The organism is Sulfitobacter sp. F26169L (assembly GCF_026410285.1).
Lineage (GTDB): Bacteria > Pseudomonadota > Alphaproteobacteria > Rhodobacterales > Rhodobacteraceae > Sulfitobacter.
The window spans coordinates 1-115,343 of the sequence record NZ_JAPMLP010000004.1 but is presented as its reverse complement, the minus strand read 5'-3'; the positions used below and the strand labels follow the sequence as shown (position 1 = coordinate 115,343).

Below are 115,343 nucleotides of genomic sequence, written 5' to 3'. Positions count from 1 at the left end.
TGTTGCAAACAGAATATCCTGCGGCAATGTCACAATCAGACGGTCACCGGTGTTGTTAATCGTGACGTTGTCATTGCCAAGGCTTGCGCGCAGATCGCGCTCCTGCTTGTCCAACAATGCACCGGCACCCGCGCCCAAAGCTGTGCCAATGATCGCGCCCTTGATCGCGCCCTTCGCGCGGTTACCGTCCCCCTTGGACAGTGCCCCCACCAGAGCACCTGCGCCCGCGCCGATCAGCGCGCCGTTTTTAGTTTTCTGGTTTGCATCACCCGGCTGCGCCAGAATGGAGCCGTTCGGATTGGTACATGCGCCAAGTGCGATTACGCCCGTCACCGCAACAACGAGTGGGAATTTCATAAATGTCATAGTTATACTGCCTTACTGTTTGCGCTCCGTTCGGGCGAAGCATCTTTTCGATGAACGCAATATATGCCGCATTTGTTCCTGACAAAATGCCGGAATAGGGGGAATAAGCGACATACCGCGCACTTTTTAAAACTATGTTACAGATTACTCAGCATCGCGGCGCGCGGACTCATATCCCAGCATTGCCCGCTTCAGCGGCAATCCCCAATGATACCCGCCCAAACCGCCAGACTTCCGCAACACACGGTGGCAAGGGATCAGGTATCCGATGGGGTTGCGACCAACGGCAGTGCCCACGGCACGTACCGCGCGCGGACTACCGATTGCCTGTGCGATCGCGCCGTATGTCGTGACCTGCCCCTCGGGCAGCCGCAACAAAGCTTCCCACACCTTGATCTGGAACGGCGCACCGGTCAGATACAGCGGCGCCGTTTCGCCTTCCTTGCCTTGTCCAAAAGCAATGCGCACCCACTCCTCAAGTGCTGCGGGGTTTTCACGATATCGCGCAGCGGGCCAGCGCGAGCGAAGATCGTTCATCGCTGCCTGTTTCCCTGTTTCCGCCGCCAATGACAGTCCACAAATCCCTTTCTGTGTGCCCATCACAAGTACAGGGCCAAAAGGGCTGTCAAACCAGCCCCAATCTATTTCAAGCCCCACGCCGCCGGATGCGAAATCCCCGGGGCTCATCGCTTCCCATCTCACAAACAGGTCGTGCAGACGGCCCGTACCGGACAATCCGCTGGCGTGGGCTGCCTCAAGTGTTGTGAACCGCGCCCGCAGCAGGCTCTTTGCATGACCAAGGGTGAGATATTGCTGATAGCGCTTGGGCGACACGCCTGCCCACGTGGAAAACACCCGCTGAAAATGCGCCGCACTCATGCCCATTTCACCAGCAAGCGCATCCAGCCCTAACGGGGTTTCAGCGTTGTCAATCAGCGCAATAGCACGGGCGATCACACCGTAATGATAGGTGTTTGTGGCCCTGTCGGGGTTTTGCATCATCTGTGTCATAGCTGCACAATATCCCGCCCCCTGCTTGCACGCGACCCGAAACCTGCGCATATCTATCGGCCATGAACAAACCATCAAAACAGCTCGACTATCACACGATCCGCGCGATCATGGAACGCTTTCAAGAGGCGGAACCGGAACCCAAGGGAGAGCTGGAGCATGTGAATGTCTATACTCTGGTTGTGGCAGTGGCCCTGTCGGCGCAGGCCACCGATGCAGGCGTAAACAAAGCCACCCGTGCGCTGTTCAAGATCGCGGACACCCCGCAAAAGATGCTTGATCTGGGCCTTGAAGGGCTGACCGAACATATCAAAACCATCGGCCTGTTTCGCCAGAAGGCAAAGAACGTCATCAAGCTTAGCCAGATTTTGGTTGATGAGTATGACGGCATTGTTCCCAACTCCCGCGCGGCGCTGCAATCATTGCCCGGTGTCGGGCGAAAAACCGCGAATGTGGTGCTGAATATGTGGTGGCACCAGCCCGCACAGGCGGTTGACACGCATATCTTTCGCGTCGGCAACCGTACAGGCATTGCGCCCGGCAAAACCGTGGAAGCGGTCGAGCGCGCGATCGAAGACAATATTCCCGCAGATTTCCAGCTGCACGCGCATCACTGGCTCATCCTGCACGGACGTTATCATTGCAAGGCACGCAAACCGCAGTGCCGGACCTGTATCATCAAAGACCTCTGCCTATACAAGGACAAGACAGAATGAAAACCTATGACCTCGTCGGTATCGGCAACGCTGTTGTGGATGTAATCAGCCATTCGGACGATACGTTTCTGGACAACATGGGCATCGAAAAAGGCATTATGCAACTGATCCCGCAAGACCGCGCAGAAGTGCTCTATGCCGCCATGGGCGAGCGTGTACAAACCCCCGGTGGTGCAGTTGCCAACACCATTGCAGGGGTTGGCGCACTGGGTCTGAACACTGCGTTTATTGGCCGGGTGCGTGACGATGAACTGGGCCATTTCTATGCGGATGCAATGACAGACAACGGCACCGATTTCGTCAACCCGCCTGTAACCGGAGGGGATACTCCGACCTCGCGCAGCATGATCTTTGTCACCCCGGACGGGGAGCGGTCGATGAATACATATCTGGGCATATCGACAGGTTTGTCATCTGCCGATGTACCCGCTGACGTAGCAGGCAACGCCAAAATCATGTTCCTCGAAGGGTATCTGTTCGACGAAGACGCGGGCAAAACCGCATTCCGCGAGGCCGCGCGCGCAGCCAAGGCCGGCGGCGGCATGGCAGGCATCACCATTTCCGATCCCTTCTGCGTAGAACGCCACCGCGCGGATTTTCTACAGATGATCGAACATGAGCTGGATTTCGTCATCGGCAACGAGGCCGAGATCAAATCCCTGTTCGAAACCGACGACCTGGAAGCCGCGATGCTGAAAACCGCCGCCATGTGCCCTATCATGGTCTGTACGCGCAGCGGTGACGGCGTGACCCTGATCCGCGCAGGGGAACGTGTAGACATCCCCGCCCCCGAGCGTATCACACCCGTTGACGCAACCGGCGCAGGCGATCAATTTGCCGCCGGTTTTATCTATGGCATGGCAACGGGGCGCGATCTGAAAACATGCGGACTGATGGGCAATCTGTGCGGCGCGGAAGTGATCAGCCACATAGGCCCACGCCCCGAAAAGGATATGAAAGAAGTGTTCCGCAACGCTGGTCTGGTCTGATGCTGACAAACGGTTTTCACGCTGTTCCCAAGGGCAAGCTGGCTGTGGTGGTCACTTATCTGGAGATGCACACGCAAGCTGCGACAACTTACGCTCCTCTACCCGACGGAGTGACGCTGCGGCAGGTGAGCCCGACACTGGACTGGTATCGCGATATCTTCACCCGCGTCGGTGCACAGGATTGGCTTTGGGCAGAGCGGTTGAAACTGTCGGATGCCGAATTGCAGACCATCATCAACCACCCGAAAGTGACGATCTTTACCCTCACCAAAAACGGGATAGACGAAGCCCTGCTGGAGCTTGATTTTCGCACCGGCGACGAATGTGAACTGGCCTATTTCGGCCTGACCACAAACCTGATTGGCACGGGTGCGGGGCGCTGTCTGATGAACAAGGCAATCAGCCACGCATGGAGCCGGAACATCAGCCGGCTTCACGTCCATACCTGCACAATCGACAGCCCCCAAGCGCTCAATTTCTATATTCGCTCGGGCTTTACCCCCTACAAACGCGCCGTCGAGATTGATGACGATCCCCGCATCACCGGTGTACTTCCGGCCACCGCTGGCGACGGGGTTCCCGTTATCTAGGTGGCTGGCAACGCTGACCGGCAAAGCAGCGCTTTACCGTGTCGATCATTTCGGGTGTCGGCGTGTCAAACAGGAACCCTCCGCACGGATTGGTCGAGACAACATAACCATCCGCCCCGATCTCGACAAATGCCAATACCTCGGTGCCGTGCGGGGCCGATGCACACCACGGCCCGAAACACGCAACCGACAGTGTGACGGGCGAACTGAACGGCGTTGCAAACCCCTTGCGTGACAGCGATGCACCGGTAAATGCGGCCTTGATCCGCGTTGCATCACGGCTTGGCTTTTGTTTGTTGTACCCTGCCTTGGGCAACTTGCGGGCATCAAACTCAAGCACCCCTTTGACGATTGAAAATTCTGCCGGGTCCGATTTCGCCCGCTGAAATGCGGCCTCTATGGAATGTGGCATACACGACAGCGCGAGCGCCTGCACCGGCGCCAGACTGACCATCACAGCACATACAGCGGCTTTCACAACCTGTCTCCGAACGCCTCGACAACACGCGCGTAAACATCGCGTTTGAATGGCACGATCCCTGCCAGCATCTCGTTGGGTGCCAGCCATTTCCATGCCGCAAACTCCGGCTCTGCTGTTTGTATATTCACCTGATCATCCGTGCCGTTGAAGCGTAACAAAAACCACTTCTGCTCTTGCCCGCGAAACCGCCCGTTCCAAATTTTTGGCACCAGATCATAGGGCAACTCATAGGGCAGCCAACCCTCGGTTTCGGCTTCGATGCGCACCAGATCACGGGTGATTCCCGTTTCCTCCTCCAATTCGCGCAAGGCAGCCTCCGTCGCATCCTCCCCCGGATCAACGCCACCCTGCGGCATCTGCCACGCCTCGTAATCACGATCCAGCCGCTGACCCACAAACACCTCTCCGGCTGCGTTTGCCAGCATAAGACCCACACAGGGGCGATAGGGCAGTTTTTCAATTTCTTCCGGCGTCATTACTTTATCCAACTCTTTATAGTTCTAATCATAGCTTACAGTATCTCTGGCGGCCCTGAAACCATCGCCGGCCTGACGCCGCGTTCTTGGTGACATTTCATGCCGCCCCCGCCATGATCACACCCAAGCCACACCTAGGAAAAGGTCCATCAATGTCCAGTTATCCCAATATGCTAAAGCCCCTCGATCTTGGCTTCACCACGCTGAAAAACCGCGTCCTGATGGGGTCGATGCACACAGGTCTGGAAGAAACGAAAGACTGGGATCGCGTTGCCGAATTTTATGCCGCACGCGCACGCGGTGGTGTCGGCCTGATGGTTACCGGCGGCATTGGCCCCAATCTGGAAGGCTCCGTTTTGCCCGGCGCAGCGATGATGACCACTGATGAGGACGTAGCAAACCATAAAATCGTCACCGACCGTGTGCATCAGGCAGATGGCAAGATTGCGATGCAAATCCTGCATGCAGGCCGTTACGCCTATGGGCCGAAATGTGTGGCCCCCTCGGCCATCAAATCTCCTATTTCCCCCTTTCCGCCAACCGAACTGGACGCTGAAGGAATCGAAAAGCAAATCGCCGACATCGCGGCCTGCGCAGGTCGCGCGCAGCAGGCAGGCTATGACGGCGTCGAGGTCATGGGGTCGGAAGGTTACTTTCTGAACCAGTTTCTCGTCACCCACACCAACAAGCGCACGGATGAATGGGGCGGTTCTTACGAAAACCGCATGCGCCTGCCGATCGAAGTTGTGAAACGTGTACGCGAAACAGTCGGCCCTGATTTCATCGTGATTTACCGTCTGTCGATGATTGATCTGGTGCCGAACGGCTCCACCTACGACGAGGTTGTGCAGCTGGCGGTCGAAATCGAAAAGGCCGGTGCGACCATCATCAATACAGGTATCGGCTGGCACGAAGCCCGCATCCCCACAATCGCCACATCCGTCCCGCGCGCCGCATTCGCTTGGGTCACGAAAAAACTGATGGGTAAAGTCTCGATACCCCTCGTTGCGTCCAACCGCATAAACACGCCCGAGGTCGCGGAAGAGGTGCTTTCAACCGGATGCGCCGATATGGTGTCCATGGCGCGCCCGATGCTGGCTGATGCTGATTTTGTAAACAAGGCCGCAGCAGACAAGGCTGATCACATCGCCCCGTGCATTGCCTGCAACCAGGCCTGCCTCGATCACACCTTCAGCGGTAAAATCTCTTCCTGTCTCGTCAATCCGCGCGCCTGCTATGAAACCGAACTGGTTCTCGAGCCCACAAGCACACCAAAGAAAATCGCTGTCGTTGGTGCAGGCCCCGCCGGCCTCTCCAGCGCTATCGCAAGCGCCGAACGCGGCCACTCTGTCACCATCTTTGATCGTGCCGCGGAAATCGGCGGCCAGCTAAACCTGGCCAAGCAAGTCGCAGGAAAGGAAGAATTCTGGGGCCTCGTCGACTGGTACCGTACAATGGTCAAGCATCACGGCATTGATGTGAAACTGAACACCGATGTTTCCGCCAATGATCTCGACGCGTTCGACGAAGTGATCATCGCCACAGGTGTGATCCCCCGTGATCCGCAGATCGACGGGCAGAACGGTGACAACGTCTTCAGCTACATCGAGGTGCTTCAAGGCCGCGCAAAAATCGGCAATCACGTCGCAGTAATCGGCGCCGGTGGTATCGGCTTCGATGTCGCCGAACATCTGGTGCACGATGGCGAAAGCACCACAGTCAACCTGCCCGAATGGATGCGCGAATGGGGTGTTGCTGACCCTGCCGATCATCGCTCCGGCCTCGCACCCGAAGGCCCGCAACCCCATCAGCCAACCCGCGCCATCACCATGATGCAACGTAAACCCTCAAAACCCGGGAAAGGCCTCGGCAAAACGACAGGCTGGATCCACCGCGCCTCGCTCACCATGAAAGAGGTCAACATGATCGCCGGCGTCAACTATGAACGGATCGACGACGAAGGCGTGCACATCTCCTTTGGCGAAGCCCGTGAAAACCCGCAGGTCATCCCCGCCGATACCGTTGTTCTTTGCGCAGGCCAACTCTCCGACCGCCCGCTCGCCGATGCGCTGGAAGCCAAAGGCAAAACCTGCCACATTATCGGTGGTGCGGACGTCGCCGCCGAACTCGACGCAAAGCGCGCTATCGACCAGGGCACAAGGCTCGCCGCCACACTCTGATCCCTATTTCTTTTGGCAAAAAATATCCCGGGGGCGTCTTTCCCTCGGGAAAGACGGGGGCAGCGCCCCCAAACGCGGCTATTGCAGCAAACGCACCTCTCGTAAACAATACGCACACACTCATGCATAAGGACGTGCAATGCCCATCTGCGTTTTTGACATTGCCGAAGACGGCAGCGCAACCGTTCCAGTAACCGACAGCCTAACCGGTCCTGCACGTTACCGCTGGTGGCATTTTGATCTTTCCGACCCCCAACTCGCACCCTGGTGTGCCACACATCTGCCAGCCGTTCCCGCAGGCGCACTGATGCAGCCCGAAACGCGGCCCCGCTGCGACACTTACGAAAACGGGCTGATCCTGAACTTGCGCGGGATGAACCTCAACGCCGGACAACCAGCCGAGGAAATGGTCTCGGTCCGCATGTGGGTCACCGATGCTGCTGTCGTTACTGTAAGAATGCGCCGTGTTTTTGCTATAGACGAAATCCGTCAATCTGCGGTTGCGCAAATGGCGCCGCCGACGCCTGCGGCCTTTGTGACAACGCTGGTCACTCATCTGACCACCCGTATCCAGACAGAGGTGGCCTCCATCAGTGCCCTGACAGAGTTTTTCGAAGCCGATCTCGAAGATGAAACAACCGCGATCCCTTCCGAACTGCCCCGCACCCGCCGCCGCGTTATCCGTCTGCGCAGATATCTTGATCCGCAGCGCGCAGCCCTGAACAGCTTGGCAAAGGCAGCGTTGATCCCCGAAGATGACCATCCCGCTCTGCGTGAACTCGCCAACCGGACCACAATGTCCGTGGAAGAACTTGACGCCCAACGTGACCGCCTGATTGCCGTGCAAGACGATCATGATCTTGATGTCGCACGCAAACAGGCGCGGCACAGTTATCTAATTTCTGTCGGCGCTGGTATTTTCCTGCCAATCAGCTTTTTAACCGGCCTGTTCGGCGTAAACATCGGCGGTATGCCGGGTATTCAAAGCCCGTGGGCCTTTACCGTCTTGTGTCTGGCGATGGTTGCACTTGCAGCCGCGCTTATTGTGATCATCCGGCGCAGAAACTGGCTCTGATACCTGCCGGAAACACATTGTTGCCCTGTTTCCTGCCTTGCAACGGTTGTGCAATTACCTTGCTACTGTCCCACCCATGCCCAGATTGCGCCCCATTCCACCGTCATAGCTGATCCTCGAAATAAGAATGGAAGGGGACGGTACATGGACCGCCTGACAGAAATGGAAGCATTCGCCACTGTGGTGGATCAGGGGGGCTTTACCGATGCCGCCAAAAAGATGGGGATCTCAAAATCCGCCGTCTCGAAACACGTCTCCTCGCTTGAGGCACGTCTGGGCGCGCGTCTACTCAACCGGACAACCCGTCGTGTTTCACCGACAGAAATCGGACTTGCCTATTATGACAGGGCGCGGCGGGTGTTAAACGACGCCGGTGAGGCGGATGCGCTGGTCACCTCCATGCAATCAGCCCCTTCGGGACTGTTGCGCATTTCGGTTGCAACCGATTTCGGGGTCAACCACCTCTCGCCGGTGCTGTCCGAATTCCTCGGGGATTTCCCTGACATCACGGTAAACATGGTACTCAACAACCGCTACGTTGAGCTTATCTCTGAAGGCTTCGATATGGCTGTGCGCATAGGAGAGCTGGAGGACAGCACGCTGCGCGCGCGAAAGCTGACAGAGACAACCAAACGTATGATCGCCTCACCTAAATATTTCGAAAAATATGGCCGGCCTGAAAAGATCGACGATCTGAACGATCACAAGCTGCTGCATTATTCGAACCAGTCCAGCGGCAATGTCTGGAAACTGACCGCCCCCTCCGGCGAAAAGCGACAGGTACGCACGGCAGGCTGGCTTTCGGTCAATGACGGCCAGTCCCTGCTCAATGCCGCAATTTCCGGCCTTGGCATCGCCTATCTGCCCAGCTTTCTTTATTCGGAAGCGATGGAGAAAGGTCTGATTGTCGATGCGATCCCCGATCTGCCGCAAGAAACACAAGGCATCTATGCTGTCTATCCGCCGGGCCGGTTTACCCAACCCAAGGTCCGCGCCTTTATCGATTTTCTGGTCCACGCTTTTGCCGAAAAAGGCCCAAGCGACTGGTAACCGGACACGCTCCACCATCTCCCCTCGGTGAAACTCACCCCCGGTATTGCGCAAGTGGTATCGGGGGCTTTTTTTATGGGGCCAGCACAACCGCCTCGACACGCCGGTTCACTTCGCGGCCTGCTTCTGTCAGGTTTGTGGTGTGCGGGGCAAGATAGCCCATCCCCTCAGCTTCCAGCTTTTCAGGCGCGACATCGTAGTTTTCAATCAATCGGGCACGCACCGCATCTGCGCGGCTGCGGGACAGAACGATGTTACCGTCAAGACTGCCCACGTTGTCGGTATGCCCGACAAGCGCCACCCGCATGTCAGACTGATTGCGCAGCGTTTTTACCAGCGCGTCCAGCGCCGGAAACGGGCCCGCGCCCAAATCGGACGTGCCTGTGGCAAAGTCTAAACCTTCCAGCACGACACGACCCTCACGGGCGAGGATTTCTGCCATGCTCTGATCCGTCCCGACAGTATCGGGCAATTCCGCCACGGCCTCTATCCGGTCCTGCGTAACGCTTTGACCTGCCTGAATGATCTGAACAAACGAGGTCCCGCTGGAAGCACTGGCGAGGATGTTGACCACCCCTGTTGGTGCATCCTTCGCACCGCGCAGGGCCGTCAAAACGTGAAAGTTACGAATGTTGACGTACATGCTCGGCGCGGGCAGCACCTCGGTCGCGAAACGGAAATCATAGCCGCCGCAGGCCACCGCAGCACAATCAAGGACAATGCGAAACCCCGCCTCGGACAGTTGCTTGCGCAGCGGCAACAAAACCTGCAACGGCGTCAATCCCGCCACGTCAATTCGCCACGCACTACGCGCGATATCACCTTCGAATTGACGGACAGGCAAAACCCCGTCTGCAAAAGGAGCAACCGGCGCAAGGTAGCGGTCTTGCACCGTGTCACGCGTGATGATCTGGCGTGCAGTAACGGGCAGCTGCAGGTCAACCGCCTGCGCGGCCCCCGCAAACATCACCATCACTGCAACCAGATACCGCTTCATCGTGATTGTGCGTGATAGCCCTTGTTTGGTCGCATGTCCGACGCACTGGCAACGCGGTTGGTCATGTTAAAGAACGCCGCCACGGACGCGATGTCCCAGATATCGCGGTCCGAGAAACCGGCACCGCGCAACGCTTCGCGATCATCCTCTTCGATAATCTCCGGTGCCTCTGTCAGCTTCACTGCGAAATCCAGCATCGTGCGTGTTTTCGGATCCAGATCGGCAACGCGGTAGTTCATCACCAGCGTTTCGCCCAAAATCGGATCCCCCGACAATTCGCGCACTGCGGCGCCGTGGGCAGTCAGGCAATAGAAACAGCGGTTCACGGCGGAAACCACCACCGCGATCATCTCACGCTCAAGCTTGCTCAGGTTGCTTTGCCCCAGCATCAGATCGTTATACATCGCGGTAAAGCTGTTCAGCTTGTCGATATCGAATGCATAGGCCTGCAACACATTCGGGATTATCCCCAGCTTGTCCGTGCAGATATCGAAATACTTTTGTGTGGCTTCCGGCAGCGGATCAACCATCGGCAGATCAAGGGCGGTTGGGGCGTCATCACTCATCGGGTGTTCCTTCATTCTGGCAATATCCTGTAATGATACGTCCCCGCGCGGGCAAAGCCCAGCTTGGTATAGAGCGCATTGGCAGGTTTGTTATCCGCCACGCAGAGAACTGCAACTTGCGTAGCGCCCTGTTTGGCCGCCCAGATCGCCGCGGCGCGCATGATCCACTCCGCCAAGCCCTGCTTGCGATGGTGGGGCAACACCTCTACCGCGTGAACCATCGCGGTGTCGTTGTGAATGCCCACAAACGCCACTCCGCCCGGTTGTTCGTTCCAGCGCGCAAATATGCCCGTTTTCAGTTGCGCGCGCCGCATGACGTCCAGCCGCGTCGCCCCGATCCCGCCCTTTGCCCAGATTTCCAACATGATCGCCAATGGCTCCCATATGGTGAAACAAGTTACACGCGGGATCGCCTTGTCGGTCAAAAGATCGACAGGCGCTGTATAGATGTTGGTTTCGTCAATCCGCTCATACCCGCGTGCGGCAAGCATGTCATCCAGCGCATCATCACCGTTACGTATCATAAACAGCGCCTGCTGACCCGTTTCACGCATCGCAGCCTGTGCAGTATCAATATCCGCGTCCGTCACTTCACCCGTGGCCGTTGCCGCCGATGCCCGCTTGCCACCGCCGGCACCATCGCGCAACGTCCACGGCCCGTCAGGCCATGCGCGCGCAGGGGGCCATGTGCCTTCAATCACATCGTAAAGCGCGGATAAATCAGAACTCATGCAAAAACCTCTTCCAGTTTTTTCATTGCTTCATCCAGTATGGCGCTATCCTGTCCGTGCACAACAAGATTGGCACCGTATTTCCCGTCACGCTGGAAAGGATAACTGCCCATAGACAGGGACGGATAGGCTTGCGCGATCTCTCCGAAGGGGCCCGCGATATCACCTTCACCGCGATAGACCGTCAGGGTTTTGCTCAGCAGGGGCGCGCCGCCGGTCAGCGAGGGGATGACACTTGCCACCATCGCCTTGAACACACTGGGCACACCCGCCATCACATAGACGTTTTCAATGATAAACCCCGGCGCAGCAGAAACCGGATTTTCAATCAGCCCCGCATGCTCAGGTATTCGTGCCATGCGCAGACGTGCTTCGTTCAGATCAGTGCCGGATTTGTCATAATGCGCTTGCAGAATCGCCCGCGCATCATCGCGCACATCAATGCTCTGTCCGAATGCCTCTGCCATGCAATCGGCCGTGATATCATCATGCGTGGGTCCGATACCGCCTGACGTGAAAACCGTGTCGTGGGTCCCCGACAATGCCCGCACTGCCGCAACGATCACGTCCCGCTGATCCGGTACGATACGCACCTCGGCCAGCGTGATACCCACCTCTGCCAGTTCCCCCGCCAGATGATGCATGTTCGCATCGCGGGTGCGCCCAGACAAAATCTCGTCTCCGATTACCAGCATTGCCGCGGTAGGGTTCCTCATTTCGCATCTCCTTGAGCCTGTGTCCCTAACCGTATAGCCACATGCCATGCGCTTTCAAACCGATCTTGTCCCCGCCCGCCTCATCCGCCGCTACAAACGCTTTCTGGCGGATTGCACCTTGGCGGACGGAACAGAGATAACCGCACACTGCGCCAACCCGGGCTCGATGATGGGGCTGGCCGAAGCGGGCACCAAGGTCTGGCTTGAACCCAATGATGACCCGAAGAAAAAGCTGAAGTACGGCCTACGGCTGGTCGATCACGAAAACGGCCATTTCACCGGCGTTGATACATCGCTGCCCAATCGCATGTTGCGCGCAGCGTTGGAGGCCAGCAAAATCGCCCCTCTCGCTGACTACAAAACCGTGCGCCCCGAAGTAAAATACGGCACCAATTCCCGCGTTGACTTCCTCTTGAGTGGCAAAGGCCTGCCCGATGCCTATGTAGAAGTAAAATCTGTCACGCTCTGCCGCTCACCCGCGCTGGCGGAGTTTCCCGACAGTGTGACAGCGCGCGGCACCAAACATATGCACGAACTGGCCGAGGTTGCGCGCGCTGGGCACCGTGCCGTGCTCCTGTATCTGGTGCAGCGCACTGATTGCACTCACGTTGACATTGCCGCCGACATTGATCCGAAATATGCCGCAGCTCACGCCGACGCCACAAAAGCCGGTGTTGAAACCATCTGCATCGGAACGCATATCAGCCCCGAAGGTATCAGCATAGCCGCCCCTCTGGCCCTTGGCCGCCCTGCGCGCTAAACAACACCCAAACGAATGATGGAGAGACTGGTGACAGACACCCACAAAGGCCGCACAACGAAAGACGGTATTCGCATCCACGAGGCGGCGGATTTTGCGGGCATGCACGCCGCAGGCAAACTGGCGGCAACGATCCTCGACGAGATCGCAGAGCATGTGACTGTCGGTCAAACCACCGCCGAAATCGACCGGATTATCGAAGAAAAAGTCAACGCCGCAGGCGCGAAATCAGCGACTATCGGGTATAAAGGTTATCAGCACGCAAGTTGTATTTCGATCAATCACGTGGTCTGCCATGGCATTCCGAGTGAAAAGAAGCTCAAAGACGGTGACATCGTTAATATCGACGTGACCGTAATTGTGGACGGCTGGTTTGGCGATACCTCGCGCATGTTTGTCGCTGGCAAGCTGACCCGCAAAGCAGAGCGCCTGATCAACGTCACACATGAAGCGTTGATGAAAGGCATTGAGGCGGTCAAACCCGGCAATACATTCGGCGATATCGGCCACGCCATCCAGACCTTTGTCGAAGGGCACCGGATGTCCGTGGTCACTGATTTCTGCGGTCATGGCCTTGGCCGTGTCTTCCACGCCCCGCCAAATGTTTTGCACTACGGCAAACCTTCAACCAAACCCGTGCTGGAGCCAGGCATGTTTTTCACCATTGAACCGATGGTGAACCTTGGCCGCGCCGAGACTAAAACTCTCGCCGATGACTGGACCGCCGTAACCCGCGACAAATCACTGTCCGCACAGTTTGAACACTCGATCGGCGTGACAGAAGACGGTTGCGAGATATTCACACTGTCGCCAGCAGGAAAGTTCCACCCGACCTATTAACCCCGCCACCAGCCGCAAGCGCCGGAATTTTGAAAAAATTCTAACCGGAAAATTACAATTTTCCGCGCCTGCCGCTAGTCGTTGCGCAACAGTGTCACGTGCGTATCGCCGTATTTGCGCCTGTCGGTGCGGGTGAAACCGCTGGGCGCTTCCATCGGCGCCTGTTCTTCCCAGACAATCACGGCCCCCCGCGCCAGCCACCCTCCGGCCTGTGCGGCGGCCAGCGCTTGCTGGCCCATTCCCTTGCCATAGGGCGGATCAAGAAAAACCAGATCAAAGGGCGCTGCAATCCATGCGCCCAGATCGGTAGCATCATTTCGCATTAATGTGGTCGTATCGTCGGCGCGTAGTTTTTTAATATTCTGCGCAATTAGCTTTTGCGCAACCCGCCCGTTTTCAACAAAGACAGCCTCGCGCGCCCCACGCGAAAGTGCCTCCAGCCCCAGCGCGCCAGTGCCTGCGAACAGATCCAGCACACGCGCTCCATTGACCACGTTCAGGTGCGTCAACATGGAAAACAGGCTTTCGCGCACACGGTCTGACGTAGGACGCAGATGCGCCGCCGCATCGCCGGTTCCCACATCAGCCAACACCGTCCCGCGGTTTTTTCCGGCAATAATCCTCACGCTTTGAGCAACGCCTTAAGGTCGGATTCAACATCCGACACCACTTCAGGCGCAGGTGATTTGCCGCTTTCGATCAGCCGTTTTCCCACCATATATCCGCGCGGATCATTCGCCGCATCCACAGCAAGCAATCTGTCGCCATTGTAATACCAAAACGATACTGGGCCGGGCGCAGCACCACGCGTTACGACCTTGTCATACCCTGTATTCAGCCCTGCAATTTGCAGCTTTACATCATATTGATCTGACCAGAACCAGGGTTTCGCGTGATACTCCTTCTCTACCCCCATCAGGTTTTCCGCAACCACTTCCGCCTGTTCAATAGCGTTGGGCACACTTTCCAGACGGATACGCGTATCGCCATACGGAAATGACGTGCAATCGCCTGCCGCCCAGATGTTGGGCGCACTGGTGCGCCCATATCGATCGACCGCAATTCCGTTATCCAGATCAATGCCTGCCGCTTCGGCCAATGTCGTTGCAGGGGCGATGCCTACGCCGACGATGACAAAATCGACATCCAGCGTCGTGCCGTCGGTCAACACCGCTTTACTTACGGCACCGTCCCCGGTCAGGCGTTCCAGCCCAATGCCTTCACGCAGATCAACCCCATGACTTCGGTGAAGGTCGCGAAAGAAATCCGACGTCTCGGGCGCCGCAACCCGCTGCAGAATGCGCGGCGCCATTTCAACCAGCGTGACATTCAGACCCAATTTGGCTGCAACCGATGCCGCCTCCAGCCCGATATAGCCGCCACCGACAATCAACACCCGCGCGCCTGCAACAAAACGCGGCGCCATGGCATCAACATCCACAAGACCGCGCACCACATGCACGCCATCCAGCGTGCCGCCAATCACTTCGGGCAAATGGAACGGCACAGATCCGGTTGTCAGCACCAGATCATCATATGACAGCTTTTCGCCATTCACCGCAATCTGGCGCGCATCAGTATCTATTGCCTCCACTCTCTCCCCCAGACGCAGATCAATCCCCTGCTCTGCATAAAAACTCTCGGGGCGCAGATACAAACGCTCCAGCGCCATTTCGCCCAGCAGATACGCCTTGGACAGCGGCGGGCGCTGATAGGGCGGCTGCGTTTCAGCCCCGATCAGGGTGATTTTACCGTCAAACCCGCCATTGCGCAGCTTTGCCACACAAGACGATCCCGCCTGTCCTGCTCCGATCACAACGATATGGCGCATTGATAAACTCCCTTGGTGCTCTGGTCGCAACTGTGTGCAAACCCTATATCTGTGCTAAGGACAAAGACAATCACAAGAAAGGCGATCCCGATGTCAATTTCCCAAGGCGATACACTGCCCGATGCAACGCTGGTTCAAATGGGACCAGAAGGCCCGACCCCCGTTAAGATGAGCGAGAAGACAAAGGGCCGCAAGGTTGTTGTCTTTGCCGTTCCGGGTGCGTTTACGCCTACCTGCCATTCAGCGCATATGCCCAGCTTTGTGCGCACAAAGGACCAGTTTGCGGAAAAAGGCGTAGATGAAATCATCTGCGTATCCTGTAATGACCCGTTTGTAATGCAGGCATGGGGTGAAGCCACAGGCGCAACCGAAGCAGGCATTACCATGCTGGGTGATGCATCATCAGAATTTACCAAAGCGATCGGCATGGATTTCGACGCCGCCCCCGCCGGCCTGGTCGCGCGCTCCAAGCGCTATGCGATGCTGGTGGATGATGGCAAAGTGACACTGCTGCAGGCAGAAGAAAATCCGGGCGTGTGCGAAGTGTCCGGCGGTGAAAGCCTGCTTGAAAATATGTAAAATGCAGACAGGGCCGCAACTGCTGCGGCCCTGTTTAACCAATCGGTATGATCCTCTAATCAGTCTGCTTGGGCATGTATCATTGTCCGCGTCGGAAACGGAATATCAATGCCGCCAGCGTCCAGTGCTTCCTTGACCTGACGAGTCATATCCGCGCGATAGCCGAAATAAACCGATGCGTCACACCAGACACGTACCAGAAAATCAACCGAACTATCTCCGAGGTTTGTAACCTGCACGAACGGTTCGGGTGAGTTATGCGAGCGGGGATCAGCCATAATGGTATCTCGTATAATATTTTCAGCCTCTTTCAGATTGGCACCATACCCCACACCAAAGGTCCATTCCGCGCGCCGGATGTTATTTGTGGAATAATTCGTGATGATATTTCCCCAGACTTCCGCGTTGGGAACGATCACTTGCACGTTGCTCATATCTGCCATCTCGGTAAAGTTCAGGCTGATTTCTTTCACCGTTCCCATTTTGCCTGCAACCTCGACAAAATCCCCGATCTTGATCGGACGGAACAGGATCAGCATCACACCCGCTGCCACGTTCGACAACGTGCCCTGCAAGGCCAGACCAATGGCCAGACCTGCCGCACCGATGATCGCCACAACGGATGTAGTTTGCACGCCGAAGGTGTTCAGAACAAACAGGACTGTGAATCCCATAATCACGTAGCGCACGATAGAGGCAAGGAAATCGAACAGCATGTCATCCAGATGCTTGTTCCGCCTGCTGACCTTAATGATGCGGCCCTGTGCCCATGCTGCAAGGCTCCACCCCACAATCAGGATCACAATCGCGCCCAACACAGACCCAGCCGCCGAGGCGACAAATTCCAAGGTTAGTAAATCCGAAAACGTTTTTCCGTCCCAGATTTCAGTACTCATCAAATCGTTCAACATCTTGTCACAGTCCGTCCATTTTTCGCGCCAGCTTTGCGTCCAGCGTGCTCAGTCCGTCAACATCGTGCGTGGTCAATGTGACAGTTACTCTGTTGTAAATATTTTGCCATTCGGGGTGGTGGCCCCACTTTTCGGCCCAGATTGCGGCAGAAGTCATCCAGCCGAAGGCGTGAGCGAAATCGTCGAACGTAAACGTCTTTGTGATCGCATCACGTCCGTCAACCATTTCCCAACCGTTTTCCAGCAGCGGGTTCAGCAGGGGGCCGCGCGTCTCGGCGCTTAATTTATCGGTCATTCCTGTTCCTCGACTTCCGTTTTCCTAAAAGGGCCGTACTCCGTCAGCACCTCTATCTCTTCATCTACTGCGGCACTCTCTGCTTCCAGATACTCGCCCACGGCGCGGGCAAATCCCCCATCACGCATCCAGTGCAGCGACCATGTTGGCGTTGGCAGATACCCTCGCGCCAGCTTATGTTCGCCTTGCGCACCTGCTTCAACCCTGTCCAGCCCCATTGCTATGGCAATATCGATTGCCTGATAATAGCATAGTTCAAAATGCAGGCACGAGTGATGCTCGATACAGCCCCAATACCTGCCGTACAACGTACCCGCGCCAATAAAGTTCAGCGCACCGGCGATCCATCGACCGTCCCGCTCTGCCAGAACCAAGGTGATATCATCACGCAAAACATCGTGGGCAATATCAAAAAACGCGCGCGTTAGATACGGCTGCCCCCACTTTCGCGCGCCGGTATCCTGATAAAACACCCAGAACGCATCCCAATGCTCCGGCTGTATCTCATCACCGGTGAAGCTGTGGATGCTGCCGCCAAAGTTTCGGGCCGTAGCGCGCTCTTTGCGGATGTTTTTGCGTTTGCGCGCGCTGAGACTGGCAAGAAAGGCGTTAAAGTCGGAATAGCTGTCATTGTGCCAGTGAAACTGCTGGCTTTTGCGCCGCATCAGGCCCAGTGTTTGCCCGCGCTCCGCCTCTTGGGCAGTGCAAAACGTGACATGCAGCGAACTGAGCGCATTATTGTCGGTCAATTGCACCGCGCCCTCCACCAAGGCGTCAAATCCCGCCTCCTCAAACCCCGGGCGCGTTAAGAACCGTCGGCCTGTGGCGGGGGTGTGCGGCACCGCGATCTGTAATTTCGGGTAATACCGCCCGCCAGCGCGTTCATAGGCATGCGCCCAGGCATGGTCAAAAATATACTCTCCCTGAGAATGGGATTTTGCATAAAGCGGCGCGACGCCGATGATCTGCCCTTGGATGCTGGCAATCATGTATTGCGGTTGCCAGCCGGTGCCTGCACCTACGCTGCCGCTCTCCTCAAGCGCCATTAGAAAGCGGTGGGTCGTGAATGGATCATTCGGGCGCGCGCCATCCACCGCCTCTGGGCAGGCACAGGCATCCCAATCAGCAGCATCAATTTCCGACAGCGATCCGATGATCCTGATTTCGACTTCTTGCGCGCTCATGTACGGATGTCCCTGTCACTGTCTTCGGGTAATAGGTGGCACCTGTAGCGCAATGTTCAAGGCGCGCCTGTCAATCCGGTATTGCTGCGCTGTACCCTTCAAAGGTGATGGTGTCGGCAATACGCCGCGCCTGCGCTTCTTCTTTTGTGCTGCGCACGGTCCAGCAACAGATAAAGGCCCCCGCCTGTTTCAAGCTGCGTACACGCGCGCGATCCAGATCATCAACTTCATGACTAATAAAGGACGCGCCCACGCGGTCGTAATCGGGAATATCACGCAACCGCGCACAAACCGCCTCGGGCAGCGGCCAGTCTTCGGGCAGGTAAGCCGATGTTGTTATGCCGCGCGCCACATTCGGGCAAAGCTGCTGCATCATCGCAACCGAATTGGGGTTGAACGACATCACGCCCACATCACCGCGATAATCCGCCAGCACGCGCGCGGCGGCATGCTCCAGCGCGCCAATGTTGGTGCCCATAGAACCGTCCTGATCCTTCAACTCGACCAGCAATGGCACCTGTCCGTCAACCAGCGCAAGCACCTCTTCCAGATCGGGAATACCCTCATCCCCGCCGCGCAGCATCGTCTGGCGCAGATCTTGCGCATCAAACTGGCGCACAGGGCCTTCCGCCTCTGCCAGACGACCGAGGTGATAGTCATGGAACACCATTGCGACGTCGTCCGCACTTAATTGCACATCGATTTCTATACCGTAGCCCGCATCAATCGCCGCGCGGATTGCCGCGCGGGAGTTTTCAGGCCGACCGTCAGAGACATCGTGCAATGCGCGGTGCGCCAGTGGCACCCGCGCGAAGCTGGACGGCAAAACGGGTCCGGTCGTCATGAGATTTCGAAGATGCCTTCGATTTCAACAGCAACACCCAGCGGCAATGCCCCCGCAGAAACGGCCGAGCGTGCGTGACGCCCCGCATCGCCCAACGCTTCGACCAAAAAGTCGGAACATCCGTTGATAACCTGTGGCTGCTCTTTGAAGTCTTTTGTGGAGTTTACAAAGCCTGTCAGCTTTACCACACGCTTGAGCCGGTCAAGGTCACCACCACAAGCAGCCTTTACTTGTGCCAGCAAATAGAGCGCGCAGGTTTTGGCGGCCGCGGCACCGTCTTCAACGCTCATGTTATCGCCCAGAACGCCGACAATCAGACCATCATCGTTGCGCGATATCTGGCCGGAAACATACAGGGTGCTACCTGTCTGTACATATGGCACATAATTTGCTGCGGGGGCGGCCGCGTCGGGCAGTGTGATGCCTTGATCGGCCAGACGTTTTGCAATGCTCATGGATATACTCCTTTGATACGGTTGTTTTGCCAGACGCTAGCGTTGATGTGCTCTGTGCGAAAGGCCCTCAGATCAGCTTTCACGCCACGACTTCACAAAATAGTCCGTGACGGGTTTCAACAGGTACGTCAGCGGAGATCGGTCACCGGTTTTGATAAACGCATCCACCGGCATTCCGGGCAACAGTTGTGTCCCTTCCGGCAACCGCTCGATCTCTCCGGGGGAGAGGGTGATTTCAGCGCGGAAATACCTCCCCCCTGTGACCTGATCCTCAAGCGCATCCGCCGAGATCAGCATGACACGGCCTTTCAATTCGGGCGTGGTGCGCTGATCCATCGCGGACATGCGCAGGTTTACTTCCTGCCCGACAGATATTTCGTCGATATTGGTGGGGTTGACCTGTGCGGCAATTACCAGCGGGCGGTCCTGTGGCACCAGAAACATCAGCGGTTCGGCTGGGCGGATCACCGAACGGGGGGTGGTCACCTGAAGGGAATAGACAATGCCCGATACCGGCGCGCGGATGTCCAAACGGTCAATCGTGGCAAGCAATGCACGACGCTGCTCGGCAAGTGCCAGCTCCCGGAAGCGGGTTTCGCGCAATTGCGATATCGCCTCTTCCCGACCGGATGTGCCAAGTTTCAGGCCCACAATCTCGATCTCGGTAATCCGGCCCTCGGCCTGCGCGCGCGTGGCAATCAGCCTGCCGATTTCGCCTGTCAGGCGCGCCTTTTCACGTTGCAGCCCCAGCACCGATGCCATCTGCGCCAACCCTTGCGACAACAGCTTTTCCTGACTGGTCAACTGTTGTTCGATCAACTCCAATTGCGTCACAAGAGAGGCTTCTTGGGCGTTGATCCCCTTGATCTGGTCTTCAATCTGGTTGCGCTGCTTGCCCAGTTGCTCAATCTCGCGCGCGACACTGTCACGGCGCGCATAAAACAGGTTGCTCTGGCCATCCATCAGTTCTTGGGCATCTTCGTTTGTCGCCGCAACCTCGATCAGATCATCGGCAAACTTGATTGTTTCGGCTTCGTCGCGCTGCGCCTCAAGACGGCCCCGCCGTGCCATCAATTCAAACAACTGCCCCTCGATCAGGGTCAGTTCCGATCGCGCCTGCTGGGGATCAAGTTGCAACAGCAAATCGCCGGCTTTGACCAGATCACCCTCGTCCACATGGATTTCCGAGACTGTTCCGCCGGTATCGTGCTGCACAACCTGACGGTTGCGGTCCACCTCGATCCGGCCCGAAGCGATGATTGCACCGGCGATGTTTGACATTACCGACCAGGTCCCGAAACCGCCGAAAAGGACCAAAACGCCGATCATCCCGATAGTGACAGGCCGCCAAGCGGTCCACTTGTTCTTGCCGCTCATGTGACACCTCCTGCGCCACTGGGCGATTTCTGGATTTCCTGATGATTTTTCACCATGCCTTTCAGCACTTCGTCCTTCGGACCAAATGCCATCCGCATTCCGCCATCCAGCACAAGCAACGTGTCACATTCCTGAATTGCGGCTGGCCTGTGCGCCATGATCAAAACAGAACGGCCTGCTTCTTTCATCGCACGGATTGCCTGGTTCAATGCTTGTGAGCCAAGGTTGTCGAGGTTCGAGTTCGGCTCGTCCAGCACCAGTATCACCGGATCGTCGTACAGCGCGCGCGCAAGGCCGATCCGCTGCATCTGGCCACCGGACAGGCGTACCTGCCCCGCCTGAATAACCGTGTCATAGCCATCCGGCAGTTCCAGTATCATCTCGTGTGCGGCAGCCATTTTGGCGGCGGCGACAATTTTCTGGTCATCCTTGTCATTGGACAGCCGCGCGATGTTTTGCGCGATTGTTCCGTCAAACAAGGTGACCCGCTGCGGCAGATATCCGATATGTTTGCCTAATGTCTCTGTGCCGTAATGCTCCAGCGCGGCACCGTCCAGCCGGACAGATCCGCCCGCCGGACGCCAGACACCGGTAAGCGTGCGCGCAAGGGTGGTTTTACCCGCGCCCGATGGCCCGATGACGCCCACAGCCTGACCCGGATCAACCCTGAACGATACAGATTTCAACGACGCCTGCTTTTCCCCCGGCGGTACAACAGTCAGGTTTTTGGCAATCAGCGATGCCTTCGGCTTGGGCAGTTCTGTACGCTGGCCTTCAGGCGGGACAGTGCCCAAAAGCTCGGCCAGATTGGTCCACCCCGCCGCACCACGTTGCAACAGCGGCCACTGGTTCAGCATCATTTCAACGGGGGCCAACGCACGGCCCAACAGGATCGAACCCGCGATCATCGCACCAGGTGTCAGTTGGTTTTGCAAAACCAGATAGGCGCCCATGCCCAACATGGCAGATTGCAAAAACAGACGGATCGTTTTGGTCATCGACGTGAACGTCCCGCCAACATCTGCAGCGCGCACCTGCCCTTCCAGCGCCTTGGTGCGTGCGATTTGCCAACGTGTGAATGCGGCATCCCGCATGCCCATGGCCTGCACCATTTCCGCTTCCGTACGGATCTGGTCGGCCATCGCCGATGCCTGCTGGCCAGCGTACCCTGCACGTGCCTGCGCACCGCGCGAAAGGAACTGGTTTGCCACAGCAATCACAACCAATACCGCACCACCAACCAGCGCCATGTACCCGAGATACGAATGGAACATGAAAATTCCGGCGAAAAAGATCGGTGTCCATGGCAGATCAAATGCCGACATCAACACTGGCGAGGTGATCATCCGCTGTACTGCTTCCAGATCGGCAAGGCTGGCATTTGTTTTAACATCGGGGGCAACGGCCGATTTGCGCACAACCGCGTCAAACACACGGCGGTCCAGATCGTCCTGAAACCGCGCGCCGATCCGGCCCATGATCCGGCCCCGCGTATAATCCAGAACCCCCATCACACTGTAAAGAAACACAACCAACAGCGACAGTGCGACAAGGGTTTCCTGACTGCCCGACCCTAGAACACGGTCATAAACCTGAAGCATGTACAAGGGGCCCGTCAGCATCAGCAAATTCGCAAACGCCGAGAACAAGCCAACGGACCAATACAGCATCCGGCTGCGCTTGCGAACTACACGCAATTCCTCGCGTCCGCGTCTCATCAAATCAGTTTGCATAATTACCTTTCAAACAAAACGGCATCCGGCTGCTTCAAGTCGCAAAATGGCCACTGCATGCCAAACAACACCGTCACATCGTCCAGACTGTACTAAAGCACACAATCAATTAACAACTTTCTTTTCCGGTCCGGCTTTTCTCATAAGGCCACAACTTACCTATCGCCTGCGTTCGGGCCTGAAGAGGAACTGCCGCCGCCTCCGCCGCCGCCAAAGATATCCTGCAACACCTGATCAATGATGTTTGTGGGACGGCTTGGCTGTTGGGATTGGGGCGCGGGCGCGACTTCGTTTACGTCGCCGTCAAAAACCACCTGTGCGAGTGCAGGGGCCACCATTGGCAACGGACGTGCTGGCACACCTTCATGGACCCGCTTCATAACCTCGCGCCAAATTTCGGTGGGCAGGCCGCCGCCTGTCACGCCCTTCAGCGGGGTGTTATCGTCATATCCCATCCAGACACCAGCGACATAATCCGCAGAGAACCCGATGAACCACGCGTCTTTTGCAGCCGAGGTTGTGCCGGTTTTGCCCGCCAGTTGGCGGCCACCGAATTGGCCACGCTGGCCCGTCCCTTCGGACACGACCTTTTCCATCATATAAATAAGCTGCCCTGCCGCGCTTTCCTGTATCACCCGCTCGCCGATACCGCCGCCTGTGCCCATCAGCGGCTCTGCATCGCCGCGCAGACGCAGATCAATCAAGCCGAAAGGCGTCACGGATGAACCGCCATTGAGGATACCTGCAAACGCGCCGGTCATTTCAATCAATGTGCTTTCGGATGATCCAAGCGCCAAGGCGGGCCCCGCCGCCAAATCGTTCTTGATACCAAATTGCGAGGCAACCGCGCTGACAGTCTCACGCCCCACGGATTCCGATATCCTGACCGCCGGGATATTCAGCGACTGCGCCAGCGCATTGGTCAACGTAGTCTGCCCGACAAACCTGTTGGTGTAGTTGCGCGGACACCATTGCCCCGATCCGGGTATATTGATGCAATACGGGCTATCATCCACCAGATTATTGGGCGAATACCCAAGATCAAGCGCGGCGGCATAGACAAACGGTTTGAATGCCGATCCGGTCTGGCGCAACGCTTGGGTTGCACGGTTAAACGCCCCTGATACTTTGGTTTTGCGCCCGCCCACCATGGCACGCACGGCGCCATCCGCGCTCATCACCACGATGGCGGCTTGCGCTTTTGAACCCTCCCGCACCTTATTTTCGAAGACCCAATTAAGTCCCTCAACCGCAGCGCGCTGCATCCGCTGGTCCAGCGTGGTGCGAATGATCACATCTTCCGTTGTCTTACGCGTGAAAAACTCCGGCCCGGTGGACATGACCCAATCGGCAAAATAGCCCCCCGCCCGCGCTTCGGCAGCATCCGACAACGTGGCGGGTGTCGCTTGGGCAATCGCAGCTTCTTCATCCGTCAGATACCCCTGCTCATTCATCAGGCGCAGCACCGTGGCAGCCCGATTGCGCGACCGCTCAAGGTTAGATGTCGGCGAAAGGGTGCTGGGCGCGGTCAACAATCCGGCCAGCATGGCAGATTCTGCGGGGTCAAGCGTTGCCGCCGATTTGCCGAAAAACCGCTGCGCCGCAGCTTCTGCGCCGTACGCACCGCCCCCCATGTAAGCGCGGTTCAGGTAGATCGACAGGATCTCGTCCTTTGAATATTTTGCTTCCATGGCCAGGGCATAGACGGCCTCCTTGGCTTTGCGCTTCAGCGATCCCCGTCGACACTCGGATTCGTACTCCGCTTCGGTCTGGCCGGAAGTCGGGTCAAACGGTTCGCCCAGACACAACAGCTTGGCCGTCTGCTGGGTGATGGTAGAACCACCATGCCCCGACAACGGGCCGCGCCCTTCGCTCAGGTTGATGCGCACCGCAGACGCAATGCCACGTGGACTGAGGCCGAAGTGTTTGTAAAACCGCTTGTCCTCGGTGGCGATCACCGCGTTCTTGAGGTGCGGTGAAACGCTCTGCGCGGTGACTACCCCACCGAACTGGTCACCCCGCCACGCAAAAACCTCGCCGTTGTTGTCAAGCATCGTCACAGAGCCGCGCGCGCGTCCGTCGAGCAGATCATCCAGCGGTGGCAAAGTTGTGTAGAAATACCCTACGATCAGTCCCAATACCAGCGCACCCACCAGTACAGATCTGGATGTGATCACCCATATCAGACGCATGATCCACCGCGCCAATGCGCTTATCAGACCCAAAATACCACCCCGTCGCTTGCGCGCAGGTTTGGCCGCACGGCGGTCTTTCGCCTTCGGTTTGGGCTTAGGCTTAGGCTTAGGCTTAGCGGCCGATTTTGCCGCTGCTCTGGCTTTGCTGCCATAACGGTTCTCGGCGACCAAAGGCCGCTTACGCTTGGGAGTGTCACTCATGTTGTTGGGCCTGCCCGGCTGCTGTTTTTTTGCACCTTACCCCGCCAATGCACAATTGTTTAGCGCTGATGCAAACCTTGGTCGCAAAAATTTTCCGCGGTGTTGTGCTAATGCGGGCAAACGGTTGCTTTCGACAGCATGCCGCCCGTGCAAATGCGCAGCTTCAACATTTGCACAGGCGCAAGATAGCCCCTAAATTCCAGCGTCAACAATCGCCTTGGCAAGAATTGGAACAGTTTGCGCGTTCAATCCCGCGATATTCATCCGGCTGTCACCAACCATGTAAATCCCGTGATCCGCCCGCAGCTTTTCAACCATTTCCGGCGTCGTTCCAAGGCGTGAAAACATGCCGCGGTGCTGCGCCAGAAACCCGAAACGATCAGATCCTGACAGGCGCTGTAACTCACTCGCAAGCTGGCTACGCAGGTTCAACATTGATTTTCGCACGTCTTCCAGTTCGGCCTGCCAATTTGCACGCAGCGTCGCATCCGTCAGGATCATCGTAACCAGGCGCGCACCGTGATCGGGCGGAAAACTGAAATTTTGACGGTTCAGAAACGCCAGCGTTCCTTGGTTCAAAGCTGTGGCACTACTGTCCGCACTCACCGCCATCAACAGACCTGTCCGCTCGCGGTAGATACCAAAGTTCTTGGAACAGCTTGCCGCAATCAGACACTCCGGCACAGAGGCCGCAAGTTTACGCGTCGCTGCCGCATCTTCATCCAGCCCGTCACCGAATCCTTGATAGGCGATATCAATCATCGGGGTCGCGCCAGTCTCCTGCAGCGCCGCAATCACCGCATCCCATTCCGCGCTGTTCAGGTTTGCCCCGGTCGGGTTATGGCAGCAACCATGCAGCAGAACCACATCACCTTTCCGGGCGGTTTTAAGATCCTCAATCATCCCGTTAAAATCAACGCCACGGGTTTCGTTGTCGAAATAACGGTACGGCACCACTTCGATCCCAAGATAATTCAGTATCGAAATATGGTTCGGCCATGTCGGATCAGACACAAATACACGCGCATCGGGCTGCGCCATCTGTATCATTTCAAACGCCTGACGAACCGCCCCCGTACCCCCCGGAGTAGCCGCCGCCGCAACGTTGCCGCGCGGCACGGCATCATCAAGAACAAGCGCAATCATTGCATCCGAAAATGCCGGATCGCCTGTCAGACCGGTATAAACCTTGCTGTCTTGCCTCTCCCACAGTTGGTGTTCCGCTGCTTTCACCGCGCGCATGATCGGGGTCAGACCGGTGGCATCCTTATACACACCAACCCCCAGATCGACTTTTGTGTTACGCGGGTCTTCGCGATAGCTCTGCATAAGTGCCAGTATCTTGTCGGCGGGCTGCGCCATGAGTTTTTCAAACATCATGCATCTCCCGTCGCAACGGGCACTGTCGGGAACATCCCCCATTCAGACCATGATCCGTCATACAAGGACCAATCGTCGTGGCCGATCCTCTCCAGTGCCAGCGCCAGTATTGCCGCCGTCACACCCGACCCGCAACTGGTCACAACCGGCTCATCCAGATCAATACCCGCCGCTTCAAATACCGCTCTGATTTCATCAACGGGTTTGAGCGTCTGATCGTCATTCAACAGGGTTGCAAAAGGCACGTTACGCGACTTGGGGATGTGCCCCGCGCGCAATCCTTCCCGCGGCTCTGGCGCCTCTCCCCGAAACCGCTCTGCCGGACGCGCATCCACAATCTGTGGGGTCCCCAGTTTGGACGCATGCGCCACCTGCGTCACATCACGCACCAGATTATTCTGAAACCTGACTGTCATATGGCGATCCCGCGGGATCGGCGGCATATCCTCTGTCGGGCGATCCTCGGCCAGCCACTTGGGCAGGCCACCGTCCAACACGGCAACATTTTCCTGCCCCATCAGTTTGAACAGCCACCAGACACGCGGCGCAGACAAAATGCCCGCCCCGTCATAGACAACAACCTGATGACCGTCCCCAACGCCCATGGCACGCAACCGCGACATGAACTTCTCAACCGGAGGCGCCATATGCGGCAAACTGGACCGCCCGTCCGAGATGTCATCAATATCAAAAAAACGCGCGCCCGGAATATGCGCTTCATTATATTCTGCCTTCGGATCACGCCCGTCCGCAGGCAAATACCAGGAACAGTCAAGCACCCGCAAGTCGGGATCTTTCAGATGTTTTGCCAACCATTCGGTGGACACAAGTGTTTTCGGATCATCAGTCATGGCAGCCCCTTTTCAGTATGCCCCCTGAATACGCGTCCAGACATATCGGGGCAAGCGCATGCTTACCCGACACATACCCGCACCCTAATTCTTTTGGCCATAAATATCCCGGGGGAGTCTTTGCCATGGCAAAGACGGGGGCTGGCCCCCTACCCGTGGTCTTTCAAAAGGCGTGATTTCTGCCGCGACCAGTCACGTTTGGCGGCGTCTTCACGCTTGTCATGCAACTTCTTACCCTTGGCGATCCCGATCTTGATCTTGGCTTTACCACGATGGTTGAAATACATCACCAGCGGCACCAGTGTCATGCCCTTGCGCTGTGTGGCCTGCCACAGGTCACCCAGTTGCTTGCGACTCACCAGCAGCTTGCGGCGACGGCGCTCTTCGTGTCCGAATGTCTGGGCCTGCTTGTAAGGCGCGATATAGCTGTTAACCAACCACAACTCGCCATCTTCCACGGCGGCATAGCTTTCGGCGATGTTTGATCCGCCCATACGCAGGGATTTCACTTCCGATCCCTCCAGAATGATACCGCATTCGATATCTTCCTCGATTGCGTAATCAAACCGCGCACGGCGGTTTTCTGCAATGACCTTGTAGTTCGGGTCGGATTTGGATGATGTTTTTACCTGAGCCATAGCAAGCGATGTAGGGCGCGAATGCCCCGCGCGCAAGGGAGGGTCCTAGCGCAATCCCTCGCGTGCCACAAATTTCGCTAGATCCAGAACGATCCTGCCGCGTGCCTCTGCAATCGCGACAGGCCCGCCTTTGGGGTCGTATGCAATGCTCAGATCGAAAAGGCCCGAACGTTCCCGGGCTTCATAGACCCCGACAAAATACTGGCCAGTTGCGCGGAACGTACCATCCGTACCTGCCACCAGATCGGAAAAACGGACAACCAGCGTGGCCGCTGCGCGCTCCTCAAACGGCCAGGGTTCCGATGCGATCCGTTTGCCCGTCAAACGGGCCAGATTGCGGCTCAACTCCAGACTGATTGCGCGGTCAGGCGAATCCGCCCAAAGCACTTTGGATGTGATCAACGTCCCGTCCGGCGCCTGCTGCGCAATCTCGTCCGCAGCGGCATAGCTGGGCAGCGACACGTCTTTCACCTCGACAGAGCGAAACCCGATGCGAATGGTTTCAGCAATGGCAGGCGGTTGCACCGCTATCCTGTCGGATGCGCCACACGCTGCCAGAAAGGCAAGCGCGGCAGCGGCGGCAATTGGTTTTATAAATGTCATATTATCGTCCCAGCAGCAAAGAGTTCGGATTTCGTTCGATGGTTCGCGCCAGCTTTTCCAGCGCTTTGGCAGCTTGTTGAATGTCACGCAGCGCGCCCTCCGCAGAGCGGCTGAGCTGGTCGCCTTTGTTATAACCCTCAATGGTGCGGCCAGCCTGTACAAACACGGCGTTCAGACGGTCAATCATCTGTGGCAGATCACGCGCCGAAACAGCGATACTGTCGGCTGCATTGCGCGCGGATGCCAATGTCTGGTTTACGTTTGCAACTGCACCCCCCTCACGTAGTTCGCGCAAGGTTGCATTCAACTGGTCCAGTGCGCCCTTCAACGCAACAGGAAGCTGCGCAGTATCGGGGCTGCTGACCAGAGCCTCGGCAGAGGAGGTGAGCGAGGTAAGTTCCTCGATCAGCTTGTCAAATTCAAGATCGGCAGCCTTCGCGGCAACCGTCTGGATATCCTCGACCAGTTCGGGCACACCCGCAACTGACGACGTTACAGCATCCGCCGCCTCGGAAGCGGCTGTCAGGGTCTTGCCCAGCGTTTCTGCAATGCGTTGCTGCTCAAGCTCGGCAACCAGCGCTTCCACCCGCGTCAGGGTTGCATTCAGCGCCACGGGTATGTTTTTCACATCATCCGACGTCACAATCCCCGACAGATCGCTCAGCAGTGCACGCACGTCACCGGGGGTTTCTTGCAAATCTGCGTTCGACATCAGCGAATCCGCCGAATTCATCGCGTTGATGGCACTGTTCAGCAGTTCTTCAATCGGCAGGTTGTTGATGCGTGTAAACACACCCTCGACAGTTGCAGCAGCATCCGCGCCCGAAGTTTCGCTTTTCGTGGTCGGCATGATGGGCAGGTCTATCCCGTTTGCAACCAGACGCGCTTCTGGCGCATCCTCTACTTCCAGCAATTCAACCTTCAAACCGCCCGTAAGCAGGCTGACAGAGGCAAGCCGCGCCCTCAGCCCATTGGCAACGCGGTCTTGCAGCAAGCGCAGCGCGGCATCGGCAGAAACATCTCCCGGCAAGCCAAGGCGCGCAGGCTGGATCGACACCGTAACATTCAACCGCACACGGCTATCACCGAATTGGTTGAAATCAACAATACCCGACAGGCTATCTACAGAACCAATGCGAAAGCCGTTCAACTCTACCGGTGCGCCAACGGCCAGACCGGACACGTTTTCATCAAAAATCACGCTCATCTGCAACGGCTCGACCTCGGACACCGTGAACAGGCTGTTTCGCGCGGTTTCTTTGTCGGGGTGAACCTCGAATACCTCGCCGTCGCGCGCGTCATCACCACCCGACACAAATGTATCAAACGTAATACCACCACCCAGCAAGGTCGCCAGCGAGGAAAAGTCGATTTCAGCCCCCGATGGCCCTACAGAAAAGCTAAAGCCCGATGTATCCCAGAATCGGGTAGATGAGTTGATCAAATGGCGGTGCTGCTCGTAAATCAGACCTTCGGTAATCGCAAAGGCACCGCTGCGCGCAATTTGCGCACGCCCGATCTGCCCCACCTGAATACCACGAAACATGATCGGCGCATTGTCAGTCAGCGTGCCATTCGAGGTGGTGCGGAAAGCAATCTGCAATCCCCCATCGCCCGGTTTGATCAACGGGGCCACATCAGAACCGCGGAAGGTGGTGGCCGTATCGCCGATCTCGCGATCCCATGACCCTTCGATATACACACCGCTGAGCACAGTGCTAAGGCCGCTTACGCCCTGCGCTGTCACCTCGGGCTGGACAATCCAGAACACCGAACTTGCATCGACATAGGGCGCGATATTCTTCTTCAGCCGGATATGCGCTTCGACCTGGGCCAGTCCTTCGCTAAAGCTGACTTCTTCTACTTCGCCGACGACAATATCGCGATACTTCAGTTTCGTTTCGCCAGCGGCGATTCCAGCACCATCGGCAAAATTCACTACAATCACAGGGCCCCGCGCGTTGTAGGACTGCCACGCCACGCCGAACGCAACGACCAATGCCATCAGCGGAATAATCCAGATAAAGGAAGCACCCGATACGCGCTTTTTCTGCGCAGGTTTGATTGTAACTTTAGGGGGGATATCAGACATTTTCAAAGGCCTTATCGTCTTCGGACTGAGCATCCCAGATCATACGCGGATCGAAAGCTTGCGCCGATAGCATGGTAAAAATAACAGAGAGTGCAAAAAAGAAGGCAGCAGGCCCCGGTGTGATAGATGCCAAGCCTTGCAGTTGCACGAGCGCGGACAAAATCGCAACGACAAAGATGTCAATCATCGACCAGCGGCCGATATATTCGACGATTTCATACATCAACAGCCGCTTGCCCGAGGCAAACGTTCCTTTGCTGCGCACACTCACGGCCAGAAACGCAATCGCCCAGAATTTACCCAGCGGGATCACAACCGACGCCACAAGAATGACCGCTGCAATCCCGAAAGCACCATAGTGGGCCAGATCGACTGCGCCGCCAATGATCGTACTTTCATCCACTGTAAACAATTGTTGGGTACGCAGCATCGGGTACATGTTGGCCGGCACATAACACATCAGTCCGACCAGCCACAGCGCCCAGACTTTTTGCAAACTGAATACATCGCGCGACACAAGAGTTTTGCCACAGCGCCTGCAAACATCTGTGCCCAACGGCCAGGCGCGGTTACACCGCGTACACGCAACCAGCCCGGCCTCACGGGCGGTTACCGTTTTTTGGGGTATTCCAGTGAATTCCATACCGACCACTTACACATAAACCCGTCTTGCGCGATGACCAACACCACCAAAACACCAAACATCCAGAACGCAGGACCAAAACTGACAGTTGCCAGATCGGCTACTTTCACCAATGCTACCGCACATCCTAGCGCAAAAATCTCTGCCATTGACCACGGGCGCATCGCCTCTGATATGCGAAACGCCCAGACGGCGTGTTTCGCCGCAGGACGGTCAAGCACAACAGGGATCAGCACGTACAGCGTCAGCAGCATCCGCAACAGCGGCACAAAGATGATAAACCCCGCCGTCAGCAGCGCCAGCACCAGCATCGGCCCCCTCGTAAACGACAGTGCCGCATCCAGGATGGACACCGCATTCGTGCGCCCCGCCACTGAAATCTCAAGAAACGGAAAAACGCTCGCCGCGATCACCAGCACAACGGATGCAATCGCAATGGCGATGATCTGCATACCGGCCTTGTAGCGCGGCGCGATCAATACTTTATGACATCTCACACAAACTGCCCGCTCGCCCGCCTTGGGACGCTGCAACTGATAGGTTGCATCGCAAATAGGGCACACTATGAGTTCTTCAAGTGGCGTCTTCGTTAGGTTCATGGCGTCAGACATGCGCCACATATAACGGTATCGCGGGGGGTGTAACACTCCCATTTTCGTGAACGGCCTCGCCCGACCTACACCCGTTCTATCACACTAAACTGAAATGATATTTCCTCGCACGCATGCGCGTTACAGTCATTGATAGATTTCAGTATCTTTCATTTTGTCACACCGGGCAGGAGAACTTCTCGCGCACCTTCCTCAAAGTTCTTTAGCGATAGCGGCCAGACCACACCGGGCCAGCGTAACTCCATCTCCTTTTTGCGCGGACGGTACACGGCAGTGTAAAGCGTGCCAAACCCTTGTCGGAAGGCCGTTGAATAAAGCGGCGGCTGCAAGAATGCGTTGATGAATTTTTCCTCGGGGTCTTGGTGCAGACGCAGGCGTTGCAGCAAAAACCGCTCGCGTTCGACCGTGGCGGTGAAACGCGCGTGACTGATCCATTCCACGTTTTCCTGATGGTTGGTTGCCACTGCCGCATTGGTGATCACCGCAGGGCGGTCGGGTGCCATCATTACGGTCAGGTAATCCCGCTTCCGGTCCAGTATCGTCACGTTATAGCTCATATGGGTTGGCACGCGCGCCAGCACTTCACCCGCTTCTTCCGCCGTTTCGCAGATTTGCAAAACATAGCGCAGGATCAGCGGCACGCCGAACCCCTCACCCACCACGCGCCGCCCCCCGAAGGTGAGCGAGATCGACAAGCCTTTGTCGTTCACCCCGTCAACAAGACCCCATAGTCCGTCGGACGTGCCCATCACCGCACGCCCCATCCAGCGTGTGCGCAACACAAGGCTGTCAAATGCGTGCGGATTGTAATCATAATTGCGCACCATCACGGGCTGCTTGCCTGCCCAGATCGCCTGCGAACAGCTCGCCAGATAGGGCGGGGGAGTATAAAAGCTCAGGAACCGTGCGGCATGATCACCGCCACCTGCCAGTTCACACAACTCCTCATACAGCGGCACCATTTCCGGCATGTGGGTGCGTAGGGCACGCAGACTTTCGGCATAGGTCGGGCGGGCAGTCTCACCCTCCTTGAGCCACCATGCCCGATAATCGGACCAATATTCACGGAAAAGCCCGGCCCACTTCGGGCCGGGTAAATCCTCTGAAATTGCACGCCAGTACATAGCGGCCTTTCTAAAACGAACGGAGGCTACCGCATCCCCGCCCGAAACGGCGGTTCAAACGATGTAGCAGGCTCCGTAACGCAGTTCGGATTACAGGATCTTGAACGCCGGATCAGACAGGTTCGGATCTGCCGCCGCAACGGGCAACGGCGCACCCTCAACTTTGCTTTTGATCCCGTGGATCCATTTTTTCGCCCGTTCGTTCAACTGGAAACTTTTGGTCATCGACCGCCCCCGCGTCACAAGGATACCGATGTCGGCCCCCTCATAGCGGTAATCCCCCGGCTGCAGGATCCGCAGAAAGAATGCTTCGTTCTCGCTCTCTACAGCGCGGCGGTGATAGTCAAAGCGGTCCCAAACAACTGTGCCGTCCTCGCGCATCCGGTAGATGCCGGTTTCGGGTGCTTCGGTACAGATATCCACACTGTCCTTGGTGTGCTTGATCACCATCTGGCTCCAGCTGTCGATGTTGGCAGGATCAGACCAGCGCGCGTTCAATTCATCCACATCAAGATTGAATTTCTTCTTCGAGAATTCAAGCAGGTGGAACAGAAACAACGGCGCATCCGCATGCGCAAACGCCGCATGGTTGGTCATCGACGAAGCACCCGTGATCCGCGGGTTCAACTCCCCCAGCCACAGATCGCCGGTCTTTTTGTCAATCAGGAAGTCCAGCTCGAAATACCCGCGATACCCTTCCTTGCGCAACTGCTCGCCAAATTTGAACGTCAGGTCGCGCGCCTGTTGGCGCACCTTCGGCGGAAACGCCGTCGACAGAATTTCATTCCCGCACCAGCCGCCGCGATAGGGCGTAAGCTCGTTAAAGCCGACCAGTTCAGTCATCAACGGGCCGACAATGGTGCCTTCCTTGGTGGCACACGCTTCAATCGCGGCACCACGGCAATTGATCCGCTTCATGATCTTGATTTCGCCCTCGCCGATGATCTCGGACTGGTGGCGGCGGAAATCGGCCTCGTTTTTAATGAAGAACGTGGTGTGGCCACTGTCACCAAACGCTGATTGCAGCACCAGATCATGGCCAAGCCCTGCCTTCTCACAGGTTTTGCGAAGGTCTTCATAAGACTTCACTTCCGCCAGCGTGTTCGGCACAGAGGGCACACCCGCCTTGTTACCGATCCGCACGGTTTCGATCTTGTTATCCATGGACTGGCGCAGCTTTGCCTTGGGGAACCATACATCCGCCCCCAGTTCCTTTGACAAACGCTCGGTTTCCTCGTCAAACATCAAGAATACAAATTTCGGCTTGCCGCCGCGCTTTTTGATGAAATCGATAACTTCCTTATGTTGCAGCAGATAATTGTTGATGTCTTCGATAGACTGGAATTCGGCATGCGGCTGCTCGGACGGGCAGAACACGTTCGGATGTTTGCCGCCGTAGCAATCAATATAACAAATGTATTTGAAATTCTTCACCCACTCATCAAGGCCCAGCAGGTTAAAGTTGGTCGCGGAGATGAAATAAATCGGGTCTTCATTGCGATGAAAGAACCGGCGTATTTCAGAAATGTTTCTAAGAACGGTAGCCATAATTTTGCTCCTTGTCTTTTGGTTAAGCCGAAGCTTTTTTGGATGATTTAGCGGACGTTTCAGCCGCTGTTTGCTTTGCACCTGCACCTTCCAGCGCCTCTTGCGTGAAGACCCTCAAGCCCAGATCGGGCCGATAGCCGTGAATTTCGCTCACATCGAGCGCGCGCATGAAACTCAGGATTTCCTGACTGATCACCTGCCCCGGCACCAGAATAGGAAAGCCGGGCGGGTACGGAATGATAAAGCTGGCAGATACAATCGTCTCCCCCCGTGCCATCGCCTCCTTCAAAGATCCGTCAAGCTCCAGATAGTCGCAATTCTTGTCGTCGTAGGCGAGGAAGAATGCCGTGCGAATATCCCCTTCGCGGCTGTTGCCGCTTTCCAGGAACGCTTTGTGAAAGCGGCTGAAGTCGGGCAGCGGCGGATAGTCTTCCAACAGGTTTTTGACACGGCGGTCAAAGCTGATCTTCTCCATGCCACTGGCGTCATCGTTCAATTCGTCCAGCGATTTGGCGATTTCCACCAGCACTTCGATCAGATACGCCACGCTGGAACGCGTGGTGCCGATATTGGTCATAAACAGGACCGTATTACGGGAGGTCTTGTTGATCTGGATGCCGTATTTATCCATCAACACCTTGTTCTTGAACGTATCCCCGTCCCAACCAGTGCCACCGACCAGCAATGTCACGCGCGAGGCATCCAGCACAAACTCGTCGCGCTCCCAACAATCCCACAGATCGGTCCAGCCCTGCTCGGCGTCATAATAGCTGGTGACGCCGCTTTCGCGATGCTCTTCGGGGATCATATCCCCCGCCGTCAGCACCTTGAAATACTTTTGCAGCAGCGGGTGATCCGACAACGCACGTCGCATCGACATAGCCGCTTCGATCTGGCGCTGTACAAATTCGAACCCTTCCAGTTCCACCTGCCTGCGCCCCACATCAAGCGATGCAATGATCTGGTAGTTAGGAGAAGTTGACGTATGCGTCATATACGCTTCGTGAAAGCTCTGCTCGACCTCACCCTTGAAGTCCTGATCGTTCACGTGGATCATGGAACCCTGTCGCAATGACGTCAGCGTCTTGTGTGTGGATTGCGTGGAATACGCCCGCACCCGCGATGTCGGCGCCGGGATAAGCCGTGTTTTCAGCAAGGTCTCTGTGTCGGCATCCTTCAACTCCGCCTGCTGCGCCTCATACGCCTCGCGGTGCTGGTCCGTCTTGAACCGTGCGCGCAACACGTTTGCCGCGTTCATCGCGGTGCGCTGGCGGTAGGTGGGATTGAAACGGGCAAAAGCAAACCACGCCTCGTCCCACAGGAAAATCAGATCCGGCTTGATCGCCAGACATTCCTGCATCACACGCTCGACGTTATACACCAGACCGTCAAAGGTGCAGTTGGTCAGCAGCAGCATCCGCACACGGTCCAGCTTGCCCTGTGCTTTCATCTCCAGCAGACGTTCCTTGATGTCACGCAAGGGCACCGCACCATACATCGAGTATTTGTTGAGCGGATAACTGTCGAGATAACTCACCTGCGCGCCCGAAAGCACCATGCCGTAGTGGTGCGATTTGTGACAATCACGGTCCACCAGCACAATGTCTCCCGGCTTTAGCAGGGCCTGCACAACGATCTTGTTGCAGGTCGACGTGCCGTTTGTAGCAAAAAATGTCTGCTTTGAGCCGAACGCGCGCGAGGCAAGCTCTTGCGCTTCCTTGATCGGGCCACTCGGCTCCAGCAGGCTGTCCAGCCCGCCTGAGGTTGCCGATGTTTCTGCAAGAAAAATGTTCGGTCCGTAAAACGCGCCCATGTCCTGAATCCAGTGCGAGCGCGTGATGGATTTTCCGCGGCTGATCGGCATCGCGTGGAAAACGCCGGTGGGCTGCTTGGAGTACTCTACCAATGCAGTGAAAAACGGCGATTTGTTACGCGCCTGAACGCCGCGCAGGATATTCAGGTGCAGCTCCATAAAATCTTCGGAGTTGTAGAAAACGCGGCGGCATATCCCCAGATCAAGACCCGCGATATCCTCTACCGAACGCTCGGTCACCAGATAGGCGTCCAGTTCCGGCCGCACCCGCGCAATCATACGGCACAATTCGGGGCCGTAGTTTTCAGGCGGGATCGCGTCAATCTCATCGCGGCCACCGGCACGGGCCAGATGACGTGCCAGAATTTCTTCCACATTCGCAGAATGTAGCACCAGTCCGGGGCGCACAACGATCGCCTGAATGTTGTGATTGAACAGCACCGCAATCAGCGCATCCTCAATCGACGGCACAACAACAGCTTCGTAGATAAACTGGTCTTCGGGGCGGCGCATGCTTGTGACATTGGTTTTCAGCCAGCGTTCCTGATGCTCGTTTACGCTGTCGACAATCAGTACTTCGAAATAGGGTTTGGACAGCGCGCGCATCTCGGGGCTGTGGTGTGCTTCGTCGTCCTGCTCTTCCTGATCAACGCTGTCGCGCTCCAGCGGGATCGAGCGGCGCCGATACGCGCCGGTGGTCAGTGCGCGCGTGATCCTGTTCACAGCAAAGCTGACATCGTCCAGTTTGCCCTGCTCGAAATGGCGCCGGATCAACGCAAATGCGTGTTTGCCCGGAAAGGCCCAATAAGCCTCCATCGTGCTAAGGGATTCAAACAGGGATTCTACGGTGTGACGCAATTGCGCCATCTCCCCCGCGCCGGGATTACGGGTCAGTGCGCTGGTCGCTTCGCGCAACGCGCTCCAGCGGTCTGATCGCAATTGAATGGCAGAAGAATAGTCTTTCATCGAAGTCATCGGTCGCTCTCCGCAGATTGCTGCGCAGCTGGCCCTTCGATGTTGCGGGGCAGACCGATGCCTGCCCCGTTCAATCACGGACCTAGCCGCTGGATTTATCAGTCTCTGCCGTGCCGGTCAGGATACCGGGTTTAACAGGTGGGTTGGGTAGTGCTGCCGCAGGTGCGGCGGCTGGAGCTGGTTCGGCTTCCGGATTTACAGTGCCGGCCGATGGATTCGGCAAAGGCTCGGGCGCAAAGGCGGGTGGTTGCTTATAGCCGATGCTGGGCAGGCTATCGTTGCCGCGCCCAAAAGTTTGGGTTTGGGTCAGGCGCGTTGCAGGCTCTGGCGCTTCCAGTCCTGCCGTTGCACCTTTTTGCGGGATGGCAAGCGGGCCAAGCGTCTTCAGATAGGCGTCTGTGCCGCTGGCGCGATCATAAACCGAGAAATCGGTAGAACGGTCGCGGAAGGATTTAAGAACCTGCCCCAGACCTTTCATGCCCGTTTCGCGCTGGCGACGCACCATGTCCAGATCAACCTCGATCGGGAACATGTCTTCCTGACCGGCGGACTGGTGCAGCACCATGGACGTAGGATCAACCACACATGATTTACCAACGCCACCTGCGCCCAAACCGTTCACATCAATGACATAGCACTGGAATTGCGCTGCGGTGGCCCGTGCAATCGCGAGCTCTGCGTCACGGTCTGTGGTGCCTGTCAGGACGGGGTGCAAAAGCACCTCAACACCTTGGCTGGTCAACTGGCGTGTGGTTTCCGGGAACCACATGTCATAACAGATCGACAGACCGAACCGGCCCACTTCGGGCACGTCGAACACGCAAAAATCGGTCCCTGCCGCAATCCCGCTTTCATACGGGCGGAACGGGAACATCTTTGCATAGCGGCGAATGATCTCGCCCGCGGGGTTAATCACAAACGACGTGTTATAGATGCGGCCATCGTCGGGGTCGGTGATAAACATCGATCCCGGTATCAGCCAGACACCATGCTTGGCGGCGGCCGCCTGAAACTTCTCCAGCGCTTCGTTGTGGGGCGGCAGGGCGTATTGGTCCAGCGGGCCGAAAGGCGCCAGCTCGGAAAACAGAACCATCTGCGTCCACGGAAACCGTGCCATCAGGATATCAAGGCGATGGATCATACCATCGACGTTGGGTTGCAGGGCGTTGACGTACATCTGTACGCCTGCGATTGCGAAAGGGGTCATATTTGCTCACTCCGGGGATTACGGCACATGCCGTTTGCCCTGATCCATACGCCCTTTGACGGGAGAGTGAAACAGCCCAAGCGAGCCTGTGCCGTAACGGCGTTTGTTCGCACATATGTCAGCTGCGTACAGATAATTTATGCAGCCGCCGCGTTGCGAGGGGCGCGCGCATTGCGCCCCCGTTGCATCATCACAATGCCGGCCAACAGCAAAAGCGCCGGCAGGAACATCCAGTATTTGCTCGGCTGTGGCTCGGGCTTGAGCACTCGCAGCACTTCCTGATCCCAGTCCAGCCCGGCACCCTGCGCGGGGGAGTTGAACGCGACATCATCAATGATCATCTTGTCCCCGTCCTCGCGGAACATCAGCCCTGCATTTTCCAGCTTTTCCTCACCTGTCGCACCTTCGCCGATCGGCAGCAGCGCCACAAATTGCAGTGGATCACCCAGATCGTTGAAGCCATTGATCCGCAGGCGCAAAAGCTCTCCCGCAGGTGTATCGGCAGCGGCCTGCGCGATTTCGGTTGATGCAACTTCGGAATACGGCGGCACAACCATGTCCATCCAGAAACCCGGACGGAACAGGGTAAACGCGATCAGCAACAGCGCAATCGTCTCGTAAACGCGGTTTTTGGCAAGGAACCATCCCTGGGTTGCGGCCGCAAACAGCAACATCGCTATTGTTGCGACAATAAACACGAACACCCCCTGCGCCCATGTCACATCAATCAACAACAGTTCGGTGTTGAAGATAAACAGGAATGGCAAAGCGGCTGTGCGCAAGCTGTAGAAGAACGCAACCACACCGGTTTTGATCGGATCACCCCCCGATACCGCCGCCGCCGCGAAAGAGGCAAGCCCCACAGGCGGTGTAACATCCGCCATGATACCGAAGTAGAACACAAACAGGTGCACAGCGATCAGCGGCACAATCAAACCGTTTTGCTGGCCCAGCGTTACAATCACAGGTGCCAGCAACGCGGAAACGACGATGTAGTTCGCGGTGGTCGGCAACCCCATGCCGAGGATCAGCGACAGTACAGCGGTCAGCGCAAGGATCGCCAGAATATTACCGCCCGACAGAACCTCGACCACATCGGCCAGCGCGGCACCTACGCCTGTCTGGCTGACAACGCCCACGATGATACCTGCGGTCGCCGTGGCGATACCGATACCGATCATGTTGCGCGCACCTGTTACCAGACCATCCACCAGATCCAGCAGACCATCCTTGATGTCAGCGCCCAGTTTGCTTTCGCCACGGAAAATCGCCATCAACGGACGCTGCGTGACCAGAATGAATACCATGTATGTCGTCGCCCAGAACGCAGACAGACCGGGCGAGAGGCGATCAACCATCAGCGCCCAGACCAGCACAACCACCGGAAGGATAAAGTGCAAACCCGACCGGATCGTCGGCCCGGCCAGCGGCAGTTTGGTAACCGGCGCATCAGGATCATCAAGCTTGAGCGGTGCTTCCTTGGACGCAAGATACAGCAGACCAACATAAACCGACGTCAGGAATACAAAGATGATGTAACCAGCGGTCTCGGGGAACGCGGGGCGTATCCAGCCCATCAGGTAATACACGGCAAAGCTTAGCCCGCAGATCACCGCGATGGTAAACGCGATAGACATCAACCACGCCACCCAAGGTTTGGCCGGCGTCGGACGCGGCAACCCTTCCATGCCCGCCTTCAGCGCCTCAAGGTGTACAATATACACCAGCGCGATGTAGGATATCACTGCAGGCAGAAAGGCGTGTTTGACCACGTCAAAATACGGAATACCCACGTATTCCACCATCAGGAACGCCGCAGCCCCCATCACAGGCGGCATGATCTGCCCGTTGACAGACGATGCGACCTCGACCGCGCCCGCCTTTTCAGAGCTGAACCCGACCTTTTTCATCAGCGGGATCGTAAACGTCCCCGTTGTCACCACGTTGGCAATGGAAGAGCCGGAAATAAGGCCCGTCATTGCGGAAGACACAACCGCGGCCTTGGCCGGACCACCCTTCATGTGCCCCATCAGGCTGAACGCCACCTGAATAAAGTAATTGCCCGCACCCGCACGGTCCAGCAGGGAGCCAAACAGCACAAACAGGAACACAAAAGAGGTTGATACGCCCAGCGCGATGCCGAACACACCTTCGGTGGTAATCCACTGGTGGTTCACAATTTCTGAAAGGGAGTTACCCTTGTGCGCAATGATGCTTGGCATATTCGGCCCAAGCACTGTGTACATGAGGAAAACTGACGCCACGATCATCAGCGCAGGGCCAAGCGCGCGGCGCGTCGCCTCCAGCAAGATCATGATACCAATCACCGCAACAACATAATCTTGCATGATCGGCGCACCGACACGGTCCGCGATGTCGCGATAGAAAAAGAAAAGATACAAAGCAGAGAGCGCACCGGCAATCGCCAAGGCCCATTCCCAGAACGGAATACTGCTTTTAGGTGACCCCAGAACAACCGTTGCAGCAACAGCAATGGCGGGGATCGGAATCCACCACACGGTAACACCGTCTTTTGCCGAAATCATAAACAGCGCCGCCAGTGCCAGCGGCACCACAATGCCAAGGATCATCTGGAACTTCGTGCGCGCAGCGGGAAAGGCCATAATGCCCAAGAACACTGCAAAGCCCAGATGGATAGAGCGGGCCAGCGTATCGTTGAACAACCCGAAAGGCGACGCGATATACAGCTGGAACAATGACCACGCCAGCGCGGTCAGCATCAACAAAAGACCAACCGGCCCACCGACTGCACGTCCGCCGGTATCGGAAGAAGCGACAAGTTCATCCAGTTCGCTTTGATCAAGGCCCCCGCGTCCGGCGGCTTCGGCCTCAACGGCAGCAGCTTGTTGTTGGTCTGTCATCGGCGTGTCCCCTGTTGCATGCCGCACCTTTTGCGGTACGTGCCGGTCTTCGCTTTAGCCAGCGAAGCCATCAGAGCGGCCAGGGCTTCATCCCCAGCCGCTCCGGTTGTTTTGTCGCGTCGCTTATTCGATCCAGCCACGCTCTTTGTAATACTTCGCAGCGCCGTCATGCAGCGGTGCGGAAAGACCGGCGGAAATCATATCTTCTTCCTTCAGGTTCTCGAAAGCAGGGTGCAAACGTTTGAACCGGTCGAAGTTATCGAAAACAGCTTTTACAGTCTGATAGATCGTCTCTTCATCCACATCGGCAGAGGATACAAATGTGGCTTTCACGCCGAATGTGTTCACATCGTTATCGGTGCCTTTGTACATGCCACCGGGAATGGTTGCCGCCGCGTAAAACGGGTTTTCGGCAATCAAACCGTCAATTTCAGGACCGGCTACTGTAACCAGTTCCGCATCGATGGTTGAAACCGCTTCCTGAATGGAGCCGTTAGGGTGGCCAACAGTATAGATAATCGCATCGACCTTGTTATCGCCCAATGCTGCGGCTTGTTCGGCTGGCTTCAATTCGGACGCCAGTGCGAAGTCGTCCAGCGTCCAGCCTTTGGCGTTCATCACAACTTCCATTGTGGCACGCTGGCCCGAACCGGGGTTACCGATGTTGACACGCTTGCCTTTGAGATCGTCAAACGTCTTGATGCCGCTGTCTTTGCGCGCAATTACGTTGAACGGTTCACCATGCACAGAAAAGACCGCGCGCAGGTTCTCAAACTTGTCACCTTCAAACTTCGAGGTGCCGTTGTAGGCATGGTGCTGCCAGTCGGACTGGGCTACACCCATATCCATATCACCCGCTTTGATCGCATTAATGTTTGCAATCGAACCACCGGTGGAAGGCGCAGTACACTTCAGCCCGTGCTCGGCCGACCCACGATTGACCAAGCGGCAGATCGACTGCCCTACAACGAAATACACGCCCGTTTGACCGCCCGTGCCGATGGTGATGAATTTTTCCTGCGCAAAAGACGCAGTGCCCGCCAGCATGGCGCCCGCAAAGGCACCCGCCACGGTCATTGTCTTGAATAGTGTCATACTGATACTCTCCCAGTTATCTGAAACGCAGTGCAAATCACTGCCATTTTTCATCGGGAAACAGTGCATAGGTCGCGATTGCAAACGCGTACGGTCCTATCGAAAATCCCTGTTCCCCTGTTCCGAGTTTGCGGCCCTGTTACCGGAAACCGCTCCGAAAGCTATAGAAAGCCTAGGCAGCTTTCTCTAGATGATCAAGCACTCTCTGAATGTATCACCCACACAATCTAAACAGGCTTAAACTAACAACTTTTACACTCAGGTGTTTCCAGCCCAGACATTCGGCTTACATCCGCGTTACGTATCGGACGACGTTGCCACCCTTGCCAAGCATCGTCTTAATGCGCTCTACACCTTTTCACTTTAGCCAATGCGCAACATTTCGGAGCTTTGCATGCAAAAACTATCACAACTCACCCGCTACAGCACGTTTGCAGGTGTCGTTCTTCTTGCTCTGCTAAGCCTCCTTGCAATGCTGCTCTGGTCCGGTTGGTTTGTGGTGCCGTTTCTGGTTTTTGCCGCGCTCTCTATTCTGGGTCTGTATGACATTCGCCAATCGTCCCATTCGGTTCTGCGCAATTATCCGGTGCTGGGCCACGTTCGCTTTCTGCTGGAAAGCATACGCCCTGAAATCCGCCAATACCTGCTGGAAGACGATCAGGAAGAAGAACCGTTCAGCCGCGATTCACGCTCCCTGGTCTACCAGCGCGCGAAAGGGCAGGAAGATGCGCGCCCCTTCGGCACCAAAAAGCGGGTCTATGAAGGTGGTTACAGCTGGGTCACCCACTCGGTCCAGCCGACCCATATCGAAGACACGGATTTCCGCATCACAATCGGAAACAAGGATTGCGCGAAACCCTACAGCGCTTCCATCTATAATATCTCCGCGATGAGTTTTGGCGCACTGTCGCACAACGCGATTTCGGCCCTAAATCGCGGCGCAGCGGCAGGCGGTTTTGCCCATGACACCGGCGAAGGCGGGATCAGCCGCTATCACCGCGAGGCCAACGGCGACCTGATCTATGAAATCGGCTCCGGCTATTTTGGATGCCGCACAGAGGACGGGCGGTTCAGCCCCGAAAAATTTGCCGAACAGGCCGGCCGCGACCAGATCAAGATGATCGAACTGAAACTGTCGCAAGGGGCCAAGCCCGGCCATGGCGGTATGCTTCCGGCGGCAAAAATCACAAAAGAGATTTCAGAGGCGCGCGGCGTGCCGATGGGCAAAGACTGCGTTTCGCCCGCCTCGCACACTGCGTTTTCAACGCCGATCGGTATGATGAAGTTTCTGGGCCAGTTGCGTGATCTGTCGGGCGGCAAGCCGGTGGGCTTCAAACTGTGCATCGGTCACAAACGTGAATTCATGTGCATCGTCAAGGCGATGCTGGAAACCGGTATCATCCCTGATTTCATTGTGGTTGACGGCACCGAAGGCGGCACAGGCGCCGCACCGCTGGAGTTTGCGAACCATGTGGGCATGCCCATGGTGGAAGGGCTAACGTTTGTTCACAACACCCTGCGCGGCGCGGGCATCCGCGATCAAATCAAACTGGGTGCGGCGGGCAAGATCATATCTGCTTTCGATATCGCGCGCGCACTGGCATTGGGCGCGGATTGGTGCAACTCCGCACGTGGCTTCATGTTTGCAATCGGCTGTATTCAGGCGCAGGCATGTCACACCAACCACTGCCCCGTCGGTGTCGCTACGCAAGACCCCTTGCGCTCCCGCGCCCTCGACCCCGATCACAAATCTAAACGCGTTGCACGCTTTCACCGCAACACGTTGGATGCTCTGGGTGAGATGACAGCCGCAGCCGGTTTGATGCATCCGACCGACTTCATGCCCCACCACCTGATGCAACGCCAGTCCGACCGCTCTATGGTGCAGGGCAATCAGGTATTTCCCTACCTGCCAAACGGTTTTCTGGTGGATCCCGACGCAGCCGATCACATGGGTTACAAGGAGCGCTGGTCGCGCGCCAGCGCAAAAACATTCAATCCGCCGGAATATGTCTAGCACAATCAAGTGCCGCGAAACCGGCCGACATGCCATCAGGCGCCGCGGCCACAATCCGCCCTTTGTGTACGCAGCGCGCAATCAGGCGTCCGGCCTCCGGCATCTGCGCATCCCGCGCAGTGCCCAAAATGCCGGTACCGTGGATCATATAGGTTTGTGACGCCACCGGCAGAGAGGCATAACCCTGCCACAAAACCAGATCGATCTCACCGCCGAAAACGCCCCTCATTTTTAGCGACACACGCAGGCCGGCATCTTCTGCCACGCCACTGAAAATCCAGACATCTTCACCAAGACCGTCCAACGGCACCTCGGCGCCGCGCACCTCGCTTGCGCCGATCTGCATTGTGCTGGCATCAACCACTCCTGTCAGATGACCAAACCCACCATGATCCACCACACGCAAATTTGTGGTGATCACGGTCATCCCGCTCCACAGGCCGCTGACGGCAAGCCAGCTTTTCGCTTTTACCGCCATATCTGGTGGCACATGCACCGCGCTGCCCATTACGGTTGCCGTACTTCCCTGAACGTCGGTCACGGGGCCGACCACGGGAAATATCTGCAAAATCCGCGCGGCTTTCAAACCTCCGGCTTCCGCCAGCACCCGGATGGCCAGCGTGTCGCCCACCTCGATCGCTTGGTTCGGGCCTAAGAGGCTGATCACGTTGACCTCTTCTGGTACGGTTATTTCGCGTCCCGCTACAACCAACGGCGATACCTGCTCTACAACACCGAAGATGCCCAGACGCGGGGCATCATCGGCCCATAGGGGCGCTGCCAGAACGATCCAGATCACTAAAAACCATAAGCGCATGATCCACCTCTCCCTCGGGGCCAATATCCACTATTCGCCCCCCCACAAACAGCAAAAAACGCGCGGAGGGTGACCCCGCGCGTCTTTATAACCTATGCCAGAAAGGCAGAATTAAGCGGTTTCTGCCACAGCAGCAGCAAGCGCCGCTTCAAAAATCGCCAGACCTTCATCAACGATTTCTTCCGATGCGGTCAGTGGCACCATTACGCGAATGGCATTGCCATGCATACCACAGCTTAACAGCAGCAAACCACGCTCAAGCGCATGTGCGATGATACGTTTGGTCAGCGCCCCATCCGGTGCGGCGGTGTCAAAATCGGTGACGAACTCAACGGCGACCATCGCACCAAGACCACGGATATCCCACATGCGATACGGTGCCGCACGCGCGCCGATCTCGGCAAAGCGGGCTTTCAACTTGTCACCCATGGCAATGGATTTGGCCAACAGGTCTTCATCCTCAATCGCTGTGATCGCGGCGAGCGCTGCGGCACAGGCAACGGGGTTACCCCCGTACGTGCCACCCAGACCACCCGGATCCATCGCATCCATCACATCAGCACGGCCGATAACACCGGCCAGTGGATAACCACCTGCCATGGATTTCGCGACAGTGATCAGATCAGGCACAACGCCGGAATGTTCGATTGCAAACCATTTACCCGTCCGGCCAAAGCCTGCCTGCACTTCGTCCGCGATCAGCATGATGCCGTGCTCGTCACAGATGTTGCGCAGTTCCTTCATCATTTCGAACGGTACAGGTGTATATCCGCCCTCCCCCAAAACAGGCTCGATAATGATACAAGCCACACGGTCAGGCTGCGCATCGGTCAGGAACAGGTTTTTCAGTCCGGTCAACGCATCCTCGACAGTGATACCGTCACGCACGCTCGGGAACGGCGCGCGGAACACATCGGCAGGGAACGGGCCCACGTTCTTTTTGTACGGGCTGACCTTGCCGGTCATTCCGAGCGTCAACAGAGTACGGCCATGATAGCCGCCTGTGAACGCGATTACACCAGGGCGGCCTGTTGCAGCACGGGCTATCTTCACCGCGTTTTCGACCGCTTCAGCACCTGTGGTTACCAGCAATGTCTTTTTCGGCGCATCACCGGGAGCCAGCGCGTTCAGCTTTTCGGCCAATTCGATGTAGGGCGCATAGGGGACAACCTGAAACGAGGTGTGCGTGTACAAGTCTTCCTGCGCTTTTGCTGCGGCGATCACGCCAGGATGGCGGTGGCCGGTGTTCAGCACGCCAATGCCACCGACAAAATCGATGAACCGCTTACCATCAACATCCCAGAGCTCGGAATTTTCCGCGTAGGAAGCATACACCGGCGCGGCAGATGCCACACCACGGGGCACGGCGGCATCACGGCGCGCGACCAGATCGGCATTGCTGTAAACAGTTGGAACCGCAGGTTCGACAATAGCGATCTGTGGCTTTTTCTTGGTGCTTTTGCGGGATGTGCGTTTTGCAGTGCTGGCCATAACATGTTCCTGAATGAATGAGTGAAAACCAGACGCGGCAGACCCGCGTTTAAAAAACCTTTCGTCCCGTTTAATTTAATTGTCAATCACGATAATCCGAACACTTGCGCTTTTGTGCCTGCGGTGGTCATGTCCGCGTAATATCGCCGATGCAAACATCTGCACAAACCATCTTGACCAGTAACAGGATACTCCCTTTGAACATCGGAAAACGTCTCAAGCAAATCCGGATGGAGCGCGGCCTCTCCCAGCGCGAACTTGCCGGTCGGGCGGGGCTAACCAACGGCACGATCTCCTTGATTGAAACAGACAAAACTTCGCCATCTGTCGCCTCGCTCAAAAGCTTGCTAGATGCCATTCCCGTGTCTATGGCCGAATTTTTCGGCTCTATAGAAGAGACTGACAGCCCGAAAGTGTTCTACCGCGCGAGCGAGTTTACACAAGTTGCGCCGGAGGGGCCTTCTCAAGTGTCGCTGCGGCAATTGGGCAACGCACGCGCGCACACACTTCAAGTACTTCACGAGACATATCCCCCCGGTGCGGACACGGGGCCGGAACTTCTCAGCCACGAAGGAGAGGAGGCAGGAATCATCACCAAAGGTCAGATCGAGCTGACCGTTGGTGATGAAATTGGACTTCTGGATGTCGGTGATGGATATCTGTTCGACAGCCGAATGCCGCACCGCTTTCGCAATGTCAGCAATCATATTTGTGAGATCGTAAGCGCGTTAACACCACCGGTATTTTAACGCTGCGCCGCACATTTAGCGCCGATAACCCTTTACAACTTCACTCTCTTATTTGCCATTCATTTATGGCGATCTTTACGGCCCTTGTGACCCGTCTTGTCTCGGTCAAAATGATCGCGATCCGATGTGCGGGTGGAGGTCAATGCAATGACCAGCCCCGCCACCATCGTGAGGATCATCAGGCCGCCAAGAAACATTTCGTTCGTCATTGACGCCTCCTTTTGTAGCAGTTTCACGGACCCAACCCGTCGCAAGGGCGGTGGTTCCGGCCAAAGAAAAGAATCATATTGATTGCGCGCGATTGTCACACCCTGACCGCGACACAACACTACAACTTGCCGATTAACGCCAGTTGAAGATCAGTAGTCATATGTTTCCTTGTCCGTCAGCGGCACCGGAAACGACAGTTCCAGAATATATTCCGGCCCACCTTCGCTGATTTCCAGAGTACCGTTCAACTGACGCGCAAACGCTTGGATAAGCTTTGACCCAAGGCCTGTGCCGCTTTCGGGTGTGGCCGTGCCGGTTGTGTTCGAAATTCGCAAGACCGCTCTCTCCGGCTCAGCCTGCCTGAGACTAACAGAAATTTTCGGGTGATCCGCACGGCGCTGTGGCAGGTATTTCAGTGCATTTGTGACCGCTTCGGACACCAGTAGAGATAGAGGGGCAGCATCATCCGGCCCGATGAAAATGCAGTCATAATCCTCGCTCACGTCGATCCCCGCGTTCGGTGACATACCAACGGCCAGATTGCGCGACACGATTTCACGCAACAAAACCGCTGCATCCACACGGGTCATTTCGTTATCTTGGTACAGACTTTTGTGGACAGTGGCCAAGCTAAGGATACGGTCCTGCAATCGTTTCAGTACCTGGCGGTTCGCCTCTGTCGGGGCTTGTCTGATCTGCATATTCATAATCGAGGAGATCAACTGAAGGTTGTTCTTCACGCGGTGATGCACTTCTTTCAACAAGATATTTTTTTCGCGCAAACTGTCTTCCAAACGCGCTTCGTCATGCAGGATAGACCGCGCCATTCCCATAAATGACTCTTCCATCGCGACAATTTCGAAAGGCAAACGATCACCTAACGATTTGCGCGGCAAAGTGCGATTCAGCGCAAAATGGCGCATCTGACGGCCCAGCTTTTTGATGTGTGTTATGGCCAGCCGGTTCAGCGCCCAGAATGCCACCACAAGGCTCGCCACCCACATGAGGATCGGTAGCAACGACGATACACGTCCTGTGAAATCCGTCTGTAGCAACGGCGTATCGGTAGGCCAGACACTGATGGCAAATACAGACCCCTGAATGACCGGGATGACCGCGTATACACGCTCCGCATCATTTTTGCTGTTTGCAGTAAATACCTGTCGGGAATTTCCGGTTAGCTGTTTCAGAGAATAGGCGGCTGGCATCTCCCCCTCGAAAACCTCGGGTCGCTGCTCTGTCGTTACAATCTGACCGCTTGTGTTGTACGTCACCAGAGACAGTGGCGTGACGTCATCTGCCTCGGTATTTATATCGTTCAACACTTCCCGCTTGATTGAAATAAACACGAAACCTACCGGTGCTTCATCTTCAAACACCGGAACAGTGACAACAACTACAGACCGTTTGGAAATTGCACCGCTATCCAGACCATGAACATTAACGGTCGTGTTTTCCAACGCCGCGCGAAAAACTTCGGAATCGCTAACATCATGCTCCTGACCGGTCGAAGAGCATTTCATCGACCCGTCCGACTTGGCGAAACCTACCAGCTGATAGTTGCTATTTTCCGCTTTGTATCGCGTTAGGAAATTCGAGCATAAAACCGGCTCATTGCGCACCAACTTCACAACCGAGGCAAGCACACGTCCCGCACCAATAGCTTCTTGCAATACGGTTCTCTGCGCCGCTGCTGCTTGCTCGGTGACCGCCATCAGTGAAAGCTCGGCTGCTTGCTCGCTCTGATCCGCGATCTGGCGGGTCTGCTGGAACGCGATCAACCCGATAGGCAACAGTGCTAGCGATAAAAACAGCAGTACCCGAAAGGCTAATCCGCCAAAAAGACGATTGTGCAAAAAGCCCGATGTCATGACTTAGAAACTTGCAACTTTCGATGACGACAAAACAGACATTGTCGCGTCATCTGTCATTTCCATCGCCTCGTCTTCGTTAAGCCCCATTAGTTCAGCGATATTCTTGCGCGCGCGGTTTGTACGGCTTTTGATGGTACCAACTGCCACGCCACACATTTCTGCTGCCTCTTCATAGGAAAAACCTGACGCACCAATAAGCAGCAGAGCCTCGCGCTGTTCATCCTTCAACTTGGCCAGCGCAACGCGGAAATCGTTCATCTGCAAGTGTCCATCATGGGCGGGTTTTTCTGCAAGGCTCTCTGTGAAAATCCCGTCAACATCAGCGACTTCCCGTTTTGCTTTACGCCGCGAAGAATAATAAGTGTTGCGAAGGATAGTAAATAGCCACGCACGCATATTGGTGCCGACCTCGAACTTCTCGATGTTGGTCCACGCCTTTACCAATGTGTCCTGCACCATATCATCGGCAACAGACCCATTGCGCGTTAACGAAATCGCGAAGGCGCGCATGGCGGGCAAATGCTCCACCAGTTCATCGCGGGGATCGGGGGTGCTCATCCATTATCACCTTTTTTGGCGTCCTGCTGCTTGAGCTGTTCGAGCAGGGATTTGAACCTATCCGGAATGCCTTCCTCTACCGCTTCGTCAAACACACGACGCAAATTTTCATCAATTACCCCGTCACGGGATTTGTTTTGGCCTTGTCCGGTCATCTGCCCTCGATCACATTTTAAAAAAAACCACAGTCACTTTGGAACCTAACGCAGGTTTGCGGAGTTTGGTTCCCGAAAAGATTATAAAAAAAGGACCAGCTCAGATGAGTGATGCACAAGACGCCCTCAGCGTTAGCGATCAATTGGGAATGCATATTCCTTACCTTCGTAGGTACGCCCGCGCACTGACAGGCAGTCAGACCAGCGGAGACACATTTGCTGCCGCCGCGCTGGAGGCGATTTTGGCCGATCGTTCGGTGTTGGATGGAACGGATGTCAAAACAGGATTGTTCCGTGTGCTGTATGGCATCTGGTCCAGCGCAGGCGCCCCCGTAGAGGAGGGTGAATCCGGTGCGCGTGCAAAAGCGCAAAAGCATCTCGCCAAGCTTACCAACAACAGCCGCGAGGCGCTGCTTCTTTATACAATCGAAGGTTTTACCTACGGAAGCATTGCGCAGATCATCGGTGTAGAAACCGCCGAAGCGGAAGAATTAGTTGCGATTGCCCGTCGGGAAATGGCTGACAGCGTGATGGGCTCGGTAATGATTATTGAGGACGAAGCAATCATTGCGATGGATATCGAAAGTATTGTCGCGGATATGGGCCACCGCGTAACAGGCATCGCGCGCACGCGCGATGAGGCCGTGTCCCTTGGCCGCGCCGATGTGCCTGATCTAATTCTAGCAGATATCCAGTTGGCCGATAACTCATCAGGAATTGATGCGGTTAACGACCTACTCACAGAACTGGGGCAGCGTCCCGTGATCTTCATCACCGCCTTCCCCGAACGCCTTCTCACAGGTGACAAGCCCGAACCTGCATTTCTGATCTCAAAGCCCTACACCGAAGACCAGGTGATCTCGGCTGTCAGTCAGGCAATGTTCTTTTCATCAACCGAAACATTACACGCCTGATCTCGCAATTTTGCGATGTTACCCGAACCCTGCCTTCACCGGCGGGGTTTATTTTTGGAACAATGTAGCGCCATGCGCGTTTGAATGTTGAAACAACAATAACTTTAAGGAGTAGCCGACATGGCGAAAGCATCACAAGAGGTCACAGTCGAAGATCTATCCGCCCAAATGGATGTACTGAAGAGAGATCTATCGTCACTGACCCAGACTCTAACCGAATATGGTTTTGCCAAAACGGCCGCTGCAAAACAGTCTGCCAAAGAAACCGCCGCTGACTTGTCAGCAGCCGGTCGTGAAAAAGCCGCGCTGGCGCAGATGCAGGCAGAAGATTTTGTTCGCACACAGCCCGCAACAGCGCTTGGTCTGGCTGCCGGCCTTGGCTTCCTTGTCGGCCTAATCACGACATCGCGTCGTTAAGATGATTGGCAATCTGATCGCAAACGCCCGCGCACAGGCACAGCATACCGCCGGAACAGCGGCAATAGGCCTGTGTGCGGGCATTGCCCTGTGCATAGGGCTGGCCTTTTGGACTGCTGCGTGCTGGATGTTTTTGATCACAGTCACCTCAATTTTGAACGCCACGATAATCATCGCGGCGATTTACACCGGCGCTGGGTTGATTGGACTTGCAATTGCATCCATGCGTAGCCGCAAAACACCGCCAGCACCTGAACCGGTCAGACAGCCGGAGCCTCCCACGATGGATAATCTGGTTGCTGCGTTTATGTCGGGACTGACAGCAGGTGCGCGTACGCGGTCGTGATGCCGGACATCAGTTTTTCAGTCGAGAATGGCGATGACACAATAGTGGCCCCGCCCAAAAGGCCCATGTCGTCTTCATTCTCATCACTGATAAGGACAAAAAAGACTTTGTCATCCTCCAGATGGTGCCTCTTCAAAGCGGCAGATGTTCGGGACGCACTAAACGAGGAAATTACAATGACCGGCCGTGACAGATCATCTAATGCTTGCGCTAACGCATCAAGAGCGTCAAAACCGACCGGATCGGTTTTGAACTGACGCGCAAGCATTTCCTGAATATCCATCAGGACGAGCGTATCATCCACTACGATGACAAATTCGGGTGCAGACAATCTTTTGTTCATGCACCATGTTTAATCTGCGACAGGCATCTGTTCTATAAACTAAGACATACCGGAGTGCTCCTTTTTTATGACCACCCATTGCAGATATTGCCCACTGAATCGCAAAGACGCATTCAAACATCTTTCTCCGGAAGACATTGAATTTATGCAGAAATTCAAGGTGGGGGAGTTATCTGTAGAGCCGAATACTCCGATACTGATGCAAGGTTCCAATGCACCTCAGTTGTTTACTGCACTTTCCGGTATGGGTATCCGCGAACGACATCTCCAAAACGGTCAGCGGCAGGTGATAAACTTCGTTTTTCCAGGCGACTTCATCGGCCTTCAGGCCGGATTGCTCGGCGAAATGGGTCATTCGGTAGAAGCACGTTCGCAGATGCGCCTGTGTGTTTTCAACCGCTCTGAACTGTGGAGCTTTTTCAGATCACATCCGGAACGCGGATTTGACCTTACATGGCTGGCCGCAATGGAAGAAAACTTCCTCGGTGAAAGCCTGTCAACTGTCGGACAGCGTACCGCGCTGCAATCCGTAGCATGGGCCATGATAAAGATTTTTCAGCGCGGCAAATCGCTTGGCATGGTGCAGAACAACGTGATGGAACTGCCCTTTACACAGCGTGATGTTGCAGACGCCATGGGCCTTTCGTTGGTGCATACGAATAAAACGTTAGGCAAGCTCAAGGATCGACAGCTTGCGACTTGGTCGGATAAAACATTGCAGATCAACGATATAGAAGCCCTTGCCGAAATCGCCATGACCGATCTGGACCCGTTGCCAAAACGCCCGTTTATCTAGGAGTCAAGGCAGGGGGCTGGCGGGCGTTGTATCGACAATTTCTTCAGGTGGGGCTGCTTTGATTTCCTCGAACGGCGAAGCCCCGTCGGGGGTCTCCAATCCGTAAACGTGTTTTTCAACCTGCGCATTTACAACCGCACCCAGCAAGATAACAAAGCTGCTTAGCCACAACCAGATCAGCATCGCGATCACAGCCCCGATAGAGCCGTAGACCTGATTATAATTTCCGAAGTTCGCTACATAGTACGAAAACACAAGCGATAGTGCCGCCCAACTGACCACTGCAACAATCGCTCCCGATTTTATAGATCTTCGATGCGATTTCCCCCGGTTTGGACCATAGCGATACAAAACACTGACCCCCGCCAGCAGAATGCTTATCGCGATAACCCAGCGTACCGTTTCCGCAATGATGCCAGCCACCCCACCCAACGGAAAAAATGCCAGGATGACCGGAGCCACCACCAGCGTAATTAGCGCAACAATGCCAACTCCGACAAGCGCAAGCGTCAGCAATAGCGCACGGACGTAATGCGATATTGTCGCACGGTTCTTTTCACCGTGTACCGCGTTCAACCCTGTCATCATCGCCGCGACACCTGCGCGCGCTGACCACAAGGCGGCTGAAATAGAAATGACGCCTGCCCACCCCAGGGTGTCAGGGCTGGCCGTCACCAGTGCCACAATCTGATTGTGGAAAATAATATATACATCCTGCGGCAGCAGACCACGCATATCTTCCAACTGGGCAATCACAACGTCAGGATTAGAGATAAGGCTAAGCAATGCGATCAGTGCAGCGATTGCTGGAAATAGCGATAACATCCCGAAAAACCCGACCCCAGCCGACACCAGCGAAAGGTTTGTGTCGCCGATCTGCACAAACCCGTCCCGAAGAGCTGCCCAAACTCGCGCAATTGCTCCCTGAGGCACCTGTGTCACAGTCGTATCGCTCATTATTTACCCACTTCAGGACTTTCGTTTGCGGTTACGTCATCGCGCACCTGCCCCCAAGCTACCAGCGTAAAGATTACAGTGCCGCCAATGATATTTCCGGCCAGCACTGGTAAAAAGAAGCCCGTCAAAGCATCGAATAGACCCAGACTGCCCTGCAACATCAGAACCGCCATCTCGACAGAGCCTGCAACGATATGCGTAAAATCACCTGCCGCAATCAGCCACGTAAAGCTCAGGATCACAAAGAACTCGGCTCCGTCAGCCTGCGGTAACATCCAGACAATCAACGCTATGATGATCCCTGCGGGAACACCACGCCAGAATCCCTGTGCAGCAGGCATCCCTGTCGCGTGTTCAGACAGGGCCGTTATCGCAGCCATTACATCAGGCGAAATGGCAGGCGTGAACACAAACAAAGCTGCCGCAGCAAACGCACCGATCACATTTGCCCCCAGTACAATCGCCCACAGCCGCAGCATACATCCTATCGCCGCAACCGTCCGCTCCCGCATGATCGGCAGGACTGTGGTGATCGTGTTTTCGGTAAACAGCTGCATCCGCCCCATGATCACCGCCAGAAACCCCAGCGAATACCCGACATTTTCGATCAAAAACCGCGATGGCGTATCTGGCAGATAAGTCCGCAGTACCGCCTCACCCAAAACCGAGAGGCTAATCAGAACACCCGCCGCGATACCGGACCAGAACAGCGACCGTTTTGTCCGCGCCAGCTCTTCCTCCCCGTCCCGCCGGATCACTTCATATATCATCAGCGGCGACAGCGAAGCGGCCTCCTCCAGCGACTGTTCTTTGGCTTCATCTTCGGTCTGCTGGTTGCGGGTATTTCGCCGTGTCATCTGCGTATCCGTCTCCTGTATCGCCGGCAGGCTAATTCATGCCTTGCACAACGACAATGTTCCGCAATGATACGGGGCACCACCAGAGGCCAGACACGGCATAACGCACAGCCTAGCCGTTTCGTTCAATAAAAAAGGACACGGGATGAAAACACCACTCTCAAATGCCATTGCTGCCAAACGTGATGCGCTAATCGCCCTTACTCAGGATCTCATCCGTATCCCCACACTCAACCCGCCCGGTCAGGATTATCTGGCAATCTGCGAATACCTGGACAAACGCCTGAAGGCACACGGTTTCGAAACAAAACTGATCCGCGCCCACGGCACACCCGGCGACAGCGCAAAGTATCCCCGCTGGAATATAATTGCACGCCGCGAAGGCACCCGTTCCGGTGAATGTGTCCATTTCAACAGCCACACAGATGTCGTCGAAGTGGGTCGCGGCTGGACAACTGATCCTTTCGGGGGCGAACTGAAAGACGGCAGAATTTACGGCCGTGGTGCATGTGACATGAAAGGCGGGCTGGCAACATCCATCATCGCGGCAGAGACATTTATCGAGATGTACAATGATTTTACCGGATCAATCGAAATCTCTGGCACCGCCGATGAAGAATCCGGCGGATACGGCGGTGTCGCCTATCTGGCAGAACAAGGCTACTTCAATCCTGACCGTGTTCAGCATGTCATCATTCCCGAACCCCTGAACAAGGACCGCATCTGCCTCGGCCACCGTGGCGGCTGGTGGGCAGAAATCGAAACAAAGGGTGAAATCGCCCACGGCTCCATGCCTTTCCTCGGTGATTGCGCCGTGCGTCACATGGGCGCTGTGCTGAATGAATTCGAAAACAAGCTTTTCCCCGCCATGGCTGCCCGCCTCACCGATATGCCCGTGGTGCCGGAAGGCGCGCGCAGTTCCACAATGAACATCAATTCAATCCACGGCGGCGCAAAAGAACAGGATGCCGACTTTGACGGCCTGCCCTCCCACTGCGTCCCCGACAGCTGTCGTATAACCATTGACCGCCGCTTTCTCGTCGAAGAACCCCTCGATCAGGTCCGCGGCGAAGTCACCGCACTTCTCGAAGGGCTTCGCTCCACCCGCCCCGATTTCGATTACGAACTAACCGAACTCAACTCGGTTCTGCCCTCAATGACAGATCGCGAAGCCCCCGTCGTCCAGACGGTGGCAAAAGCGATCGAAGACGTCATCGGCAAATCCCCCCAATATGTCGCTTCTCCGGGCACCTATGATCAGAAACACATCGACCGCATCGGCAAGCTGAAAAACTGCATCGCCTACGGCCCCGGTGTGCTCGAACTCGCCCATAAACCCGACGAATGGATCGGCGTCGATGATATGATCGACAGTGCCTGCGTTATGGGCGCCGCGCTGGAAACGCTCTTGCTCCCCCGCCCTTGACCTTATTTCTTTTGGCCAAAAATATCCCGGGGGGGCTGCGCGCAGCGCAGGCGGGGGCTGGCCCCCTCCTCCACATCAGTCAAATGCCCCCTCCGCAGCAATCCCCAGCCCATCCACAATTGCCGTCAACGCAGAGCCGTGATGCACCGCCGCCTGTGGAAACACTTGCCCCAGCGCATCGCGCGTCACCCGCATCAAGCTGGAACCGCCGACAAACACCAGATGGGTTACATCTTCCGGCGCCACATCAGCCCGCGCAACAGTGGCAAGCGCCGCCGCCGCCATATCTTCGGCCATGGGCCGCAGCAATGCGCCAACTGTATCGCTCTCCAATGATACCGACAGCCCGCGCTCAACCACCTGCAAATCAACAACACCGGCACCGCTGATATTTGCCGCGATTTTCCCTGCTTCGACAGCAAACGCGATATCGTGGCCCAATTCATCCGCCAGCACTGATACCAGCCGTGCCAGCTTGTCCGGCTCCACCGCATATTGCGCCAGATCGCTGGCCAGACGACGACTATCGGGCGCATAAAGAAACTGGATTTTCTGCCAAGTGGCCAGATCGTTGAAAATTGTTGCAGGGGCCGTGTGTGTTTCATTCCCGAACGCATGGCGTATTTCACTGCCACGCCCCAAGAGCGGCATCACGGTTTCCAAACTCAGGGTCCGGTCAAAATCGGTGCCGCCTGATCTGATGCCATGGCTCGCCGAAATCTCTATCCCGTCCACGCCATTGCGAAACAGGGTGAAATCCGATGTACCGCCGCCAATATCCACGATCAAACCCAGATCGCCCTCATCCAGCAGCGCACGGTTTGCCAATGCGGCCGCCTCCGGCTCGTACATAAACGCAACCTCATCGAAGCCGGCACGCAGATACGCCTCGCGCAAATCGACTTCGGCCTGCGCATTGCGCGTCTCGTCACCGTGAAACCGCACAGGCCGTCCCGACAGCGCACGGTCGAACCGCTCGCCCGTCTGCGCTTCGGCGCCGCGTTTCACCTGCGCCAGAAACCGCGCCACGATATCGATGAAATCCAGCTTTTCACCCAATAGATTACGCTTTTCTCGCATCAAAGGCGCGCCCAGCAAGCTTTTGAGAGCGCGCATGTATCGCCCCTCCTCACCGGCCAGCAGCGCCTTGCCGGCAGCGGTGCCAATCAACATTCGCTTTTTTTCAAAGTCGAAAAATACAGCAGTGGGCAAAGTCTTCTCGTCCTTTTCCAGCGCAATCAGATGCGGTGCACCATCCCGCGCCACACCTGCCGCCGAATTCGATGTTCCGAAATCCACACCCAAAACTGCCATGCCCTGCTCCTTCCCCGCCAAAGGCTGACCGCCTACCCCAGCGCCGATCCTGCTGCAAGGTTTCTCCTAGCCATTGCAAAGATCGTCGCCTAACGTTTGCGCATAACCTGTCCAAACGGAGTCTCACATGTTCAATCTTCGCACCCTTCTTCTAGGCGTAAGCACCGCTGCTTTAATGGCGGGCACCGCCAGCGCCAAAGACGATCTGACAATCGCAATCCAGCTCGAACCGCCGCATCTGGACCCGACAAGCGCTGCCGCCGGTGCTATTGATTCAGTCCTTTATTCCAATGTTCTCGAAGGCCTCACGCGTTTTGACAGCTCCGGTGCCGTCATCCCTGGTCTCGCAAAAAGCTGGGAAATCTCGGACGACGGGCTGACCTATACCTTCACCCTCAACGAAGGCGTCACCTTCCATGACGGCACCACAATGGACGCCGAAGATGTAAAATTCTCGCTTGACCGGATCGGCGCGGAAGACAGCGCAAATGCGCAAAAAGCGCTTTATGCCGCGATTTCCGAAGTGAACGTCGTCGACCCCACCACCGTTGAAATCAAACTGTCAGAGCCGAACGGCAACATGCTGTTCAACCTCGCATGGGGTGACGCGGTGATTGTTGCGCCCGAAAGTATCGAAGGCATCAAACAAAACCCTGTCGGCACTGGCGCCTTCAAATTCGAAAGCTGGACACAGGGCGACAAGATCGAACTGACCCGGAATGAGGATTACTGGGGCACACCAGCGAACCTTACCAGCGCGACATTCAAATTCATCTCCGACCCAACGGCGGCTTTTTCGGCAATGATGGCCGAAGACATTGATGTGTTCTCGGGCTTCCCTGCGCCCGAAAACCTGCCCCAGTTCGAGGCAGATCCGCGTTTTCAGGTTCTTGTCGGCTCGACAGAGGGGGAAACGATTCTGTCGACCAACAACAAGATGCCGCCGTTCGACAATATAAAGGTCCGTCAGGCGCTGGCCCACGCCATCGACCGTCAGGCCATCATTGATGGTGCGATGTTCGGCTATGGCACGCCCATCGGCACCCATTTTGCACCGCACAATCCCGCCTACGTCGATTTTACGACAACCAGCAACTATGACCCGGAAAAGGCCAAAGCACTGCTGGCCGAGGCCGGTTTTGCAGACGGGTTTGAAACAACCCTGTACCTGCCGCCCCCGTCTTACGCGCGCCGTGGTGGCGAAATCATCGCCTCGCAACTTGCGCAGGTTGGCATCAAAGCCGAAATCACAAACGTCGAATGGGCGCAGTGGCTGGAATCCGTGTTCAAAGGTAAAAACTTCGGCCTCACAATCGTGAGCCATACCGAGCCGATGGACATCGGAATTTACGCCAATCCCGATTACTATTTCCAATACGACAATCCTGCGTTTCAGGAACTGATCGCCAAATTCAACACCGAAGCCGATCCTGACAAGCGCACCGAAATGCTGGGCGAGGCACAGCGCATCATCGCAGAGGATTATGTAAACGGTTACCTGTTCCAACTGGCGTTTCCGACAGTTGCAAAAGCGGGTGTGTCGGGCCTGTGGGAAAACCAGCCAACCCAGTCAAACGACCTGACGGCAGTAAGCTGGACAGACTAAACGTCTGTATTGCCCCAAAAAAACCCTACAAAGGCCCTGAATTTTCGGGGCCTTTTTGCGTACAAGATACGGGTTCGCAATACCGATCAGGCCGCCTATGATATTCTTCTCAGTGATACTCGCTTATCTGGCTGCAACCAGCGTCATTGCCTACCGCGCCTTTGCCCATGACAAGAAATGCGCCGAGGCCAATCGCGGCATCCCGCGTGACAGGGCACATGCAGCACAACGCGTACAAAGAACGCCCGAAGCCGACCTGTTATTTTACGCTCTTATCGGAGGATGGATCGGTGCCAAAATTGCACAACACAGGCTGCGCCATAAAACCTGTAAACAACCGTTTGGCATGCAGCTTAACGCAATCGGTGCGGTCTACGGTATGACCGGTGCTTCATTTGCCATGGTTCTGGCAGTGCTTGCACTGATCCCCACAGATAATAACTTTACCTACCCAATCACGACAGCAAAGGCCGCCGCGCAAGTGTTGCAACACGCTCCCGGACAGCTTGCGATATCGCTACGTCCGCCTGCGGGGCGTCCTGTAGGGTTGTAAACCAGTGATCCGGCGGGTTGCGGCCGCGGCGGTTTCTCTCAAACGTCAAAGCGCGCAACACCTCGCGGGCCTGCTGCGTGATGTCTTCTGCGGGATCAAACCCGTTCAGGATTGCCCAGACACCGGCCCATAACCGCCCCACCGTCCACGGGTTATATCCTCCACCGCCCAGCACCAGCAGGCGCGGCACACCCAGCGCCATCAAGCCGCGTAAAACACCCCAATGGGCGTTATTGCTGAGAGAGAGGTGCGCCAGCGGGTCATCCTCGACCCCGTCCGCACCGCACAGAAACACGATAGCGTCGGGCGCAAAGTCGGCGACCTTCGGCAAAACAAGCGCGTCACGCACAAAGGCCATATCGCTGTCGTTAAACCCGCGTGGCACTGGCAGATTTAGGGCGCTGCCTTCCGCAGTATCATCCAGCAGCCCCGTGCGCGGCCACAGGCCCTCTTCGTGGATCGATATCATCAGGCATTCTGGATCGCCGGTGAACCCGGCTGCAACCCCGTCACAATGATGCGCGTCAATATCTACATAAGCGATCCGCCGCACCCCGTGATGGCGCAGGGATAACATCGCCAGCACCGGATCGTTCAGATAGCAGAACCCGTTGGCGCGCGCCGGCATCCCGTGATGGGTGCCACCCGCAGGATTGTACACGATCCCACCCTGCGCCAACAGTTCACCGGCAAGGATCGATCCACCCGCAGCAGTCGCCGGACGGCGGAAAATCTCGGGGAACACGGGATTGGTGACGCTGCCAATACCAAACCGCGCGAAATCGTCGTGCGTAGCCCTCTGCGCTTCCTCGATCCGCTGAAGCGCGGCAATATACGCCGGATCATGCCACACCTGCAACGCTTTCGGCTTGGCCCGTGGTGAGGTGATATATTGCGCGGCTGGCAGCCACCCCATCGCACGACCAATATCCATCACGGTCGATACACGCGGCACCCGCAACGGATGTTGCGGCCCATAGCTGGAGCCGCGAAAAATCTCGTGTCCTATGAAAAGCGGCTGCTGCACCCCACGCAGAGTAGAACGGCACTGGCAAAAAGAAAGGGGCCGCACTCTGCGACCCCTCAATTCAGCTTGTCAAATGGCGTTTAGCGTGAGCCACCTTGGCCGGACGCGGCTTCTGTCACCATCGCGTCCCAGTTGCGCGAGCATGTGCGGTTCAGCAGTTTGATCTTTTCCGCGTACTGCGACATGTCATCACCCGCAGGTACTGTCGAAGTAGCTGTCGCCGTGCCGTCACTATCTGCTACAGTATTGGTGCTGCCTGTGGGGCTTTCTTCGGCTGTTGTGCCTTCGGTCGCGTTTGTCGCAGTGGCCGTACCGTCGTTCGCTGCGACAGTGCCATCTGTGCTACCAGAAATATCAGCGACGACCATCATCGCTACTTTGTCACGGTCTGCACCGGACAACTCGTTATACATTTCACAGGTCATCGAGTTTACGTCGAGGTGCGCTGCGGAATAGGCTGGCAATGCAGTCGTGATTGCAAGAGCGGCAATAGCTGTCGTTTTGAAAAGGCGTGTCATAAATAATCTCCGTAGTTCCAAACACCGTTCGTGGTGTCTTTTCCATTGATGATACAATGCGCGAACCCACTGCGTAGTTCCCCTTTTTGCACGACAAAATATTGGGAACCATATAGCCATATTATGCGTTAGAAGCGCTTTTCCGGACTATAAATCGCGCTGGACCACCGCTCACGTTCCGCCTACGCTTCACCTGATGTTACGCTATGCCCTCAAACGTTTTCTTTCACTTGTGATCAGCCTTGCCGTCGCATCGCTGGTGATTTTTGCCGTAATCGAAATTGCGCCGGGTGATCCGGCATCGTACATGCTGGGCATGAATGCCCAGCCCGAAACGCTGGCATCCTTGCGCAGCGAACTCGGCCTCGATCAATCCAGGCCCGAGCGGTATTTCAACTGGATCACAGGTATGCTGGGCGGTGATTTCGGCACCTCTTATACCTACCGCACACCTGTCGCTGATATGGTTGCACAACGTCTGTGGGTATCGCTGCCGCTAGCGCTTTATGCGCTTGCGCTTTCAACGCTGATCGCGTTTCCCGCTGGCATCTATGCCGCCGCACGGCGCGGCAAAGCAGGAGACATCAGCGTCATGGGGGCCACACAACTGGGGGTGGCGATCCCCAATTTCTGGTTTGCGATGATGCTGGTTTTGCTGTTCGCGATCAAGCTGCGCTGGTTTTCTGCCGGCGGATTCGCAGGGTGGGACAAAGGGTTCTTTGCTGGAATACGCTCGCTTACCCTCCCCGCGATTGCACTTGCCTTGCCACAGGCCGCGATCCTCGCGCGTGTCATGCGCTCGTCGCTGCTGGATGTGCTGGGCGAAGATTTCATGCGTACCGCCCGCGCCAAGGGCCTCACCGCGCGACAGGCGCTTTGGCGCCACGGGCTGCGCAATGCGATGATCCCCGTGCTTACCATCATCGGGCTACAGTTCTCTTTCCTGCTGGCAGGCGGGATTATCATCGAACAGGTGTTTTATCTGCCCGGCCTCGGGCGGCTGATTTTTCAATCCATTTCGGCGCGCGATCTGATTGTAGTCGAAAGCGTCACCATGCTGCTGGTTTTTGCGGTGATCTTCGTAAACTTCGCCGTCGATCTGGCCTACGCGGCGGTTGACCCACGACTAAGGGCGCGCACATGAGCCGCAATCTGATCTTCGGCGCATTGCTTTCGGCGGTGTTTTTACTGGCCGCGCTCGTCTCGTTTGTCTGGACCCCGTATGATTTCACGGCCCTGAACATTCCGGCACGCCTGCAAACACCCAACCTGACGCACCTGCTGGGCACCGATCATTTCGGGCGTGATATTCTCAGCCTGATTATGGTCGGCGCGCGCACATCTATCGCGGTTGCGCTGGTGGCTGTGGGCATTGGCATGGGTTTGGGCATCCCGCTGGGCCTGTGGGCGGCAGCGCGGCGCGGCAGTCTGATTGATGAAATCATCATGCGCGGCAACGATCTGGTGTTCGCCTTTCCCAGCCTTGTGATTGCCATTCTTATCACGGCTGTCTTTGGCGCGGGGGCAATCAACGCCATCATCGCCATCGGTATTTTCAACATCCCCGTCTTTGCGCGCATCACCCGCGGCGCGGCCCTGTCCCTGTGGGAGCGGGAGTTTATCCTTGCCGCGCGGGTGGCCGGGAAATCCGCTGCTCGGATTTCGGTCGAACACATCCTGCCCAACGTCACAAACCTGCTGATTGTACAGGGCACCATTCAGTTCAGTCTCGGTATCCTCGCCGAAGCAGGACTCAGCTATGTCGGGCTTGGCGCGCAGCCGCCACTGCCGTCATGGGGCCGGATGCTGGCCGATGCACAAACCATGGTCAGCATTGCACCCCACATGGCCCTGATGCCCGGTTTTGCGATCATCCTCACGGTGCTGGGGCTGAACCTGATGGGCGATGGTCTGCGCGACTATCTTGATCCGCGTCTTCGGGTGGCCCGCACATGAACCTGCTTTCCGTCCAGAACCTCACCCTGTCGATCTATACGTTCGACATTCTGCGCGATGTTTCATTCAACATCGACGCGGGCGAGATTGTGGCGATCACAGGCGAAAGCGGGTCCGGCAAATCAATGACCGCCCTTGCCGCGATGCAACTGCTGCCCCAAGGCACCCGCACTTCGGGCCGCATCATGCTGGGCGATGATGACATCACTACTTTCACCGAAGCCGAGCTTTGCGCCATGCGCGGCAATGACATCGGGATGGTGTTTCAGGAACCGATGACAGCGCTTAATCCCGTAAAAACCATCGGCGATCAGGTGGCCGAAACGATTCTTATTCACGAACGGACGACAAAGACAGACGCCATGAACCGCGCTGCCGATACGTTGGAACGTGTGGGGTTGCCGCAATCGAAATTCCCGCTGTCGCGCTTTCCGCATGAATTGTCCGGCGGCCAGCGTCAGCGCGTGGTGATTGCCATGGCCATTGCCCTGCGCCCCCGCCTGCTGATCGCGGATGAACCCACAACCGCGCTTGATGTCACCACACAGGCGCAAATCCTCACCCTGCTGACAAAACTCGCCCGCGAGGATGGCATGGGCCTGATGATGATCACTCACGATCTGGCAGTGGTGGCGGATATGGCCGACCGCATCATCGTCATGCGCAACGGCGAAGTGGTGGAACAGGGCGAAACAAAATCACTGCTGCACAACATGCAACACCCCTACACGCGCATGTTGTTCAACGCATCCTCCCACACAGTCACACTGCCCGATACCGCCGCCGAAACGCCCCTGCTACAGGTCACAGGCGTCAGCCGTGACTACCGCACGCCACGCAAAACCCTGTTCGGCAGACCGGGGCAGTTTCGCGCCGTGAACAACGTCAGTTTTTCCCTCAACCGCGGCGAACGTTTGGGGCTGGTCGGCGAAAGCGGCTGTGGCAAATCCACCCTCACCCGCGCCCTGCTCGGGCTGGAGCCTGTCCAGCACGGCACCATCACGTTGAACGGCGAGCCGGTTTTCACTGGCAACTCTCCCAACCTGTCGGTGCGCCGCTGCATGCAGGTGGTGTTTCAGGACCCATACGGCAGCTTCAATCCGCGCCACCATGTCGCCCGCCTGATTACAGAACCCTTTCATCTGCTACCTGATCCGCCCCAAGGCGCCGCACGCAAGCGCGCCATTGACGAAGCCCTTGTCGCCGTGGGGCTGACACCGGCAGACGCAGATAAATACATTCACGAATTTTCCGGCGGCCAGCGCCAGCGAATTGCCATAGCCCGCGCCCTGATCATCCGCCCCGATCTGATCGTCTTTGACGAAGCGGTCAGCGCGCTGGATGTCTCGGTGCGCGCGCAAATCCTCGATCTGCTGGCAGAACTCTGTACCACCTATGATCTCAGCTATCTGTTCATCTCCCATGACCTCAGCGTTGTGCGCACGATCACAGACCGCGTTCTGGTGATGAAAGCAGGCGAAATCGTCGAGCAGGGCCAGACCGAAACCGTCTTTACCACACCGCAACACCCCTACACAAAATCCCTCATAGAGGCCGCCCCCGTGCTGCCCGACCTGAAAGGCCAAACCGCATGAAACCGATCAATCTGCTCGACAAGCTGAACAAATTCTCCACCCACTGGGACCCGCACATCATCGCCGATTACAACGAAAACGAGATCATGGTCGCCAAGTTCTCGGGCGAGTTTCCGTTTCATCTGCACGAGGACACCGATGATTTCTTTCTGGTCCTGCAAGGCGAATTCACCATGGACCTAAAGGGCGAAAGCCATGTGGTGAAAGAGGGCGAAGTCTTTGTCGTGCCGCGCGGCGTCAGCCACCGCCCCCGCGCGGTGGAGGAATGTCACGTTCTGCTGATCGAACCCAAAGGCACGCCGAACACGGGCGATCCGGAAACAGCCAGTGACAAGCCAAGGATCTGACACCATGATACCCGGCCCTACCAACAGCCTGTGCGATATCTCCGACCTGCGTGTCGGCAACGCACAGGATGCAACGCTGAAATCGGGCACCACAGTTGTGCTGGGCGACGCGCCGTTTGTCGCATCGGTCGCCGTGATGGGCGGCGCACCGGGAACGCGCGAAACAGATCTGCTTGCACCGGATAAATCCGTCGCGGCGGTGGATGCGCTGGTGCTGTCGGGTGGCTCTGCATTCGGGCTTGATGCCTGCTCGGGCGTGGTGGACGGGTTGCGCGCGGACGGGCGCGGGTTTCGCATTGGCCCCGCGCAAATTCCGCTGGTGCCCGGTGCGATCCTGTTTGATCTGCTGAACGGCGGTGAAAAAGATTGGGCCGAAAACCCCTACCGCGCGCTTGGCCTTGCCGCCTACCGCGCGGCGCGTACCGAATTTGAAATCGGCACCACCGGCGCAGGCACGGGCGCGCTGACGGCCATGCTCAAAGGCGGGTTAGGCACTGCATCGCTGGTTCTGCCCGATGGCAGCACCGTCGCCGCACTGGTCGCCGCCAATCCGGTGGGCGCTGTCACCACCCCCGGTGACAGGCATTTTTACGCCGCCCCTTTCGAGATGGCGGATGAATTCGGCGGCTTGGGCCCTGATCCGGCCAGCGGTCTTGGCCTCAGCCTTGAGAGCAGAAAGATGAATGCACTGTCACAGCGCGCCAACACCACAATCGCCATAGTCGCGACAGATGCGACCCTGACCAAGGCACAATGCCACCGCGTAGCCACTGCCGCCCATGACGGTATCGCGCGCGCCTGCGTTCCTGCGCATACGCCAAACGATGGTGATCTGGTGTTTGCCTTGACGACAGGTGCCAAACCCGCCGCCGATGTGATGCTGACCGGACACGCCGCCGCCCTGTGCCTGTCACGCGCCATCGCCCGCGCGGTCTATGCCGCAACCCCCGCCGATGGGGATATCATGCCCTGCTGGAGCACCGCCAATGCCGGTCTTTGAACACGATGGCATCGCACAGCATTACGAGCGCTCTGGCAATGGCCCGCCGCTGCTGCTGATCGCCGGGATGATGAGTGACAGCGCAAGCTGGATATCACTCCTCCCTTTATTAGAGCCGCATTTCACCATCATCCGGCCCGATAACCGCACCACGGGGCGCACAACCCCGTGGGATGCCCCCGCATCCGTAGAGATTTTCGCCGCCGATTGCGCGGCCCTTCTGGCGCATCTGCATTTGGGCCCCGCTCATGTGATGGGCCATTCGCTGGGCGGAATGATCGGTTGGGAGCTGGCCAATCGGCACCCTGAAAACGTCAAGACACTCACACTCGCCGCCTCTGCCCCGCTCAGACTTGAGCGGAATGTAACCCTGTTCAAAACCCTGCTGGCAATCCGGCGCAGCAATGCCGCGCCCGGGGTCTGGTTACAGGCGCTGTTCCCGTGGCTGTTCGCGCCTGCGTTCTTTGAAACCACCGGCGCGGTGGCACAGGCAACCACTGCGTCACTTGCCTATCCATACGCGCAGACAGCGCAGGCAATGACACACCAGATCGCAGCGCTTGAAAGCTATGCACCTGATAGCACCCAACGCCCCGCCTGCCCGACGCAAGCCATACTGGCGCAAACCGACATGATACTGCCCGCAGACATTACCCTGCCTGTGTTGGGCGATATTCCGATCCACATGATCGAAAATGCCGGACACTCAATTCACTGGGACGCACCGGATACTGTTGCGGCGCATCTGCACAGTTTTACCGCGCTGCATGAGGAGAGATAACCATGGCCCAAGATCTCTATGGCCTGCCCGTCACTTGTGAAAACCCCGACACCCTGAGCGGCCTGAACGATTTCATCCACGGTTTTCTCAGCTATCACCCCAAGGCGGCCAACATCATCGCTGCTGCGGATGATGATCCCGACTGCGCGCTGGAAAATGCCTATGCGGCGATGCTGTGGATGTTTCTAGAAAGCCCCGATGCCCCGCAAAAAGCCACGCCTTATCTGGCCCGTGCGCAGGCTAAGCGTCGCGATGTAACTGCGCGCGAAGCACTGACAATCGATGCGGTTGCAGCGTGGGTCGCAGGAGACGTACCACAAGTGCTGGCAATTTGTGACCGCATCACCACCGACCATCCCCGTGACATGACAATTCTGAAGCTTGCGCAGTATCATATGTTCAATCTGGGCAATGCCACGGGAATGCTGCGCATGGCCCTCAAGGCGCTGCCACAGGCCGCCAACATTGCCTATGCCCACGGGATGATCGCCTTCGGGTACGAGCTGTGCCACCTGCTGGACCGTGCAGAATCTGCCGCGCGCCAGGCAATGGCATTGCAACACGACGAAGCATGGGCGCACCACGCCCTTGCCCACGTTATGTTAACCCAGGGCCGCATTGCCGAAGGCGCGGCATTTCTGGAAAGCGTGGCGGATACGTGGCGCGATCTGAACAGCTTCATGCATACACACAACTGGTGGCATCTTGCACTGTTCTATCTCAGCCTCGGGCGGCACGACGACGTGCGTCGCGCCTATGACACCCACGTTTGGGGGTTGGAGAAGGGGTATAGTCAGGATCAGGTCGGCGCTGTGTCCCTGTTGGCGCGAATGGAGTTTGCCGGCGTCGATGTCGGCGACCGCTGGCGCGATGTGGCTGATCACATTGCAGCACGCGGCGCGGATACCGTTAACCCATTCTTGACCCTGCAATACCTCTACGCACTGACCCGCACACACCGCCCCGAAGCGGCCGAATTGATGCAAGCGATCCGTGACCGCGCAAGCGACACCAGCCAGCACGACCACATCGCATGGCGCGATGTTGCCCTTCCCGCCGCAACGGGAATAGCCGCTTACGCAGATGGTGTTTGGGACACAGCGATCAGCCAACTCGCCCGCGCCTTGCCACGCATGTCGGAATGCGGCGGCAGTCACGCCCAGCGCGATCTGTTCGAGCAAATCCATCTGGATGCACTGGTGCAGGACGGACGGGCCTCAGCCGCTCAACAAGTGCTGGAAATGCGCCGCACCTATGACCCTGTCGGGGTGCCGTTGAACCTGTTGCTTGGTAAGGTCTATGCCAAATCCGGCCTGCCCCTACTGGCCCAAGAGGCCCGCGCACGGGCCGCGCAGACTCTGGCGGCCAACTCGTCCGCAGCAGTTGCAGCACCATCAACAGGCGGTTAGGCTGAAGATATTACATCAAAGGGATTCCACAGATCATGCGCACCGAATGGTATTATGCCGTTGAAGGCACCTCTCACGGACCGGTCAATCAAGCGGAATTTGAACGGCTTGTCAGTGCTGGCACAATCCGCAGCGACACGCTTGTCTGGCAGGAAGGCATGGAAGACTGGCTGCCCTACAACCGTGCCGGCGCCGCGTCAGAAGGCGCTGCGCCCATGCAACCGCGCATGCCGGTCAGCGAGGCACATGACCCCGCGCGCGAAGATGCCAATACCTTTGTCGGCGCGCTGAAAGACGGGTTTGCACGTTACGTCGATTTCAAAACACGCTCGACCCGGTCCCAGTTCTGGTGGTGGACCCTGTGGTCGATCATCATCAGTATGGTGTCGACGGCTGTGGATTTCTCCATCGGGGCCGGAGATTCAGGTCCGGTCGGCCTGCTGACATCGCTGGCGATGTTCATCCCCTCGATTGCTGTTGCATGCAGACGGCTGCACGACATCGGCCGCACGGGATGGTGGCAATTGCTGATGTTTATTCCGCTGATAGGGTGGATCGTATTGATTGTGTTTTACTGCACCAGAACGCAGGAAGAGGCAAACCAGTGGGGAATGCCGCCGCGGCGGTGACGGGCTGAACGGAGCGTCGGGGGCCAGCCCCCGAACCCCCGGGATATTTTTAGCCAAAAGAAGTAGGGGTCATGCACGGGGGCCGATAGTGACTTGGATCGTTGCGATCCCGTCGACACCGCCGGTTATGACATCGCCCTCTCCGACGGCCCCAACTCCGGCCGGTGTGCCGGTCATTACGATATCTCCGGCGGCGAGGGTAATGCTTTGGCTCAGGAATGCGATGTGATCTGCAACCGGCCAGATCAGGTCTGATATGTCGCCGTCCTGACGGACTTCGCCGTTGACCGCGAGCCATATGCGGCCCTGTGTTAGGGTTGTTATTTCAGCAACCGGTTTAATCGGTGCGATCGGTGCGGAGAGATCAAATGCCTTGCCCCAATCCCATGGGCGGCGGTTTTTCTTGGCTTCGGATTGTAGATCGCGGCGGGTAAGATCAATGCCGACGGAAGCGCCCCAGATGTGATCGGTCACGTCACTTGCGGCGATGTTTGCGCCACCCTTTCCGATAGCGATGACCAGCTCTATTTCGTGGTGCAGATCGTTTGTGAGGGGCGGGTAAGGAAGAACGCAGGGCGTGTCACATGCTGCATCGGCAGGTTTGGTGAAAAAAAAGGGCGGTTCACGGTCGGGGTCGTTGCCCATTTCGCGGGCATGGGCCTCGTAATTGCGCCCCACACAGAAGATACGACGCACCGGAAAGCGTTTATCTGTGCCTTGCACGGCGAGGCTTGGATGCGGGGGAGCGTCAAAAACATAGGCCACGGCATGATCCCTTTCGGTGTGGTGAACAGCAGATCCGATCAGTCTCTACCGACCGATCCTTTCGCACTCGAAACATTTCGAAATTTTTTAGCTATTTCGTCAACCATTTGGCAACACTTAGTCCCCCAATTTGGCGTGAACCTCGTCCAGATCGATCTCGCCTATCGGCATTTTGTTTGCGGGGTTTTCGAAGTCATACTTGAACAGATTGAAATCACGCTTGAAGATTTCATACACCAGATGCATCGAAAGATCGTCGAAGTAATCCTCTACCGGGTGGGCGCGTTTGGGGCCGTGGCCTTCACTTTCGTTGAAGCGGGGGATTTTGGCCAGATCGACGGCATGGGGCGTTTCGATTGCATCCAGAACGTCTTGCATGCCTTCGTTGAAATTCTCGGTCCAGACGATTTTATCGTAGGTGCCGCCATTTACGATGAACGTGCTGACGTGGCCCGAAACAGCCGACCAGTGAATGTCCGGGTCCATCGGGCGGCGCCAGCGGATTGTATCGCGTGCAAATAACAGGAAGCGGCGGAAGCTTGCGATCTGGTCAAATTCCTGTTTGCCATCGTCACCGCCAACTTCGATTCCGTACTTCTGGATCAGAAGTGGGACCAAATTGCCACGGTATCGTTTCCCGTTCCGCTGGATGCCGCAAATTTTGTCAAAGAAAGAACTTAGGATACGGGTATAGGGATTGCGCACACAGGTGAATGCATACGAGCTATGATTTTGCACATTTCGCGCGATCGGCTCCTGGCTTTCTTCCAGCGCCCATTTGTGCATGCCTGCCTTTGCATCATGGATATCGCCGTCAAAAAATTGACCATGATCAGAGTAATACATGATCTGCCCGATGGTCGAGCAGGCACACTTGGGTACGACACGGTACACCACACTTTCACTCTCGGTCATCCACGTTCCGGGGAAACCCATACCTTGCTGCTCCTGCTCATACCCTTGGTGCCGCCTCTTGGGGCAGCTTTTCACCTACAAAAGCAAATAATTACTGTTTATTCAATGTGTGTTCATCATTATCTATGTAAACAATCGAGCGTATTTACGGTGAATATTTCCTAGATGGCAAAAATTGCCTACATTCTTCTGTGTCACAAAGACCCCGATGCCATCATCCGGCAGGCGGAGCGGTTGACGGCTGTGGGCGACTATATGTCGATCCATTTTGACGCCAGCGCAGATCCGGCACAGTACAAAGCCATACGCGCCGCGCTGGACAACAATCCGAACGTCACCTTTGCCAGAAAGCGCATCCGCTGCGGGTGGGGGGAATGGTCACTGGTGCAGGCCACGCTGTACGCTGTTGAGGCGGCTGTAGACGCATTCAGCCGCGCCACCCATTTCTACATGCTGTCCGGTGACTGTATGGCGATCAAATCGGCCGAATACACCCACAAGTTTCTGGACAATAACGATGCGGATTTCATTGAAAGTTTCGACTATTTCGAAAGCGACTGGATTAAGACCGGATGGACAGAAGAGCGGCTAATCTATCGCCACTGGTTTAACGAGCGGACGCAGAAGAAGCTGTTTTACGGGATGTTTGCCCTGCAAAAAAAGCTGGGTATCACCCGCAAGATTCCCGAGGATATTCAGGTTCAGATCGGCAGCCAGTGGTGGTGTCTGCGCCGCCAGACCATAGAATACCTGCTGGATTTTTGTAAAAAACGCCGTGATGTCATCCGGTTTTTCCGCACGACATGGATACCGGACGAGACATTTTTTCAGACCCTTGTACGCCATCTGGTGCCCGAAAAGGAAATCCGCTGCCGGACGCTGACGTTTTTGATGTTCACCGATTACGGGATGCCGGTGACGTTTTACAACGACCACTATGATCTGTTGCTCAGCCAGGATTATCTTTTTGCACGCAAGATCAGCGCGGACGCATCGGATCTGAAACGCCGTCTGGGGCTTCTTTATGCCGCGCAGGGTGTGCAGTTTCAGATCAGCAACGAAGGGCGCAGCCTGTTTAACTTTCTGACCGGGCGGGGCCGGATCGGGCGGCGGTTTTCGACCCGTTTCTGGGAGACGGAAAGCACGCTGGGCCGCGAGCGTGAGTTGCTGATTGTTGTGTGCAAGAAGTGGCATGTGGCAAAACGGGTGCTGGAGCGCATCCGCCAGACCACCAATGTGCCCGCCATCGAATATGTCTTCAACGAAGAAGACACGCCCCTGCCCGCGCTTGGCGGAATCGAAAAGACATTGGGCAAGCGCACCCGCCACCGCCGCGCACTGATGCGGATGTTGTTTGACTACTTCGAAACGGACCGTCTGATTGTCTGCATGGATCCGGCCAACCTCGATCTGCTGGAGGATTTTGCCTCGGACCGGTCGGTGACGCGTATTCTGGAGATCGAGTGTACGTTTTCGGACGATTATCTGGTAGGGCATGCCATGCGCGTTGGTCTTGCAGGCGAGCAGACATCGCAAGAAACGCTGGACCGTTTGCTGCCCACCATTCGCAATGATATGGTTTACGAAAGTGACGCCATCCGCGATGCCCAGTTTGAAAACCACAGCCGGATGCGTGAAACCGCCTCGGCGGCCGAAAATGCGGACGAACTGGCGAAATTTCTGGGCATCGCCGGAGACAAGGCGCATGACATCGCCAGCACCGATTATCTGTTTGCCGACTGAGGAGCGTTTTTGTGGCCTATACTTATGACGACCAGAACATTTTTGCAAAAATCCTGCGGGGGGAAATCCCCAACACCACGGTTCTGGAGACAGAACACACGCTGGCCTTTCGCGATCTATATCCGCAAGCGCCTGTGCATGTGCTTGTCATTCCCAAAGGTCCTTACGTGAGCTATGATCATTTTGCAGCTGCCGCGACGGACGCCGAGATTGTGGATTATACCCGTGCCATCGGCGAGGTCTGCCGGATGGAAGGGGTAAGCATTGATGCCGCCGAAGGGTTCCGCATGATCAGCAATGCCGGCGATCATGGCGTGCAGGAAGTGCCCCATTTGCATGTGCATATACTCGGGGGTCGCCGGATCGGGCGGATGGTCCAGAAACAGGACTGATCATCCGCTGCCGATAGGCGGTCGGCGTGGCGCTAGGGCTTTTTACGCCACGTCGCCAACCAGCCTTTCATAGCGCTGCTTTTTTCCGAAAGGTCATCCTCGATCGCTTCCATTTTCGGATCAATCCGCGCGATGCGGAACCGGCGCCAGCGCACCCAGACCCCGTACACGACGGTCAGGAAGATCGTGATGATAAAGATGTTGAGCCACGGGATGCCCTTGGACGCGTCGGGCCCGGAAACCTGACGCACCGAAATAGCGTTGGGAAAGATCGTCAGGAATTCATTGCGCCAGCCATAGTGCTTGATGGCCACATAGCGCGGATCAGCCTCGGTCGAGCGGAAATCGCTTGCTTCGGCCTGCAGGTTCGACGTGTCGAATTTGAAATACGGCGGCCAGCCCCATCCCGTATCTTCGTTGCGGTAGACCATCACCTTGCCCTTTGCCAGACGGGTCTGGATGAAGAACACATCGCGGGTGGATAGGGTGCCATCGGTGCCGATATCGGCCTGCGCCCAGAACAGGCTGTTTTCACCCGGATCGACACGCTTTTCGTAGGTGTCGGTTATGCGAACAATATCCACCTGCGGCAACGTGTAATGAAAGAACGCGGCGATGATCACCCAAACGGTGATCCAGAATGTCCAACGGATAAGACCCAGCATGTGGCCCCCTTTTAACTAAAATTCGTGAGGTAGATGACCACTGACACAAGGATCACCGGAATGACATAGACCGACAGGATCAATTTGCGACGCAGGGACTTGTCATATTCTTCAAGCCCCTCGTCCAGAAACGTCTCAAGCGGCTGATCCTGTGGCCCATCATACCACTCTGCGCGCAGCTTGCCCTTGCGCACCGCGCGGGAATACAACGACAGGCAGACGTAAATCACGCTGAGCACGATAAACCCGATCACCATCAGGCGGACAAGTGCTGCCATAACCTATCTCCTCCTTACCGCACCCCACGGGCCGACAGCGGCAATGCGGTCTGGCACGGGCGGCGGTTTTTTGCGTTTGCGCGGCAGCGGTGGCACCTCCAGCGCGGGCTCATGCCCGAACAGTGCGTCACGCACACCTGCCTTGTCCACCTTGTACTCGCGCTCCAGAAAATCGGCAACATAGGCGCGCTTTGCATCCGGCCACGCGGCATAGGTGCTGTAGAACAGGTCTTTGTGGCAGATGAACAGCTGGCGGATATCCTTGGGCGCCAGTTGCGCCAGCAGCATATTCACCAGCTCTGCATCGGGCGTATCCGCCGCGCGCAGGGTGTAGAAATAGACCGGATCGGCGCTGTCAATCATCGGAAATGCGCCGCCATCCTCGGCCCAGTTAACCAACTGCCCCAGCGTGTGGAATTCCGGCGGCAGCTTATCACTGTGCTGGCGCGCCAGACGCCGCAGATCACTGCGCGCAAGGCCCGTCAGGTCAACACCCTGATCCGCCACCGCATCAATCAGGATGAAATCCATTTTCTGCCGCAGGATCGCCGCCGATTTGATGCCCCGCGCCTCCAGTATTGTTTCGGTCAGACCGTTAAGCTGGAAAAACTGCGCAATCCTGTTGCGCTGGGTGGCGTCGAATACATACTCAAGCGGGATATCCTCCAGCCCATCCTTGCCCGCCGGAGCAATCACGGCGGGGTGCGGCACATCCTGAAACACATACAAGCCGCCAAAATGTGCGGTCCAGAAATTACGCTGGTTAAACCGCATCGCCTTCAGGCTGACAGGGTTGCGCACCACATCGCCGGTTTTTCCCGCAAGGTCGATCATCTGCGCAATCAGCACATCATCGTACCAGCCGCCGTCGGTATCGCGGAATTTATCCACCATATCCGCCAGCTTGGCCGCGTCTTTCACCGTGCCGCCCGTGGTATCGGCATCAATCGTGATCCGGCGGATATCAAACAACCGCTTGGGCGAGGACACGTCATAGACCGAGTTCACCAACTCTCCCGCAACGGCATCCTTGGCGGTCAGGGCAAACAACGCCGCCTCGTTCTCCGCGATGAAATCCTGCAACACCGTTTTCGAGGTCGAGAATTTCGCGTTCAGCAAAGGTGCCGTGCGCTGCTCCATCCCCAGCAGAATAAACTGCCGGTTCACGCCCTTGTGGTTCAGGTAAAGCGGATCATTCAACTCGTCGCCGATCTCGGGGGAGTAGCCGGAAATGTCGATGTAAAAATCGGTGAGCGCGGTGCGTTTGCCCGTGAGGTGGTGCAGCGCGCGATTATACCGCTCCACCAAAGTGGGCGAGTGGACATGGAAAAGGTTGCCGAACATCAGGCCGGCGCGGATGAGGCGGTTCATCTTAATAGGATACGATCAAGTAGTACCAAACACATCCAAATTCTGATACAAACAAGTTTTTATCCATCAACTTCACCCCACACTTGGCTGTCGTTAATTTTGTTAAGGTAATCGTCTATCCTCGCTATCCTCAATCTAAACAGCCTTGTTTTTCCTGCATCGCCTAGAGTTGGTTCTAACGCCATAATGTCCCTGATTGCAGAAATTAGTTCTTGAAGTCGTTTCGGATTTCTTGGCTTCCTAACTATTATAAAATCAGCTTTTTCAATTCTTTCTAGTAGCCATTGAACATAGAAAATATCTTCTGAAATTTTTTGAACTACTGTTTCCAAGCTCATTTTATCTAGAGTCTCTCGTAGAAGAAATATCTTTCCAACGGTAGGACTCGTCTGTGTAACAACAACTACCTCATCTCTACTTTTTACGGTGAGACCAGATACACTAAATTGGAATTCCAATTGGTCTCGATAGTAAGTTGCCATATCAATAAACAGCCGCACCTTTTGCTCTAAGATTATATCATTTCGGTTCTCCGCACGTTGCATCTGCTCGTCTGCAAAAATATCGGCTTGTACAGCCATTGAATTAGCCATCTCTTGAGTAGCTTTCTTTTGCTCATCCATAACATTTCGGGTCAATCGCAACTCTTCTCGTTGCGCTCGCAACTCGAACGACTGCAGAATAATCGCTATGGTGGCAGATACAAAAGCAAGCGAACCAAATATCCCAGCGAGTGTATCGCCCTTCTCGTTTAGATCAAGATTCAGGAATTCAACCCAAAACCCTGAGACATAAAGCATGTAGAAGGAAGGAAGCCCTAAAACTACAAGAAGAACAAAGCAGAAGAATAGCGTATGGCTCACCTCGCTATTTGAGGACTTCTTCATACCTCACCCCCTAAATACCGCTTCTTAGCCTCAACACTCCGCCCCATATCCCGAACCATCCCCTCAATCGCGACCTCATCCGACTTATCGGCATAGCGGAACTCTGAATCCGCGTAGCGGTTGATCTCCTGCACCACCATATCCACTGTGATCGGCTGGCGCATGTCCTCAATCATCGCTTTCTTGGTGTCATAGTCTTTGAACAAGAACAGGTCCGGCTGCTCCATCCATTCATCGGGCAGCTCGAAATCCATCGCGCGCACTTTCACCGCATCGGTGATGTTCTTGATCGCACGGCCGGTGAAGCGCGGATCGGCCTCCTGAATCGCCTTAAGGTACGTCCCAAGTTTGTTGATCGTATCTAGCGCCCCGATTTTAGCCTGCACATCCTCATACACGCTCAACAGCCCCGCTTCATGCGGTTTTAAGTGTCCCGCAAACGATGCCGCAACCGCTTTTTTGATCGCCTGCGCCTCGAATACCGTGTGATCGCCCAGCGGGATATCGTGGTTTTTGCCCATCAGCAGATAGAGGATATCAACGTAGTCATCGCGCGTCTGCGGCCCGTCCACCAGAAACCGCGCACCGGCGCGCTGGCGCAGGGCATCATCCACGTTTTCGGGATAGTTCGAGAACATGCCAAACGTGCAGTTCCCGCGCACCACGGTATTTGCGCCCGCAAAACTCTCCATCAGCACGGCGGTAATCTCCAACTGCCCTGCCGATGATTGACGATCCCCCCGTTTACCCGCCAGTTGGTCAATATCGTCGATGGTGCCAAAGCCGATCACCGAGGGATCAATGATGTTGTTGATAAACGCCTTGGCGTTCTGGCCGGATTTGCCCTGATAGCTGTCGATGTTATCCGTGCTCAGGTTCTGATAGCGGAACGGGTAATCGGCGTTGTTACAATACTCCGATATCAACCCCGCCATCATCTGGATCAGCGTGGTTTTCCCCGTGCCCGGCGCGCCATCGCCCATGAAGGTAAAGATAAACCCGCCCAGTTCCGCAAAAGGGTTCAGGCGGCGGTCAAAGTCATAGGCCATCAGCATTTTGGCCAGCTTCATCGATTGGTATTTTGCGATATGGTTGCCAACCACTTCGTTGGGCTTCTTGAACGTCATGGTCAGGGTGGTCGATTTGGCCTTTGCTGCGGGGGTAAATCCCTGAACGGTAAAATCATCCGCCGCAACATGCCACGCGGCAGTCCTGAAAGCCTCCAGCCGCGGGGCGCTGGCCGCGCGCAACGCGACCTTTTCCATCAACGCTTCGGCAAAGGCACTGACCGTAGCGACCAGCCGCAGATCATCCGTGGCGTGCGTGGCAATATCATTGTCCAGCTCCCACAAGGCCCCATGCAAAGCTGTCTGCCCGTTGTCGGTCAACACTTCCTCGACATCGCCGACCTCTACGCTCATCTCGCCCAGATGCGGGGATAATAGATAAGCAATCGCATTACCCAGCACATACAACGTGACCAACGCTTCAGCCGCCAACAACTCGCCAAATTCCGTCTTGCGCGCGGCGGGTAAGGCACCTTCCAGATTGGCGCGTTTCAAATCACCCAAAGCTGATTGCCCGGCAAAATTCTCCGCCACGGCGAGGGAAATCGCGATCGCACGCCGCACCGCATGCAGCACTGTTGCCTGCAACGGCGACATCAGCGCGTCATCACCGTCCACACTTTCAACCCGCGCCAGCAGTTGCACGGCCCCTGATGCCACCCGCCGCTGCGTCACCAGCCCCGGCGTAGTGGAACGGAACCGCCGCCGCGTTCCCAGACCGGCAGATCGCTCTGCCGCAACCGGCTCAACCGTCTTACCAATCCGCGGTGCATGGTCAAACCCTTCAATCAGCGCCTGCGCCACGCCCAGATGCTTGGCAATATCTTCCTCGCGCAATTCCATCTTGTCCAACGTCTGGCTCATGGTCCCGTCTCCTCAATTTTCACGGTGGGCCTATTTCTTTTGGCCATAAATATCCAATTCCGACATCGGGGCAGCAGACGACATCAATAACGAAGCACACGGCCCGACCCGCTCACCACAAACTTGCGCACACCGGCGAAACCGGGGGGGTTATGCTCTTCCAGAACCTGATAGGGGCGCTGGGGCAGAATAATGCTGCGCGCTGTACGGGTGGCTCCCATGTCGGGCAATTGCCCTCCCATCGGGTCCAGCGCAAATATCTGCCGCTCTACCTTCGAAAACCAACCCGACTTTTCCGAAATCGTGCGGTCCGAGATCAGCTCTTCTTCGGTCCAGACCATGGCCCAGTCCTGCCCTTCGGGCGCTTTCGCCTCGGCCAGCACATCACGCAACGGGCCGTTCTGACGGGTGTAGGCATTGCTGTACATCGGCCCGAGGTGAAAGCGGCGCAGGCGTTTGGGATGCAACTCGTCAAAATCCTCGTCAAATCCCCGTGCGATTGTCACCAACTTCAGCGCGCCCAGCGCCTGCGCGCTCAGATGCGCCTGTACTTCCGGCCAGCGGCGAGTATCGCGGGGCAACGCCTCATCGCCTGAATCCTCGACTTCCATCATGTAAATAACGGGCAGGTTGACCTGACTGTCATAGGTGGCCCAATGCAAACGGAATTTCCGACGCCCGCTTGCCTCACCCATCCATTCTGCCTGCGCATCGTTGCGCACCCAGAACAGATCACCCTTCAACAACTCCTCGTAATAGAGCCTTTGCGAGAGACTAAACTGGAGTTTTGTCGGTATGGTCATATCACTCAGGATTGCTTGAACCATGCGATCTTTGTGATCCTCAACCGATGGCAATGCACCCAGATGCACCTGCGCCTGTTGCGCGTCATTGGCCATAGTCATCAACTCTTCGGCGATGGGGAATCCGCTATCGCGCCCGTCTATGGTGAGTGCGCCGAAAAAGCGGCCCGTATTGCGGCCGACCAACAGATATTTCCAGCTAAGCGCACGGAACGTATGCGTTAAACTGGCAGCATAGCGCGCAAGGATGGTCACCTCTTCGCGGGTTAACTGGCCTTCGGCCTGCATCACACCTGCCACGCGCAACATATGCTGCATGATGCCTTGGAACTTGGCGAAATAGCGGCGGCTGGCGAACGTATCGTCCAGATCGTAGTTATCGGCGGCGGGATCGGTCATACGCCACTTTCCAATATGAACAGCCAAAGGCTTCCAGAAAGGAGCATTGCGATGCTCGGCAACATCAAAGGACGAAGATGCACGCGCATTTCAGGCTCATTAAGCAAATTCACAAGATTCCACTTCACACCATGCAAACGCGATACTTTGTAATAGCAACGTAGTAGCGATACCAAAGAGACGAGAAAAATGAAAAACGCAGACAGCAACAGTGCGTTATTCCCCATACGCATTGCTGTCGTGCTTTTCGATGATCTTGGCAAACCGGCGGGCAAAGCGTTCATCGGCCTTTGCCTTCTGCTCCAGCACCTCACGGGCAAAAACCATGTGATCTTCGTGCTTTTCCATCATCTCGGCCATGCGCGCGTTGGTGGCAGAGCCGATTCCCGCCATTGCGGATTGCGCCTCCTGATCGGTTTTCACACCGATTTCGTTGATGCGGTGGGCCACGTCCTGCTGCTGTGCGGTTTTCAGCGATTTGGTCAGCGCATCATACAGCACAACGCGTTGTTTGGTGTCTGTTTGCAGCTTGTTGATCAGCACCATTTGCGTGGCGGCCTGATTTTGCAGGCTGTCCACCCATGTCTTGCCCTTGTCGATATAGCGTTCCAGCGTTTGGGACTTGGCAAGTTTGACCTGCTCGTCCTGAACCATGCTGTTGTAACGGCCATTGGCCTCGGCCAACTTTGTCTCCAGCGCTGTGCGTTTGGCGGCGTCCATTTCGCCGGCAATCGCATTCTCAAGCTTGATAATTTCGGGGTCCATCGCGGCGATATCGGTCCGCAGGGATTCAAGCTCGGCCACGGTTATTTCGCGATCGTTAAGTGTATCTGTCAGGTTGGACTCTACCTTTACTTTTTGTTCTTCCAGAACGGCCAGCTGCCCTTCTAGCAATTGCACAATGGTGTCGGATTTGGCGATCAGATCCTGAAGCTTGTCGTCGATGGACGCAGAGCGCACACGCTCCTGGCGCATGCTGTCGGATTTGGCAGAAGAAAAGATGCCAACAACGCTTTCCCAACCTGTCTTGGAGCGCATTTCATCAAAATCGCGGGAAAAGCCTGCGGTTACATCGTCAAGCCCCATGATCAGCTCGGCGATGTTTGCGTTCATCACTTCGGTATGGGCATGCACATCTTCCAAAGAGGCATTTTCGATGTCGATGTCCGCCGCGTCCCCTGCATTGATTTTTGCACGCGCTGTTTCAATCCGGCTGGTCAGCTCGGCAATTTTGCCCTGTGCTTGCGCGACCTGCGCTTGGGATTCGCGAACCTGAGCATCAAGATTTGCCATTAAGAACTCCGTTTTAATGTGTCATTTCGATTATATATAGTCGATGTTTATTCGATTTACATCACGGTATCCGCGCTAATTCCCAAGTTTTGCAAAACTCCGACTCAAAAGAAAGCCCGATCACGGCGCGTGACTGAAAATGACAAATAGATTGGTATGTGGTCCAACAGATCATTTCAGCCCCAGCAGTGCTTTGATCATCTGGCTGTCAGCGTCCGCCAATGCATCAATCACATCAAAGTGGTGCTTGCCTTCCTCAACCGTTCTGCGCGCACCCCATGCGCGTGAAAGCTTTTCGGCCTGTTCCAGAAATGCAGGACGCTCATCACTACCGACCCAGATTGTCACGTCCAGCCCGTGCGGGGGCTGCATATTTACAGGGCTTTCAGCACGTGCCTCTGCCGCGTCGATGGCCAGTACGGTATTCATGCTTGTGTCCATCAGTGGCGTCAGGTCAGCCACGGGCGAAATCGGGACAATCTGCTTGATACGCTCACGAATTTCAGACGGAAGGATCAGCGGATCGGTCATGCGGCACACCAGATGCCCCCCCGCCGAATGACCGGCAAGGGCGAGCGGCCCGAATGTGCGATCCGCAATGCGGGTGACGGCGGCGGATATCTGGCGGGTAATCTCGCTGATGCGCACGTCAGGGCACAGATCATAACTGGGCATCGCAACGGCCCAGCCACGCGCCAACGCTCCGGCCGCAAGGTGCGACCAGTACGAAGCATCAAACGCCTTCCAGTAGCCGCCATGGACAAAGATCACCGTGCCGCGGGATACGCCTTCGGGCTGGAACATATCAAACGTCTGCCGCTCTGACGGGCCGTATGATACGCCCAGTTGCGCACGCGCGCCCAGCGCCTCGCGGAACTCTTTCGCGGCCTTCTCCCAACGCGGTGGAAAAGCATCTGCGCCCTCTATATGGGCGGCGTTGGCATAGGCATCATCCAGCTTCATCGCGCGGATCCTCTCAATGTGAACTGGACAATCATAGCCATTGTTGCTTTGGGTTCCCAGACGAATTCAAGGAGAATGCATATGACTGCTGCCGCAACTGACCTGAAATCCATACTTAAAGACCCCAGCCTGTTGGAAACCCGCGCTTATATTGGCGGCGAATGGGTGGACGGCGAAGATGGGACTTTCGACGTGACCAACCCTTCGCGCGGTGATGTGATCGCACAAGTCGCGAATCTGAGCCGTGCGCAGGTTGCCGGTGCCATTGCGCAAGCGGAAGCGGCGCAAAAAGAATGGGCAAGCTGGACAGGCAAGGAGCGCGCAAATGTGATGCGCAAGTGGTTCGACCTGATGATGGAAAATCAGGACGATCTGGGTGCCATCCTGACCGCCGAGCAAGGCAAACCGCTGCCCGAGGCCAAAGGCGAGATTGCCTATGGCGCGTCGTTCATCGAGTTTTTCGGAGAGCAGGCAAAGCGTGTTTACGGCGAGACAATTCCCGGCCACCAGCGTGACAAGCGGATCACCGTGATCAAACAGCCGATCGGCGTTGCCGCGTCAATCACGCCGTGGAACTTTCCCAACGCGATGATCACGCGCAAGGCCGCCCCTGCATTGGCTGCCGGTTGTTCGTTCGTCGCGCGCCCTGCTGCCGAAACGCCGCTTTCGGCGATTGTGATGGGTGTGTTGGCCGAACGTGCAGGCATCCCCGCGGGAGTGTTCAACGTGGTGCCGTCAAAATCATCCTCCGCGGTGGGCAAGGAATTCTGCGAAAACCCGGCTGTGCGGAAACTGACATTCACAGGCTCTACCGAAGTGGGACGCATCCTGCTGAAACAAGCCGCTGATCAGGTGATGAAATGTTCGATGGAGCTCGGCGGCAACGCGCCGTTCATCGTGTTTGATGATGCCGATCTGGACGCCGCTGTCGAAGGCGCGATCCTGTGTAAATTCCGCAATAACGGCCAGACCTGCGTGTGTGCGAACCGGATTTACGTGCAGGCCGGTGTCTATGATGCCTTCACTGAAAAGCTGACTGCCGCTGTGAAAAAGATGAAAGTCGGTGACGGTTTTGAATCCGGTGTGGACCTGGGGCCGCTGATCAATCCCGATGCGGGCGAGAAGGTCAAAGAGCATATCGAGGATGCGAAATCCAAAGGCGGTACTGTTGTTCTGGGCAACGATGGCACGATGGACGGTAACTTCCTCGCGCCCACGATCATCACCGGCGTGACACAGGACATGATGGTTGCCACAGAAGAAACATTCGGCCCGCTTGCGCCGCTGTTCAAATTCGATACCGTTGACGATGTGATCGCTATGGCGAACGACACGATCTTTGGCCTGGCAAGCTATTTCTACGCAAAAGACCTGAGCCGTGTGTACAAGGTGGCCGAAGCGCTGGAATACGGCATCGTTGGCGTGAACACCGGCATCATTTCAACCGAGGTCGCGCCGTTTGGCGGCGTAAAGCAATCCGGTCTTGGCCGCGAAGGCAGCCACCACGGGATCGAGGACTATCTGGAAATGAAATACATCTGCATGAGCGTCTGATCGACACCGCGTTTGCAAAACAAGATGGCCCAACGCAGCGTCCTGCGTTGGGCCTTTGTCATTTCAGGGGGCTGTTTTAGCGCCCTTTACCTGATCGTTGATGCCATGCCTCCGGCAAGAGGCCAGCAGCCTTAGTTCACAGACTTCGCGTCTACCACGTCTTTGGTAATGCTTGGCGTGTCGGTCGCGATCTGGATCTGGCGCGGCTTCAGGGCTTCGGGAACCTGACGCTCCATCTCGATATGCAGCATGCCATCAGAGTGGGTGGCACCGGTTACCACAACGTGGTCGGCCAGATGGAAGCGGCGCTCGAACGCGCGGGTCGCGATGCCACGGTGCAGATAGGTTTTATCCGCATCTTCATCCGCTTTGCGCGCAGACACGATCAGCGATTTCTCCCGCACTTCAACGCTTAGATCAGCCTCAGAAAAGCCTGCAACGGCAATCGAAATCCGGTAGGCATCATCTTCGAGCTTTTCAATGTTGTAAGGCGGATAGGTTGGCTGGCTGGTTTCGGCAGTCAGCACACGATCCATCAGATTGGCAATCTGGTCAAAGCCGACTGTGGAGCGGTATAGGGGTGCAAAATCAAAATTGCGCATGTGTTCATCCTCATCTTAGAGCGATTATCGGTTAGAGCCTTCCACAATTGGACAGGCCCGTTTTCGAAATGCCAAAACCCTGAAAAGGCGTTCTGACTGCACTAATGTGGGGACTGGTATTGCGGTTTCAAGACCCGCCGGAGCGGATGAATTTTGCACCGCCACTGGCGCGTGTGCCGACCCCGATCCGGCGCAATTGCGCCTTTGGCGGCGCGCCTTCGGCGATCATCTTCGCCTTGAGACGTGTCACAAGTGCAGGCAACGCCATTCCCGTTGTACGCCGTGTGCCATCAATCTCGACAGAACCCGATACAATAGAAGCGATCCGGGTTTTGGTCCCGTCCCGCCGGAAGACCGGTGCGCCCGACGACCCGAAAGTTGTATTACAATCCATCACCATAGCGCCGCGGTAACTGTCAAGAACTTGGCAGGTGTGTTGCAGTGACGGCAGGCTGTCGCGCCCTCGACCATAAGAAACCACGCTAACCTCGCCGCGCCGCATCGGGCGCGGTTCAACAATAAACGGGTCAATGATGTGAGTGGCGATCGGCGTACTGAGCCGCAACAGAACAACATCGTTGGCAACCCGCGTCAGCCAATCCCCGCCGCGATACTGATAGGCCTCGGGCAGAACGGTTTGCAAAACCTTGCGCTCTGCCTCAACGCGACCGTTGCGAAAGCCAGCGCGAAACATCAACTCGGACGCGGCGCGGCGTTTTCCGCTCTTTTCAAAAATACAATGTGCCGCACTCAGCACCAGATCGGGCGCAATCAACGTGGCCGTACAATAGCCGCCATCACCGGTTTCAAGGCGGCCTACAGCCTTCCACGGCGATGCCTGTTCGATCCGTTTCAGCCCGATCAAGGGGCTGTCTGCCAGAACCGGCAGCGCCCACAAAAGGGCGAGAACAAGAGCGCTACGGAGAAACAAATTTTGCCCCTGTTCCGTGCCGCTCGCCCACACCGACACGGCGTTCCCCGCGTTTCGCGCCCAGATAAATCGCGCGTCCTGCAACCAGTTCTGCCTGCAATTCGGCCAATGGCTGGCCCAGCGCAGTGCCAAGCGACACTTCTTTCCCCTCCACCTCGGCCTTGGCCGAAACGACGGAGACGATCTGCGCCTCGCCATCCTCGAAGATGAAAATCGGCGCCCCGCTAGAGCCGAAATCAACGGAACAAGACGTGATCAATACCCCGCCCTGCCGCGCCAATACCGCGCAGACCTCTTGCAATGATGGCGCTTCGGCGCGGTCAAGTGCATAGCTCACCACGCCGACACGGTCACCGGCACGGGGGCGCGCGGCGGTTTTGAACGGCTGGATTGACGTGTTCCGTATGGGCTGCACAAGCTCCAGCAAGGCCAGATCATTGCGCACGCGGTCTGACGACAGGGTTTCATCGTACATATAATCCGGGTGAACGACCACCCGTGCAACATCACGATACGCCCCCGCACGCCCGTTCCGCCAGCCGGCCAGAAATTCGATGTGGCCCTCGTCAATCCGCTGGCCCGTATCACTGTCAAACATGCAATGCGCGGCAGTCAGGACCAGCTTCGGTGCAATCAATGCGCCGGTGCAAAACCCCTTGCCGTTGATATCCAGTCGGCCGACAGCTTCCCACGCTTTTGCGTCATCACCGTTATCAAGCCGCTTTAGCCCTGCGTTACCAGCATGCGCACCAGAGGTGAGCAATAGACCAATCGCTGCCAAGGCCAACCATTGCCGCAAACCGGAGTCCTCCCAAGAAATTAAGTTGATACCCGCGCATATCTTCAGGTTGAGGCAAAATTAGGGCAAAGCAGTTAACGCAAGCGTGGTATTTTATCTTTTTGCAGAATTTCGCCATCCAGCGCCGGCGGTTTTGGCCCGCCCCACGCCCAATCCAGCAGTTCGACCGTGTGGACCACCGGCACCGACGCGGCAGAGCCGATCTGCATCATACATCCAATGTTACCCGCTGCGATTACATCAGGTTTTTTTGCCTCCAACGTCCTAACTTTACGTTGTTTTAGCTGCCCCGAGATTTCGGGCTGCATCAAATTGTAAGTTCCGGCGGAGCCGCAACACAGATGGGAATCCGCTGGCTCGACCACCGTGAAGCCCGCGTTTTTCAACAGCGTCTTCGGATGCGTTTTGATCTGCTGCCCATGCTGTAGGGAACACGCGGCGTGATAGGCCACAACCAGTTCCTCCGGCGCGCCGAGCGGTTTTTTCTCAGTGGTTTTCGCTTCACCATCTGCGACTGTAAGGGTCATTAGGACCTCACTGACATCCTGTGCAACCGCTGCAACCCGCGCCGCATCAACAGCCAATGGCGTGTTGCGGAACATGTGGCCGTAGTCCTTTACTGTCGTTCCACACCCAGAGGTATTGATCACAATCGCATCAAGCCCACCCTGATCCATCTCACGCACCCAAGCACGGATATTTTTAGCCGCACTTGCATGGCTTTCGTCTGTCTTTCCCATGTGATGCGTCAGGGCACCGCAGCATCCGGCCCCTTCTGCAACGACAACCTCGGCACCCAAGCGCGTCAGCAGCCGAATGGTTGCATCGTTAATATCTGTGTTCAGGGCTTTTTGCGCACAGCCTGTCATCAGCGCCACGCGCATCCGCCTGGGCGCGGTCGCCGCAAACGTCTGCGGGTCGTCATTTCGGCTCACCGGGGGGATCGCGTCGGGCGCCATTTCAAGCATCGCACGCAAGCGTGCATCAGGCATAATCCGCGCAAAAGGTCGCCCGATTTTCGCCCCCACCAGCGCCAGCCGGAACCGCATCGGATACGGCAATATCCGCGCCAGCATCCAGCGCAAGGCGCGATCCGACAGCGGACGTTTGTAACGCTGTTCGATATAGTCACGGGCGTGGTCCACCAGATGCATGTAATGCACACCTGACGGGCAGGTTGTCATACAGGCCAGACAACTCAGGCACCGGTCGATGTGTTTGACTGTTTTTGCATCCGGCACACGCTCGTTCTCTAGCATATCCTTGATCAGATAAATCCGGCCACGCGGGCTGTCCAGCTCATCCCCCAAAACCTGATAGGTCGGGCAGGTCGCGGTGCAAAACCCGCAATGCACACAGGCCCGCAAAATATCATTGGCGCGGCTGGTCGCAGGGTCTTCCAGTTGTTCTTGTGTAAAGTTTGTTTGCATACTGTGCCCCTAAACAGCCAGCATACTGGCACTGGCCAGCCCGAACCATGGCATCGTTGTTCCCAGCGCGCCAATCACCGACGTCCAGCGCCGCATATGCAGGCCATTGTCTATCCGCCGGAACGCCTGCGCACCGTAGGCCAGCACACCGATCCACCCTCCCCAGATGAATGCAATGCCGGCACCGGTGACCAGAACATCCCGCCCCCACATATCTGCGAAGCCGTAGCGCAATGTCAGCCCCGTTGCAGCACACAAGGCCGTAAACAATGCCAAACGCCGGAATGCAGCAGGCGACGGGCCACCACGTGTTAACGCGCGAAAGGCCAATGGACCCCCGACAAACACCATCAAAAACAATATAGAATAGATCAACTCATCAGCCCCGCATTTAACAAACCACGCGGATCGAAGCGCGCACGCAGTCCCGCAGTGATCCGCGCAACGCCCACAGCTTCAGGCTCGAAAACAGGCCGCACATTACCGCGCACCACAGTTGCGTGACCGTCATACTCCCCCAGTGCCGCGCGTAAATCATGTCCCGCCGGTGTCCGCAGCCAGATCAAACCGCCCGCCCAGTCATACCGCACAGCCCTAGCACCTGATCTGGCCGCCAGTTCAGGTGCTGCCGACGGCTTGCACGAAACACGCCAGACATCTTCGTCCACCATCGCAAACCCTTCAAGATCACGCCACCTGCGCCAACGCGCCGCACCTTCGCTCTCGATAGAAGTCTCCCCCCCCAGCAGAGCCTGCAATGCCCCGGTGCGATACCTGACCGAATCCGTAAACCCTTCAATCCGCAACATGGTTTCGCGCGTTGCTGGATCATGCGCAGCCGCAGACACCTCGAACGGACTGCCCAGCGCCCTGGCAAGCGCAGCGACAGCCGCCTCATCTTCCAAACCGTGAAGGATCAATGTCGCATCGGTCTCCGGCCGTGGCAAAACCTTGAACGAAACCTCGCTCAATACGCCTAAGGTTCCGAACGCCCCCGACATCAACTTTACCAGATCATAGCCGGTGACGTTTTTCATCACCCGACCACCGTTTTTCACAATCTGCCCCGCGCCATCTACATATCGCACACCCAGCAAAAAATCACGCGCCGCCCCAACAGATATCCGACGCGGTCCACTTATATTCGCTGCAAATACGCCACCAATCGTCGGCGTGCCCTGCGTGCCCAACAACACCCGATGATCCATCGGTTCGAATGCCAGCCTCTGGTTTTCCTGCCCCAGAACCTCCTCAATTTCCGCAACCGGCGTACCAGCGCGCGCAACAACAGTCATCGCACCCGGTTCATAAAGGGTAATACCCGATACCGCCGCCATGCTCAGCCCGACACCGGAACATCCCATCCCGCGCGTACCACCACCCCGAATAGCCAACGGTCCGTCAGAACTGCGGATGATCTCCGCCAATTCGTCTTCAGTCTGGGGATGATGCATATTTCTTTTGGCCCTAAATATCCCGGAGGGTTTGGGAGGCTGGCCTCCCAATTCAACAGTTACGCCGCAGCGTCCGGCACATGCCGGCGCGCGTCAGACACATCAAGCGGAAAAACCTTGGCAGGGTTCAACAACCATTGCGGGTCAAACACGTCCTTCACTGCCATCTGCGCTTCCAAATCAGTTACACTATACTGCACATGCATCAGATCACGCTTTTCGATCCCGACACCGTGTTCTCCCGTCAGGCATCCCCCCACTTCAACACACAACTTAAGGATCTCGGCACCGAATGCCTCGCACAGTTCCAGATCACCGGGTTTGTTTGCATCAAACAGGATCAGCGGATGCATGTTGCCGTCACCGGCATGGAATACATTCCCCACTTTCAGTCCGAATTCTTCCGACATCTCGCCGATCCGGCGCAGCACATGCGGCAAGCTCGACACGGGTATGGTTCCATCCAGACACATATAATCGTTGATCTGCCCCATCGCGCCAAACGCGCTTTTGCGTCCCAGCCAGATCGCTGCACTTTCTTCGGCAGACCGGCTCTGGCGCAGTTCAACGGGATGATGACGGCGCGCGATGTCCATGATCAGCTCAAGCTGGTGGTCAATCTCCGCATCCGAGCCTTCAACCTCGACGATCAACAACGCCTCACACATAGGATAGCCTGCCTTGGCGAAGGCTTCGGTCGCTTCGATACAGGGACGATCCATGAATTCGATCGCAACAGGCAGGACACCTGCCTTGATGATATCGGTGACACAAGCACCGGCGACTTCGCTGTCGTCAAACCCCATCAGCACAGGTCGCGCGCCTTCGGGTTTGTGCAGAATGCGCAGTGTTGCTTCGGTCACAACACCCAATTGCCCCTCAGAGCCGCAGATGACGCCTAGCAGGTCCAGCCCGCCTGCATCCAGATAGCTGCCGCCGATTTGAACAATCTCGCCATCCATCATCACCATCTTGACGCCCATCAGGTTATTGGTTGTCACGCCGTATTTCAGGCAATGCGCCCCACCCGAATTCATCGCGATGTTGCCTGCAATGGCGCAGGCAAGCTGGCTTGAGGGATCGGGTGCGTAGAAAAATCCGTCTTCTTCCACCGCGCCTGTCACGCTGAGGTTGGTGCGTCCGGTCTGGACCCGGATGAACCGGTTGTCATAATCCGTCTCGATCACATCGTTCATGCGCGCCACGCCAAGAACCACACAATCCGCTGTCGGCAGCGCACCACCAGCCAACGATGTGCCCGACCCGCGCGGGACAACGGGAACACTTTCTTCATGGCAGATACGCAAAACGGCCGACACTTCCTCGGTGCTGGCGGGCAGCACGACAACCATTGGCGCGCAGCGATACGCTGTAAGCGCATCACATTCATAGGCGCGGGTCTGCGCAAGATCGTGGATCACTGCATCGGCGGCCAGCACAGCCTTCAACCGTTCAACCACACGCGCTTTGCGGGCCAGCACAGCGGAATTCGGGGTCGGCATTTCCATAGAATACTCCAATGCGGTCCGGCACGGTAAGTCTGGTAAAATACTATTACCAATAAGGGGTCAGAGCAAGTTTACTACCTGTAGCCATCTTGCTCCGTTCATAGCTAAAGGGCTAGGCAAAACTGTTTTACAGAAGATAAACATTCCCCCGAAATTTTGAAACTGACCGATTGCGATTACACAGCTGGGATATCCTCACGCGGTTACAGTTTCCGCATCAGCGCCTGTTAAAATAACGGCAGAAATTCGCTGCCCTATCCAAAGTGCCTCTTGGAAGACTAACACAGGCTGCATATATCAACTTCCTGTATTTGGAAAATGATCATGATTAAAAAAGCCCTTCTCACATTTGCGCTGACAGCGTCACCCGCATTGGCTGATCCGGCCACTGTCCAGCATGTAAATGTCAGTAAATCCGGCCCTGCCTATACGTTTAGCGTAACAGTGCTTCACTCCGACAAAGGGTGGGATGATTATGCGGATGCATGGCGTATCAAGGATATGGACGGCAACATTCTGGGTGAGCGCGATCTTGCACATCCCCACGTTGACGAACAACCGTTCACGCGCTCGCTGTCCGGAGTGAAAATTCCGGCGGGTGTCGATACAGTTGTGATCGAAGTTCGCGACACCGCCACCGGCTGGTCACCGAACACAAAAACGATAAAACTGCCCTAAACCCGGTGATAGGGCCCGCCCGACAGGATTGAGGCCGCGCGGTACAGCTGCTCGGCCAGCATGACGCGCACCATCATATGCGGCCAGACCATTGACCCGAATGACAAAAGGTGGTCGGCCTGCGCGCGCAGTTCGGGATCGATGCCATCAGCGCCACCGATCACAAACGCCAGATCGCTACGCCCGGTATCGCGCCATCCGGCAATACGACGGGCAAATTTGGGCGATGTTTCAACCACGCCTCGTTCGTCCAGCGCACAGATAACAGCGCCTTGCGGCACGGCACGGCGCAACAGCGCCGCTTCTGCCGACATGCCGCCGCCTTTTCTGTCGTCCACCTCCAAAACAGAAACCGGCCCGAGGGATAGCCCGCGGCCGGTTCTGTCGAATCGTTTGAGGTAGTCGTCGATCAGCGTTTTCTCAGGGCCGGCACGCAGCCGCCCGACGGCACAAATCTGCACCTTCATCCGCGATCAGGAAGCGGCATCGGGCTGCGGCAGCCACATTTTTTCAAGCTGGTAGAATTCACGCACTTCGGGGCGGAACACATGGACGATAACATCACCCGTGTCGATAAGTACCCAGTCGCCCGAATCCTTGCCTTCAACCCGCACGGAATGGCCAAATTCGTCCTTGACCCGCTGCGCTAGTTTTTCGGAAATGGATGTCACCTGACGGGTCGACCGACCCGAGCAGATGACCATATGATCACCGATTTCGGTTTTTTCGCGCAGATCAATCTGCACGATGTCTTCTGCCTTGTCGTCATGAAGCGACGAAAGGACCGTTTCCAACAACAGATCGCTGGTGGCTTTCTTGTGGCCAGCCATTACGACTGCACCGTTGAGCGCAGGCGCACCTGCTTGAGTTTGAGTAGACAGGACATTGTCCTCCTTTTGTCGCGCCGCCAGACCCCCGGCGCTGGGGATTGATCGGTAGTTAGCAACGCAAGTGCCGCATTTCAATGACACGGGCGATTATACCTGCCCTACTGTCATGTTCTGTGGCGATTTTGTCCACGTCAATCTTTCTCCAGCATACGCACTTCGCGCTGGGGGAACGGGATGGAGATATCGTTCTCTTTAAACGCGTCCCACAGGGCGAGATAGACATTGCCCCTGATGTTGGTCAGGCCGCCGGTGGGGTCCCTGATCCAGAAGCGCAGGATATAATCCACACTGCTGTCGCCAAAGCCGACGATATGGCAGACCGGTGCCTTGCTGGCCAGAACACGCGGGACAGAGGAGGCTGCCTCAATCGCCAGTTTGCGCACCACATGCGGATCGTCGCCGTAGGCAGTACCGAAATAGATATCCAGCCGCACAAAATCATTTGAGTGCGACCAGTTGACCACCTGCCCCGTGATCAGGTCTTCGTTCGGGATCAGGTATTCTTTACCGTCGCGCGTGACGACAGAGGCGTATCGCGCGCCCAGTGTCTGGATCCAGCCGAATGTTTCGCCCAGACTGATCACATCCCCCGGCTTGATGGACTTATCCAGAAGGATGATCACCCCCGACACAAGATTCGACACCACTTTTTGCAAACCGAAACCGAGGCCGACACCGATGGCACCGGATAGAACCGCAAGACCCGTCAGATCAATGCCAACGGCCTTTACGCCCAGATAAAAGGCAATGCCGTACATCGCCAGTTGCACACCCTTGACGGCAAGCACCTGCATGGAGGGGCTGATATCTTCGTTGCGCCGGATGGTGCTGGCTGTCGCCTGTGAGGCAATCCGCGCCAGCATCACCAGCGCACCGATCACAACGACAGCGGTGATCAGCGTCAGAACTGACAGGCGGAAATCACCCAGTTGCACGGCGATCCGGTCGAGAAACGCCGCAACATCATCAGAGACATTCAGCAGATAGAGTGTGCCGTAAATCCACAGTGACCACGTCACGGTCCGCCGCAGCGGACGGTTGCGCACCAGACGCGCGGCAAAAGCAATGCACAGCCACACAAACGCAAGCTGCCCGACAACCCCGATCAGATAGGAACGGGACGGCCACATGATATTCTGCATTACGAAATAGATAATTCCGATTATCAGGCAGAACCAGATCAGGCCCAACCGTCGCTTGATCTGGACGATCATGCGCAGCTGCCACTTTTGCCACCCCTCGCGCGAGCGCACCCATTCCTGCAGGGCCGCGCCGCTTCTGGTGTGCAGCGCCCATGAAACCAACGCCACAACCACAATGATGATCACCTGATTGCGCCGCCATCCCGGTTCTATCACATCCGTAAGAAAGCCCATCGCGTTGGCCCAGAATACCTGTAGGGACGCGGTAAATTCGGCAAACGGATCGGTCGGGTCTTGCATGTGTGCTCCTTAATGAAAAAAATCGTCGCATGAAGGGCGAATGCCTGCAACCCTTGCAGCGTTGCGCAATGCGCTGTATCTGCTGTGCTTATGAAACACGTCTTCAACCAGACTGACCGCGCCCGCCTGCGCGAACGCTTTTTCGGAGCGACGCGCACAGTGCTGGCACGGCTATAAACCGTCCTGCGCAATTGCGCGGCTGCACCAACCTGCTGTTCATTACACTCACATCATCCAAGGGAGAGGACCGATATGTCCCCCACGAATTCCCCCAAAACGCTTTATGATAAAATCTGGAACGCGCATGTCGCCCATGAGGCCGACGACGGAACCTGCCTTTTGTATATCGACCGCCATCTGGTGCATGAGGTCACCAGCCCGCAGGCGTTTGAAGGTTTGCGCATGACCAACCGTCCGGTGCGCGCGCCGGACAAAACGATTGCGGTGCCCGATCACAACGTCCCTACCACGCTGGACCGTGCCAATGCGGCCACAATGACCGAAGACAGCCGTATTCAGGTTGAAGCGCTGGACAAGAACGCCAAGGATTTCGGCATCCACTACTACCCCGTTTCAGATGTGCGTCAGGGGATTGTGCATATCGTCGGCCCCGAGCAGGGCTGGACCCTGCCCGGCATGACCGTGGTATGCGGTGATAGCCACACCGCCACACACGGCGCGTTCGGCGCGTTGGCGCATGGCATCGGCACCTCCGAGGTTGAGCATGTTCTGGCGACACAAACGCTGATCCAGAAGAAATCCAAAAACATGAAGGTCGAGATCACCGGCAAACTGCGTCCCGGTGTGACAGCAAAAGACATCACCCTGTCGGTGATCGGCGAAACCGGCACCGCTGGCGGCACCGGCTATGTCATCGAATATTGCGGCGAGGCGATTCGCGATCTGTCGATGGAGGGCCGCATGACGGTCTGCAACATGGCAATCGAGGGCGGCGCACGCGCTGGCCTGATTGCGCCGGACGAAAAAACATTCGAATACTGCATGGGCCGCCCCCACGCACCGAAAGGCGCGCAATGGGAAGCCGCCCTTGCATGGTGGAAAACGCTGTACTCCGACGACGACGCCCACTGGGACAAGATCATCACACTGAAAGGCGAAGACATCGCACCTGTGGTCACGTGGGGTACTTCCCCCGAGGACGTGCTGCCGATCACTGCCAACGTCCCCGCCGCATCCGATTTTGAGGGTGGCAAGGTGGGCGCGGCCCAGCGGTCGCTTGAATATATGGGCCTGACGGCTGGTATGCCTTTGACAGACGTGGAAATCGATACCGTGTTCATCGGGTCTTGCACCAATGGTCGCATTGAGGATCTGCGCGCAGCGGCGGCAATCCTGAAGGGCAAGAAGATCAAGGAAGGTATGCGCGCCATGATCGTACCCGGTTCGGGGCTGGTGCGTGCGCAAGCCGAGGAAGAAGGGCTGGCCGATATCTTCATCGACGCCGGATTCGAGTGGCGTCTGGCAGGTTGTTCCATGTGTCTGGCCATGAACCCCGACCAACTGGCGCCGGGCGAGCGGTGTGCCGCCACCTCCAACCGCAACTTCGAGGGCCGTCAGGGCCGTGGCGGACGCACACACCTGATGTCGCCCGCGATGGCAGCGGCCGCGGCAATCACCGGAAAGCTGACCGATGTGCGCGATTTGATGGGCGAAAGCGCCTGAAATGAACAAGGCACTGTTCGAGAAACGCTATGATGCAGGGACCGCGGCGGAGTACCGCATCCGGTCAAGCAACCCGCGCACCCTGCGCTTGGCGATTCCCGGATTTGTCTTCTTTATGCTTTTGGCCGTGGGATGCTTTTCCGCGATGGCGATCCTGCAGCGACATGAAATATGGTTTGCTGCGGGATTTGCCATCGGGATTGCGTCCGCAATCGGCTGGATGTTCTTCGCCCTTACTTATGGCAAACGCCATTTCGAACAAGATGCTACGCCCCGTGCCAAAGCACGCAGCGGCATCGAAAAAGGAAACCAGACATGAACAAATTCACCACCCTTAGCGGCATCGCAGCCCCCATGCCGCTGATCAATATCGACACCGATATGATCATCCCCAAACAGTTCTTGAAAACGATCAAGCGTTCCGGCCTTGGCGTGAACCTGTTTGACGAAATGCGCTATGATGACGACCGAAACGAAATTCCCGATTTCGTGCTGAACAAACCCCAGTATCGCGATGCGCAAATCCTTGTGGCGGGCGACAACTTCGGCTGTGGCTCCTCGCGCGAGCACGCGCCATGGGCGATCGCCGATTTCGGCATTACCTGCATCATCGCACCCAGCTATGCGGATATCTTTTATAACAACTGCTTCAAAAACGGCATCCTGCCCATCGTGCTGCCCCAGGAGCAGGTTGATGTGTTGATGAAAGATGCGGAAAAAGGTGCCAATGCGCGGATCGAAGTTGATCTGGAAAGCCAGACCATAACCTCCTCGGATGGTGATGTGTTCACCTTTGATGTTGATCCGTTCAAAAAACATTGTCTGATGAACGGCCTGGACGATATCGGCCTGACCATGGAAAAAGAGGCATCCATCAACGCATTCGAAGCGGCAGCCACACAAAGCCGTCCTTGGGTTTAGGCTGAAAGCTAACCCTAAATTAAACTTCTTCCAAAATATCGAAGATGTCCTAGTGGGCACAAACACTGTGCCCACTAGATATTGCGATTGCCATAATTACGCCGCTGAAATGATGCAAGATCGCACCACCCTCTCCCTCAAAACGCCCCGCCCATACGGTCATGTGACGTAATAGTCTTGAGAACTAAGGCGAAAGAAGGCACGATTGTGACAACAATGAGGCAGGCCTTCTCGACCCGAAGGCATCAAGTTGGGACAAGCACGCGGCAAACGCGGCTGGCCAGTTTGAAAGGGATAGAACGTTGATTGTACGAATGACCAGCGCCGTGGCGCGTGGACTTTTAGTGGCGATTTTGATCATGACACCGGCTCTTGTGTTGCCGGGTCTTGCTAATGATTCAACGCAAGTTGTTTTACTGGTGGCGCTGCTCGCTGCGGTATTGACGTTTGTCGAATACAATTCGGTGTTCCCAAGTATCGTAGAATTCAGGGATGCAGCCCCGTTCAACCGCCTGCGTTTTGCATCTCTTTTTGCAACTGTTTTCCTGCTCAGCGCGATCCTGAAAGGAATGAGCGACCCGACAGCGTTGACAAACGCGCTGACCTCGATCGGAACGATTGTAGGCAATGCGATAGATTTTCCATACTCTCCTGTCCGTCTTGTGGTGCTGATGCTGCCGCCGGATGCGTCCTATGAAACCATCAGTTTCGTGCGCACTGCGGCGGGTCTGTCCTATATGATCTCGCTCATCGCGATGACCGCATTTCTGATCCTTGTCCGCGTCCTGAACTGGCCCGCACGGTCCGGCGCGTTCAATGTCTGGGTCAACCTGCCCTTGTTTGACCCGACCGCAGGCGGTGACGTGCTGGAGCGGTTGCAGCGTGATGCACGTGTGAATATCGCGCTTGGGTTCCTTTTGCCTTTCCTCGTGCCTGCTGTGGTCAAGCTGGGTGCCGGTCTGCTAGACCCTGTTACATTGCAAAACCCGCAAACACTGATCTGGACAATCGCAGCATGGGCCTTCCTTCCGGCAAGCATCATCATGCGCGGTATTGCCATGGGCAAAATCGCCGACATGATCGAAGAAAAACGCAAACGCACCTATGCCGAAGCAGAGAGCGGGCTGCAAACGGCCTGATCCGCGCTCTGTTTGCGGCGGTGATGGCTTTTGCCGCTACCGCCGCTGACGCACAGGACACCACCGTTCGCATTGCAACGTTCAACGCAGAGCTGAAGCGCAAAGGCCCCGGCCTGTTGTTGCGCGATATCCTGAAAGGCAAAGACCCGCAGATTGCCGCCTTCAAGACTGTTTTGCTGGATGTGCGGCCTGACATCATCGCCCTGCAGGGTATCGACTACGATCTGCGCGCCACTGCCCTGAACGCGCTGGCCGATGATCTGGCAAAGTCGGGCATTTCCTATCCTCACCGGTTTACCGCCGCACCCAATGCAGGGCAGACCAGCGGCATGGACCTGAACGGAAATGGCAGGCTGGGCGATGCAGATGATGCCCACGGTTACGGGCGGTTCAACGGCGCGGGCGGTATGGCGGTGCTGTCCCGTTTTCCCATCCAGCAAGACGCGGTTGAAGATTATACCGCTATGCTGTGGCGCGACCTTCCAGATAATATCTACCCTATGAAAGACGGCGCGCCCTTTGGCGGCGATGACATCTATCAGGTGCATCGCCTTTCCACGCGGGGGCATTGGATAGTGCCTGTTGTCACACCCGACTTCGGCACCCTTCGCCTGATGACGTTTCACGCAACGCCCCCTGTTTATGACGGCCCCGAGGATCGCAACGGCAGGCGCAACCATGACGAGGCGGCATTCTGGCTACATTACATGGTGGATGACAAAAGCGGCCTGCCATTCGTCCTGTCAGGCACAAGCAACACAGACCCCGCGCGCGGCAATGGCAGACCGGCGGCAATGATTGCGCTGCTTGATCACCCCAAGCTGCAAAACCCTTTTGACGACACCCCGACCGCCGATTTCAAAGAGCCTGTTCCAGGCGATTTGCGGGTCGATTACCTGCTGCCCTCGACCGGTTGGCGCGTGGTTGATCACGGCATGGTCACGGCCCCCGCCGCAAGCCGCCACAGCCTGCTGTGGGTGGACATCGCGCCCCGCAATCCTTGACGCCCAACCCTGCGCGCGCTACGCCACCTGCAACCAATTCTCAGGAGCATTTCCCATGTCAAACCCCACTCTTTTGATCCTCGCCGGTGACGGCATCGGCCCCGAGGTCATGGGCCAGGTCACCCGTATCATCGACTGGTTCGGTGAAAAGCGCGATCTGGCATTCGACGTGGAGCATGATCTTGTCGGTGGTGCGGCCTATGACAAGCACGGCACACCGTTGCACGACGATACCATGGCAAAGGCGCTGGAGGCGGACGCGGTACTGCTGGGCGCGGTCGGCGGCCCCAAGTACGACGCACTTGATTTCAGCGTAAAGCCCGAGCGCGGCCTGCTGCGCCTGCGCAAGGAAATGGACCTGTTTTCAAATCTGCGCCCCGCGCAGTGCTTTGACGCGCTGGCGGATTTCTCCTCTCTCAAAAAAGAGCTGATCGCCGGTCTGGACATTATGATCGTGCGGGAGCTGACATCCGGCGTCTATTTCGGAGAGCCGCGCGGCATTTTCGAGGAAGGCAACGAACGTGTCGGCATCAACACGCAGCGCTACACGGAATCAGAGATTGACCGCGTCGCGCGCTCGGCATTCGAACTGGCACGCCGCCGTGGCAACAAGGTTTGCTCGATGGAAAAGGCCAACGTGATGGAGAGCGGCATCCTGTGGCGCGAGGTTGTGCAGCGTGTGCATGATGCCGACTATCCCGATGTCGAGCTGTCGCACATGTACGCTGACAATGGCGCAATGCAGCTGGTGCGCGCGCCCAAACAATTTGACGTGATCCTGACCGACAACCTGTTTGGTGACATCCTGTCCGACTGCGCGGCAATGCTGACGGGGTCGCTGGGCATGCTGCCTTCCGCATCCCTCGGCGCGCCGAATGCCGATGGCCGCCCCAAGGCGCTGTACGAACCCGTACACGGCTCTGCTCCCGACATCACGGGTCAGGGCAAGGCAAACCCGATCGCCTGCATCCTCAGCTTTGCCATGGCGCTGCGGTACTCGTTCGATCAGGGCGAAGAGGCGACACGCCTTGAAAAAGCTGTGGAAAAGGTGCTGGCAGATGGCGCGCGCACAGCCGATCTGATGGGCGAAGAAGGCGGCACACCGATCTCAACCACCGAGATGGGTGACGTGATCCTCGCGGCGCTTGACGCTAGCCTGTAAAAGAACGGTGCGCGCGTCACACCCGCGCGCATCAACGCCCGCCTGAAGATTAGAGCAGAAAACGTCCCGATAAACAGCAGCGGAAACTTCCCAGAGTTCGACAACCGAATTGGGGCAGATCACCGGAGCGGCGTTTGATTTTCTGGCCAGCAGATCAGAGAATAAACATCTAGAACGTACTGGAAGCCAACGGGTATCCGTAGATTTTAGAGCCCGCAACGCCGACCGCATTGCGCAAGGTCTGCTGGCGGATTGCACATTCGACCCGATTCAATCCCAATTCTGAATTCAACTCGATCAGTTCAGCCTTGCGGTTGTAGTACTCTTCCTCGTTGTCCAGCAGTTCCGACACCTCGCGCGTTCCCAGATCGAAATACTGGCTGCGATACAGGCTGCGCGTCTGGACAAGCAGCGATATCTGGCGCTGCAACATGCTGGATTTCTTTCCGGCGGCTGCTATCTCGCGTTTGAGCTGTCCGACATCGAGCGCGATATCACGGCGCGCGGCGCTGACACCGGCCTGCGCGCCTGCGCTTTTGTTACGTGCGGCATTGGCGCGTGCGGTAAGCGCACCACCCTGCAACAGATCCGAGTCGATGCCCACGTTCATCCCGACAGAGATGCCGCCTGTGCCCGCCTTGTGACGCGCAAGCGGTTCAATGTAGGCGCGTGGCAGACGCGCGCGTTCGGCACTGGCAAGATCAAGCTGCGCTTTCGCCAGCTCCAGACGCGCCTTGCGCAATTCATCCGAGTTTTCAGCGGAGGAGCAGGTACCAACCTTTAGCGCTGGTAACCGGCCACCGCGCGACTGGCCGCTTAACCGGGCCAGCCGGTCACGGCCCTCGGCCAGCAACAGTTCTGTGTCGTGAACCAGAAACTCTGCCGCCTGAAGGCGCTTGCGCGTTTCCAGAACGTCCGAAGACGGGGCCGCACCGATGTTGTGCCTGTCAGACACCATCTTTTGCAGATTACGCATCGCTGCCAGCTGCTTGCGACGCACATCCAGTATCTGCACATTCTTGCTCACGGCGTCATAGGCCTCAAGCACTTCGAAAATGGCTGTATCAACCGACTGCTGGAAGGTGATGTAATTGATTTGCAGATCAAGATCGGCGGCTGTCACCGCGCGTTTGGTTTTGCCGAAATCCAGAATAAGCTGGCGGCCTTCCAGATCGATGTTGGTGTCTTCTTCGCCTGCATCCCCTACCCCGCCGTTGATCGACAGACCAAGACTGGGGAATATCACCGCGCGCTGCACACGCACTTCATCCGCGCTTGCCGACACGCGGCTGGCCGCCTCGCGGACCGAAGGGCTGAGCAGCAGTGCATTACGGGACACCGTTTCAGGGCTGCGGCCTTCGGCGGGCGTCAGCGTTGGCAACCCTTCCGCCTTAGCGGCAATTGCGGCTTCTGAGCCATCAGGTTCGGGCAGGCTACACCCGGCGAGAAACGCCAGACCCAGCGTCAGTCCGATCACGTAACCCCGTGAGGGCCAAGCTGCGAATTTCCGGCTCATCTTGTTCTAATTAACCTTACCAAGTACGATGTTCTGGCACTGTGGGCGGCGCCAAACAGTGCCGGCAACCTTGTCATCCGCATCGAAATAGACGCGATACTGACAGATGAGCCTGTTGCCCTGTGGCAGCCGGAACGAAACGTTGAAATTCCACGATCCATCGCGGTACGCAGAAACAGGCTGTCCCACCGCCTTTACAAGCTGCAATTTCGTGCTGCCAATCGCAACGCGGCGCACCTGCGCAACGGTACGCGGCGTTCCCTCCCGGACAAATGTTGCGTCCATATCAGGATATGCACGGGAAACGCGGGGGAACGATCTATCCGGCCCGAGGACGTTGAGTTCGGTCACATCGGCGATGGCAGGAGCAAGCGGGTAAAGCCCGATCACAGCCGCGCCAATCAGCATCGCGAAATATTGCTTCAACATCTTCATTCGATCACCTCGATACTTGTTACGGATACGCGCAGGGTGGGGAGACTTCAAGACATGCAACCTCGCTATTTCACCGCTCCCGCAATGCTTCTTGGGCTCGGTTGAACGGCTTTACGAGATACTGCCAAACGGTCTTTTCACCGGTTCGGATATCTACCGTTGCGATCATTCCCGGTACGATCGGAAACTCCTTGCCGTTTGCATTGGTCAGGTTGTCGGAGCGCGTACGAATATAGACGCGGTAATAGACCTGTTCGGGCTTCACCTCATCGCGCACGGTGTTGGGCGAAATGGTGACAACTTCGCCCTGCATGCCGCCGAAAATCGCGTAATCGTAAGCAGATATCTTGACCAGCGCTTCCTGCCCCGGATGGATAAAGGCGATGTCACGGGGTGAAATACGTGCTTCGATCAGGAGCTGGTCGTCGATGGGAACGATCGTCATCAGCTGCCCGCCGGGCGGGATCACACCACCTATTGTGGTCACGGCGACATCTTTCACAACACCTCGCATGGGAGCGCGAAATGTCAGCCGCGACAACTGGTCAGTCCGGCCCCGCACAATGGATGCCTGCACGGCGGCATCGGCATTTATGCGCTGCAATTCTTCACCCGCCTTTACGCGATAATCCGCCTTCAACCGCGCGATCTCAAGCCGTATTTCTGCTGCTTCGCGCTGAAGGCGAATCAGTTCAACACGGCTTGCCGCACCCGATGCTTGCAACCGCTCGGTGATTTCGAGCTCTTTTTCCAACAGCACAAGCCCCTCGGTAAGGCCGGCGAGGGCTTCGTTCAGGCTGGCCTGACGCGCACGGAAAAGCGCGGTTTCGTTATCGCGCAGGACATCGAATGCCTCACCATCCAGCGCGGCGGGAAATGTAATTTCGTCGGCATCCTCAATCTCGGCGCGCAAACGCGCGGAGGTTGCAATCGCGGCGGAGTATTTCGCCGCTGCTTCCTCGACGTTGGAGACAGAGCGGGTTGGATCAAGCTGTGCCAGAATTTCATCCGCATCCACAACACTGCCCTCGGTCACGGCAAGTGATGCCACAATCCCCCCCTCAAGGGACTGGATCACCTGCTCACGCGAACTGGGCACAACGGTGCCCTGCCCGCTCGACACCTCGACCAGCGGAAAATACCACGCCCACGCCAGAAAAACGCCAAGCATCAGGCCGACCAAATAGACCAGCCTGCGTTCGCGCCGCATTGTTTTTTCACCGGACAATCCGGCAGAGAATGCATGCGCCGATGTCATTGCGCTGCCTTTCCGGCGCGCAGGTTTGCGATCACCTGATCTTTGGGTCCATCCATCACAACCACACCGTCGTTTACAACAATCAACCTGTCCACAATGCGCAACAGCGCGGGGCGATGTGTAGCGACAATCAGGGTTGTGTCCGTATCCAGCGCGCCAAGGGTGTTAATTGCGGTATTTTCGGCAACCTCGTCCAGCGTCGCTGTGGGTTCATCCAGCAGCAGAACACGCGGATGGCGCAGCATCAGGCGCGCCAACAGCAGGCCCTGGCGTTGTCCACCCGACAGCCCCAATCCGCCCTCCTGAACCATATGGTCCAGCCCTTCCGGCAATTTTTGAACAAAATCCGCCAGTGCCAGACCGGCCAAAGCGCCCAGCATTTCCTGATCTGTTGCGGCAGGCGCGCCCAAGCTGAGGTTTTCGCGCAATGTGCCGTGAAACAGCCGCGCGTTCTGCCCCATATATCCGATGTCACGGCGCAGGTCGGCAGGGTCCACCAGACCCATCGACACGCCGTCGATCCTGATATCGCCCTCAAGCGGTTCAAGCAGCCCCGCAAGGGCCGACAGCAGTGTGGATTTGCCAGCACCATTGCGGCCCAGTATCGCGATGCGCTCGCCCGCCGCGATCTTCAACGCGGGAACACGCAGCACCGGCGTTTCGGGATCATGCCCGAACACGGCACCTTTCAGGGTAAAGTTTCCCTCAATCACCGGCTTGTGGATACGCCGCGCGCCTTCGGGCGTATCGACGGGCAGTGCCAGCAACTTATCAAGTGCCTCCCGCGCAACACGGGCCTGCTGCCAGCGGTTGATGATCTGGGTCACCGACGCCAGTGGCGCCAACATCCGCGAGGACAGCATGGATGCAGCGACCAAAACCCCTGTGCTCATCTCGCCTGCCATCACCAATGGCGCACCGAAATACACCACCAGCGCAAAAACGCCGCCCTGCACTGTCTGTGCCCAGCTTGATAGACGGTTCACCAGATCGCGCAGTTGCATGGATGCGCCCGATGTCACTTCGGTATAATGGTTCCACAAGTTCTGGAAACGCCCCTCGGCTTGTAGCGATTTGATATCATCAAGACCCTGAACCGTTTCGACCAGCATCGCACCGCGCAGCGAACTTTCGCGCGAGCTGGCCTCGGCCAGTTGGCGCAGGCGTTTCTGTGCAAACAAACCTGGCAAGATCAAAAGCACCATCGCCACCAGCGGAATCCAGACAAGTGGCCCTGCGATGTAATAAAACAGGACGCAAAACATGAAAAAGAACGGCAGGTCTGCCATGGCCGTGATCGTGGTAGAAGCCATAATCTCGCGGACATGCTCAAGCTCGCGGATTTGTGCGATGAACGTACCCGTTGCGCGCGGGCGCGAGGTGTTGCGCACCCGTAGTGCGTGACCGAACACCTTGTCGGATACCCGTAAATCTGCGTTTCGTGCCGCACCGTCGGTGATCCGGCCCCTCGAAAGCTTCATCAGAAACCCGAACAGGACAGCGACCATCACACCGCCAAACAAGACGTGCAAAGTCGTCATTGACTGGCCCGGAACAACGCGATCATAGACCTGCATCGAAAACAGGATGCCCGCAAGCGCCAGCACATTGGTCACCAGAGAAGCAAGCATCACCGCGCGGTATGGCTTTAGATCGGCCAGCACGATGCTGCGCAGCCAGTCAGGGCGCCAGGGCGCGATATAGTCATCAATCCGGCTGTCGGCAACGTCGGCTGCGGGGCGCAGGACAAACAGACGCTTCAGTTCACTTTCCAGCGGACCACGGCCAAGGGTCGTGCGCAGCCCCTGATCTCCGCTGAATGCGACGGTGAAACCGTCCTCTGTTTCAGCTTCGACCACGCCAACCTGACCATCGCAAAATTCCGCAAGTAACGGCAGACGCATGGCCGAAACAGCACCGGAGCCAGCTTGCGTTTCTTCCACCAGCAATCCGGCTGAACGGGCCAGACGGCGCAACTGGTCCTGCTTGCCTGCCCATGCCAGATCAAGGCGTAATTGTTCGGGCGAAACGGCAATCCGGTAATGCGCCGCGATGCGCTGCACAGCAGACATCCAGTGCTGGCCGGTGGGGGCCGCCTGAACGTCGGGCGCTTCAACTGGCGTTATGTCCGAATTTGCCATGTCTCTCCTGATCCATCCCCGAGCCTTACGCTCCTGCTGGCGTACCGATGCCCGCACACCGGTATTGGTGCCGTTTTCGGCTTACGGACGGTGCTGCTGATACGTTTACCGCATTTCAACACCATCCGTAATTCCTCTTAGCTGTCAAAAACCAATCCGTCTTGCGGATCTTCTTCCCATGTCCGGCTGGCGATAAAGATACCATCACCCGTTTCGCTACCACGGTCTGTCTGCTGCGTGCCAGACTCTGGTCCAGAGCGTGATTGTGGGAGCAACGCAACCAGATCGTCTTCCGGCGCGCCGGTGATCAGGTCATCCAGCGTCAACCCGTCCGGTGCCTCGCGTGACGTGTCCGCCTCCGGTTCGTCGGCTTCGTCCAACGATGCAAGGTTGAACGGCTCGGCGCTTGAAATCATGCGCGGCAGCGATGTCGGCACTTCGTTTACCTGCACACCACCATTGATGTTCAACGTGACCGTGGTTGCACCGGGACCGGTGCCGATCGTGCTTGTGTATATGACATTTGGCCCGGGCGACAGCTGCCAGACATCCGACAGGTTCACGATGTCGTCCGACGAACCGATGATCGTCAGCTCCTTGTCGCCGTCGGTCATTGCGGCGACCTGTGCAGGGGTCAGCACGTTGATCACGTTGGTGCCAAGAACGCCCAGATCCAGCGTTTCCACATTTGTCAGGTTCGTGGCCAGCGTGACGCCGGTCAAATTCTCGCCGTTACGGATCATGATCGTATCATCACCCGCCAGCCCGTTTATCGGCTGGCCGGTCCACAACAGGGAGTTGTCAGCAGATGTGGCAAGCTGCGGCGTGATGCTGGCCGTGATGTTGGTTGTGACAGCGGGCGTGGAGGTGCTGGTTGCTCCGGCGGGGTCGGTCGGGGAGGCATCCACCGTGACGGCGGAAATCCCGATCTGAAGGCCCGACGTAGCCGCATCCTGATCTTCCAGCGCATTCACCGCCTGCAAGAAGCCCAGATTATCAATCATCGTCTGGGTCAGCCCCGTAATCGTATAAGATTTGGTGCCGGCATCATACGTGACATTATCCTGCAACTGGGTTGTGCCGTTATAGATAGAGGCATGTTCACCCAGCCCTGTCACCACAATCGTTGCGGTTTCAAGGTGTTCATCCGGAGCCGCCACGACGGAAGCATCCACCGCATCGTTGATCGACGCGTTGAGGTTGAATGGCACAATTTTGTTACTCTTGCCGAAGGTGTTTGTCGGCAGAAGTTCAAGACCGTCTGCGACAGGGGCAACCGTGACTGGATCAAGGGCGATGATATCCGTACGTTTTTCATCCAGAAGGATTTCACCGCTGGTGACCAGCAGTTCCAGTCCGTTCAATGTGCCGCTCCAGTTTTGTGGCGGCTGGATAGCGATATACGGCGGCAGAGGCTCGTTTTCTCCGGTCAGCACCCATGTGTTCAACCCGCCCGAACCGCCGGCGTTACTGGAAACTTCCGCAAGTTGAGCATCCGACGCGCTTGTGCCGGACACGACAAGGAATCCTTCGGGTACATTGCCCAGCAGGATCGAGACAAGCTCTTCGGATCCGTCTGCGCCATCGACCAGATCAACAGACAGGCCAAGCAACCTGATAACCGACGTCTTCTCGTTGTCGTTCACTTCGTCGCCGGATGAAGGTGCGGTTGTCAGCAGGACACCATCATTGCTGGCATCAATCGCCTGGGTTTCTGAATTGGACGATACGATCACATTCGGCGTGCCGCCTGTTTCGTCGCCTGTTTCGTTGTTCTGCACAAAGGCGTCTACGGTGATGCTGCCCACGCCGGTGGTTGCCGGTGTAAACACCAGATCGACCGGCGTGTCATAGCTGACACCCGGAATGACATAATAATCACCCGTCGCAAGGCCGGTAACGCCGCTGACCGTTTGCGCAGCGTAGGTGGTTGATCCGTCCGCGTTGGTCAGCACTCCGCCTGTCGGGCCGGGATTCTGGACATCGATTTGCAGATAGAGGTTGCCATCGATAATCACCCCGTCGCTACCGTCTGCGGGGTTGGTGACAAGAACGCTGATCGGGATTTCCGTATCGCTCTCGACAACACTGCCATCAGGTCCTGAACCGTTGAAAGTAACTTCGATGGTCGCTGGATCTGTTATGGGGACGACCGGAATAACCGGCGAAATCGTTTCTTCCTCAACGCTGGTACCCCCGACCACAGATGTCGTCAGCGTTGCGTTCATTTTGAATCCCGGTGTCAGCGGGCCTGGTGGGTCCGTGATGGTCGATTCATTGTTATTGTCGTTGGAGTTTTCCGGCAGCGTGATCGTGATGCCTGCCAGAAGGGCATCAAGCGCCGCCTGCGCACCACCCGAGCCGGCCGTTGTCGAAGCAGTCCACGTAAGAACGCCGTCAATGACCGTGGTGGTCATGCCGGATACAATTGTCCCCGCGGGAAGGTCGGTCAGCTGAACAGTCATCGTGTTCGCCGTTGTGCTTGTCGCGCTTACGGTACCATTCAGCATTGTCGACAGCGCAAATGGCCCGTCTTCCGCCGCATCAGCACCGGTATAGGACCAATCGACAATCGTCGCCGGTGGCTCGCCGGTGTCGGAGCCGGTGAAGTCACGGTCCAGCGTCCAGCTTACTGTGTCGGACAGTACATCGGTGACTGCATCAGCCTGATCGCCGCGGTCCTGTACCTGAACACTCATGCTGATCTGTGACAGGTTTTCACCCGCACCGATCTGGTCACTGACGATAAAGTTCACATCGATTTCGGTTGTCGGATCAATCGATTTTGTATCCGCACCATCATACACCAGCAGCCAGGTAGTTGTACCGACAATCTGGGCATCTTCAACGGTGACGCCAACAGGCACATCGGTGATCAGCACACGAATAACCCGCTCGCTGCCGTCGTCATCCGGCGATGCTACGTTCAACCGCACAGTGATTGTGTCCGCAGTTTGAAGCGCCGCTGTATCAGGCGACGCGTCATCGTCGGGAACCGCATCGGAGACTATCGTTGTAGCGGCCAAGCCGGAGATTGCAGTGATCGTAACGTCAGGCGCGTCCGTGACGGGCGTTGCCGTCAGCGCAAAATCAACAGATTTGAATTCGGACGTTACCGGCGTCGAAGTTGCACCTGTGCCGAAGGGCTGGTCACTGCCAAATTCCTGATCGGTAACCTGATAGAATATCTCGACACTGCCCAGATCGCCGTCTGCCTGTGGCCCCGCACGGGCGGACAATTGTGCCGCCTGCGCTGCCGACAGTTCGTAATACTGCGTTCCGTCACCAGGATCGGTGTAGATGGTCAGCCCTAAAGCCGGATCGGACAGGGCAAACCCCGTGATCCCGTCATAAAGCGTGTAACCACCCGAAACACCGGACACGACGGTCGAAACATCATCGACACGGATACGCACCGCCGAAATCTGCTCGTCTGTATCCCCGTCTACGTGAACGACGCTGAAGTTGATCTGCGACGTCTGATCCTCCACCAGAACCGCAGAGGCGGTCGTAACCGCCTCGGGTGACGGTGTAACGATAAACGAGACCGGAACCGCAGAACCGGTTCTGGAGTCACCGTCATTTTCAGTTGTCACTGCCGTAACATTCAAATCGACAGTCCCGCTGAAGTTAGCAGGAACAGTAATTTCGGCATTGTCAAACTGGGTTGTGTTCAATGCCCAAACCCTTGCTGCACCTGTCACACTTGGTGGCGACAGCAATGTCCCTTCTGTCAGGGAAAACCCGTCCGGCAATCCGCTGACCCGTACTGTCAGTGTTTCTGACTGGCCACCGGCATTGTTGGTATCCAGATCTTGCAACGTGACCGAAACCAGCCCGTCAAGCGCAACATTGCTGCCACCGTCAAGCGCGGCTTCGGTAAATGTCGGCAGGTCACCGGCAACCAGAATCTGCGCAACATCAGCGTCATCCGCGACCCCTTTGACAGCAACCCGCATCGGCAATGTGGCCGGCGGCGTAGATATATTGGTGATCGTCGTGCCATCAATTTCAATCTGATCGACAGAAACCGCCTCGATCGTCAGATCGAAATTATTGTTGCTGTTCAGCGGCGGCAGGATTTCCAGATCGGCGGTTTTGTCAAAATCGACAATCGTTACCATGCCACCCGTCACAACCAGCGGCGTGAGACTGCCATCGTAATATATCAATGCGCCGTCAGGGATATCCTTGATCGTAATGTTGAATGTCTCGCTGTCATCCGAACTGCTGGGCCGGATTTGCAATGGAATTCGTTGATCTTCCCGTCCCGCAACGCGCGCGGTCAGTGTGAGTGAGACATCATCGGCAACGGGTGCGATCACCAGCTCGCTCAGAACTGCAACACCACTTACGGCAGTTGATCCGGGTGTGCCGACACCTTCGGCATCATCATCAAAATCTTCTGTATATGCCAGCACATCAAACCTAACTTGTCCCGCAAAATCAGGCGATGGCAAAAACTCGACCGAGCCGAGAACGGATACAGGAATATCAACCCACGTTCCAGTGAATGTTACAGGCGCGGTTTTGACACCGCCTACTTCCCAGCGGAACTGCGAACCGATTGCATCACCGGGGTCACCTACCGTCACCACAGGCGTGATGCGCGCATAGGTCAGCTCGTCAGCGTCTTCGTTGTTCCAGTTTGCAGCGAAATCAAATCCCGGTTGGTTAAGCTCGAACCATGTATCTTCGGTACCGGACTGTCCTGCGGTTTTATAGTTGTAATTGCCATTCATCGTCACATCGCTACCGGCAGGGGCGGCAGAATCCACGCCAACTTGCTCGGCCACAGGATCGACGGTGATGGTCACATTGCGCGTCACTGAACTTGTGTCGCTGAATTCTGTTCCGTCGATTGTAACGGTGTCGCATGTTTCGATATCCAGTGCAATTGTCGCATCAGAACTACTGTGCGCAGGCGGTGTGATGGTAAAGCCATCCAGCACCTGTTCACGCTCAAGCTGCGTACCACCGGTGAAATTAATCGTGAATGTTTCGCCCATTTGCGTGAGGGACCAGATCGAAGCGGCAGCAGGTGCATTGACCTTCCAGTTGCTGTTGGGGCGCTCAAAGGTAACTTGTGTGATCACTTCGTTACCGCCGATTGTGCCGGATACCCTGTCAGTGACCCGAACCCCTGCAAGGAAGGCAATATCGGTGTCTTCGTTGCCTCTGGAATTTGTGGCACTGACTTCCCCTGCAACAGGCATCACGCGCAGGTTCAGAGTAACGCTGTTGTTGGTTGTGTCTGCCTCGGCTACGCCAGCGCTGTTGTTCGGCGCGCCCAGCCAGCCATCGCTGTCATAGTCCTGCGTCCTGATTTCAACCTTGATGTTCTCAAGGTAGCCACTGACGTTACTGGCAGGCCTGATCGTGATCGGCGCAAAACTGTCGATCTCGCCGGTTTGGCCAGCGGCACCTGACCGCTCGTCCAGCGTGATACTTGCACCATTCGCTACCGTTTGTCCGCTCACAATAATGCTGTGGCCGGAGTCATTGGTGATGACGATCTCGCGCTGTTCGCTGCCATCCAGATCGACAAACGTCGCGTCCAGCAGATTGGTGAGGTTGAATGTCGTATCCTCAAGGATCGTGACGTCAGCCACGGTGTTGCCACCGTTATAATCGATTGGCGCGGTGATGTTTGTGCCACCTGTTTGCGTGGTATCAAATACCAGCGCGGCATCATCTGTGACCGCCTGAACATTCACCTCGACATCAACAGTTGCAGGTGCCGAAGCGGCTCCAACCTGATCTCCTCCGGCATTGACCTCATAGCTGCGAACACTGGCCGTAACCGTAAAGTTGGCGGATGCATGCTCTGGCGGCAGAACTTGAAGCGCCTCGTATTGCGCGGCGGTCAAGGTAAGATCGCCTGTAGCACCGTTTACTGTGACACCCGTGTCAGAGAGAACAACGGTTACTGCACCTCCGGTAAGCGTAACCGGGATCTCTACGCCACTACCATCCAGCAGCTTTGCACCTGCTGGCAGTCCCGTTAGTGTGATCGCGCCAATACGCTCGGGCCGCGGGTTGTTGCCCGTACCGGTCCCGTCATCTGTAACCACTGGCTGCTCCAGTCCCAGCGGAACAGCCGAATCTTCCAACGTGTTAATCGCAGCATCAACGGCGCTGATTGTCGGTTCATCCGCGATAGGCGTTACTGTGACATTTACCGGTGTTATGGTAATTGTCGCACCATCCGCTGTGACGAATTCAAATGTCTCGTCACCGCTGAAATTTGGCGCTGGTGTATATGTGATAGAACCATCCGGATGGACCGTAACCGTGCCATTTGCGGTGCTGTAGGTTCTCACGCCATCCGCATCGGTAGTAAAGGTCAGCGGCACACTGCCTTGGGAGATAAAGGTATTGCTAGCAGTTCCGTCAGCAGAGGTGTTCATCGAGAAACTGCTGTCTTCATCAACCGTCACATTAATGGGGGCCGCGCTTGGCGCGTCATCATTTACCGTGATTGTAAATGTATCGGGGTCCGTATCCCCGTCATTATCCGTCACAGTGACATTAAACGTCAGATCAAGCGAGGTAGCTGCGCCATGATCAATCGCCCCGAGCAGGGTGAACGTATAGCCAGCAGCTGATGCGGTCGGGTTTGTCAGATCAAGGGTGAACACACGGTCTGCGGGATCGGTGCTGGTGCCACGATACGCGACGAGATTCCGGCCGGAATTGGTCAACGCATAGGTAACCGTTTCACCACCTGACGTCAGAACCGGCAGATTGGCGACACCGCCAACCAAAGCAGCCGCGAAAGGATCATTCCCCGGATCAACATCCAGAGAACCGGTAACTGTCAAGGCAGTGGCATTAATCGCTGTACCATTGGGCAGATTTGCCTCGCTCACCGTGTTATCATCAGGATCACCGATGGTCGGTTCCGTATCGTTGACGGCAATCGATTGTGTCGCGGATGCCGGTGACACATCATCGTCAAAATCAACCGTGCGATAGGTAAAATCGTCGGTCAGGGTCAGATCATTGCCCGCAGCGATGTTATGGTTTGCAGACAACAGCGGCGTGTAGGACCAATCGCCATTCGCCTGAACAACCAGCGCGCCATACTGTGTATTCACGGCAGCTGCGCCAGGGGTTCCAGTTTGCGTAATTCCGTTGCGGTCCGTGTATTCAAAATCATACACCCGCGCAGGCGCACCAGACGCATCATCCGCGCCCAGCGTATCGTTAAGCAACAGATTGGTGCCGGTAAATGTGGCGTCACCTTCGGTCACCACCACATCAGGATCGACGGAAGGCGCCAGAGGTTCGTCATCCACGACTTCAAATGTCGCAGTCCCTGTGACAGCCGAGTCAATATCACGCACCTCGTACACCACATTCAGCGGTGGTGGTGTTATTGCAGGATGATCCAGCGGGCCGGACAAAGTTGCCTTGATCGTTTGCTGCAACCCCTGTGGATCAGTTGCGTTTGCGATCTCCAACCGGAAGATTTCATCGCCCCCTGCCCCTGCTGTGGCGATCAAGGTGTGCCCGTCTGGCGAGATATCGTAAACAAGCGTGGCTCCACCCGAAGTGAGTGTGCCCAGCCCCGTCTTTGTCGCCTCTGTGAACACAACATCATCAATGGCATCCGGTCCTTTGATGATCCCCATTGACGTTGCCGCAGTTTCAACAACACCAGTGGTCAGACCAGCCGACCCGGCATTCGCCAGATTTGCCTCATCCAGCGATAGCGCAACTGTGCCTGTCGCCGGATCTGTATCCGTCACGATAAGCGTCTGCGTACCCTGAACCGATTGCGTGCCGTCATTGTCAACCAAGACATAGCTAAAGCTGGCGTCATCCGCATCTGCGCCGTCATGGTCGATGCTATCCACAGGAATAAACGTCCATGCCCCGTTCGGGTTAACAGTCAGCGTGCCGGTCAATGTTTGAACAGTCTCTGCATTTGCATCGGTAAATTCAAATGTAGCCGGATCACCTGATGTATCGGTATAGGTGAAGCTGAAAACTGTTGCCGGACCATCCTGCACTTGCGTCGTGGCGACGATTAAATCACCGGACAGACCTGTTGGATCATTTTCAACGACGCTCATCGGGACATCAGCGTCCGGAACCGGCGCTGTATCATCAATCGAAATCGGCTGGGCGACGAATGGAGTCACATCGCCGTCACCATCAATCAGGGAGTAGCTGAACGATCCGTCCACAGGTGCATTCCCCGTGTGGGTGATCCCTGTATTCGGCGTGAAGCTCCACCCGCCGTCCGCGTTAACAGACAGCGATCCGTATTGCGTGTTGAACGGCCCTGTTCCGGTAGCAGGCGGCGTGATTGTAATGATCTGCGGATCGCCGTTGATATCATTGTAGGATATCTGATGCACTCGCGCGCCATCTGCACCCAGCGTGTCATTGTCCAGCAGGTTAATGCCACCTGCACCGGACCCGACAGGACCGCTACCCTCGATCACGCTGATGCTCGCCTGCGCAACTGCGGTCGGCGCATCGTCCTGAACAACTACGTCAAACGCTGTATCCGCGCTGTCACCGTCTCCGTCTGTGACCGTTACATCAAAGGGCAACGTAAGGTCGTTCAGCAACGTCGTTCCTGAGCGATGATCAAGCGGCGCAAATTGTTCATAGGAGTATGAGGACTGATAGCTGTTCGCCGATGTCGGCTGTACAAGCGCGACAGTGAAAACGGTCACGCCGGCCGCGCTGGCTGTAATCAATCCATCACTCACGCTATAGGTGAGCGGATCCCCCCCGCTATTCAGCCCCAACGCCACCAACGCTGTTTGGGTGCTGGCAAAGGCAATCTCCACTGGCGTTCCGTCACGATCCGCACCCACCTCGACCCCGATCGTCTGCGTAGCGGTCAAGGTTGCACCCGATGTCCGCAATCCGGTTTCATTAACCGTCGTAGATGGGGTCGCACTGACTGTGGGGCCGTCATCGGTAAAGACAAAGCGGTCGCCGATGTCCAGGATACCCGATGCGGTATCCGTATCGTTATCACGGTCCGTCACGGTTACCGTGCCATTCAGCCAAACCAGATTGCGCGCCAATGCAATGGTCTCGCTGTTGCTGGAAGTACTGCTGTGATCAATCGTGCCCGTCTGGTTTAGCGTCACATCACCGTTTGCCGCGACTTCTATGGTGAAAATCGTGTTAGTCGTCAGGACGTCCGCTGCCGAAGTGGCAGTAGCCCCCACAACCTGACCCCCGATCAGATAAAGCGTGATCGCAGCACCTTCACTGCTTAATCCTGACGATACAGATGTTCCATTGCCCAATAGGCTCAACTCATAGGCCCAAACCTCAGGGTTGGTGGCCGCCAGTCCATCATTCCCAAAATCGATATTAGCTGTCAAAGCTCCGGCAAAGTTAGCTGTCGCCGTAGATGTTCCCGCGAGAGTTTCTGCGTCCAGCGTCGTCAAAAAAGGTAATGTAAAGCCGGTATCCGGGGCCACATCCGCAACCGGCAGATCGTCCACCAGGCTGATGCGCGCGCCGATCGGCGCGCTTTGCGTTACCGCATCGCCGTCACCGTCGCGCGCCTGCACCTGCAGCAGCACCGCGCTGTCCGCCAGTGTGACCGCATTGGCACCCGCGCCGTCAGGATGCTCAACCGCGCGCAGCTGCTGCATCTCGATCGTGCCCGTCGCCGCATCACCCACCGTGAGCCGCAGCACTTCGGGGCCCGTATCGCCCCCCGCGCGCCCCACAACAACGCCGCCCTCCAGATACAGCAGCACCGGATCGCCGCTCGCCATATCCGTCAACCCGCTGTTAACTCCTGCTGTGCCAACCTGTAGACTGTACAACAAAGGAGTCGTTGCCGCCGCGCCATCCGCGCCCATCTCCACATCAAACAGATCCGCAAACCCCTGCGACACAACCATCCCTAGCGCCGCATCAGACGTCACAAGCGCCGCCGCCGATGTCGTGTCCACGGTCACAACCGGGATGTCATCCACAACCGCGATCTCCAGCGTGCCTGTGGCCGCGTCACCGTCGTTGTCCGTCAGCGTGATCCCGAAACTCTCGAACAGCGTGTCCCGCCCCGTGCCGGCGTGATCCTCGTTGTTGCCCAGCGTGTAGGTATAGCTCACCTCGCCCGTGGCCGCATTGTAGCCCGTGATGCTCAGCGTGTTGCCCAAACCACCCGTCATGCTCAGCGTCGAGGTCAGCGCGCCGTCGCGGATCACCGTCACATCCGGCTGGCCCGTCTGCGACAGCACAAGCGCTGCTATCCCGTCAAACGCATCCAGCGTGAAGCTGCCGCTGCCCGTGCTGTCGCCGGCACCGACACCGGTACCGGTGGGCAGCCCGCTCTCGTTCACCAGCGCATCACCGCCATCCGCCTGCGCAGCAAGCCCGCCCAGCGACACACCCGCATCGCCCAGCGATACTGTCAGCGTCGCCGTCGCCGTATCCCCGTCGCCATCCGTCAGCGTGTAGCTGAACACATCATCCACACCCCCCGCCGTGTCCGGATCGCGCTGATAGCTGTAGGTCCCGTCCGCCGAGAGGCTCAGCGTGCCGTACTGGCCCGCGATGGTCGCATTGCCGCTGGCCGGAACCGCAACCGTAACCGATCCGAAGGCAACCTGTGTCACCACAGCACCGTCCGCGCCCGCGTCATCGCCGCCCGCACCACCGGTATTGCCCACGCCGCTGATCACATTGCCCTGCGCCGGGCCGCTTTGGAGCGGCGCAATGGCAGTCGCGTCATCCACCGCAACCGGCAGATCGTCCACCAGGCTGATGCGCGCGCCGATCGGCGCGCTTTGCGTTACCGCATCGCCGTCACCGTCGCGCGCCTGCACCTGCAGCAGCACCGCGCTGTCCGCCAGTGTGACCGCATTGGCACCCGCGCCGTCAGGATGNCCGGATCGCGCTGATAGCTGTAGGTCCCGTCCGCCGAGAGGCTCAGCGTGCCGTACTGGCCCGCGATGGTCGCATTGCCGCTCGCCGGAACCGCAACCGTAACCGATCCGAAGGCAACCTGCGTCACCACAGCACCGTCCGCGCCCGCGGCATCGCCGCCCGCACCACCGGTATTGCCCACGCCGCTGATCACATTGCCCTGCGCCGGGCCGCTTTGGAGCGGCGCAATGGCAGTCGCGT

Annotated in this window: 103 protein-coding genes (1 of these 103 running past the window's edge); 35 read left to right on the top strand and 68 right to left on the bottom strand. The window is 56.8% G+C overall.

Annotated elements, in window-relative coordinates; translation table 11 throughout:
* Both OS189_RS09745 and OS189_RS09740 read right to left on the bottom strand, forming a co-directional pair.
* Nucleotides 1-366, bottom strand: partial view of a YiaD family glycine zipper/OmpA-like lipoprotein gene (locus tag OS189_RS09745; protein WP_267167125.1) — the 5' portion only. The gene continues 312 nt to the left of window position 1, outside the view; only the first 366 of its 678 coding nucleotides appear in the window; the start codon lies at nucleotides 364-366; its stop codon lies off the left edge, out of view.
* A 144-nt stretch (nucleotides 367-510) separates the two neighbouring features.
* The gene (locus OS189_RS09740; protein WP_267167124.1) at nucleotides 511-1,377 is read right to left on the bottom strand and encodes a methylated-DNA--[protein]-cysteine S-methyltransferase; all 867 of its coding nucleotides are present in this window, start codon (nucleotides 1,375-1,377) and stop codon (nucleotides 511-513) included.
* Nucleotides 1,378-1,439: 62 nt separating this feature from the next.
* Here OS189_RS09740 and nth point away from each other — a divergent pair, with 62 nt between their 5' ends.
* Genes nth through OS189_RS09725 form a run of 3 tightly spaced genes read left to right on the top strand, consistent with a single transcriptional unit; the run spans nucleotide 1,440 to nucleotide 3,672 of the window.
* Nucleotides 1,440-2,093 carry an endonuclease III gene (gene nth, locus OS189_RS09735; RefSeq protein WP_267167123.1) on the top strand — a complete coding sequence of 218 codons (654 nt, stop codon included), beginning with the start codon at nucleotides 1,440-1,442 and terminating at the stop codon, nucleotides 2,091-2,093.
* Nucleotides 2,090-3,082: an adenosine kinase gene (locus OS189_RS09730; protein ID WP_267167122.1), complete on the top strand. Its 993-nt coding sequence runs from the start codon at nucleotides 2,090-2,092 to the stop codon at nucleotides 3,080-3,082. The genes nth and OS189_RS09730 overlap by 4 nt, the downstream gene beginning before the upstream one ends.
* Entirely contained in the window at nucleotides 3,082-3,672 is a 591-nt protein-coding gene (locus OS189_RS09725) for a GNAT family N-acetyltransferase (RefSeq protein ID WP_267167121.1), read from the top strand. The genes OS189_RS09730 and OS189_RS09725 overlap by 1 nt, the downstream gene beginning before the upstream one ends.
* Here OS189_RS09725 and OS189_RS09720 read toward each other — a convergent pair.
* Complete coding sequence (locus OS189_RS09720; protein WP_267167120.1) at nucleotides 3,665-4,150, bottom strand: hypothetical protein; 486 nt, start codon at nucleotides 4,148-4,150, stop codon at nucleotides 3,665-3,667. The genes OS189_RS09725 and OS189_RS09720 overlap by 8 nt on opposite strands.
* Nucleotides 4,147-4,629, bottom strand: a complete 483-nt coding sequence (locus tag OS189_RS09715) for an RNA pyrophosphohydrolase (RefSeq protein ID WP_267167119.1) — start codon at nucleotides 4,627-4,629, stop codon at nucleotides 4,147-4,149. Before OS189_RS09715 ends, OS189_RS09720 begins: the two co-directional genes overlap by 4 nt.
* Nucleotides 4,630-4,781: 152 nt before the next feature.
* Here OS189_RS09715 and OS189_RS09710 point away from each other — a divergent pair, with 152 nt between their 5' ends.
* The 3 genes from OS189_RS09710 (at nucleotide 4,782) to OS189_RS09700 (ending at nucleotide 8,934) form a co-directional block, all read left to right on the top strand.
* Complete coding sequence (locus tag OS189_RS09710) at nucleotides 4,782-6,809, top strand: NADPH-dependent 2,4-dienoyl-CoA reductase (RefSeq protein WP_267167118.1); 2,028 nt, start codon at nucleotides 4,782-4,784, stop codon at nucleotides 6,807-6,809.
* Between the two features lie 139 nt (nucleotides 6,810-6,948).
* Nucleotides 6,949-7,884 (top strand): CorA family divalent cation transporter, encoded by a 936-nt coding sequence (locus OS189_RS09705; protein WP_267167117.1) that lies wholly within the window; start codon nucleotides 6,949-6,951, stop codon nucleotides 7,882-7,884.
* Between the two features lie 144 nt (nucleotides 7,885-8,028).
* The gene (locus tag OS189_RS09700; protein WP_267167116.1) at nucleotides 8,029-8,934 is read left to right on the top strand and encodes a LysR family transcriptional regulator; all 906 of its coding nucleotides are present in this window, start codon (nucleotides 8,029-8,031) and stop codon (nucleotides 8,932-8,934) included.
* Between the two features lie 73 nt (nucleotides 8,935-9,007).
* Here the strand turns inward: OS189_RS09700 and OS189_RS09695 are convergent, their stop codons facing one another.
* From OS189_RS09695 to OS189_RS09680, 4 genes are read right to left on the bottom strand one after another with little or no spacing between them, the layout of a single operon-like run.
* On the bottom strand, nucleotides 9,008-9,931 hold the full coding sequence (locus tag OS189_RS09695; RefSeq protein WP_267167115.1) for an OmpA family protein: 924 nt from the start codon (nucleotides 9,929-9,931) through the stop codon (nucleotides 9,008-9,010).
* Entirely contained in the window at nucleotides 9,928-10,497 is a 570-nt protein-coding gene (locus OS189_RS09690) for a peroxidase-related enzyme (RefSeq protein ID WP_267167114.1), read from the bottom strand. Before OS189_RS09690 ends, OS189_RS09695 begins: the two co-directional genes overlap by 4 nt.
* An 11-nt stretch (nucleotides 10,498-10,508) precedes the next feature.
* On the bottom strand, nucleotides 10,509-11,228 hold the full coding sequence (locus OS189_RS09685) for a GNAT family N-acetyltransferase (RefSeq protein ID WP_267167113.1): 720 nt from the start codon (nucleotides 11,226-11,228) through the stop codon (nucleotides 10,509-10,511).
* The gene (locus tag OS189_RS09680) at nucleotides 11,225-11,944 is read right to left on the bottom strand and encodes a competence/damage-inducible protein A (protein ID WP_267167112.1); all 720 of its coding nucleotides are present in this window, start codon (nucleotides 11,942-11,944) and stop codon (nucleotides 11,225-11,227) included. Before OS189_RS09680 ends, OS189_RS09685 begins: the two co-directional genes overlap by 4 nt.
* Before the next feature lie 46 nt (nucleotides 11,945-11,990).
* Between OS189_RS09680 and sfsA the strand changes: the two genes are divergently transcribed.
* Together sfsA and map are read left to right on the top strand one after the other, a co-directional pair.
* A complete protein-coding gene (gene sfsA, locus OS189_RS09675) occupies nucleotides 11,991-12,704 on the top strand; it encodes a DNA/RNA nuclease SfsA (RefSeq protein ID WP_267167111.1) in 714 nt (237 codons plus the stop codon).
* Between the two features lie 18 nt (nucleotides 12,705-12,722).
* Entirely contained in the window at nucleotides 12,723-13,544 is an 822-nt protein-coding gene (gene map, locus OS189_RS09670; RefSeq protein ID WP_416237477.1) for a type I methionyl aminopeptidase, read from the top strand.
* A gap of 74 nt (nucleotides 13,545-13,618) precedes the next feature.
* On the opposite strand, the gene rsmD is transcribed toward map, so the two are convergent.
* Both rsmD and OS189_RS09660 read right to left on the bottom strand, forming a co-directional pair.
* Nucleotides 13,619-14,170, bottom strand: a complete 552-nt coding sequence (gene rsmD, locus OS189_RS09665) for a 16S rRNA (guanine(966)-N(2))-methyltransferase RsmD (protein ID WP_267167109.1) — start codon at nucleotides 14,168-14,170, stop codon at nucleotides 13,619-13,621.
* On the bottom strand, nucleotides 14,167-15,375 hold the full coding sequence (locus OS189_RS09660) for an NAD(P)/FAD-dependent oxidoreductase (protein WP_267167108.1): 1,209 nt from the start codon (nucleotides 15,373-15,375) through the stop codon (nucleotides 14,167-14,169). Before OS189_RS09660 ends, rsmD begins: the two co-directional genes overlap by 4 nt.
* 90 nt (nucleotides 15,376-15,465) lie before the next feature.
* Here OS189_RS09660 and OS189_RS09655 point away from each other — a divergent pair, with 90 nt between their 5' ends.
* A complete protein-coding gene (locus OS189_RS09655; RefSeq protein WP_267167107.1) occupies nucleotides 15,466-15,954 on the top strand; it encodes a peroxiredoxin in 489 nt (162 codons plus the stop codon).
* A 59-nt stretch (nucleotides 15,955-16,013) separates the two neighbouring features.
* Here OS189_RS09655 and OS189_RS09650 read toward each other — a convergent pair whose 3' ends face one another.
* The 21 genes from OS189_RS09650 to OS189_RS09550 form a co-directional block, all read right to left on the bottom strand.
* A complete protein-coding gene (locus OS189_RS09650) occupies nucleotides 16,014-16,850 on the bottom strand; it encodes a mechanosensitive ion channel family protein (protein ID WP_267167106.1) in 837 nt (278 codons plus the stop codon).
* Between the two features lie 19 nt (nucleotides 16,851-16,869).
* Nucleotides 16,870-17,160: a 4a-hydroxytetrahydrobiopterin dehydratase gene (locus OS189_RS09645; RefSeq protein WP_267167105.1), complete on the bottom strand. Its 291-nt coding sequence runs from the start codon at nucleotides 17,158-17,160 to the stop codon at nucleotides 16,870-16,872.
* Nucleotides 17,157-18,344 carry a GNAT family N-acetyltransferase gene (locus OS189_RS09640; RefSeq protein WP_267167104.1) on the bottom strand — a complete coding sequence of 396 codons (1,188 nt, stop codon included), beginning with the start codon at nucleotides 18,342-18,344 and terminating at the stop codon, nucleotides 17,157-17,159. The genes OS189_RS09645 and OS189_RS09640 overlap by 4 nt, the downstream gene beginning before the upstream one ends.
* Before the next feature lie 70 nt (nucleotides 18,345-18,414).
* Nucleotides 18,415-19,188, bottom strand: coding sequence for a glycerophosphodiester phosphodiesterase family protein (locus OS189_RS09635; RefSeq protein WP_267167103.1), 774 nt, complete (start codon nucleotides 19,186-19,188; stop codon nucleotides 18,415-18,417).
* The gene (locus OS189_RS09630) at nucleotides 19,185-19,643 is read right to left on the bottom strand and encodes a RidA family protein (protein WP_267167102.1); all 459 of its coding nucleotides are present in this window, start codon (nucleotides 19,641-19,643) and stop codon (nucleotides 19,185-19,187) included. Before OS189_RS09630 ends, OS189_RS09635 begins: the two co-directional genes overlap by 4 nt.
* A gap of 72 nt (nucleotides 19,644-19,715) precedes the next feature.
* Nucleotides 19,716-21,020, bottom strand: a complete 1,305-nt coding sequence (locus OS189_RS09625) for an HlyD family type I secretion periplasmic adaptor subunit (RefSeq protein ID WP_267167101.1) — start codon at nucleotides 21,018-21,020, stop codon at nucleotides 19,716-19,718.
* Nucleotides 21,017-22,753: a type I secretion system permease/ATPase gene (locus OS189_RS09620; protein ID WP_267167100.1), complete on the bottom strand. Its 1,737-nt coding sequence runs from the start codon at nucleotides 22,751-22,753 to the stop codon at nucleotides 21,017-21,019. The genes OS189_RS09625 and OS189_RS09620 overlap by 4 nt, the downstream gene beginning before the upstream one ends.
* 155 nt (nucleotides 22,754-22,908) lie before the next feature.
* Nucleotides 22,909-25,149, bottom strand: coding sequence for a transglycosylase domain-containing protein (locus OS189_RS09615; RefSeq protein WP_267167099.1), 2,241 nt, complete (start codon nucleotides 25,147-25,149; stop codon nucleotides 22,909-22,911).
* A 192-nt stretch (nucleotides 25,150-25,341) separates the two neighbouring features.
* Nucleotides 25,342-26,526: an amino acid aminotransferase gene (locus OS189_RS09610; protein WP_267167098.1), complete on the bottom strand. Its 1,185-nt coding sequence runs from the start codon at nucleotides 26,524-26,526 to the stop codon at nucleotides 25,342-25,344.
* Nucleotides 26,526-27,380, bottom strand: a complete 855-nt coding sequence (gene sseA, locus OS189_RS09605; protein WP_267167097.1) for a 3-mercaptopyruvate sulfurtransferase — start codon at nucleotides 27,378-27,380, stop codon at nucleotides 26,526-26,528. Before sseA ends, OS189_RS09610 begins: the two co-directional genes overlap by 1 nt.
* Nucleotides 27,381-27,529: 149 nt before the next feature.
* A complete protein-coding gene (gene smpB / locus OS189_RS09600; RefSeq protein WP_267167096.1) occupies nucleotides 27,530-28,018 on the bottom strand; it encodes an SsrA-binding protein SmpB in 489 nt (162 codons plus the stop codon).
* A 45-nt stretch (nucleotides 28,019-28,063) separates the two neighbouring features.
* Entirely contained in the window at nucleotides 28,064-28,621 is a 558-nt protein-coding gene (locus OS189_RS09595) for a PqiC family protein (protein ID WP_267167095.1), read from the bottom strand.
* A 1-nt stretch (nucleotide 28,622) separates the two neighbouring features.
* Nucleotides 28,623-30,713, bottom strand: a complete 2,091-nt coding sequence (locus OS189_RS09590) for a PqiB family protein (RefSeq protein ID WP_267167094.1) — start codon at nucleotides 30,711-30,713, stop codon at nucleotides 28,623-28,625.
* Nucleotides 30,706-31,356, bottom strand: coding sequence for a paraquat-inducible protein A (locus OS189_RS09585; RefSeq protein ID WP_267167093.1), 651 nt, complete (start codon nucleotides 31,354-31,356; stop codon nucleotides 30,706-30,708). The genes OS189_RS09590 and OS189_RS09585 overlap by 8 nt, the downstream gene beginning before the upstream one ends.
* A complete protein-coding gene (locus OS189_RS09580) occupies nucleotides 31,323-31,967 on the bottom strand; it encodes a paraquat-inducible protein A (protein ID WP_416237471.1) in 645 nt (214 codons plus the stop codon). Before OS189_RS09580 ends, OS189_RS09585 begins: the two co-directional genes overlap by 34 nt.
* A gap of 149 nt (nucleotides 31,968-32,116) precedes the next feature.
* The gene (locus OS189_RS09575; protein WP_267167091.1) at nucleotides 32,117-33,091 is read right to left on the bottom strand and encodes a C45 family autoproteolytic acyltransferase/hydrolase; all 975 of its coding nucleotides are present in this window, start codon (nucleotides 33,089-33,091) and stop codon (nucleotides 32,117-32,119) included.
* A 90-nt stretch (nucleotides 33,092-33,181) separates the two neighbouring features.
* Complete coding sequence (locus tag OS189_RS09570; protein WP_416237470.1) at nucleotides 33,182-34,639, bottom strand: biotin carboxylase; 1,458 nt, start codon at nucleotides 34,637-34,639, stop codon at nucleotides 33,182-33,184.
* A 22-nt stretch (nucleotides 34,640-34,661) separates the two neighbouring features.
* Nucleotides 34,662-37,427, bottom strand: a complete 2,766-nt coding sequence (locus tag OS189_RS09565) for an aminotransferase class I/II-fold pyridoxal phosphate-dependent enzyme (protein ID WP_267167090.1) — start codon at nucleotides 37,425-37,427, stop codon at nucleotides 34,662-34,664.
* 82 nt (nucleotides 37,428-37,509) lie between these two features.
* Nucleotides 37,510-38,634: a carbon-nitrogen hydrolase family protein gene (locus OS189_RS09560; RefSeq protein WP_267167089.1), complete on the bottom strand. Its 1,125-nt coding sequence runs from the start codon at nucleotides 38,632-38,634 to the stop codon at nucleotides 37,510-37,512.
* A 137-nt stretch (nucleotides 38,635-38,771) separates the two neighbouring features.
* A complete protein-coding gene (locus tag OS189_RS09555; RefSeq protein ID WP_267167088.1) occupies nucleotides 38,772-41,516 on the bottom strand; it encodes a TRAP transporter permease in 2,745 nt (914 codons plus the stop codon).
* A gap of 123 nt (nucleotides 41,517-41,639) precedes the next feature.
* Complete coding sequence (locus OS189_RS09550) at nucleotides 41,640-42,611, bottom strand: TAXI family TRAP transporter solute-binding subunit (RefSeq protein WP_267167087.1); 972 nt, start codon at nucleotides 42,609-42,611, stop codon at nucleotides 41,640-41,642.
* Between the two features lie 394 nt (nucleotides 42,612-43,005).
* Between OS189_RS09550 and OS189_RS09545 the strand changes: the two genes are divergently transcribed.
* Nucleotides 43,006-44,628 carry an FMN-binding glutamate synthase family protein gene (locus OS189_RS09545; RefSeq protein ID WP_267167086.1) on the top strand — a complete coding sequence of 541 codons (1,623 nt, stop codon included), beginning with the start codon at nucleotides 43,006-43,008 and terminating at the stop codon, nucleotides 44,626-44,628.
* On the opposite strand, the gene OS189_RS09540 is transcribed toward OS189_RS09545, so the two are convergent.
* Together OS189_RS09540 and gabT are read right to left on the bottom strand one after the other, a co-directional pair.
* On the bottom strand, nucleotides 44,606-45,445 hold the full coding sequence (locus OS189_RS09540; protein ID WP_267167085.1) for a hypothetical protein: 840 nt from the start codon (nucleotides 45,443-45,445) through the stop codon (nucleotides 44,606-44,608). The two genes, OS189_RS09545 and OS189_RS09540, sit on opposite strands and share 23 nt — an antisense overlap.
* A 111-nt stretch (nucleotides 45,446-45,556) precedes the next feature.
* On the bottom strand, nucleotides 45,557-46,936 hold the full coding sequence (gabT, locus tag OS189_RS09535) for a 4-aminobutyrate--2-oxoglutarate transaminase (RefSeq protein WP_267167084.1): 1,380 nt from the start codon (nucleotides 46,934-46,936) through the stop codon (nucleotides 45,557-45,559).
* 197 nt (nucleotides 46,937-47,133) lie between these two features.
* Here gabT and OS189_RS09530 point away from each other — a divergent pair, with 197 nt between their 5' ends.
* The gene (locus tag OS189_RS09530) at nucleotides 47,134-47,685 is read left to right on the top strand and encodes a cupin domain-containing protein (RefSeq protein ID WP_267167083.1); all 552 of its coding nucleotides are present in this window, start codon (nucleotides 47,134-47,136) and stop codon (nucleotides 47,683-47,685) included.
* A gap of 59 nt (nucleotides 47,686-47,744) precedes the next feature.
* Here OS189_RS09530 and OS189_RS09525 read toward each other — a convergent pair whose 3' ends face one another.
* The 4 genes from OS189_RS09525 to OS189_RS09510 form a co-directional block, all read right to left on the bottom strand.
* A complete protein-coding gene (locus tag OS189_RS09525; protein ID WP_267167082.1) occupies nucleotides 47,745-47,894 on the bottom strand; it encodes a hypothetical protein in 150 nt (49 codons plus the stop codon).
* A gap of 150 nt (nucleotides 47,895-48,044) precedes the next feature.
* Nucleotides 48,045-49,766: a sensor histidine kinase gene (locus OS189_RS09520; protein ID WP_267167081.1), complete on the bottom strand. Its 1,722-nt coding sequence runs from the start codon at nucleotides 49,764-49,766 to the stop codon at nucleotides 48,045-48,047.
* A 3-nt stretch (nucleotides 49,767-49,769) separates the two neighbouring features.
* Entirely contained in the window at nucleotides 49,770-50,327 is a 558-nt protein-coding gene (locus OS189_RS09515; protein WP_267167080.1) for an RNA polymerase sigma factor, read from the bottom strand.
* The gene (locus OS189_RS09510; protein ID WP_267167079.1) at nucleotides 50,324-50,482 is read right to left on the bottom strand and encodes a NepR family anti-sigma factor; all 159 of its coding nucleotides are present in this window, start codon (nucleotides 50,480-50,482) and stop codon (nucleotides 50,324-50,326) included. Before OS189_RS09510 ends, OS189_RS09515 begins: the two co-directional genes overlap by 4 nt.
* Nucleotides 50,483-50,586: 104 nt before the next feature.
* Between OS189_RS09510 and OS189_RS09505 the strand changes: the two genes are divergently transcribed.
* On the top strand, nucleotides 50,587-51,396 hold the full coding sequence (locus OS189_RS09505) for a response regulator (RefSeq protein WP_267167078.1): 810 nt from the start codon (nucleotides 50,587-50,589) through the stop codon (nucleotides 51,394-51,396).
* Between the two features lie 120 nt (nucleotides 51,397-51,516).
* The gene (locus OS189_RS09500; RefSeq protein ID WP_267167077.1) at nucleotides 51,517-51,813 is read left to right on the top strand and encodes an ElaB/YgaM/YqjD family protein; all 297 of its coding nucleotides are present in this window, start codon (nucleotides 51,517-51,519) and stop codon (nucleotides 51,811-51,813) included.
* A gap of 305 nt (nucleotides 51,814-52,118) precedes the next feature.
* On the opposite strand, the gene OS189_RS09495 is transcribed toward OS189_RS09500, so the two are convergent.
* A complete protein-coding gene (locus OS189_RS09495; RefSeq protein WP_267167076.1) occupies nucleotides 52,119-52,502 on the bottom strand; it encodes a hypothetical protein in 384 nt (127 codons plus the stop codon).
* 67 nt (nucleotides 52,503-52,569) lie between these two features.
* On the opposite strand from OS189_RS09495, the gene OS189_RS09490 reads away from it, so the two are divergent.
* The gene (locus tag OS189_RS09490; RefSeq protein WP_267167075.1) at nucleotides 52,570-53,298 is read left to right on the top strand and encodes a Crp/Fnr family transcriptional regulator; all 729 of its coding nucleotides are present in this window, start codon (nucleotides 52,570-52,572) and stop codon (nucleotides 53,296-53,298) included.
* Between the two features lie 3 nt (nucleotides 53,299-53,301).
* Here OS189_RS09490 and OS189_RS09485 read toward each other — a convergent pair whose 3' ends face one another.
* Nucleotides 53,302-54,255: a YihY/virulence factor BrkB family protein gene (locus OS189_RS09485; protein ID WP_267167074.1), complete on the bottom strand. Its 954-nt coding sequence runs from the start codon at nucleotides 54,253-54,255 to the stop codon at nucleotides 53,302-53,304.
* A complete protein-coding gene (locus OS189_RS09480; protein WP_267167073.1) occupies nucleotides 54,255-55,112 on the bottom strand; it encodes a formate/nitrite transporter family protein in 858 nt (285 codons plus the stop codon). Before OS189_RS09480 ends, OS189_RS09485 begins: the two co-directional genes overlap by 1 nt.
* 145 nt (nucleotides 55,113-55,257) lie before the next feature.
* Here OS189_RS09480 and OS189_RS09475 point away from each other — a divergent pair, with 145 nt between their 5' ends.
* On the top strand, nucleotides 55,258-56,538 hold the full coding sequence (locus tag OS189_RS09475; protein ID WP_267167072.1) for an acetylornithine deacetylase/succinyl-diaminopimelate desuccinylase family protein: 1,281 nt from the start codon (nucleotides 55,258-55,260) through the stop codon (nucleotides 56,536-56,538).
* 75 nt (nucleotides 56,539-56,613) lie between these two features.
* Here OS189_RS09475 and OS189_RS09470 read toward each other — a convergent pair whose 3' ends face one another.
* On the bottom strand, nucleotides 56,614-57,852 hold the full coding sequence (locus tag OS189_RS09470) for an Hsp70 family protein (protein ID WP_267167071.1): 1,239 nt from the start codon (nucleotides 57,850-57,852) through the stop codon (nucleotides 56,614-56,616).
* Between the two features lie 127 nt (nucleotides 57,853-57,979).
* Between OS189_RS09470 and OS189_RS09465 the strand changes: the two genes are divergently transcribed.
* Nucleotides 57,980-59,458 (top strand): ABC transporter substrate-binding protein, encoded by a 1,479-nt coding sequence (locus OS189_RS09465; protein ID WP_267167070.1) that lies wholly within the window; start codon nucleotides 57,980-57,982, stop codon nucleotides 59,456-59,458.
* A 97-nt stretch (nucleotides 59,459-59,555) separates the two neighbouring features.
* A complete protein-coding gene (locus OS189_RS09460) occupies nucleotides 59,556-60,011 on the top strand; it encodes a DUF1294 domain-containing protein (protein WP_267167069.1) in 456 nt (151 codons plus the stop codon).
* Here the strand turns inward: OS189_RS09460 and OS189_RS09455 are convergent.
* Entirely contained in the window at nucleotides 59,914-61,083 is a 1,170-nt protein-coding gene (locus OS189_RS09455; protein WP_267167068.1) for an acetoin utilization protein AcuC, read from the bottom strand. The genes OS189_RS09460 and OS189_RS09455 overlap by 98 nt on opposite strands.
* A gap of 35 nt (nucleotides 61,084-61,118) precedes the next feature.
* Nucleotides 61,119-61,556, bottom strand: coding sequence for an HdeA/HdeB family chaperone (locus OS189_RS09450; protein ID WP_267167067.1), 438 nt, complete (start codon nucleotides 61,554-61,556; stop codon nucleotides 61,119-61,121).
* A 196-nt stretch (nucleotides 61,557-61,752) separates the two neighbouring features.
* On the opposite strand from OS189_RS09450, the gene OS189_RS09445 reads away from it, so the two are divergent.
* Genes OS189_RS09445 through OS189_RS09410 form a run of 8 tightly spaced genes read left to right on the top strand, consistent with a single transcriptional unit; the run spans nucleotide 61,753 to nucleotide 69,273 of the window.
* Nucleotides 61,753-62,700, top strand: coding sequence for an ABC transporter permease (locus OS189_RS09445; protein WP_267167066.1), 948 nt, complete (start codon nucleotides 61,753-61,755; stop codon nucleotides 62,698-62,700).
* Complete coding sequence (locus OS189_RS09440) at nucleotides 62,697-63,512, top strand: ABC transporter permease (protein WP_267167065.1); 816 nt, start codon at nucleotides 62,697-62,699, stop codon at nucleotides 63,510-63,512. The genes OS189_RS09445 and OS189_RS09440 overlap by 4 nt, the downstream gene beginning before the upstream one ends.
* Nucleotides 63,509-65,107: an ABC transporter ATP-binding protein gene (locus OS189_RS09435; RefSeq protein ID WP_267167063.1), complete on the top strand. Its 1,599-nt coding sequence runs from the start codon at nucleotides 63,509-63,511 to the stop codon at nucleotides 65,105-65,107. The genes OS189_RS09440 and OS189_RS09435 overlap by 4 nt, the downstream gene beginning before the upstream one ends.
* Nucleotides 65,104-65,454: a cupin domain-containing protein gene (locus OS189_RS09430; RefSeq protein WP_267167062.1), complete on the top strand. Its 351-nt coding sequence runs from the start codon at nucleotides 65,104-65,106 to the stop codon at nucleotides 65,452-65,454. The genes OS189_RS09435 and OS189_RS09430 overlap by 4 nt, the downstream gene beginning before the upstream one ends.
* A gap of 4 nt (nucleotides 65,455-65,458) precedes the next feature.
* A complete protein-coding gene (locus tag OS189_RS09425; protein ID WP_267167061.1) occupies nucleotides 65,459-66,454 on the top strand; it encodes a P1 family peptidase in 996 nt (331 codons plus the stop codon).
* Complete coding sequence (locus OS189_RS09420) at nucleotides 66,441-67,235, top strand: alpha/beta fold hydrolase (protein ID WP_267167060.1); 795 nt, start codon at nucleotides 66,441-66,443, stop codon at nucleotides 67,233-67,235. The genes OS189_RS09425 and OS189_RS09420 overlap by 14 nt, the downstream gene beginning before the upstream one ends.
* A gap of 2 nt (nucleotides 67,236-67,237) precedes the next feature.
* Entirely contained in the window at nucleotides 67,238-68,644 is a 1,407-nt protein-coding gene (locus OS189_RS09415; RefSeq protein WP_267167059.1) for a tetratricopeptide repeat protein, read from the top strand.
* A 35-nt stretch (nucleotides 68,645-68,679) separates the two neighbouring features.
* Entirely contained in the window at nucleotides 68,680-69,273 is a 594-nt protein-coding gene (locus OS189_RS09410) for a DUF805 domain-containing protein (RefSeq protein WP_267167058.1), read from the top strand.
* 69 nt (nucleotides 69,274-69,342) lie between these two features.
* Here OS189_RS09410 and OS189_RS09405 read toward each other — a convergent pair whose 3' ends face one another.
* Nucleotides 69,343-70,038 (bottom strand): fumarylacetoacetate hydrolase family protein, encoded by a 696-nt coding sequence (locus OS189_RS09405; protein ID WP_267167057.1) that lies wholly within the window; start codon nucleotides 70,036-70,038, stop codon nucleotides 69,343-69,345.
* A 117-nt stretch (nucleotides 70,039-70,155) separates the two neighbouring features.
* Nucleotides 70,156-70,974, bottom strand: coding sequence for a sulfotransferase family protein (locus OS189_RS09400; protein WP_267167056.1), 819 nt, complete (start codon nucleotides 70,972-70,974; stop codon nucleotides 70,156-70,158).
* A 144-nt stretch (nucleotides 70,975-71,118) separates the two neighbouring features.
* Here OS189_RS09400 and OS189_RS09395 point away from each other — a divergent pair, with 144 nt between their 5' ends.
* Together OS189_RS09395 and OS189_RS09390 are read left to right on the top strand one after the other, a co-directional pair.
* On the top strand, nucleotides 71,119-72,696 hold the full coding sequence (locus OS189_RS09395; RefSeq protein WP_267167055.1) for a DUF5928 domain-containing protein: 1,578 nt from the start codon (nucleotides 71,119-71,121) through the stop codon (nucleotides 72,694-72,696).
* 11 nt (nucleotides 72,697-72,707) lie between these two features.
* Nucleotides 72,708-73,088 carry an HIT domain-containing protein gene (locus OS189_RS09390; RefSeq protein WP_267167054.1) on the top strand — a complete coding sequence of 127 codons (381 nt, stop codon included), beginning with the start codon at nucleotides 72,708-72,710 and terminating at the stop codon, nucleotides 73,086-73,088.
* A 32-nt stretch (nucleotides 73,089-73,120) separates the two neighbouring features.
* Here the strand turns inward: OS189_RS09390 and OS189_RS09385 are convergent, their stop codons facing one another.
* The 8 genes from OS189_RS09385 to OS189_RS09350 form a co-directional block, all read right to left on the bottom strand.
* The gene (locus tag OS189_RS09385) at nucleotides 73,121-73,750 is read right to left on the bottom strand and encodes a DUF1523 family protein (RefSeq protein ID WP_267167580.1); all 630 of its coding nucleotides are present in this window, start codon (nucleotides 73,748-73,750) and stop codon (nucleotides 73,121-73,123) included.
* Between the two features lie 14 nt (nucleotides 73,751-73,764).
* Nucleotides 73,765-74,031, bottom strand: a complete 267-nt coding sequence (locus OS189_RS09380) for a hypothetical protein (RefSeq protein WP_267167053.1) — start codon at nucleotides 74,029-74,031, stop codon at nucleotides 73,765-73,767.
* A 3-nt stretch (nucleotides 74,032-74,034) separates the two neighbouring features.
* Nucleotides 74,035-75,402, bottom strand: coding sequence for a DUF6638 family protein (locus tag OS189_RS09375; protein ID WP_267167052.1), 1,368 nt, complete (start codon nucleotides 75,400-75,402; stop codon nucleotides 74,035-74,037).
* A gap of 59 nt (nucleotides 75,403-75,461) precedes the next feature.
* Nucleotides 75,462-76,289, bottom strand: a complete 828-nt coding sequence (locus tag OS189_RS09370) for a hypothetical protein (protein ID WP_267167051.1) — start codon at nucleotides 76,287-76,289, stop codon at nucleotides 75,462-75,464.
* The gene (locus OS189_RS09365; protein ID WP_267167050.1) at nucleotides 76,286-78,220 is read right to left on the bottom strand and encodes an AAA family ATPase; all 1,935 of its coding nucleotides are present in this window, start codon (nucleotides 78,218-78,220) and stop codon (nucleotides 76,286-76,288) included. The genes OS189_RS09370 and OS189_RS09365 overlap by 4 nt, the downstream gene beginning before the upstream one ends.
* 83 nt (nucleotides 78,221-78,303) lie before the next feature.
* Nucleotides 78,304-79,422, bottom strand: coding sequence for a hypothetical protein (locus OS189_RS09360; protein WP_267167049.1), 1,119 nt, complete (start codon nucleotides 79,420-79,422; stop codon nucleotides 78,304-78,306).
* A gap of 216 nt (nucleotides 79,423-79,638) precedes the next feature.
* Nucleotides 79,639-80,715, bottom strand: coding sequence for a hypothetical protein (locus OS189_RS09355; RefSeq protein WP_267167048.1), 1,077 nt, complete (start codon nucleotides 80,713-80,715; stop codon nucleotides 79,639-79,641).
* Nucleotides 80,716-80,886: 171 nt separating this feature from the next.
* Entirely contained in the window at nucleotides 80,887-81,678 is a 792-nt protein-coding gene (locus tag OS189_RS09350; RefSeq protein ID WP_267167047.1) for a hormone-sensitive lipase, read from the bottom strand.
* Nucleotides 81,679-81,759: 81 nt separating this feature from the next.
* Between OS189_RS09350 and OS189_RS09345 the strand changes: the two genes are divergently transcribed.
* Entirely contained in the window at nucleotides 81,760-83,232 is a 1,473-nt protein-coding gene (locus OS189_RS09345) for an NAD-dependent succinate-semialdehyde dehydrogenase (RefSeq protein ID WP_267167046.1), read from the top strand.
* A 131-nt stretch (nucleotides 83,233-83,363) separates the two neighbouring features.
* Here OS189_RS09345 and OS189_RS09340 read toward each other — a convergent pair whose 3' ends face one another.
* The 7 genes from OS189_RS09340 to OS189_RS09310 form a co-directional block, all read right to left on the bottom strand.
* Nucleotides 83,364-83,834, bottom strand: a complete 471-nt coding sequence (locus OS189_RS09340; protein ID WP_267167045.1) for an Hsp20 family protein — start codon at nucleotides 83,832-83,834, stop codon at nucleotides 83,364-83,366.
* 127 nt (nucleotides 83,835-83,961) lie between these two features.
* Entirely contained in the window at nucleotides 83,962-84,765 is an 804-nt protein-coding gene (locus OS189_RS09335; protein WP_267167044.1) for a trypsin-like serine peptidase, read from the bottom strand.
* Nucleotides 84,752-85,564, bottom strand: a complete 813-nt coding sequence (locus OS189_RS09330; protein WP_267167043.1) for a trypsin-like serine peptidase — start codon at nucleotides 85,562-85,564, stop codon at nucleotides 84,752-84,754. Before OS189_RS09330 ends, OS189_RS09335 begins: the two co-directional genes overlap by 14 nt.
* 74 nt (nucleotides 85,565-85,638) lie before the next feature.
* A complete protein-coding gene (gene glcF / locus OS189_RS09325) occupies nucleotides 85,639-86,994 on the bottom strand; it encodes a glycolate oxidase subunit GlcF (RefSeq protein ID WP_267167042.1) in 1,356 nt (451 codons plus the stop codon).
* 9 nt (nucleotides 86,995-87,003) lie between these two features.
* The gene (locus tag OS189_RS09320; RefSeq protein WP_267167041.1) at nucleotides 87,004-87,369 is read right to left on the bottom strand and encodes a hypothetical protein; all 366 of its coding nucleotides are present in this window, start codon (nucleotides 87,367-87,369) and stop codon (nucleotides 87,004-87,006) included.
* On the bottom strand, nucleotides 87,366-88,448 hold the full coding sequence (locus OS189_RS09315; RefSeq protein WP_267167040.1) for an FAD-binding protein: 1,083 nt from the start codon (nucleotides 88,446-88,448) through the stop codon (nucleotides 87,366-87,368). Before OS189_RS09315 ends, OS189_RS09320 begins: the two co-directional genes overlap by 4 nt.
* Before the next feature lie 59 nt (nucleotides 88,449-88,507).
* Nucleotides 88,508-89,956, bottom strand: a complete 1,449-nt coding sequence (locus OS189_RS09310) for an FAD-linked oxidase C-terminal domain-containing protein (protein ID WP_267167039.1) — start codon at nucleotides 89,954-89,956, stop codon at nucleotides 88,508-88,510.
* 324 nt (nucleotides 89,957-90,280) lie between these two features.
* Between OS189_RS09310 and OS189_RS09305 the strand changes: the two genes are divergently transcribed.
* On the top strand, nucleotides 90,281-90,634 hold the full coding sequence (locus OS189_RS09305) for a hypothetical protein (protein ID WP_267167038.1): 354 nt from the start codon (nucleotides 90,281-90,283) through the stop codon (nucleotides 90,632-90,634).
* Here the strand turns inward: OS189_RS09305 and rlmH are convergent.
* The 3 genes from rlmH to OS189_RS09290 form a co-directional block, all read right to left on the bottom strand.
* A complete protein-coding gene (gene rlmH / locus OS189_RS09300; protein WP_267167037.1) occupies nucleotides 90,631-91,101 on the bottom strand; it encodes a 23S rRNA (pseudouridine(1915)-N(3))-methyltransferase RlmH in 471 nt (156 codons plus the stop codon). The genes OS189_RS09305 and rlmH overlap by 4 nt on opposite strands.
* A 6-nt stretch (nucleotides 91,102-91,107) precedes the next feature.
* Nucleotides 91,108-91,464: a ribosome silencing factor gene (gene rsfS, locus OS189_RS09295; protein ID WP_267167036.1), complete on the bottom strand. Its 357-nt coding sequence runs from the start codon at nucleotides 91,462-91,464 to the stop codon at nucleotides 91,108-91,110.
* Between the two features lie 191 nt (nucleotides 91,465-91,655).
* Entirely contained in the window at nucleotides 91,656-92,966 is a 1,311-nt protein-coding gene (locus tag OS189_RS09290; protein ID WP_267167035.1) for a mechanosensitive ion channel family protein, read from the bottom strand.
* Between the two features lie 252 nt (nucleotides 92,967-93,218).
* Here OS189_RS09290 and leuC point away from each other — a divergent pair, with 252 nt between their 5' ends.
* The 6 genes from leuC (at nucleotide 93,219) to leuB (ending at nucleotide 98,875) form a co-directional block, all read left to right on the top strand.
* Nucleotides 93,219-94,649: a 3-isopropylmalate dehydratase large subunit gene (gene leuC, locus OS189_RS09285; protein WP_267167034.1), complete on the top strand. Its 1,431-nt coding sequence runs from the start codon at nucleotides 93,219-93,221 to the stop codon at nucleotides 94,647-94,649.
* A gap of 1 nt (nucleotide 94,650) precedes the next feature.
* Complete coding sequence (locus OS189_RS09280) at nucleotides 94,651-94,968, top strand: hypothetical protein (RefSeq protein WP_267167033.1); 318 nt, start codon at nucleotides 94,651-94,653, stop codon at nucleotides 94,966-94,968.
* Nucleotides 94,965-95,570 carry a 3-isopropylmalate dehydratase small subunit gene (leuD, locus tag OS189_RS09275; RefSeq protein WP_267167032.1) on the top strand — a complete coding sequence of 202 codons (606 nt, stop codon included), beginning with the start codon at nucleotides 94,965-94,967 and terminating at the stop codon, nucleotides 95,568-95,570. Before OS189_RS09280 ends, leuD begins: the two co-directional genes overlap by 4 nt.
* Before the next feature lie 314 nt (nucleotides 95,571-95,884).
* Nucleotides 95,885-96,709, top strand: coding sequence for a hypothetical protein (locus OS189_RS09270; protein ID WP_267167031.1), 825 nt, complete (start codon nucleotides 95,885-95,887; stop codon nucleotides 96,707-96,709).
* A 23-nt stretch (nucleotides 96,710-96,732) separates the two neighbouring features.
* The gene (locus tag OS189_RS09265; RefSeq protein ID WP_267167030.1) at nucleotides 96,733-97,713 is read left to right on the top strand and encodes an endonuclease/exonuclease/phosphatase family protein; all 981 of its coding nucleotides are present in this window, start codon (nucleotides 96,733-96,735) and stop codon (nucleotides 97,711-97,713) included.
* Between the two features lie 55 nt (nucleotides 97,714-97,768).
* Complete coding sequence (gene leuB / locus OS189_RS09260; RefSeq protein WP_267167029.1) at nucleotides 97,769-98,875, top strand: 3-isopropylmalate dehydrogenase; 1,107 nt, start codon at nucleotides 97,769-97,771, stop codon at nucleotides 98,873-98,875.
* Between the two features lie 169 nt (nucleotides 98,876-99,044).
* On the opposite strand, the gene OS189_RS09255 is transcribed toward leuB, so the two are convergent.
* The 5 genes from OS189_RS09255 to OS189_RS09235 all read right to left on the bottom strand — a co-directional run bounded on the left by OS189_RS09255 (nucleotide 99,045) and on the right by OS189_RS09235 (nucleotide 115,054).
* Entirely contained in the window at nucleotides 99,045-100,391 is a 1,347-nt protein-coding gene (locus OS189_RS09255; protein ID WP_267167028.1) for a TolC family protein, read from the bottom strand.
* A gap of 6 nt (nucleotides 100,392-100,397) precedes the next feature.
* Nucleotides 100,398-100,826, bottom strand: a complete 429-nt coding sequence (gene bamE, locus OS189_RS09250; protein WP_267167027.1) for an outer membrane protein assembly factor BamE domain-containing protein — start codon at nucleotides 100,824-100,826, stop codon at nucleotides 100,398-100,400.
* A gap of 70 nt (nucleotides 100,827-100,896) precedes the next feature.
* Nucleotides 100,897-102,084: a beta-barrel domain-containing protein gene (locus OS189_RS09245; protein WP_267167026.1), complete on the bottom strand. Its 1,188-nt coding sequence runs from the start codon at nucleotides 102,082-102,084 to the stop codon at nucleotides 100,897-100,899.
* The gene (locus tag OS189_RS09240; RefSeq protein WP_267167025.1) at nucleotides 102,081-104,225 is read right to left on the bottom strand and encodes a type I secretion system permease/ATPase; all 2,145 of its coding nucleotides are present in this window, start codon (nucleotides 104,223-104,225) and stop codon (nucleotides 102,081-102,083) included. Before OS189_RS09240 ends, OS189_RS09245 begins: the two co-directional genes overlap by 4 nt.
* Before the next feature lie 137 nt (nucleotides 104,226-104,362).
* Nucleotides 104,363-115,054 (bottom strand): beta strand repeat-containing protein, encoded by a 10,692-nt coding sequence (locus OS189_RS09235; protein ID WP_267167024.1) that lies wholly within the window; start codon nucleotides 115,052-115,054, stop codon nucleotides 104,363-104,365.
* Between the last annotated feature and the right edge of the window lie 289 nt (nucleotides 115,055-115,343).

What these genes read in the sequence shown, in the direction of transcription:
- OS189_RS09740 (WP_267167124.1), bottom strand. Translation starts at nt 1,377, where the DNA reads ATGACACAGATGATGCAAAACCCCGACAGGGCCACAAACACCTATCAT.
- nth (WP_267167123.1), top strand. Translation starts at nt 1,440, where the DNA reads ATGAACAAACCATCAAAACAGCTCGACTATCACACGATCCGCGCGATC.
- OS189_RS09730 (WP_267167122.1), top strand. Translation starts at nt 2,090, where the DNA reads ATGAAAACCTATGACCTCGTCGGTATCGGCAACGCTGTTGTGGATGTA.
- OS189_RS09725 (WP_267167121.1), top strand. Translation starts at nt 3,082, where the DNA reads ATGCTGACAAACGGTTTTCACGCTGTTCCCAAGGGCAAGCTGGCTGTG.
- OS189_RS09715 (WP_267167119.1), bottom strand. Translation starts at nt 4,629, where the DNA reads ATGACGCCGGAAGAAATTGAAAAACTGCCCTATCGCCCCTGTGTGGGT.
- OS189_RS09710 (WP_267167118.1), top strand. Translation starts at nt 4,782, where the DNA reads ATGTCCAGTTATCCCAATATGCTAAAGCCCCTCGATCTTGGCTTCACC.
- OS189_RS09705 (WP_267167117.1), top strand. Translation starts at nt 6,949, where the DNA reads ATGCCCATCTGCGTTTTTGACATTGCCGAAGACGGCAGCGCAACCGTT.
- OS189_RS09700 (WP_267167116.1), top strand. Translation starts at nt 8,029, where the DNA reads ATGGACCGCCTGACAGAAATGGAAGCATTCGCCACTGTGGTGGATCAG.
- OS189_RS09695 (WP_267167115.1), bottom strand. Translation starts at nt 9,931, where the DNA reads ATGAAGCGGTATCTGGTTGCAGTGATGGTGATGTTTGCGGGGGCCGCG.
- OS189_RS09690 (WP_267167114.1), bottom strand. Translation starts at nt 10,497, where the DNA reads ATGAGTGATGACGCCCCAACCGCCCTTGATCTGCCGATGGTTGATCCG.
- OS189_RS09685 (WP_267167113.1), bottom strand. Translation starts at nt 11,228, where the DNA reads ATGAGTTCTGATTTATCCGCGCTTTACGATGTGATTGAAGGCACATGG.
- OS189_RS09680 (WP_267167112.1), bottom strand. Translation starts at nt 11,944, where the DNA reads ATGAGGAACCCTACCGCGGCAATGCTGGTAATCGGAGACGAGATTTTG.
- sfsA (WP_267167111.1), top strand. Translation starts at nt 11,991, where the DNA reads ATGCGCTTTCAAACCGATCTTGTCCCCGCCCGCCTCATCCGCCGCTAC.
- map (WP_416237477.1), top strand. Translation starts at nt 12,723, where the DNA reads ATGGAGAGACTGGTGACAGACACCCACAAAGGCCGCACAACGAAAGAC.
- OS189_RS09660 (WP_267167108.1), bottom strand. Translation starts at nt 15,375, where the DNA reads ATGCGCCATATCGTTGTGATCGGAGCAGGACAGGCGGGATCGTCTTGT.
- OS189_RS09655 (WP_267167107.1), top strand. Translation starts at nt 15,466, where the DNA reads ATGTCAATTTCCCAAGGCGATACACTGCCCGATGCAACGCTGGTTCAA.
- OS189_RS09650 (WP_267167106.1), bottom strand. Translation starts at nt 16,850, where the DNA reads ATGAGTACTGAAATCTGGGACGGAAAAACGTTTTCGGATTTACTAACC.
- OS189_RS09645 (WP_267167105.1), bottom strand. Translation starts at nt 17,160, where the DNA reads ATGACCGATAAATTAAGCGCCGAGACGCGCGGCCCCCTGCTGAACCCG.
- OS189_RS09640 (WP_267167104.1), bottom strand. Translation starts at nt 18,344, where the DNA reads ATGAGCGCGCAAGAAGTCGAAATCAGGATCATCGGATCGCTGTCGGAA.
- OS189_RS09635 (WP_267167103.1), bottom strand. Translation starts at nt 19,188, where the DNA reads ATGACGACCGGACCCGTTTTGCCGTCCAGCTTCGCGCGGGTGCCACTG.
- OS189_RS09630 (WP_267167102.1), bottom strand. Translation starts at nt 19,643, where the DNA reads ATGAGCATTGCAAAACGTCTGGCCGATCAAGGCATCACACTGCCCGAC.
- OS189_RS09625 (WP_267167101.1), bottom strand. Translation starts at nt 21,020, where the DNA reads ATGAGCGGCAAGAACAAGTGGACCGCTTGGCGGCCTGTCACTATCGGG.
- OS189_RS09620 (WP_267167100.1), bottom strand. Translation starts at nt 22,753, where the DNA reads ATGCAAACTGATTTGATGAGACGCGGACGCGAGGAATTGCGTGTAGTT.
- OS189_RS09615 (WP_267167099.1), bottom strand. Translation starts at nt 25,149, where the DNA reads ATGAGTGACACTCCCAAGCGTAAGCGGCCTTTGGTCGCCGAGAACCGT.
- OS189_RS09610 (WP_267167098.1), bottom strand. Translation starts at nt 26,526, where the DNA reads ATGTTTGAAAAACTCATGGCGCAGCCCGCCGACAAGATACTGGCACTT.
- sseA (WP_267167097.1), bottom strand. Translation starts at nt 27,380, where the DNA reads ATGACTGATGATCCGAAAACACTTGTGTCCACCGAATGGTTGGCAAAA.
- smpB (WP_267167096.1), bottom strand. Translation starts at nt 28,018, where the DNA reads ATGGCTCAGGTAAAAACATCATCCAAATCCGACCCGAACTACAAGGTC.
- OS189_RS09595 (WP_267167095.1), bottom strand. Translation starts at nt 28,621, where the DNA reads ATGACATTTATAAAACCAATTGCCGCCGCTGCCGCGCTTGCCTTTCTG.
- OS189_RS09590 (WP_267167094.1), bottom strand. Translation starts at nt 30,713, where the DNA reads ATGTCTGATATCCCCCCTAAAGTTACAATCAAACCTGCGCAGAAAAAG.
- OS189_RS09585 (WP_267167093.1), bottom strand. Translation starts at nt 31,356, where the DNA reads ATGGAATTCACTGGAATACCCCAAAAAACGGTAACCGCCCGTGAGGCC.
- OS189_RS09580 (WP_416237471.1), bottom strand. Translation starts at nt 31,967, where the DNA reads ATGTCTGACGCCATGAACCTAACGAAGACGCCACTTGAAGAACTCATA.
- OS189_RS09575 (WP_267167091.1), bottom strand. Translation starts at nt 33,091, where the DNA reads ATGTACTGGCGTGCAATTTCAGAGGATTTACCCGGCCCGAAGTGGGCC.
- OS189_RS09570 (WP_416237470.1), bottom strand. Translation starts at nt 34,639, where the DNA reads ATGGCTACCGTTCTTAGAAACATTTCTGAAATACGCCGGTTCTTTCAT.
- OS189_RS09565 (WP_267167090.1), bottom strand. Translation starts at nt 37,427, where the DNA reads ATGACTTCGATGAAAGACTATTCTTCTGCCATTCAATTGCGATCAGAC.
- OS189_RS09560 (WP_267167089.1), bottom strand. Translation starts at nt 38,634, where the DNA reads ATGACCCCTTTCGCAATCGCAGGCGTACAGATGTACGTCAACGCCCTG.
- OS189_RS09555 (WP_267167088.1), bottom strand. Translation starts at nt 41,516, where the DNA reads ATGACAGACCAACAACAAGCTGCTGCCGTTGAGGCCGAAGCCGCCGGA.
- OS189_RS09550 (WP_267167087.1), bottom strand. Translation starts at nt 42,611, where the DNA reads ATGACACTATTCAAGACAATGACCGTGGCGGGTGCCTTTGCGGGCGCC.
- OS189_RS09545 (WP_267167086.1), top strand. Translation starts at nt 43,006, where the DNA reads ATGCAAAAACTATCACAACTCACCCGCTACAGCACGTTTGCAGGTGTC.
- OS189_RS09540 (WP_267167085.1), bottom strand. Translation starts at nt 45,445, where the DNA reads ATGCGCTTATGGTTTTTAGTGATCTGGATCGTTCTGGCAGCGCCCCTA.
- gabT (WP_267167084.1), bottom strand. Translation starts at nt 46,936, where the DNA reads ATGGCCAGCACTGCAAAACGCACATCCCGCAAAAGCACCAAGAAAAAG.
- OS189_RS09525 (WP_267167082.1), bottom strand. Translation starts at nt 47,894, where the DNA reads ATGACGAACGAAATGTTTCTTGGCGGCCTGATGATCCTCACGATGGTG.
- OS189_RS09520 (WP_267167081.1), bottom strand. Translation starts at nt 49,766, where the DNA reads ATGACATCGGGCTTTTTGCACAATCGTCTTTTTGGCGGATTAGCCTTT.
- OS189_RS09515 (WP_267167080.1), bottom strand. Translation starts at nt 50,327, where the DNA reads ATGAGCACCCCCGATCCCCGCGATGAACTGGTGGAGCATTTGCCCGCC.
- OS189_RS09510 (WP_267167079.1), bottom strand. Translation starts at nt 50,482, where the DNA reads ATGACCGGACAAGGCCAAAACAAATCCCGTGACGGGGTAATTGATGAA.
- OS189_RS09505 (WP_267167078.1), top strand. Translation starts at nt 50,587, where the DNA reads ATGAGTGATGCACAAGACGCCCTCAGCGTTAGCGATCAATTGGGAATG.
- OS189_RS09500 (WP_267167077.1), top strand. Translation starts at nt 51,517, where the DNA reads ATGGCGAAAGCATCACAAGAGGTCACAGTCGAAGATCTATCCGCCCAA.
- OS189_RS09495 (WP_267167076.1), bottom strand. Translation starts at nt 52,502, where the DNA reads ATGAACAAAAGATTGTCTGCACCCGAATTTGTCATCGTAGTGGATGAT.
- OS189_RS09490 (WP_267167075.1), top strand. Translation starts at nt 52,570, where the DNA reads ATGACCACCCATTGCAGATATTGCCCACTGAATCGCAAAGACGCATTC.
- OS189_RS09485 (WP_267167074.1), bottom strand. Translation starts at nt 54,255, where the DNA reads ATGAGCGATACGACTGTGACACAGGTGCCTCAGGGAGCAATTGCGCGA.
- OS189_RS09480 (WP_267167073.1), bottom strand. Translation starts at nt 55,112, where the DNA reads ATGACACGGCGAAATACCCGCAACCAGCAGACCGAAGATGAAGCCAAA.
- OS189_RS09475 (WP_267167072.1), top strand. Translation starts at nt 55,258, where the DNA reads ATGAAAACACCACTCTCAAATGCCATTGCTGCCAAACGTGATGCGCTA.
- OS189_RS09470 (WP_267167071.1), bottom strand. Translation starts at nt 57,852, where the DNA reads ATGGCAGTTTTGGGTGTGGATTTCGGAACATCGAATTCGGCGGCAGGT.
- OS189_RS09465 (WP_267167070.1), top strand. Translation starts at nt 57,980, where the DNA reads ATGTTCAATCTTCGCACCCTTCTTCTAGGCGTAAGCACCGCTGCTTTA.
- OS189_RS09460 (WP_267167069.1), top strand. Translation starts at nt 59,556, where the DNA reads ATGATATTCTTCTCAGTGATACTCGCTTATCTGGCTGCAACCAGCGTC.
- OS189_RS09450 (WP_267167067.1), bottom strand. Translation starts at nt 61,556, where the DNA reads ATGACACGCCTTTTCAAAACGACAGCTATTGCCGCTCTTGCAATCACG.
- OS189_RS09445 (WP_267167066.1), top strand. Translation starts at nt 61,753, where the DNA reads ATGTTACGCTATGCCCTCAAACGTTTTCTTTCACTTGTGATCAGCCTT.
- OS189_RS09440 (WP_267167065.1), top strand. Translation starts at nt 62,697, where the DNA reads ATGAGCCGCAATCTGATCTTCGGCGCATTGCTTTCGGCGGTGTTTTTA.
- OS189_RS09435 (WP_267167063.1), top strand. Translation starts at nt 63,509, where the DNA reads ATGAACCTGCTTTCCGTCCAGAACCTCACCCTGTCGATCTATACGTTC.
- OS189_RS09430 (WP_267167062.1), top strand. Translation starts at nt 65,104, where the DNA reads ATGAAACCGATCAATCTGCTCGACAAGCTGAACAAATTCTCCACCCAC.
- OS189_RS09425 (WP_267167061.1), top strand. Translation starts at nt 65,459, where the DNA reads ATGATACCCGGCCCTACCAACAGCCTGTGCGATATCTCCGACCTGCGT.
- OS189_RS09420 (WP_267167060.1), top strand. Translation starts at nt 66,441, where the DNA reads ATGCCGGTCTTTGAACACGATGGCATCGCACAGCATTACGAGCGCTCT.
- OS189_RS09415 (WP_267167059.1), top strand. Translation starts at nt 67,238, where the DNA reads ATGGCCCAAGATCTCTATGGCCTGCCCGTCACTTGTGAAAACCCCGAC.
- OS189_RS09410 (WP_267167058.1), top strand. Translation starts at nt 68,680, where the DNA reads ATGCGCACCGAATGGTATTATGCCGTTGAAGGCACCTCTCACGGACCG.
- OS189_RS09400 (WP_267167056.1), bottom strand. Translation starts at nt 70,974, where the DNA reads ATGGGTTTCCCCGGAACGTGGATGACCGAGAGTGAAAGTGTGGTGTAC.
- OS189_RS09395 (WP_267167055.1), top strand. Translation starts at nt 71,119, where the DNA reads ATGGCAAAAATTGCCTACATTCTTCTGTGTCACAAAGACCCCGATGCC.
- OS189_RS09380 (WP_267167053.1), bottom strand. Translation starts at nt 74,031, where the DNA reads ATGGCAGCACTTGTCCGCCTGATGGTGATCGGGTTTATCGTGCTCAGC.
- OS189_RS09375 (WP_267167052.1), bottom strand. Translation starts at nt 75,402, where the DNA reads ATGAACCGCCTCATCCGCGCCGGCCTGATGTTCGGCAACCTTTTCCAT.
- OS189_RS09370 (WP_267167051.1), bottom strand. Translation starts at nt 76,289, where the DNA reads ATGAAGAAGTCCTCAAATAGCGAGGTGAGCCATACGCTATTCTTCTGC.
- OS189_RS09365 (WP_267167050.1), bottom strand. Translation starts at nt 78,220, where the DNA reads ATGAGCCAGACGTTGGACAAGATGGAATTGCGCGAGGAAGATATTGCC.
- OS189_RS09360 (WP_267167049.1), bottom strand. Translation starts at nt 79,422, where the DNA reads ATGACCGATCCCGCCGCCGATAACTACGATCTGGACGATACGTTCGCC.
- OS189_RS09355 (WP_267167048.1), bottom strand. Translation starts at nt 80,715, where the DNA reads ATGGCAAATCTTGATGCTCAGGTTCGCGAATCCCAAGCGCAGGTCGCG.
- OS189_RS09350 (WP_267167047.1), bottom strand. Translation starts at nt 81,678, where the DNA reads ATGAAGCTGGATGATGCCTATGCCAACGCCGCCCATATAGAGGGCGCA.
- OS189_RS09345 (WP_267167046.1), top strand. Translation starts at nt 81,760, where the DNA reads ATGACTGCTGCCGCAACTGACCTGAAATCCATACTTAAAGACCCCAGC.
- OS189_RS09340 (WP_267167045.1), bottom strand. Translation starts at nt 83,834, where the DNA reads ATGCGCAATTTTGATTTTGCACCCCTATACCGCTCCACAGTCGGCTTT.
- glcF (WP_267167042.1), bottom strand. Translation starts at nt 86,994, where the DNA reads ATGCAAACAAACTTTACACAAGAACAACTGGAAGACCCTGCGACCAGC.
- OS189_RS09315 (WP_267167040.1), bottom strand. Translation starts at nt 88,448, where the DNA reads ATGCATCATCCCCAGACTGAAGACGAATTGGCGGAGATCATCCGCAGT.
- OS189_RS09310 (WP_267167039.1), bottom strand. Translation starts at nt 89,956, where the DNA reads ATGGAAATGCCGACCCCGAATTCCGCTGTGCTGGCCCGCAAAGCGCGT.
- OS189_RS09305 (WP_267167038.1), top strand. Translation starts at nt 90,281, where the DNA reads ATGATTAAAAAAGCCCTTCTCACATTTGCGCTGACAGCGTCACCCGCA.
- rlmH (WP_267167037.1), bottom strand. Translation starts at nt 91,101, where the DNA reads ATGAAGGTGCAGATTTGTGCCGTCGGGCGGCTGCGTGCCGGCCCTGAG.
- rsfS (WP_267167036.1), bottom strand. Translation starts at nt 91,464, where the DNA reads ATGGCTGGCCACAAGAAAGCCACCAGCGATCTGTTGTTGGAAACGGTC.
- OS189_RS09290 (WP_267167035.1), bottom strand. Translation starts at nt 92,966, where the DNA reads ATGCAAGACCCGACCGATCCGTTTGCCGAATTTACCGCGTCCCTACAG.
- leuC (WP_267167034.1), top strand. Translation starts at nt 93,219, where the DNA reads ATGTCCCCCACGAATTCCCCCAAAACGCTTTATGATAAAATCTGGAAC.
- OS189_RS09280 (WP_267167033.1), top strand. Translation starts at nt 94,651, where the DNA reads ATGAACAAGGCACTGTTCGAGAAACGCTATGATGCAGGGACCGCGGCG.
- leuD (WP_267167032.1), top strand. Translation starts at nt 94,965, where the DNA reads ATGAACAAATTCACCACCCTTAGCGGCATCGCAGCCCCCATGCCGCTG.
- OS189_RS09270 (WP_267167031.1), top strand. Translation starts at nt 95,885, where the DNA reads ATGACCAGCGCCGTGGCGCGTGGACTTTTAGTGGCGATTTTGATCATG.
- OS189_RS09265 (WP_267167030.1), top strand. Translation starts at nt 96,733, where the DNA reads ATGGCTTTTGCCGCTACCGCCGCTGACGCACAGGACACCACCGTTCGC.
- leuB (WP_267167029.1), top strand. Translation starts at nt 97,769, where the DNA reads ATGTCAAACCCCACTCTTTTGATCCTCGCCGGTGACGGCATCGGCCCC.
- OS189_RS09255 (WP_267167028.1), bottom strand. Translation starts at nt 100,391, where the DNA reads ATGAGCCGGAAATTCGCAGCTTGGCCCTCACGGGGTTACGTGATCGGA.
- bamE (WP_267167027.1), bottom strand. Translation starts at nt 100,826, where the DNA reads ATGAAGATGTTGAAGCAATATTTCGCGATGCTGATTGGCGCGGCTGTG.
- OS189_RS09245 (WP_267167026.1), bottom strand. Translation starts at nt 102,084, where the DNA reads ATGACATCGGCGCATGCATTCTCTGCCGGATTGTCCGGTGAAAAAACA.
- OS189_RS09240 (WP_267167025.1), bottom strand. Translation starts at nt 104,225, where the DNA reads ATGGCAAATTCGGACATAACGCCAGTTGAAGCGCCCGACGTTCAGGCG.